Below are 114,774 nucleotides of genomic sequence, written 5' to 3'. Positions count from 1 at the left end.
CAAGGTCGGCGGCAAAGTCGCTGTCTACGGCGGCCTCGCGGCATTGGGCGTGATTGCCTACAAGGCTTACGGCAACTGGCAGGCCCAGCAGGGCACTGCACCGAAGCAAGAGCCGCAAACCGTGGACCGCGTGCCGGCGGCGCAGGTCGAGCAACACAGCCAGGCGATTCTCAAGGCGCTGGTGGCGGCGGCCAAGGCTGATGGTCATGTCGACGAGCGCGAACGCGCGTTGATCGAAGGCGAGTTCACCAAGCTAGACAACGACCGGGAACTGCAACACTGGCTGCACGCGGAACTCAACAAACCGCTGGATCCGACCGATGTGGCGCGCGCTGCCAGCACCCCGGAAATGGCGGCCGAGATGTACATCGCCAGCGTGATGCTGGTGGACGAGGAGAACTTCATGGAGAAGTCTTACCTGGACGAACTGGCACGCCAACTCAAGCTTGAGCCGGCGTTGAAGGCCGAGCTGGAAAAACAGGTGCGCCAGGCTTCCATGTAGAAACCGGCTTCAAATCCTGTTTCGCTCCCGAGACCGCCATCGCCAGCAAGCCAGCTCCTACAAGGGATTTTCGGCGTGCACAACATTCGTGCCCGACACCGATCACCTGTAGGAGCCAGCTTGCTGGCGATGAGGCCCTCAAATCCCGCCCCGCCCTCAAGACCGCCATCGCTGGCAAGCCAGCTCCTACAAGGGAATTGCGGCGTGCACAACATTCGTGCCCGAAACCGATCACCTGTAGGAGCCGGCTTGCTGGCGATGAGGCCCTCAAATCCTGCACCGCCCTCAAGACCGCCATCGCCAGCAAGCCGGCTCCTACAAGGGGCTTTCGGTGCGCACAACATTCGTGCCCGACGCCGTTCCCCTGTAGGAGCCGGCTTGCTGGCGATGAGGCCCTAAAATCCTGCACCGCCCTCAAGGCCGCCATCGCCGGCAAGCCGGCTCCTACAAGGGACTTTCGGTGCGCACAGCATTCGTGCCCGACGCCGATCACCTGTAGGAGCCGGCTTGCTGGCGATGAGGCCCTCAATCCTTCACCGCCCCCAAGGCCGCCATCGCCGGCAAGCCAGCTCCTACAAGGGAATTGCGGCGTGCACAGCATTCGTGCCCGCGCCGTTCCCCTGTAGGAGCCAGCTTGCTGGCGATGAGGCCCTAAAATCCTGCGCCGCCCCCAAGGCCGCCATCGCCAGCAAGCCGGCTCCTACAAGGGATTTGTGGTGCGCATAGCATTCGTGCCCGCACCGTTCCCCTGTAGGAGCCGGCTTGCCGGCGATAGCCTTTTCAGCCCCGCCACATCCCTCATTCGCCTGGATGTAAGCCGCCGCGCATCCGTCTTATAAATGAAACACCGCCCTCGGCTATACTGCGCAGCATTTGAAATGGCCCCGAGGACTGACTGTGAAGAACTGGACGTTGCGCCAACGCATTTTGGCGAGCTTTGCGGTAATTATCGCCATCATGTTGCTGATGGTCGTCGTCTCGTATTCCCGGCTGTTGAAGATCGAGGCCAGCGAAGTCAGCGTTCGTGACGACGCGCTCCCCGGGGTGTATTACAGCTCGATGATTCGTGGCGCCTGGGTCGACAGCTATCTCCAGACCCAGGAAATGCTGGGCTTGAAGGAAGGGCAGGGCATAAGTGCCGAGGACGCCGCAGACTTCAAAAGTTTTGAAACGCGCGTGCAAGACGCGATGAGTAGCTATCGCGCCACCGTCACCACGGATGAAGACAAGGTCGAATTCGCTGCCTTCGAAAAATTCCATGAGAATTACGGCAAGATCCTGGCCGCGGTGCTCGAATTGCATAAGCGCAATCAGGAAGCCGAGGCCATCAAGTTGTTCAACGAACAACTGACCCCGACCTGGACCGCGGGGCGCATGAAGCTCAATGACATCCTGCGCGAAAACAAAGTCGTGGCGGATCAGGACATGGCAAACATCGATGATGCGGTGTTCACCGCGAAAGTCATCATGGGCATTTCCCTGCTGGTGGCGGTACTAGCCGCCGGTCTCTGCGGCCTGCTGCTGATGCGCGCGATCATGGCGCCCATGAACCGCATCGTGCAGATCCTCGAAATCATGCGTACCGGCGACCTCAGCGGCCGCTTGAACCTGGAGCGCAAGGACGAGTTCGGCGCCGTGGAAACCGGCTTCAACGACATGATGGCCGAGCTCACCTCGTTGGTGTCTCAGGCGCAGCGCTCATCGGTGCAGGTCACCACATCCGTGACCGAAATCGCCGCCACCTCCAAGCAACAACAAGCCACCGCCACTGAAACCGCTGCCACCACCACCGAAATCGGTGCCACTTCCCGTGAAATCGCCGCCACCTCGCGTGATCTGGTGCGGACCATGACCGAAGTCTCCACCGCTGCCGATCAGGCCTCGGTGTTGGCCGGCTCCGGACAGCAGGGCCTGGCGCGAATGGAAGAGACCATGCACTCGGTGATGGGCGCCGCGGATCTGGTCAACGCCAAACTGGCGATCCTCAACGAGAAGGCCGGCAACATCAATCAAGTGGTGGTGACCATCGTCAAGGTCGCGGACCAGACCAACCTGCTGTCGCTGAACGCTGCCATTGAGGCCGAGAAGGCCGGTGAATACGGTCGTGGATTTGCCGTCGTTGCCACCGAAGTGCGGCGCCTGGCGGACCAGACTGCCGTGGCCACGTACGACATCGAACAGATGGTGCGCGAGATCCAGTCGGCGGTGTCGGCCGGGGTCATGGGCATGGACAAGTTCTCTGAAGAAGTGCGTCGCGGCATGTCCGAGGTGCAGCAAGTCGGCGAGCAGCTGTCGCAGATCATCCATCAGGTTCAGGCGCTCGCGCCGAGGGTGTTGATGGTCAACGAAGGCATGCAGGCCCAGGCCACCGGTGCCGAGCAGATCAACCACGCGCTGGTGCAGTTGGGCGATGCCAGCAGCCAGACCGTCGAGTCCTTGCGTCAGGCCAGTTTTGCCATCGACGAGCTGAGCCAGGTGGCCGTCGGGCTGCGCAGCGGCGTTTCGCGATTCAAAGTCTGATGAGCGAACTCACGGCCAAACGCACCGCCGTGAAGCCGGCGATGCATGCATTGTTTCTGGTGTTTCGCATCGGCAGCGAGCGCTATGCCTTGCAAGCGATCGAAGTGGCGGAAGTGCTGCCGCGCCTGCCATTGAAGCCGATTCCCCGCGCACCTGACTGGGTCGCCGGGGTGTTCGCCTATCGCGGCGCGGTAGTGCCGGTAATCGACCTCAGCGCGCTGACCTTTGGCGTACCGGCCCAGGCGCGCACCAGCACGCGCCTGGTGCTGGTCAATTACCGTGCGGATGAAACCGCTGAGGCGCAATTGCTTGGGCTGATTCTGGAGCAGGCCACCGACACGCTGCGCTGCAACCCGGCGGATTTTCAGCCGTATGGCCTCGATAATCGCCAGGCGCCGTACCTCGGACCGGTGCGTGAAGACGCGCAAGGTTTGCTGCAGTGGGTGCGCGTCGCCGATCTGCTGGACGATCAGGTTCGGGCGCTGCTGTTTCCATCACCCCCGCTGGACCTGGCGTTGCTTGAGGTGCGGCCATGAGCAGCGATCAGCGGTTCTTCGATTTCCTCAAGGAGCGCATCGGCCTTGACGTCACCTCGGTGGGCCCGGCGATCATCGAACGTGCGGTGCGCCAGCGCAGCACGGCGTCCAACGCGCTGACGGTCGATGAGTATTGGCACACCTTGCAGGGTTCGCAGGATGAGCAACATGCGCTGATCGAAGCGGTGATCGTTCCCGAAACCTGGTTTTTCCGTTACCCGGAATCCTTCGCCGCCCTGGCAAAACTGGCGGCCAAGCGCCTAGCCGATATCAACAACATGCGCGCGCTGCGAATCCTCAGCCTGCCGTGTTCCACCGGCGAAGAACCTTACTCCATTGCCATGGCCTTGCTCGATGCCGGGTTCAAACCGCATCAGTTCAAAGTCGAAGGCATGGACGTCAGCCCGCTGTCGGTGGAGAAAGCCAAACGCGCGCAGTACGGCAAGAATTCGTTTCGCGGCCAGGACATCGCGTTTCGCGAGCGGCATTTCACCGCCGAGGACGAGTCCTATCGCCTCAGCGAGCGCGTGCTGGAACAGGTGCGTTTACAGGTCGGCAATCTGCTGGATCCGGCGTTGCTGGCCAACGAATCGCCTTATGACTTCGTGTTCTGCCGCAACCTGCTGATCTATTTCGATCAGCCGACGCAACAACAAGTGTTCGAAGTGCTCAAGCGCCTGACCCATGTCGAGGGTGTGCTGTTTATCGGCCCTGCCGAGGGCAGTTTGCTGGGACGCTTGGGCATGCGTTCGATTGGTATTCCACAGTCATTTGCGTTCAGTCGCCAGAGCGCGCCCGAGCCTGAACCTTTTCCAGCCTTCGTACCGACGCCGCTGCCGGTGCCAGTGCGCCAACCGGTGCGCAGCGTCACACCGGCGCCGGTACGCCTGCGGCCCTTCGCAACAGTGACGCCGCTGCCGGTGGCGACAAAAGCCGCCAGTCCCGACGCCGCTGCGCTGCTGGCAAACATCGCCGCACTGGCCAATGAAGGCAAAAGCGCCGAAGCCCGCGCCGCGTGCGAAAGCTATTTGCGCAGCCATGAACCGGTAGCCCAGGTGTTTTACTGGCTGGGGCTGCTCAGCGATGTCGCCGGCAGCGCCCTCGAAGCCCAGGGTTTTTATCGCAAGGCGTTGTACCTCGAACCGCAACATCCCGACGCGTTGATGCACCTGGCGGCCTTGCTGCAATCCCAGGGCGACACGGCGGGCGCCAAACGATTGCAGGACCGCGCCGCCCGCAGCGAGCGCGCAGACAGTGAGCGCAAACGATGAATGCCGCCGACAGCTTTAGCCTCACCCATGAAGATGCCCAGGCCATCGACGATTGCTGGAACCGTATCGGTATCCACGGCGACAAGTCCTGCCCGCTGCTGATCGAACACATTCATTGCCGCAATTGCGCGGTGTACTCGGCGGCCGCTACGCGTTTGCTCGACCGCTATGCGTTGCAACAGGAAGACCGCGGGCAAGTCTCGGTCGCGGTCGAAAGCGAGGTGAAAACCCGCTCGCTGCTGATGTTCCGCCTCGGCGAAGAATGGTTGGGCCTGGCCACCCGCAGCCTGGTGGAAGTGGCGCCGCTGCAAGCGATTCATTCCCTGCCGCACCAGCGCTCCCGGGCCTTGCTCGGCGTGGCGAATGTGCGCGGCGCGCTGGTGGCGTGCCTGTCGCTGGTGGAGCTGCTCGGGCTCGACGGCGTAAGCAGCGTGGCGCCTGGTGCGCGCGTGATGCCGCGCATGCTGATTATCGCGGCCCACGGTGGGCCGGTGGTGGTGCCGGTGGACGAAGTCGACGGGATCCATGCCATCGACGAGCGCATCCTTGAGGCCGCCTCGCGTTCCGGTACGCAGGCCAGCGCCAAATACACCCGTGGCGTATTGCAATTCAAAGGTCGCAGCCTGCGTTGGCTGGATGAAGAACAGCTGCTGTCCGCCGTGACCCGGAGCCTCACATGACCCCCGAGCAAATGCGCGACGCCTCTTTGCTGGAACTGTTCAGTCTCGAAGCCGAGGCCCAGACCCAAGTGCTCAGCGCCGGTCTGTTGGCGCTGGAGCGCAACCCGACCCAGGCCGATTACCTCGAATCGTGCATGCGCGCCGCGCACTCGCTCAAGGGCGCGGCGCGGATCGTCGGGGTCGATGCCGGCGTCAGCGTCGCCCATGTGATGGAAGATTACCTGGTCAGCGCCCAGGAAGGCCGGTTGTATCTGCGGCCCGAGCACATTGATGCCTTGCTGCAGGGCACCGATTTGCTGATGCGCATCGCGACGCCGAACAACGCACCGGCGCCTGCGGATATCGAAGCGTATGTCGTCTTGATGGGACGGCTGCTTGTTCACATGGCGACGGTTGCCCCCATCGCGCCGCCGATGGCAGAACTTCAGCTGGAGCCGCCGACGGCCACGGTTGAGTCGCCCATGCCGGCCGCCACGGAAGCCCCCTCGGCAGCTGCCGCCGAGCCCTCGCCCAAGACCAAACGCACCACCGAAAGTGGCGAGCGCGTATTGCGCGTTACGGCCGAACGCTTGAACAGCCTGCTCGACCTGTCGAGCAAATCCCTGGTGGAAACCCTGCGGCTCAAACCGCACCTGGCCACCATGCAACGCCTCAAGCGCATGCAGAACAACGGCTTGCGGGCGCTGGAAAACCTCAATGTCCATCTCAAGGATCAGACCTTGAGCCTGGAAGCCCGGGAAGCCCTCGACGATGCGCGTCGGTTGCTGGCGGAATCCCAGCAATTACTGGTGGAAAAAAACGCCGAGCTGGACGAGTTCGCCTGGCAGGCCAGTCAACGCGCGCAAGTGCTCTATGACACGGCGCTGGCCTGTCGCATGCGGCCGTTTGCCGATGTGCTGAGCGGGCAAGTGCGCATGGTCCGCGACCTCGGCCGCAGCCTCGGTAAACAGGTACGGCTGGAGATCGAGGGCGAGAAAACCCAGGTCGATCGCGACGTCCTGGAGAAACTCGAAGCGCCGCTGACGCACCTGCTGCGCAACGCCGTCGACCACGGCATCGAATCCCCGGAGCAACGGCTGCTGGCCGGTAAACCGGAAGAAGGTTTGATTCGCCTACGCGCCTCGCATCAGGCCGGTCTGTTGGTGCTGGAGCTGAGCGATGACGGCAACGGCGTCGACCTGGAAAAGGTCCGCCGCAGCATCATCGAACGTCAGTTGTCCCCGGCCGACACCGCCGCGCAGTTGAGCGAAGAGGAGCTGCTGACGTTCCTGTTCCTGCCGGGTTTCAGCCTGCGCGACACGGTCACTGAAGTGTCCGGACGTGGCGTCGGGCTCGACGCGGTTCAGCACATGGTCCGCCAGTTGCGCGGTGCGGTGGTGCTGGAGCAGACGGCGGGCGAGGGCAGCCGCTTCCATCTCGAAGTGCCGCTGACCCTGTCGGTGGTGCGCAGCCTGGTGGTGGAGGTCGGCGAAGAGGCGTATGCGTTTCCGCTGGCCCACATCGAGCGCATGTGCGACCTGGAGCCGGCGGACATCGTGCAGGTCGAAGGCCGTCAGCATTTCTGGTACGAAGGCCGGCATGTCGGGTTGGTCGCGGCCAGCCAATTGCTTCAGCGTCCGGCGAGCACCAACAGTCAGCAAACCCTCAAGGTCGTGGTCATCCGCGAGCGCGATGCGATCTACGGTGTGGCGGTCGAGCGGTTCATCGGCGAGCGCACGCTGGTGGTCTTGCCGCTGGACGAGCGTCTGGGCAAGGTGCAGGACATTTCCGCAGGCGCCTTGCTCGACGACGGTTCGGTGGTGCTGATCGTCGACGTCGAAGACATGTTGCGATCGGTGGACAAACTGCTCAATACCGGGCGTCTGGAGCGGATTGCCCGTCACAGCAATCAGACGGCCGAAGCCGCGCGCAAACGGGTTCTGGTGGTCGACGATTCGCTGACCGTCCGCGAGTTACAACGCAAACTGTTGCTCAATCGCGGTTACGACGTGGCCGTGGCGGTGGACGGCATGGATGGCTGGAATGCCCTGCGTTCAGAGGATTTCGATCTGCTGATCACCGACATCGATATGCCACGCATGGACGGCATCGAACTGGTGACTTTGTTGCGCCGGGACAACCGCCTGCAATCGCTGCCGGTGATGGTGGTGTCCTACAAGGATCGCGAAGAAGACCGTCGTCGTGGACTGGACGCCGGGGCCGACTATTATCTAGCCAAAGCCAGTTTTCACGACGACGCCCTGCTTGATGCAGTGGTTGAGCTCATAGGAGGAGCGCGGGCATGAAAATCGCAATCGTCAACGATATGCCCATGGCGGTGGAGGCCCTGCGCCGCGCCTTGGCGTTTGAGCCAGCGCACGAAGTCGTCTGGGTCGCCAGTAACGGCGCCGAGGCGGTGCAGCGTTGCGTGGAAAACACCCCGGACCTGATCCTGATGGACCTGATCATGCCGGTGATGGATGGCGTCGAGGCGACACGGCGAATCATGGCCGAGACGCCGTGTGCCATTGTTATCGTCACGGTCGACCGCCAGCAGAACGTGCACCGGGTGTTCGAGGCCATGGGCCACGGCGCTCTGGATGTGGTCGATACGCCGGCAATCGGTGCCGGCAATGCCCAGGAAGCAGCGGCGCCGCTGCTGCGCAAAATCCTCAACATCGGTTGGCTGATCGGCGACAAGGGCAATCGCGTGCGACCTGCGCCGGGCCCGTTGCGCAACTCAGGCTCCCGGCAAAAACTGATCGCCATCGGTTCCTCCGCAGGCGGGCCGGCGGCCCTGGAAATACTGCTCAAGGGGTTGCCGATAGATTTTTCCGCCGCCATTGTGCTGGTGCAGCACGTTGATCAGGTATTCGCCGCCGGCATGGCCGAATGGCTCAGCGGTGCCAGCGGCCTGAACGTGCGCCTGGCCCAGGAAGGCGAGCCACCACAGGCGGGCACCGTGCTGCTGGCCGGCACCAACCACCATATCCGCTTGCTGAAAAACGGTACGCTGGCGTACACCGCCGAGCCGGTCAACGAGATCTATCGGCCCTCGATCGATGTGTTCTTCGAGAGCGTGGCCAGTTATTGGAATGGCGATGCCGTGGGTGTTTTATTGACCGGCATGGGACGCGATGGCGCGCAGGGGCTTAAACTCATGCGCCAACAGGGTTACCTGACCATCGCTCAGGACCAACAAAGCAGCGCGGTGTATGGCATGCCGAAAGCGGCAGCGGCCATCGACGCCGCTGTAGAAATTCGCCCGCTGGACAAGATCGCGCCACGATTGCTGGAGATTTTCGCCAAATGACTACGCTCAGCAGCAATCCTGGCCCAGGCAGTACTCAGGTGACCGCACATGAATGACTTACAGCTCGACGGCTTCAAAACCGACGAAAACGCCGCCATGGTGTTGTTGGTGGACGATCAGGCCATGATCGGCGAAGCGGTGCGCCGCGGGTTGTCGAATGAAGAAAACATCGACTTCCACTTCTGCGCCGACCCGCATCAGGCGATTGCGCAGGCGATCCGGATCAAACCGACGGTGATCCTCCAGGATCTGGTCATGCCCGGTCTCGATGGCCTGAGCCTAGTGCGCGAATACCGCAATCACCCGGCCACCAAGGACATTCCGATCATCGTGCTGTCGACCAAGGAAGACCCGCTGATCAAAAGCGCGGCATTCGCGGCCGGGGCCAATGATTACCTGGTCAAACTGCCGGACAACATCGAACTGGTGGCGCGCATCCGCTATCACTCGCGCTCCTACATGACCCTGCTGCAGCGAGACGCCGCGTACCGCGCGTTGCGGGTCAGCCAGCAGCAATTGCTCGACACCAACCTGGTGCTGCAACGCCTGATGAACTCGGACGGCCTGACCGGTTTGTCGAACCGTCGCCACTTCGACGAGTACCTGGAGCTGGAATGGCGACGTTCGTTGCGCGACCAGAGCCAATTGTCGTTGCTGATGATCGACGTGGACTACTTCAAATCCTATAACGACAGCTTCGGCCACCTCGAAGGCGACGAAGCCCTGCGCAAAGTCGCCACGGCCATCCGCGACGCCAGCGCCCGACCTTCTGACCTGCCGGCCCGTTACGGCGGCGAAGAATTCGCGCTGGTCCTGCCCAATACATCACCGGGCGGTGCGCGACTGGTGGCGGAAAAACTGCGCCAGACCGTGGCGGCACTGAAAATTCCGCACATTTTCCCGACCGAAGGCTCGAGCCTGACCATCAGCATCGGCCTGTCGACCATGACCCCGCAATCGGGCGCCGATTGCCGTCAATTGATCTCGGCGGCGGACAAGGGGCTGTACCTGGCGAAGAACAATGGGCGTAATCAGGTGGGTATCGAGTAACAGACCACCTCATTTCCTGTAGGAGCCGGCTTGCCGGCGAAAGCGGTTTAACCTTCAATATTTTTGTTGCCTGGCACACCGCCATCGCCGGCAAGCCGGCTCCTACAGGGATCTGCGTACGCTTTTGATTCCCACCACTCATCAGGCCGAGCGTTAGCTCGCCTTCAGCTTTTGATCTAAGCGCCCCCTCGAGAGGCCGAGCGCAGGTTCTGCGCAGTGGGCAACCCGGCATGGATGCCGGGTTAGCCGCCCCCGGCCAGGGATGGCCGATGGCGGCGGGCCCACGGAGCAGGACCGGAGCGAGGGCATGCCGAGCCTTAGCGAGGCACCGAACGAAAGGGGCAAGAGCCCTTGGTTACTTGGGGCTCTTCCAAGTGACTCGCCGTAAGGGCGAAACCGATAGCAGCCGTAACCGCAGAAACGGATATGTACACCCGAGAGAAAATGGCCGGCTATCAGTCCGCTATCGCCAGCAAGCTGGCTCCTACAGTTGATCGGTGTACGGCCGCTTCGAAAACGCATCGGGCCTTTTCGGCCAAGCGGGCTGCCGTTTCCGGCCGTTTGCCGTTATACTCGCCGGCTTTCAAAAGTTCGCCAACGAGTGCTGCCCGCCATGGAAATCAACCCGATCCTTAACAGTATCAAGGACCTGTCCGAGCGCTCCGAAACTATTCGGGGGTATCTTTGACTACGATCAAAAGCATGAGCGTCTGACCGAAGTCAATCGCGAGCTTGAAGATCCGTCTGTCTGGAACAACCCGTCGTACGCTCAGGAACTGGGCCGCGAGCGGTCCCTGCTGGCGCAGATCGTCGAAACCCTCGACGAAATGCACGCTGGCCTGGCCGACGCCAAAGACCTGCTGCTGATGTCCGCAGAAGAAGAAGACCAGGCCGCCGTCGATGACGTCGCCGCCGAAGTCGAGCGCCTGCGCGAATCGCTGGAAAAACTCGAATTCCGTCGCATGTTCAGCGGTGAAATGGACGCCAACAACGCCTACCTGGACATCCAGGCCGGCTCCGGCGGCACCGAAGCCCAGGACTGGGCCAACATCCTGCTGCGCATGTACCTGCGCTGGGCTGACAAACGCGGTTTCGACGCGACCATCATGGAACTGTCGGCCGGTGAAGTCGCCGGGATCAAGGGCGCCACCGTGCACATCAAGGGCGAATACGCCTTCGGCTGGCTGCGTACCGAAATCGGCGTGCACCGCCTGGTGCGCAAGAGCCCGTTCGACTCCGGCAACCGTCGCCATACCTCGTTCTCGGCCGTGTTCGTGTCGCCGGAAATCGATGACAACATCGAAATCGACATCAACCCGTCGGACCTGCGCATCGACACCTACCGCTCCTCCGGTGCCGGTGGTCAGCACGTAAACACCACCGACTCGGCCGTACGTATCACCCACGTACCGTCCAACACCGTGGTCAGCTGCCAGAACGAACGCTCCCAGCACGCCAACAAAGACACCGCGATGAAAATGTTGCGGGCGCGCTTGTACGAGCAGGAAGTGCAGAAACGCAACGCCGCCTCGCAAGCCCTGGAAGACACCAAGTCGGACATCGGCTGGGGTCACCAGATTCGCTCCTACGTACTCGATGCGTCGCGAATCAAGGATTTGCGCACTAACATCGAACGCAGCGATTGCGACAAGGTGCTCGACGGCGACATCGACGAATACCTGGTAGCGAGCCTGAAACAAGGCCTGTAACGCCGCCCCCCCCTGTAGGAGCCGGCTTGCCGGCGATCCCCGGCGCCACGCCGGGGACAACGAACCTGATGGAATATTTAAAGACATGAGCGACCTAGAACTCGACCCGCAAGCCCTGCAACAGGAAGAAAACTCCCTGATCGCCCTGCGCAAGGAAAAGCTGGCTGCCGAGCGCGCCAAGGGCAATGCCTTCCCGAACGACTTCCGCCGCGAAAACTACTGCGAAGACTTGCAGAAACAGTACGTGGACAAGACCAAGGAAGAGCTCGCAGAGGCTGCAATCCCGGTCAAGGTTGCCGGTCGCATCATGCTCAACCGTGGCTCGTTCATGGTGATCCAGGACATGACCGGTCGCATCCAGGTCTACGTCAACCGCAAGACCCTGTCCGAAGAAACCCTGGCCGCGGTGAAAACCTGGGACATGGGCGACATCATTGCCGCCGAAGGCACCCTGGCCCGTTCCGGCAAGGGCGACCTGTATGTTGAAATGACCAGCGTGCGCCTGCTGACCAAATCCCTGCGCCCGCTGCCGGACAAGCACCACGGCCTGACCGACACCGAACAGCGCTATCGTCAGCGCTACGTTGACCTGATCGTCAACGAAGACGTGCGCCAGACCTTCCGCGTGCGTTCGCAAGTCATCGCCCACATCCGTAGCTTCCTGATGCAGCGTGACTTCCTGGAAGTGGAAACGCCGATGCTGCAAACCATTCCGGGCGGCGCAGCGGCCAAGCCGTTCGAAACGCACCACAACGCACTGGACATGGAAATGTTCCTGCGTATCGCGCCTGAGCTGTACCTCAAGCGTCTGGTGGTTGGCGGCTTCGAAAAAGTGTTCGAGATCAACCGCAACTTCCGTAACGAAGGCGTTTCGACCCGTCACAACCCTGAATTCACCATGTTGGAGTTCTACCAGGCTTACGCCGACTACGAAGACAACATGGACCTGACCGAAGAACTGTTCCGTGAACTGGCGCAGCTGGTTCTGGGCAGCACCGACGTGCCGTACGGCGACAAGGTGTTCCACTTCGGCGAACCGTTCGTGCGTCTGTCGGTGTTCGATTCGATCCTCAAGTACAACCCTGAGCTGACTGCCGATGATCTGAATGACATCGACAAGGCCCGCGCCATCGCCAAGAAAGCCGGCGCCAAGGTGCTGGGTTTCGAAGGCCTGGGCAAATTGCAGGTGATGATTTTCGAAGAGCTGGTCGAGCACAAGCTGGAGCAGCCGCACTTCATCACCCAGTACCCGTTCGAAGTGTCGCCGCTGGCCCGTCGCAACGACGATAACCCGAACGTCACCGACCGTTTCGAGCTGTTCATCGGTGGTCGTGAAATCGCCAACGCCTACTCCGAGTTGAACGACGCGGAAGACCAGGCCGAGCGCTTCATGGCGCAGGTGGCCGACAAGGACGCCGGCGACGACGAAGCCATGCACTACGACGCCGACTTCGTTCGCGCGCTGGAGTACGGCATGCCGCCAACGGCCGGTGAAGGCATCGGCATCGACCGTCTGGTGATGCTGCTGACCAACTCCCCGTCGATCCGCGACGTGATCCTGTTCCCGCACATGCGGCCGCAAGCGTAAGTGTTTCAAACAAAAAGCCGCCTATAACAGGCGGCTTTTTATTGCCTGTCTGGTACAAACGTATCAATTGGTTACTTTTGAAATGAGAGAGGAATTCCTGTCGTGAATCGCGCAATGGCTCTAGAAGGTGCAGCGGGTATCGCCACTGCGGTCGCTGAAAGTGTTCAGTACCAGGGCCGCAAGGCCAGCCGCCACGGCAGCGAGCAGCGTCGACAGGACATTCTCGATGCCGCCATGCGCATTGTCGTGCGCGATGGCGTGCGGGCCGTGCGTCACCGTGCGGTTGCTGCAGAAGCGGGTGTGCCGCTGTCGGCCACCACTTACTATTTCAAGGATATCGATGACTTGCTCACCGATACCTTCGCCCAATACGTGGAGCGCAGTGCTGCCTTCATGGCCAAGTTGTGGGTGAACAATGAAGGCCTGCTGCGCGAGATGGTCGTCAGCGGCGACGGCAGCCCCGAGTCGCGCTCGAAACTGGCGGACGACATTGCGCGGTTGATGGCGGACTATGTTCACCGGCAACTGATCAACCGTCGCGAACACCTGATGGCCGAACAGGCGTTCCGTCAGGAAGCGCTGCTGAACCCGCGCCTGGCGCTGCTGGTGCGCTCGCATCAGCAGATTCTCCTGCAGGGTACGTGTCAGCTTTTCCAGGTTTTGGGTTCCCGTGAGCCACACCAGGATGCCAAAGTGTTGACGGCGATTATCGGACGGATGGAATATCAGGGCCTGCTCAACGACGCCGAGCCTGCCGCCGAAGCTGAAATGCTCGGTATCCTGACGCGGTATATGCATCTGGTACTCGCGTCGGTGTGATCCTGCGATGAACCTGTAGGAGCGAGGCTTGCCCGCGAAGACGGTTTAATATCCGACAGGTGTGTTGACTGATACAACGCCTTCGCGGGCAAGCCACGCTCCTACAGGGACCGTGACCATTCGGGGGACTGTGTTCATAGGGAGTATTGAATGAAAGCCTGGCGCGTCGTTGTGATCGCCTTGTCGATCCTGCTGCTCAGTGGCTGTCTGGTGACCTTCAGGGAGCCATTGCCCACGAGCGACCCCGCGCCCAAAGGATTACTCGGCAAATGGACCAGCACCAACGCCTGGGGCGAGCCGCTGAACCTGGAGCTGACGCGCATCGGCGACAATCGCTATCAGGCGGTCAGCTACTTCAAGGCCAAACCCAAGGAACGCGAAGCCTATCCCTTCACTGTCTCGCGCCATGGCAACCGCTGGTACCTGTCGGCGAAAGTCCCGGCACAGTTCGGCGGGCATTTCACCATTGCCGGTTTCGAACTTACCGACAAGCATGAACTGGTGGTCTACAACCTCGACCTCGAGCAGATCAACCAGGCCCTGGGGCAGAATGTCCTCAGCGGCGAAGGTTTCCAGACCGACGACGGTGACGGCGTGCTGATCGACACTCAAATGGACCAGGTTTTCGCCTGGCTCGACGATCCGGCCAATTCCGATGTCTTCGTCGAAGCCGTGCGCTATCAGCGCCTGGCCAAAGCCAAATAAACCCAGCACATAACGGTTTTTCTACAGGAGTTTCGGGTGGACGATTACCAGCAGACGATACGCATGTTGTCCGATCGAATTGTGCTGGCGCAGACGCCGATTCGCGTCCTGGATGCGGTGAAGTGGGACGAGAGCATCCGCAAGGGTTTCCTCAAGGCCAAGGGCAAGGAAATGCCGGCGGTGGACCGTGACTACTACCTGAACCGGCCGCTGTCCTTCGACTCCAGCAAAGTGAAACTGGAATTCCAGAACATCGAGCGTGACATCACCCGTCAGCTTGGCCAGTTCAACCCGGTCGGCCAGATCATGCGGCGCATGTGCAAGGAATACCGGATGGTGGTGCGCATGCTTGAAGCGCGCGGCACCGAGGATTTCGGCCTGATTTCCCAGGAGTTGTACGGTGCGGCGTCCGACGCGTTTCACGCGGGTGACCCGACCCTGTCCGATCTTGGCCTGATGCTCTCCGATTATCTGAATAACATCGATGGTCGTGGTGACCTGAAGGATGAGCCGAAAATCCTCACCGCCAAGGACGCCGTGAATCTGTTGCAAACCCGGTTAAGCAAAGTGTTTGGCGAGGCCGAGGAAACCATTCGGGTGTTCGAGTCCGACGGCATCGTCGCCGATGCGGCGGCCGGCGCCGACTACATCAAGATTCGCACCGACGCGATGTTCAACGAGCGCGACGTGCGTGCGCTGGAAGTCCATGAAGGGCTGGTGCATGTCGGCACGACGCTCAACGGTCTGAACCAGCCGATCTGCACCTTCCTGTCCAAAGGGCCGCCCTCGTCGACGGTGACCCAGGAAGGCCTGGCGATCCTGATGGAAATCATCACCTTCGCCTCGTACCCGAGCCGCCTGCGCAAACTGACCAACCGTACCCGCGCCATTCACATGGTGGAGGAGGGCGCGGACTTCCTGCAGATCTTCGAGTTCTTCCGCGAGCAAGGCTTTGAGATGGCGGAAAGCTACGGCAACGCCAGTCGGGTTTTCCGTGGTTCGGTGCCGAACGGTCTGCCATTTACCAAAGACTTGTCCTACCTCAAGGGCTTTATCATGGTTTACAACTACATTCAGTTGGCCGTGCGTAAAGGCAAACTTGAGCAAGTGCCGCTGCTGTTTTGCGGCAAGACTACGCTGGAAGACATGCGCACCTTGCGCCAGTTGGTCGATGAGGGTTTGGTGGTGCCGCCGAAATATCTGCCGGAACAGTTCCGTGACATGAACGCGCTGTCGGCGTGGATGTGCTTCTCCAACTTCCTGAACCACCTGAGCCTGGACCGGATCGAAGCGGATTACTCCAATATCCTCTAATCACCGCACACCTTGTAGGAGCGAGGCTTGCCCGCGAAGGCGTTGTGTCAGTCAACATGCCTGTTGAATGTTATGCCGCCTTCGCGGGCAAGCTTCGCTCCTACAGGACTTGCTATCAATCCTAAAAGCGAGGTTTCAACGGATGAGAATCCTCGGCGTCCTCTTCCTTCTTCTAACCCTCGGCGGGTGCAGCTCTTTGCTGTTCTACCCCGAGCCCGGCCAGCTGTTCACCCCGGAAAAAGCCAAGCTCGAATACCGCGACGTCACCCTCACCACGGCCGACGGCCTCAAACTGCACGGCTGGTGGCTGCCAGCGAAAAAAGGCGTCGAAGTCAAAGGCACGGTGCTGCACCTGCACGGCAACGGCGGCAATCTGCCGATGCATCTGGGCGGCAGCTGGTGGTTGCCGGAGGAAGGCTATCAAGTGCTGCTGATCGATTATCGCGGTTACGGTTTGTCCGAAGGCGAACCGAGTTTGCCGGCGATCTATCAGGACATCGACGCCGCGTTCAAATGGCTCGACCAGGCGCCGGAGGTCAAAGGCAAACCGTTGATCCTGCTCGGGCAAAGTCTGGGCGGCTCAATGGCCGTGCATTACCTGGTTCAGCATCCCGAACGCCAGAAACAACTCAAGGCCTTCGTCCTCGATGGCGTGCCCGCCAGTTATCGCAGCATCGGCCAATTCGCCCTGAGCAATTCCTGGCTGACATGGGCATTCCAGGTGCCGCTGTCGTGGCTGGTGCCGGACGGTGACAGCGCGATCCACTCTATGGCGCAGCTCAACGGCGTGCCGAAACTGATCTATCACAGCATCGACGATCCGATCGTGCCCCTTTCCAACGGCATCCGTCTGTATCAAGCTGCGCCGCCGCCGCGAGTGCTGCAACTGACCCGTGGTGGTCATGTGCAGACGTTCGCCGACCCGGTCTGGCGCAAGGTCATGCTGCGATACCTCGATGACCCGCAGCATTTCAACGGCCTGCGCCGCCTGGGTGAAATCCCCAACTACCCGGCACCCCCGAATTCAGAAGATGAACCACCAGAGAGTCCGCAATGAGTGAAGAACGTAACGCCATCCCGCTGATCATCACCGGTATCTGCAGCATCCTCGGCACCGTCGGGGCCCTGTGGTACTACGGTTACCTGCACTTCGCCAAACCCGAAGATGCGCTGCTGCTCAGCGACTTCACCATGCTCAAGACCGTGCCGGGCGAAGACTACAAAGTCTCCCTGGAACCGGCTCCACAAGTGGCCCAGTGCATCGATGGCGTGCTGGTGATGTTCGACACCGAACAGAAAGGCCTGACCGGCGTATTGGTCAACAACAAGAAAAAAGCCGTGCGCTGCATGGGCCAGGAAACCCCGCAGAAGCTGGAGCAATGACATTTGGTTTGTAAGTATTTTCAGTATCACTAAGTTGTGAGATCTGGGGCTCGAGTCTGCGGTTGATTGTTTTATACGGAGCGGTCAACAACATGGGTAGACTCAAGTAGCCCCCTGGATTGCTGCCATATAGGTGTTATCTCGACAAACAATCAGGCAAGGCTTCACCGTTGATGGCAATGGCAAGTGTCGCTCCTTCAAGGGAGGTCGTGCATGTCTTAACTGTGATGCCCCCCGACTCATCTTTTAAAATTTTTCCCGATAACAATGTGGGGTCATCGGTCGCCGGCGTTTCCGGTGAAGCATCGAGTTGAGTATTGTGAAGTGAGAGCCCTATCTTGGTGTATCTCACCCAAACGCCATTCACCCTATTATCGGACGGCGGGAAATCATCGAACCGGGTTGGCTTGCGATATTCCAGAGTCAGTTGATCAAAGGGCTGCGCGGCACGAGAAATAAGGTATAGCTGCGGTCCCTCTCCTCCCAGCACGTTCAAACTATAAAACCCGGTATGCCCGATAAAGATGGCTTGTGAGATATCCAGCCAGCCGGAATACCAGCGGTTGCTCGCAGGGTAGAGTGTTCCTCCACCTGAAACCGAATCTCCCGTGTCGCCATATCCGATCGTGGTGCAATTGGCTGGGGCTGCCACGGTGTCGCCGTCTGTTGGGCATCGGGTGTACGTATTCCCGTGGGAATACCCCAGATTGTGTCCGAACTCATGCTTGAACAAATGTGGGCTACCTTGACCGTAAACACCCATGTACCGCCCAGGCACATAAGCACTTGCCATCCCTCTACAAGAAATGACATTGATCAGAAAATCGAAATCTTTCGGATCAAGTCCATGTGCCCTCGCTGCTTTCTCACCTTCTGCAATGGACAATGCCATTGGATAAGACGGCCCACCGCTTTTACATTCCTCCGGCCTTGGACCGGAGGTATGGGAGATCACTTGCCCTTCCAGGGTCAGCTTTCCGTGTGAGGCTGCCAGGATATAGGTGCGTAATGAATTTGGGTCTGTAGACAGGGTGTCTTTAAGGGTCAGAGGTGTGTCCAGAATGGTTTCACCTTCCCAGTTAACCACACTCACCAGAACCTTTTTGACCCCCACGATGGGACGCTGATTGACGCCCGGTTTGGGCAAGGGAATGTCGCTGGGTATGGCGTCCCTTTCGTCATACACAAACTCATTGTCTGGAATATGGTTACTCGCGCAGCCTGCAAGGATTGACGCTAGACAAAAAATCATTGTTTTACGCATCACGCAGCTCCCAATGTGTTATCAGCACCGGAGCCAAGTTAAGCCTAAATAGAAAGCTCGACTACTGTCATAAATGACAGTTACAAAAAAGCCCCGCTTGATCACTTCAGGCGGGGCTTTTGCGTTAAGGCATGAAGCTTAGTTGGCGCTCACCGCCGAACGCGGGATCACCGGCTGGTTGTCGTTGGAAATGGTCACTTCTACACGGCGGTTCATGGCACGCCCCGAAGCGTCGCCGTTTTCAGCAACCGGGTATTCCTTGCCATAACCCTGGGCAACGATGCGGGCAGGATCAACGCCCATTTTCACCAGTGCCGTGCGCACGGAACCGGCGCGACGCTCAGACAGCGACTGGTTGTGCGACGCCGTGCCGGTGCTGTCGGTGTAGCCTTCGACGATCACCTTGCGGTCCGAGTTTTCCTGAAGGAACTGCGCCAGTTTGTTGATGTTCGCCAGGCCGCTGGACTTCAGGTCGGCACGGTCGGTTGCGAACAACACATCACCAAAGGTTACCAGCGTACCGCGATCGGTCTGCTTGGCGTTCAGGCTGTCCTGCAACTGTTTGATCTGCGCGTCGCGAGCATCCAGACGTGCCTGGGCGCGCTGTGCGGCAGCATTCTTCAGGTTGGCTTCAGCGGTGCGCAGGGCGATGGTTTGCTTCGCCACTTCAACACGCTGATTGGTCAGATAGGCCAGTTGATCGACCTCATTCGCGTCTCGCTTGTCCAGATAGGCCTTGTCGGCCTTGTCCAGATAATCGCTGGCGTCCTTGGTTTCCAGCGCCGCAACTTTGCTCGCCTGTGGGTTGGCTTGCAGGCCGCTGTAGTTGGTGCGGGCCTGTTCAAGGTTCGCGTTAGGCGGCGTCGAGCAGGCAGCCAGAGCTACGCTTGCGGCCAGTAGGGCAGGGATCATCAATTGATTGCGCATGTGGGTATCGTCCTTTTAAGTCGAGTAAGAAGTACGTCGTGGCGGCGCTTATTGCACGGTGCGCCGGCTTTCTTGACGCAGTTCCTGAACCCCTATCCGAGAGTCCTTCACCGCCTGTTCGGCTTTGATTGCCTGGGCTTTGCGTTCGGCGACGCGCGCGTCCCATTCGGCCTGTTCGGCGAGCACTCGGGCTTCGTCGTACTTCTTGTCGTGCATCGCGATTTCGGCTTGTTTGAGCTTGTCCTGGGCGGACTTCATCTCAACCGCCGAGAATTCGGTGCCGCCGGCACTAACGGCGCTGTTCACGGCCGATTGCGTTACGGCGTATTGCTCGGTCGGTGGGTTACCGGCGCAACCGGCCAGAACCAGGCTGCTGCCGATGGCCAGGGCGGCCAGTTTCAGGCTGCGCAGGGAGGCGGACGCGGACTTGGCAGTGCTGATCTTCATGGTCTTCAACTCCATTGGAATAACTCCTGAAAAACTGAACATCCATCCTGGGCAAGGAGCCGCAACCATCAATTTTCGAAGCGTTTTTAAACGGCCGTCCCAGGCGTGGTTACTGGTTACGACCCGAGGCATTTTTTAAAAGTTCAGAGAAGATGGCCTGTCGCCCGAAAAAACTTTGACCGAACGGACAAGGCTCTAAATCGGGAACTTTGGCGATAGGAGGGGGTATTGCGGGGGCACAAACGCGCAAAAATTGAAGGGGGCACAAGCCAATGTGGGAGCGAGCCTGCTCGCGAAGAGGCCGTGTCAGTCGATATTTATTCCAACTGACACGTCCTCTTCGCGAGCAGGCTCACTCCTACAGAGTCTTTGTCAAATTCAGTGCTTCTGCTTGTCCTCACCAGATGACAAATCGTGCAAATGCCGCCGGGACAACGCGAGAAATCGCGGGGTCGGGCCGATGTCTTCGTACAGCGGATCGCCTTCTTCGTCGGTGGCCACGACAGTCGAGCCTTTCACGTACGGGAAGCTCTTTTCCAGCTCTTCGAGCGCCGCGCCGATCAACTCGCCGAGCAGTTCTTCAGGGTGCCGCTTGGGGTACATCTCGATGATCGCCGCCAAGCGCGCGGCGGCCTCCACATCCAGATGAATCGAGTAGCCGGTGTCGGTCAGGCGACCCTTGGCGTTTTCTTCCCAGTGATTGGCAAGCTCGCGGATTTTCATAAAAACCTCATGACGCGCCTGCTCATGGCAGGCAGGGTAAGTGTCCGGCCATGGCCGGCGAAAGCCGTTGTACGGCTTACTCTTCAGACTAGCTTGCGTGCCCGGGGTTTAAAGTCCCTTCGTCGTGTGCTTGTAAGAAGCGCTTTACGGCGGCACTCTTGAACGACAAGGCACCCCCGGATTTTTCGCTGGAGAACGGCTGATGACCGATATTGATGCACGCTTGCGCGAGGATGTTCACCTGTTGGGTGAGCTGTTGGGCAACACCATTCGTGAACAGTATGGGGACGATTTTCTCGACAAGATCGAGCAGATCCGCAAAGGCGCCAAGGCCGACCGTCGCGGTTCGATGGACGCCGAACTGAGCGCCAGCCTCAATCAGCTGAGCGAAGACGAGTTGCTGCCGGTGGCGCGGGCGTTCAACCAGTTTCTCAACCTGGCCAACATCGCCGAGCAATATCAGCTGATCCATCGCCGTGAAGAATCCCAGCCCGCGCCGTTCGAGGCGCGCGTGTTGCCGGAGTTGCTCACGCGCCTGCTGGCCGAAGGTCATGCGGCCGAATCCCTGGCACGACAGCTGGGGCGCCTGGAAATCGAACTGGTGTTGACTGCGCACCCGACCGAAGTTGCGCGCCGCACGCTGATCCAGAAATACGACGCCATCGCCGCGCAACTTGCCGCTCAGGATCACCGCGACCTGACCAGCGCCGAGCGCGAGCAGATTCAATCGAAATTGCAGCGCCTGATCGCCGAAGCCTGGCACACCGAAGAAATCCGTCGCACCCGCCCGACCCCCGTGGACGAAGCCAAATGGGGTTTCGCGGTGATCGAGCATTCGCTGTGGCAAGCGATCCCGAACTATTTGCGCAAGGCCGATAAAGCCCTGCATGACGCCACCGGCCTGCATTTGCCGCTGGAAGCCGCGCCGATTCGCTTTGCTTCGTGGATGGGCGGCGACCGCGATGGCAACCCTAACGTGACGGCTGCCGTGACCCGTGAGGTGTTGCTGCTGGCACGCTGGATGGCCGCCGATCTGTACGTGCGCGATGTCGATCACCTCGCCGCCGAGCTGTCGATGCAACAGGCCAGCGACGCGCTGAAAGCCAAGGCCGGCGACAGCGCCGAACCCTATCGCGCCGTCCTTAAACAGCTGCGTGAACGCCTGCGCGCCACTCGAAGCTGGGCCCACACTTCCTTGACGACAGCCACGCCGGCCCCCGCCGATGTGCTGCAAAACAACCGCGATTTGCTCGACCCGCTGGAGCTCTGCTACCAGTCGCTGCATGAGTGCGGCATGGGCGTGATCGCTGATGGACCGCTACTCGATTGCCTGCGTCGTGCGGTGACCTTCGGCTTGTTCCTGGTGCGCCTCGATGTGCGTCAGGACTCGTCCCGTCACACGGCGGCGATGACGGAAATCACCGATTACCTCGGCCTCGGTCGCTACGAAGACTGGAGCGAAGAGGAGCGCATCGCCTTCCTGATGCGCGAGTTGAACAACCGTCGGCCGTTGTTGCCGGCGTACTTCAAACCCTCCGCCGACACCGCTGAAGTGCTTGCCACGTGCCGGGAAATCGCCGCCGCACCGGGCGCTTCGCTTGGTTCGTACGTGATCTCCATGGCCGGCGCCGCTTCCGACGTGCTGGCCGTGCAACTGCTGCTCAAAGAGTCTGGTGTATTGCGGCCGATGCGCGTGGTGCCGCTGTTCGAAACCCTTGCCGACCTTGATAACGCCGGCCCGGTGATTGAAAAACTGTTGCTGCTGCCGGGTTATCGCGCGCGCCTGCAAGGGCCGCAGGAAGTGATGATCGGTTATTCCGACTCGGCCAAGGACGCTGGCACCACGGCGGCGGCCTGGGCGCAGTATCGGGCGCAGGAGCGTCTGGTCGACATCTGCCGCGAGCAGCAGGTGGAACTGCTGTTGTTCCACGGTCGCGGTGGCACCGTGGGGCGTGGTGGCGGTCCGGCGCACGCGGCGATTCTGTCGCAGCCGCCGGGGTCGGTGGCGGGGCGTTTCCGCACCACCGAGCAGGGGGAAATGATTCGTTTCAAATTCGGCCTGCCGGACATCGCCGAGCAAAATCTCAACTTGTATCTGGCGGCGGTGCTGGAGGCGACTTTGTTGCCACCGCCACCACCGGAGCCCGCCTGGCGCCATTTGATGGACGAATTGGCGGCAGACGGTGTCAGTGCTTACCGCGCCGTGGTGCGGGAAAATCCGCAATTCGTCGAGTATTTCCGCCAGTCCACCCCAGAGCAGGAGTTGGGGCGCCTGCCACTGGGCAGTCGCCCGGCCAAGCGCCGCGCCGGCGGGATCGAAAGCCTGCGGGCAATACCGTGGATCTTCGGTTGGACCCAGACACGCTTGATGTTGCCGGCCTGGCTCGGCTGGGAAGCCGCGTTAAGCAAGGCGCTGGAGCGTGGTGAAGGCGAGCTGCTGGGGCAAATGCGCGAGCAGTGGCCGTTCTTCCGCACGCGCATCGATATGCTGGAGATGGTCCTGGCCAAGGCCGACGCGGATATCGCCCGCTCCTACGATGAGCGGCTGGTCGAGCCGGATCTGCTGCCTTTGGGTGCGCACTTACGCGACCTATTGTCGCAGGCGTGTTCGATTGTTCTGGGGTTGACCGGTCAGTCTCAGCTACTGGCACATAGCCCAGCTACCCTCGAATTCATCCGCTTGCGCAACACCTACCTCGACCCGCTTCATCTATTGCAGGCCGAGTTGCTGGCACGTTCGCGCCTGCAGGAAGTGGCGCAGGGCAGCCCGGTAGAACAGGCGTTGCTGGTGTCTGTGGCGGGGATTGCCGCCGGTTTGCGAAATACCGGCTAAGGTTTTCGTCGTGGGTTAGGGCACTCGACGCGGGCGTCGAGTGCCGGTTCGCGCGGGGTTGAAAAGTGCTGCCAGGCGACAGTTAATGATGGGGTTGCGACTTGGGGTACCCCGTCGCAAGGTCACGCAAGGCGCGGGTTTCTCCGACTTTCGACGGCTTGTGTGCGTAGGATCTGCTGTGTATCTTGATCAGCCTTTGGCCGTTTGGGCGGTCACGACCCTGTTTTGAGATTGGCCCCACGAGGCGAATCCTTTGTTATCTATATAAAAAATTGAGGAGCACATCGATGCGCGTCATTCTGCTGGGAGCTCCCGGGGCCGGTAAAGGTACTCAGGCTAAGTTCATCACCGAAAAGTTCGGCATCCCGCAAATCTCCACCGGCGACATGCTGCGTGCTGCGGTCAAGGCCGGCACCGAGCTGGGCCTGATCGCCAAGAGCGTCATGGACAGCGGTGGCCTGGTTTCCGATGACCTGATCATCAATCTGGTCAAGGAACGCATCAGCCAGGCGGATTGCGCCAACGGTTTCCTGTTCGACGGTTTCCCGCGCACCATTCCTCAGGCTGAAGCCCTGGTGAAGGCCGGCGTCGAGCTGGACCACGTGGTCGAAATCGCAGTCGATGACGAAGAAATCGTTCAGCGTATCGCTGGTCGTCGTGTTCACGAGGCCAGCGGCCGCGTGTACCACACCGTCTACAACCCGCCAAAAACTGCTGGTAAAGACGACATCACCGGTGAAGAACTGGTGCAGCGCAAGGACGACACTGAAGAAACCGTGCGTCATCGCCTGTCGGTCTACCACTCGCAGACCAAGCCACTGGTGGATTTCTACCAGAAGCTGTCGGCGGCTCAAGGCAAGCCGAAGTACAGCCACATTGCTGGCGTCGGTTCGGTTGAAGCGATCACCGGCAAGGTGCTTGAAGCGCTGAGCTGAAAAGTCTGAACCGCTTCATCTTCTACGGCCCGCTTGCGGGCCGTAGTTGTTTATACTGGCGCACTTTTTCTGACCTCTCTTACGGAAACATCGATGAGCACCTTGCTGGCCCTGGACACCGCGACTGAAGCTTGCTCCGTTGCCTTGCTGCATGACGGCAAAGTGACGAGCCATTACGAGGTGATCCCGCGCCTGCATGCGCAGAAGCTGTTGCCGATGATCCAGCAATTGCTCGCCGATGCCGGGACCACCTTGCAAGCGGTCGATGCCATCGCTTTTGGCCGTGGGCCGGGCGCATTCACTGGCGTGCGTATCGCCATCGGCGTGGTACAGGGCCTGGCGTTTGCCCTGGATCGACCGGTCCTGCCGGTGTCGAACCTGGCGGTGCTGGCGCAGCGGGCGTATCGCGAACACGGTGTGAGCCAGGTCGCGGCCGCCATCGATGCGCGCATGGACGAAGTGTATTGGGGCTGCTACCGCGAAACGGCGGGTGAGATGCGTCTGGTCGGCAACGAAGCCGTATTGCCGCCGGAAGTGGCGGCGTTGCCGGCGGATGCCAGCGGTGACTGGTTTGGCGCCGGCACCGGTTGGGGTTATGCCGAACGCATCGCCGTCAGCGTGAGTGGTCAGGACGCGGGCATGTTGCCTCACGCCGAAGACCTGCTGACCCTGGCGCGATTTGCCTGGGAACGGGGTGAAGCGATTGTGGCGGATGAGGCGCAGCCGGTTTATCTGCGGGATAAAGTGGCGACGCCCAAGGCGCGTTAATCAGCGATACCGAGTTGTCTCCTTCGCGGGCAAGCCTCGCTCCTACAGGGTTTGCGCGGCCCCTGTAGGAGCGAGGCTTGCCCGCGAAGGCGATTTAGGGGATGTAACCAATCGTCGTTTTATCCCCTCGCCTTTAAACCTTTTCGCAATTCTGTGTTCTAGTTATCACCAAGCGGTTTGCGAAGTGGGCTATGCGCCACTAAACTGCCATCACTGATACCGAGCATGACATTATGCGCATAGACGGCCTTTCCTCTCAGTCCTACCCCATCAAGCGCAAGCCTCGCAAAGGGCATGTGGTTGAGGACGATTCCGTCGATATCGAGGGCGAGCTGGAGTTCCCTTCGGAAGAGCAAATGGCCGCCCGCGCCGCCAAAGCCTCCGCGCAGCGCCTGAGCAATCTGCCGGCGCGCCAACAAGACATGATTTACCACCGCGCCATGAGCAAAAGCGTCGCGATGGCCCTGGCCAGCTACCTCAGCACCGCCAATTTTGTCGATTGGGATTCGGATGTGATGGGTCTCGACCTGTATATCTGATGCGGCTGCCTTACTACCTCGGCTGCCCGTCCTGGAGTGAAAACGCCTGGCGCGATTACCTCTATCCGCAAGACGCGAAAACCTCCGAATTTCTCAATCTGTATTCTCAAGTATTCAACGCCGTGGAAGGCAATACGACCTTCTACGCGAGCCCGGCTGCCAGCACCGTGCAGCGTTGGGCCGAGACCATGCCCGAACACTTTCGCTTCACCGCCAAGTTCCCCGGCGACATCAGCCACGGCGGTGACCTGCGCGAACAATTGACCGCCACCGAAACCTTCCTGCAATTGCTCAGCCCCTTGGGCGAGCGGGTGTCGCCGCTGTGGTTGCAGTTGTCGAAAAGCTTCACGCCGCAACGATTGCACGAGCTGGCGGGTTTTATCGACGCAGTGGACCGGCCGCTGGCCATCGAAGTGCGGCATGACGATTTCTTCGCCAAGGGTGAGGCCGAGCGCTCGCTCAATCGCCTGCTGCTGGATCGCGGTGTCGAACGTATCTGCCTCGATCCGCGGGCGTTGTTCAGTTGCACGTCCACCGATCCTTCGGTGCTGCACGCCCAATCGAAGAAACCCAGGGTTCCGCCCCGTCCGGCGGCCTTCACGCAATTCCCGCAAGTGCGCTTCATTGGCCACCCGCAACTGGAAGCCAACGACCCGTTCCTGGTGCCCTGGGTCGAGAAAATCGCCTTGTGGATCGAAGAAGGGCGCACGCCGTATATCTTCCTGCACACCGCCGACAACCTGCTGGCGGCGAAACTGGCGCAACGTTTTCACGCAAAGCTGATGCTGCGTTTGCCTGGCTTGCCGCCGCTGCCTGAGCTATACAGAGAGCCCGCCGCCGAGCAACTTGGCCTGCTCTGAGGCGGATTCCCTGCCTTTTTCAGGAGCCTGCCAATGGATGCGCAAACCCTTCGAGCCCAAGCCTTCAAAGCACTGCATGAACGCGCCGGGGCTTTTGTCATTCCCAACCCGTGGGACGCCGGCTCGGCGAAAATGCTCGCCAACCTGGGCTTCGAGGCGCTGGCGACCACCAGTGCCGGTTTTGCCTTTTCTCAGGGGCGACCCGATGGCGGGTTGACGCTGGACGATACCCTGGCGAACGTTCGGGCGATTGTCGCGGCGACGGACCTGCCGGTTGCGGTCGATCTGGAAAACGGTTTTGCCGACGATCCCGCTGAATGCGCCCAAAGCATTCTGCGAGCCGCTGCTGCAGGTGCTGTCGGTGGTTCGATCGAAGACGCCACGGGACGTGCAGGCGCGCCGATTTATTGCTTCGAGCATGCAGTGGCGCGAATCGAAGCCGCCGTCGCCGCCGCCCGCAGTTTGCCGTTCCCGTTCACGCTGACGGCCCGGGCCGAGAATTTTCTGCATGGCAATCCCGATCTGGATGACACCATTCGCCGCTTGCAGGCCTTTGCCGAAGCGGGCGCCGACGTGCTCTATGCGCCGGGGTTGTGCAGTGCTGAAGACGTGTTGGCGGTGGTGCGCGCCGTGGCGCCGAAACCGGTCAATGTGTTGATGTCCGGCGGGTTGAAACTGACGGTCGAACAGTTGAGCGAAATGGGCGTCAAGCGCATCAGCGTCGGTTCGGCGCTTGCGCTGGCAGCGCTTGGCGAATTCTACCGCGCAGCCGAAGAGATCAAGACCTCGGGCACGTTCGGCTTTACCTCGCGGTCGATGCCGTACGCACAGGCCAATCAATTGTTCAAAGGCTGACAACGCGGCTTTTTGCGGGTGATCGCTCACCCGCTACAAACTGATGCGGCTGCGCGAGGTGGGGGTGTCGCTGAGGGTCAGGCGGCGATGCGCAGGTTCTGCAGCACGATCGGGCGAGCCCAACCGATATCGAAATCGAAGTTTTTCTGTTGCTCCGCCAGCTCTTCCGGCGGGAACGGCGGGAATGGCTTGTCCAGCAGGTCCATTTCGAATTCGGCGATCGGCAGGTGCAGTGGACGTGGTTGCGGCGCCGGGCCGGCTTCTGGCACCGGTTGACCCGCCGTCAGCACGATCGGGCGAACCCAGCCGCTTTCGAAGTTCTGCTGCTTTTGCTGGGCAGCGATTTCTTCCGGTGGGAACGGTGGGAATGGTTTGTCGGCCAGGTCCATTTCGAACTCGGCGATCGGCAGGAACAGCGGCTCGGGTGGCTTGACCTGGGTTTCCTTCACATCACATTCGCGCTGGGAAACGATGTGCGCCAGCAGTTCGCTGCCAACTGTGGGTTCTTCCGGGCTTTCGAGATCGACCGGTGGAAAGTTGAGAGACGCCGGCACGACATCGCCCGACTGATCGGCCAGGGCCTGGGCAAAGAAATCCTGCCACAGGTGACTGACGCCGCTCAGTGCTTGGGAGTTTCGCAGGCCAAAATCGCCGTGGGGCGAGATGTAACCTATCGATGTGCGTTGAATGTCTGACATTTCTCTCGGTCGACGCTCAGCTCTGGCAAAATGCTCGTTAGTTTTGTTATCGGCCGTTTCTGCCGATCATTAATTTTTTTGAGCGTGTTTTCCCATGATTGAGCAACCGGCGGCTTGCCGCATCCATGTCGAGGCCCTGGGCACGGCGTTTCAGCCACAGGCCGAGCAATGGGCCGAGCGCCTGGGCCTGCCTTTGCAGGTCGATGACGGCGAATTTGCCTTGCAGGTGGGTGAACAGGGTTTGCAACTGCAACAACTCGGCCCGGACGCACCGGGACCGGTGCGGGTGGACTTCGTCGAGGGCGGCGCCGCCCATCGCCGGTTGTTTGGTGGTGGCACCGGTCAGATGATCGCCAAGGCGGTTGGCATCGCCCAAGGCGTGCGTCCGCGGGTGCTGGATGCCACGGCGGGGCTTGGCAAGGACGCGTTCGTGCTGGCGAGCCTGGGTTGTGAGATGAGCCTGATCGAGCGTCAGCCGCTGATCGGCGCCTTGCTTGAAGATGGCCTGGCACGCGGAGCGGAAGATTTCGACGTGGCGTCGATTGTGGCGCGCATGCGATTGCTCAAGGGCAACTCGATCGAAGTCATGCGCAACTGGGAAGGCGAGCCACCGCAGGTCATCTACCTTGACCCGATGTTTCCCCATCGTGAGAAAACTGCGCTGGTGAAGAAGGAAATGCGCCTGTTTCGGCCGTTGGTGGGGGATGACCCGGATGCGCCGGCGTTGCTCGAAGCGGCGTTGGCATTGGCCAGCCACCGGGTGGTGGTGAAGCGTCCGCGCAAGGCGCCGTGCATTGCCGGGCCGAAGCCGAGCCATGCGCTGGACGGGAAATCCAGTCGGTATGACATTTATCCGAAAAAGGCGCTCAAGCCTTAAGACCGAGTTGTTCCCATCGCGGGCAAGCCCGCTCCCACAGGGCCGGTGGTGTCTTTGTAGGAGCGAGGCTTGCCCGCGAAGGCGTCCGTTAGAACGATATCAATCTATCAGTCTGACTAGGGACGATAAGCCCGCATAAACAACCCCACCACTTCCCGCACATGTTCCTCTGCCGCATCCCCGGTCAGCGGCTCGCCACAGCCATACAACAACCGAAAATTCCCCGCGCCCTTGAGCAGGCAAAAGAAATGTTCGGCAGCGTTACGTGGCTTGTCGATGCTCAACACACCACTCTGATCAACCTTGGTCAGCAGCCGTTCCATGCCATGCAGCATGCGCTCTGGCCCGGCCTCGAAGAAGATCTGCGAGAGTTTCGGGTCCTGGCTGCCCAGCGTCATCATCAACCGGTGCAGGTTCACCGATTCATCGCTGTTGATCAGGTGATGAAAGCCGCGCGCGATATTCAACAGCACCGTCTCCACTGAAACGCCATCAGGCAATTCGAAAAACAGCGTAGGCAATTGCTCTTCGCACTTGGCGACAACGGCAGCGGAGAACAGCGTCTCCTTGTCGTTGAAATGGCTGTAGACGGTCAGCTTCGACACGCCAGCCTCGGCCGCGACGGCGTCCATGCTGGTGCTCGCATAGCCATTGCTCAGAAACAGGATTTTCGCCGCATCGAGGATCGCCTGGCGCTTGGCCAGATCCTTGGGACGGCCCGGACCATTGGGTGCTGAAAAGTTGTTCGGCATTATTCGCTTTTAATACTGGACTGGTGAGTTTGCTATTAATAACATACTGGTCAGTATAATTATTCCAAGCACCATTAGCGAAAGGTCCTTCACCATGTTCCGCTATGCCTTGCCCCTCGCATTGCCAGTCAGTCTGGTGCTTTTATTGTCTGCGTGTGGTCACGAAGAGGCACCGCAAGTCACCGTTCGACCGGCCATGGTGGTGCAGCCAGAGCCTTCGGCACAGGCGATGGAAAGCTATCCCGGTGAAGTCCGTGCTCGCTACGAGCCTGATCTGGCGTTTCGCATTGGCGGCAAAGTCAGCCGACGACTGGTCGAAGAAGGGCAGCGGGTCAAGGCCGATCAACCACTGGCCGAACTCGATCCCCAGGACGTGCGCCTGCAACTGGAAGCCACCCGCGCTCAGGTCGCGGCGGCCGAAGCCAATCTCAATCTCGTACGTGCCGAGCGTGACCGCTACAAGACCCTGATGGATCGTCAGATGGTCAGCCGCTCGCAGTACGACAATTCCGAAAATCTATACAGATCCGGTGAAGCGCGCCTGAAGCAGATCAAGGCCGAATTCAACGTCTCGACCAACCAGGCCAGCTACGCCGTGCTGCGTGCGCCTCAGGACGGTGTGGTGGCCAAGCGTGCGGTGGAAGTCGGGCAAGTCGTCGCCGCCGGTCAAACCGTGTTTACCCTCGCCACCGATGGCGAGCGCGAGGTGTTGATCAGCCTGCCGGAACAGAGCTTCGGTCGTTTCAAGGTCGGGCAGCCGGTGTCGGTGGAACTTTGGACCCAACCTGATCAGCGTTTTGCCGGGCGCATCCGTGAGTTGTCGCCCGCCGCTGATCCGAAATCCCGCACCTTCGCGGCCCGCATTGCGTTCACCGCCGGCAAAGTCCCGGCCGAGCTCGGCCAGAGCGCCCGGGTGTTTATCCAGACTGCCGACGTCGTGGCGCTGTCGGTACCGCTCTCGGCGGTTACCGCCGAAAACGGCGCCACTTACGTGTGGGTGCTCAGCGCCAACAACACCCTGAAGAAAGCCCCAGTCCGGGTCGGCCCGTTCGGCGAGAAAACCGTGCCGGTGCTCGAAGGCCTGAACGCCAGTGACTGGGTGGTGGCGGCCGGTGTGCATGTGCTTCACGACGGGCAGCAAGTGCGCCCGGTGGATCGCTCCAACCGCGTGGTCAATCTTGCGGGCAAGGAGTAATCCCCGATGGGTTTCAATCTTTCCGAATGGGCGCTGCGTAACCGCCAGATCGTACTGTTCCTGATGCTGTTGCTGGCGATTGTCGGCGCACTTTCCTACACCAAACTGGGCCAGAGCGAAGACCCGCCGTTCACCTTCAAGGCCATGGTGATCCGCACCAACTGGCCGGGGGCCACCGCCGAGGAAGTGTCGCGCCAGGTCAGTGAACGCATTGAAAAGAAGCTGATGGAAACCGGCGAGTACGAGCGCATCGTGTCGTTCTCTCGACCGGGTGAATCCCAGGTGACGTTCGTTGCGCGTGACTCAATGCACTCGGTGCAGATTCCGGATCTCTGGTACCAGGTTCGCAAGAAGATCGGCGACATTCGTCATACCTTGCCACCGGGCATTCAGGGCCCGTTCTTCAACGATGAATTCGGCACCACCTTCGGCAATATCTACGCGCTGACCGGCGACGGTTTTGATTACGCGGTGCTCAAGGACTACGCCGACCGCATCCAGATTCAGCTGCAACGGGTCAAGGATGTGGGCAAGGTCGACCTGCTCGGGTTGCAGGACGAGAAGGTCTGGATCGAACTCTCCAACGTCAAACTCGCCACCCTCGGTTTGCCGTTGGCTGCGGTGCAGCAGGCGCTTGAAGAGCAGAACGCGATGTCCACGGCCGGTTTCTTTGAAACCACCAGTGAGCGATTGCAGCTACGGGTTTCGGGGAATTTTCAGACGGTCGAAGAGATCAGGAACTTCCCGATTCGCGTCGGTGATCGCACGTTCCGTATCTCCGATGTCGCGGACGTCCGTCGTGGTTTCAACGATCCTCCGGCGCCGCGCATGCGTTTCATGGCCGAAGACGCCATCGGTCTGGCCGTGGCGATGAAGGACGGCGGCGACATTCTGGTGCTGGGCAAGGCGCTGGAAATCGAGTTCGCCAGGATCCAGAAAAACCTTCCGGCCGGCATGCAGCTGCGCAAGGTTTCCGATCAACCCGCCGCGGTGAAAACCGGTGTCGGTGAGTTTGTACAAGTGTTGGTGGAAGCCCTGGCCATCGTCCTGTTGGTGAGCTTCTTCTCCCTCGGCGTGCGCACCGGCATGGTGGTGGCGCTGGCGATTCCGCTGGTGTTGGCGATGACCTTCGCCTGCATGTATTACCTTGGCATCGGCCTGCACAAGATTTCTCTCGGTGCGCTGGTGCTGGCGTTGGGCTTGCTGGTGGACGACGCGATCATCGCCGTGGAAATGATGGCGATCAAAATGGAGCAGGGCTTCGACCGGATCAAGGCGGCCAGTTACGCCTGGACTAGCACCGCGTTCCCGATGCTCACCGGCACGTTGATCACGGCCGCCGGTTTCCTGCCGATTGCCACTGCGCAATCGGGCACTGGCGAGTACACGCGTTCGATCTTCCAGGTAGTCACCATCGCGCTGCTGGCGTCGTGGATTGCCGCCGTGGTTTTCGTGCCGTATCTGGGGGAAAAACTCCTGCCGGATCTGGCGAAGATTCATGCAGCGAAACACGGCATTGGTCAGCCTGATCCGTACGCTACGCCTTTTTATGAACGTGTCCGACGCCTGGTGGAGTGGTGCGTGCGCTGGCGAAAAACGGTGATCACGCTGACAGTGGTGTTGTTTATCGCCTCCATCGTGTTGTTCCGTTTTGTACCGCAGCAGTTCTTCCCGGCCTCGGGACGACTGGAGTTGATGGTCGATCTGAAACTGGCCGAAGGCGCTTCGTTGAGCAACACCGCCGACGAGGTTAAACGCCTTGAAGGTTTACTGAAGGATCACGCCGGCATCGATAATTACGTGGCCTACGTCGGTACCGGTTCGCCGCGCTTTTACCTACCGCTGGATCAGCAACTTCCTGCGGCGAGCTTCGCCCAGTTTGTCGTCCTGGCCAAGACCATCGAGGACCGCGAAACCCTGCGCACCTGGCTGATCGAAACCCTCAACGAGCAATTCCCGGCCCTGCGTTCGCGGGTGACGCGTCTGGAAAACGGCCCGCCAGTCGGCTATCCGGTGCAGTTCCGGGTCACCGGCGAACACATCGAGGACGTCCGCGCCCTGGCTCGAAAAGTGGCGGCCAAGGTTCGCGAGAATCCCCATGTGGCCAACGTCCACCTGGACTGGGAAGAGCCGAGCAAAGTGGTTTATCTGAACGTCGATCAGGACCGCGCGCGAGCCCTTGGCGTGAGCACGGCGAACCTGTCGAAGTTCCTGCAAAGTTCGCTGACCGGTTCCAGCGTCAGTCAGTACCGCGAAGACAACGAGTTGATCGAAATCCTGCTGCGCGGCACGTTGCATGAACGCACTGAACTGTCGTTGCTGCCAAGCCTGGCGGTGCCGACCGACAACGGTCGCAGCGTGGCGTTGTCGCAGATCGCGACGCTGGAATACGGTTTTGAAGAAGGCATCATCTGGCACCGCAACCGTCTGCCGAACGTGACGGTCCGCGCCGATATCTATGGCAAGGAACAACCGGCGACGCTGGTGCAGCAGATCATGCCGACGCTCGATCCGATCCGCGCGGAACTGCCTGACGGCTACTTGCTGGAAGTCGGCGGCACCGTGGAAGATTCCGCCCGTGGGCAAAACTCGGTGAAGGCCGGTGTGCCGCTGTTCATCGTGGTGGTGCTGACGTTGCTGATGCTGCAACTGCGAAGCTTCTCACGCACCGTGATGGTGTTCCTCACAGCGCCATTGGGATTGATCGGCGTAACCCTGTTCCTGATGGTGTTCCGCCAGCCGTTCGGTTTTGTGGCCATGCTCGGGACCATCGCGCTGTCCGGGATGATCATGCGTAACTCGGTGATTCTGGTGGACCAGATCGAGCAGGACATCGCCGCCGGGCTCAAACCGTGGCAGGCGATTATCGAAGCCACGGTGCGTCGTTTCCGGCCGATCGTGCTGACCGCACTCGCCGCCGTATTAGCCATGATCCCGCTGTCACGCAGCGTGTTTTTCGGGCCGATGGCGGTGGCAATCATGGGCGGATTGATTGTCGCGACGGCGTTGACGTTGCTGTTTTTGCCGGCGCTGTATGCGGCGTGGTTCCGCATCAAGAAAGAACCCGCCTGACCCCTGTAGGAGCCGGCTTGCTGGCGATCCATTCACCGTGGTGTATCTGATGCACCGCGGTGATGCGATCGCCGGCAAGCCGGCTCCTACATGTATTTCAGAATCTTCTGATATTGAGTCAGAGGGACCTGAATGCTGTACTCAAGCCTCAGTTTCATGAGGTTTTGAGACAGCAATAATGAAAAAGCCACCGAAGCTGAAGGGGCGGACCGATCCGGTGTTCGACCTGTTGGGGAAGTCACCCCACAAAGAGCGCCTCTCGGATTACCTCGCCCTGCTCAAACCGCTGGATGATCAGGGACGCTATCTTCCCTTCGATGAGTTGCGTTATCGCTGGGCGCCGGGGCTGGATTCGAACCTGTGTTGGGCGCTGGTAAAGAAAGCCAGAACGGCACAGTACTCAAGTCTTTTGCCGCTGGGCGAGCCTGTTCGGTGGGGCAACTTCATGCTTACGCCGCTGGCGCACAAAGCGGTTTCCGCCGTCGATCGAAAAACCACAACGGCTGCACTGGAGTTCATGACCAGTCAAATCGGCGAGCATGCGCATTTCAGCTATCTGTTGAATGATCTGATCGAAGACGAAGCGATCAGCAGCAGCCAACTCGAAGGTGCAGCGACGACCACGCGTGTGGCCAAGGACATGCTCAAGCGCAAGCGCCGGCCGCGCACGCCGGATGAGCGAATGGTGATCGGCAATTTCAGAATGATGAACTTCGCCTGGGAAAAACGTTATGAACCCCTGAGTGTCGCGCTGATTTTGGACATGCACCGGGTGGGCGTCGAAGGCATTGATGATGCGCAATACTCGCCGGGGGAATTCAGGGGCAACGATGACGTGGTGGTGCAGGATGGCGAAGGCAACACCGTTCATACGCCCCCTCCTGCTGCGGGGGTGATGTCACGATTGCAGTTGCTGGCGAAGTGGATCAACCAGTCGCACAACGATCCTGAGCACGTGGAATACCTTCACCCACTGATCAAAGGCATCGCGCTGCATTTTGCCTTGGGCTATGAGCATCCTTTCCGTGATGGGAATGGGCGGGTCGCGCGGGCGTTGTTCTACTGGTACATGTTCAAGAGTGACTTCTCTGCCTTTCGTTACATTGCGATCAGCATTTTGTTGCGCAATGCGCCGGTGAAGTACGGGCGCTCTTATCTGAACACTGAAGCTGATGACCTCGACTTGACGTACTTCATTGATTTCCAGTGTTCGGTCGTCTTGCGTGCTGTCAGTGGTTTTACCAAGGCGTATCGGAAAAGTCTGGCGTACGCCGACAGCTTTGATCGCTGGTTGTTGGAGTCCGGTTTTTTTGAGCGATTGACCGAGAAGCAGCGTGCCGTATTCCAGGTGGCCAAGAGCGGGATGGCCAAGGAATTTACGGCAGTTAATGTGAAGGAAAATCTGAACTGCTCTTACAACACTGCGTCGGCGACCCTGAACGGGCTGGCGGATTTGAAGGTGTTTGAGAAGAGGAAGGTGGGGCGGGAGTGGGTGTTTTTCCTACGGCCTGTATCAGCCTGAATCAGTGTGGGAGCATGCCTGCTCCCACAGAGCCTTGCACTAAGGCTTAGAGCGAACCAAACACCTTCTTCGCCAGACTGGTCGCTGCCGCTGCAGGATTCTGGCGAATGGTTTCTTCCTGTTTGCCGATCATCTCGAACAAACCGTTCAGGGCCTGCTCGGTTACGTAGCTTTCGATGTTGGCGCTTTTCGCATCCACTACACCCATGGTCGCAGCTTGTCCGGCGAACGAGTTGTATTGCTTGGCCAGGCCAACCTGGTCGGTGGCTTGTTTGACGATCGGCAGGAACTTGGCGCGGATCTGTTCGCGGCTGGTTTTGTTCAGGTATTGCGTGGCGGAGTCATTACCGCCGCTGAGAATGCCCTTGGCATCGTCGACCGTCATCTTCTTCACGGCATCCACGAGGATCGGCTGAGCCTGGACCACGGCCGTTTCCGCCGCTTTGTTCATGCTGGTTTCCAGCTGATCGACCTGATCACCCATGCCGAATTGCTTCATCTTGCTGGCGACCTTGCCCAGTTTGCCCGGCAGTTCGATCTTCACGTCCGGGTTGTTGCTGAAGCCGCCCGGCGTGCCGAGTTGTTTCACGGCCAGTTGCGCGCCTTGGGTCAGGGCATCCTTGAGGCCGCCGGTAGCGTCCTTTTGCGACAAGTCACTGAGTGACAGCGCCATGGCACTGGCGGAAATCATCAAACCTGCACACAGGCCGGCGAAGCGAAGGGTAGGGCGGAACATGGCGGCTTCCTTGTTCAAAAAAGAATTAACGGACGGCGTCGACGCGAATTTTCAGTGGCTGCGGGTCGCTGCCATTCAGTTGTACGGCGTGATGTTCGGTGGTGATGAACATCAGTTGGCCATTCACTTCGATTCGCGCGCTGACGGAATAACGATGGCCGGGTTTGACCTGGGCCGGATCGTAACTCAGATGGAACGGCAGTGGCACCTGGCCTTTGACCGGACCTTTCTGCTCGTCGAGTACCACGGCAGGAGCGTCGGCCAGCGATACGTCCTGCAAGCTGACGCTCAGGGTGGCAGTCGGCGGCAGGGCGATGCGCTGGAGATAGAAGACTTCGCCATCGAGGCTGATTTTGGCGGCGGGTTGCGGGGTTTGGCAGGCACTGAGCAAAGCAGCCAGTCCCAGAAGCGAAAGTTTTTTCATGCATTCAATCCTTGTCGTTGGCACCTGAAGAAGACTGGTGCCAACGACAATTTAGCGTTTTTTTCAGGCGAGGGCTTAGAAGTTGCCTTCCGGTGTTTCACGAACGCTACGAACGACAACGTCTTCCGGGCGCAGGTGGTTTACACCCAGCTCCACTCGATGAAGTTTGATGGTCTTGTAAATCATATGCTCGGGGGTTTCGATGCGTGCACGGATTGCATAGCTATTGCCAGGCAGGACATCTGCAACCTGGTACAGCAGGGTAAAGGTTAGCGCTTTCTTTTCCGCATCAGAGATAACTTGTCGGGCAAGTAGTTTGGCTGGGGCATCAGTCGCAGTGACATCCAGCAGATCGACGTAAAGTGTCGAGTTCAGTGGAAGGGCAATCTTGTGCAGGTAGTACACGGTACCGCTGATGTTCATTACAGGTTCGCTGCTCATTTTGATTTCCTTATCAAATAAATCGTCGGAAATGACGAGCAGTCAGCCTATCGCCAAGGCACTGGAACCAGATGTAGGGGAATTCCCTGATTAGGGGGGGAATTGATGTCAGGGTGGATCGGAAGCTTCCTTGCTTCTGAACCCTTGGTGCCGCGCGATCAAACAGGCGTGATCAACTCCGCAGCATCTTCACTGCGATGCAACGCCACCTGACGGATCGACAAGCGGATCTCCGCCGACAACACCCGTTTCGCCGCGCCTTCGGCCAGTTCGCCGAGCAGTTCGTGATAGCTCAGCTTGCCGGCCTCGTCACGCTTGAGCACATCGAGGTCGAGCATCGTCTGGATGAAGTGGCGGAACAGGCTCTTGTCGAAAAACTCCGGCGCGTTTAAGCCATGCAGGATCGACAGGCGCTGGGCCATGACCGTGCACAGGTCTTCCAGTTCTTCGGCACTGATGCTGTTCTGGCCGCTGTTGAGCAGCAGGGAAACCGTCATGTAGAAGCGCTGCAAGGTCTGGGCGATGCTCTTCGACAGCAGCGTCAGCAGCACGAAATGCCGCGAGCTTGGCGCCGGACGCAGGTAAACGTCGTTCTCGAAACGCAGCAGGCCTTGCTCGACGAACGCTTCGAGCCATTGATCGATCACGGCATCCAGTTCGTCCAGCGACCAGCGAATGAACAGCTCCGATTGCAGGTACGGATACAGCGCGCGGGTGTAGCGCAGGATCTGCTCGCGGCTCATGCGCGACGCACTCTGGAAGAAGCTCGCGAGCAACGCCGGCAACGCGAAAATGTGCAGCACGTTGTTGCGGTAGTAAGTCATCAGGACGGCGTTTTGCTCATCCAGATAGAGGATTTTGCCCAGCGCATCGCTCTGTTCGGACAGCAGGTCCATGTCCTTCACATGCTCGATCAGCGCGCGGCCGTCACCTTCCGGCAGCGTGGTGTGCGGCGAGTACGGAACCTTGCGCAGCAGCGCCAGATACAGATCCAGCACCCGCGCCATGGCGCGATCGTCCAGTGCCAAACGACTGGTGGACAGCAATGCCAACGCCACGAGGTTGACCGGGTTGATCGCTGCCGCTTCGTTCAGGTGCTGCGCCACTTTCTCGCCGAGGCGGTTGGTGGTTTCGTTGAGCCAGGCCGGTTTGAACTGCGGGCCGAGTTCCTGTTGGCGCCAGTCTGGTTGTTCGCTGTCGAGGAATTCCGCCAGTTTGATCGGTTCGCCGAAGTTCACTGCGACCTGGCCGAAACGCTGCTTCAGGGCGCCGATGACTTTGAAGATGTCGAAGATCGATTCTTTCTTCTTGCTCGCACCACGCAGTTCGCCGAGGTAAGTCCGGCCTTCCAGCACGCGTTCATAACCGATGTACACCGGCACGAACACGATGGGCATGCGCGAGGAGCGCAGGAAGCTGCGCAGGGTGATCGCGAGCATCCCGGTTTTCGGTTGCAGCATGCGCCCGGTGCGCGAGCGGCCGCCCTCGACGAAATACTCGACCGGGAAACCTTTGGTGAACAGGGTGTGCAGGTATTCGTTGAACACCGAGGTGTACAGCGGGTTGCCCTTGAAGGTACGGCGCATGAAAAACGCACCGCCACGACGCAGCAGGCCGCCGATCCCAGGCATGTTGAGGTTGATCCCGGCGGCGATGTGCGGCGGGGTCAGGCCGTTGCGAAACAGCAGATACGAAAGCAGCAGGTAGTCGATGTGGCTGCGGTGGCACGGCACATAGATCACTTCGTAACCCGGGGCGACCTTCTGCACGCCTTCGATGTTGTTGACCTTGATGCCGTCGTAGATCTTGTTCCAGAACCAGCTCAGCACCACTTCCATGAAGCGGATCGCGGTGTAGGTGTAGTCCGAGGCGATCTCGTTGCCGTAGCGCAGGGCCTGGGCCTTGGCTTTCTCCGGGGAGAGGTTCTCGCGTTCGGCTTCGTCGAGGATCGCTTGCTTGACCAGCGGCTGGTTGAGCAGGCCTTTGACCAGGTTGCGACGGTGGGAAATGTCCGGCCCGATCACCGCGGCTTTGAGGTTGCGGAAGTGCACCCGCAGAATCCGTTGGGCCATGCGCACGGTGCGCTCGTGACCTTTGTTGTGCTCGATCAGTTCACGCAGGTGGATCGGCGCGGAGAATTGCACGCGGGTCTTGCGCCCCAGCACGATGATGCTCAACAAGCGGCGCAGGCGCCCGGTGACCGCCCAGCTATCGGCAAATAGCAGCTTCCACGGACTCGACTCGCTGTCCGGCGACTGGCCCCAGAACACGCTGACCGGAATGATCTGCGCGTCTTCGGCAGCGTTCTGGCTCAGGGCGCTGACCAGTCGGGTCAGGGTCGGTGGCGCGCCGCGTTTGTCCTGGCGACCGAGCCAGTCGGGCTCAGGTGTCAGGTAAAAGAACGCGGCGGGTTCCAGCAGATTGCCGACAGACACCGGCAGCACCGGGCGCGGCAGGCCCGCCTTGCTGCATTCGGTGTCGACCACGGCGAGGTCGGTCAGCGAAGGGTTTTGCAGGACGTAGAACACCGGACGGCTGCGGTCGAGGTTGAGGGTGAACGACGACTGATTGATCGTCTCCGAGCGAACCCAGAGATAGAGCAGTCGGCGCAGGGTGCCAAACACAAGACGGCGGAACGGGGAACGGGTCATACGGCTTCTGCGTGAGTGGAATAAACCGAGCGTTTGCTCGGGCGGTCGATAGTGTGCCGGATTAGTCGAAAATCGGCAAAAAAGCGCCTAAGTAAAGTTGAGTTGAGAGTTTTGACGCCTGTCATATACTCGGCGAGCCCGCACTGGCCACTTAGTGGCACCTCTCAGTGCAAGCAATGTTCCCGAGGCTTTCCTGCGAAAAGCCCGATCAATAATAAAAAAGGAGTATGAACAGATGGCTACGCGCGAAACCGGCAATGTGAAGTGGTTCAACGACGCCAAGGGCTACGGCTTTATTCAACGCGAGGACGGGGTGGACGTGTTCGTGCACTACCGCGCGATTCGCGGTGAGGGGCATCGTTCGCTGACTGAAGGCCAGCAGGTCGAGTACGGCGTTGTGACGGGGGAGAAGGGTTTGCAGGCTGAGGATGTGGTGGGGCTGTAAACCCACGCTTCAGATCACCCAAAACCCTGTAGGAGCGAGGCTTGCCCGCGAAGGCGTCATCACTGACGCTAAAAGCTTCGCGGGCAAGCCATGCTCCTACAGGTTCGTGGTGTGATGGGTTACGCGGTTTTCCAGGTGATCTCTTCTTCGCCATCGGCGCTGATGCGCATCCAGCGATCCGCTGTCTCTTCACCTTCTTCCTCGACCCAACTGCCCGGCGCACAACGTACTTCTACGTTCAGCGCGGCAAACGCGGCGCGGGCGCAGGCAATGTCGTCTTCCCACGGGGTCTGGTCGCTTTCCAGGTACAGGCTGTTCCATTTTCCTACCGCTTTCGGCAGCCAGGTCACTGGCACGTTGCCGGCCTTGCACTTGTAGGTCTGACCTTTCTGAACCCAATCGGTGCACGGGCCCAGAGCCGCGCCGAGCCAAGCGGAAACGGCCTTGTGGTCGACGTCGGCGTCTTTCAGGTAAATCTCGATATCGGGTTGGCGCATGGATGTCCTCACTGCGGGTCTGAAAAATCCATTCGCGGATTTAGCCGGTCTCAAGCTGCTGCTCAAGACCAAAAATTAAGATTGAAGAACAAAGTAATCGTAGCGCATCGAAACAGTGACCTCGAACGGCTCGGTCTGCTCGATGACCGCCGCCCGGCGTTCGGCACTGGCGCGCCAGCCGTGAGGCGTCATGGCCAACAGGTTGGCGCGATCCTGACCACTTGCAAGCGTCAGCTTGAACTCCAGGGTTTCACTGTGTTGCAGCGCCATGCCGTCAGGCACCAAGGCCAGATGCTTGTCGTCGGTGTACTCACGCACTTCGTCGTACAGCCGCTCGCGCAATTCCATCAGGTGGCCGCTGGTCGGCCCGACTTTCATCAAGCCGCCGCCGGGGCTGAGCAGGCGCTTGGCTTCTTCCCAGTCCAACGGGCTGAAGACGCTGGCGAGAAACTGACAACTGCCGGACGCCAACGGCACCCGCGCCATGCTGGCGATCAACCAGGTCAACTGCGGATTGCGCTTGCAGGCGCGTTTGACCGCTTCCCGGGAGATGTCCAGTGCGTAACCGTCAGCGTTGGGCAAGGCTTCGGCGATTTGCGCGGTGTAGTAACCCTCACCACAACCGATGTCCAGCCAGCGCTGCGGCGCGTATTGCGCCGCCAGCTCAGCGAGACGCCTGGCTACCGGCGCGTAATGGCCGGCGTTCAGGAAGTCGCGCCGGGCTTCGACCATCGCCAGGTTATCCCCAGGGTCGCGGCTGTTCTTGTGCTGCACCGGCAACAGGTTCAGGTAACCCTGGCGCGCACGGTCGAAACGATGCCCGGCGGGGCAAGCCACGCCGTTGTCCACCGCGTTCAGCGGTTCGCTGCAGATCGGGCAGGCAAGCATCAGGCGAGCAACTTGATCAGGGTCTGGTAGTAGATTTCGGTCAGCACGTCGAGGTCGGCGGCCAGTACACGCTCGTTGACCTGGTGGATCGTCGCGTTGACCGGGCCCAGTTCAACCACCTGTGTACCCATGGTCGCGATAAAGCGGCCATCGGAGGTGCCACCGCTGGTGGAGGCTTTGGTTTCGCGACCGGTGATGTCCTTGATGCTCGACGCGACGGCGTCCAGCAAAGCGCCCGGTTCGGTGAGGAACGGCAGGCCGGACAGCGCCCAGTCGATGTGCCAGTCCAGGCCATGCTTGTCGAGGATGTCGGCGACGCGTTTCTGCAAGCCTTCGACGGTGGATTCTGTGGAGAAGCGGAAGTTGAACACTGCCACCAGATCACCGGGGATCACGTTGGTCGCGCCAGTGCCGGAATTCACGTTGGAAATCTGGAAACTGGTCGGCGGGAAGAAATCGTTGCCGTGGTCCCAATGCTCGGCGGCCAGTTCGGCCAGCGCCGGGGCGGCGAGGTGGATCGGGTTCTTGGCGAGGTGCGGATACGCGACGTGACCTTGCACACCGCGTACGGTCAGCTTGGCGCCGAGGGAACCGCGACGGCCATTCTTGACCACGTCACCTACCAAAGTAGTGCTCGACGGTTCGCCGACGATGCACCAGTCCAGACGCTCCTTGCGCGCCGCCAGACGTTCAACCACCGCTTTGGTGCCGTGGTGCGCCGGGCCTTCTTCATCGCTGGTGATCAGGAACGCGACTTTGCCCTTGTGATCCGGGTAGTCGGCGACGAAGCGCTCGGCGGCCACGGTCATGGATGCCAGGCTGCCTTTCATGTCGGCCGCGCCACGACCGCAGAGCATGCCGTGTTCATCGATCAGCGCGTTGAACGGGTCGATCTGCCAGGCGGTCACCGGGCCGGTCGGAACCACGTCGGTGTGGCCGGCGAAGCACAGCACCGGGCCGTCGTGCTTGCCGTGGGTGGCCCAGAAGTTATCCACATCTTCGATGCGCATTGGCTCAAGCATAAAACCGGCATCGCCCAGGCGCTGCATCATCTGCTTCTGGCAATCGGCGTCGACCGGCGTCACGGACGGACGGCGGATCAGGTCGATGGCGAGTTGAAGGGTCGGCGAAAGGTCGGCGTGGGCCGTCATGGAAAACTCCGGAATCTTTTAATGTAGGAGCGAGGCTTGCCCGCGAAGAACGATAATGAGGTGTATCTGTTACACCGAGTCGCATCGTTCGCGGGCAAGCCTCGCTCCTACAGGAAATGGGGGGCGTGGCCTGCAAAATGGCGGTTATCTTAAAGCAAAACGGCGGCCATTGGCCGCCGTTTAGTGCATCTGCAAAGATTTAGACTGCCGGTGCCGTTTCGGCCTCGACGGCCGGTTTCGGCAGCGAGGACAGGAACGCCATGATCAGCGCCGCCAGGTACGGCAGCGACTGCACCAGCAACATGATCACCCAGAAGCGCATGTCGTTGCTCGGCAGCCCGTTCACCAGGAAGATCCCCAGCGCCGCGCCCCACAACAGCAGCATGATGAACATCTCTTCACGCGCTTCCGAAATAGCCACCCAGAAGCCGTGGTTGTCGGCGTTTTTCGGCGTGCGGAAGAACGGAATGCTGCTGGTGAAGAAGCCGTACAGCACCGCTTTGGCGATGGTGTGCGACAACGCCAGCCCGGCCAGCGCCGCGCAGAACGCGTCCTTGAGGTTCACGCCAACGGCGCGACGGTAGAGGAAGATGATCTTGCCGACCTTGAACACGAACAACGCCAATGGCGGGATCGCGAAAATCAGCAGTGGCGGATCGACCCGTTGCGGCACGATGATCATCGCCGCCGACCACAACAGTGCGCCCACGGTGAAGAAGATGTTCATGCCATCCGCGACCCACGGCAACCAGCCCGCGAGGAAGTGGTAGCGCTGGCCACGGGTCAGCTCGGTGTCCTTGCCGCGCAGCAGACTGGCGGTGTGACGCTTGATGATCTGAATCGCACCGTAGGCCCAGCGGAAACGCTGTTTCTTGAAGTCGATAAAGGTATCGGGCATCAGGCCTTTGCCATAGCTGGTGTGGTAATACGCCGCCGACAAGCCTTTCTCGAATACGCGCAGACCCAACTCGGCGTCTTCACAGATGCACCAGTCGGCCCAGCCGAGTTCCTCGAGCACCGAGCGCCGGGTCATGGTCATGGTGCCGTGCTGGATAATCGCGTCGCGGTCGTTACGGGTGACCATGCCGATGTGGAAGAAGCCTTTGTATTCCGCGTAGCAGAGCTTCTTGAAGGTGCTTTCGTTCTGGTCGCGATAATCCTGCGGCGACTGCACCACAGCGATTTTCGGATCGGCGAAGTGCGGCACCATGTGCTTGAGCCAGTTCGGGTCGACGCAGTAGTCGGAGTCGATCACCGCAATCACTTCGGCATCTTTGGCGGTGTGCGGAATCAGGTAGTTCAGCGCGCCGCCCTTGAAGCCGGCCAGCGGCGCGACGTGGAAGAACTTGAAGCGCGGGCCGAGGGTTGCGCAGTAATCGCGCACCGGTTCCCAGACGGCCGGGTCCTTGGTGTTGTTGTCGATGATCAGGACTTCGAAGTCCGGATAGTCGAGGTTGGCCAGGGCGTTGAGGGTCTGTTTGACCATCTCCGGCGGCTCGTTGTAGCACGGCACGTGAATCGACACTTTCGGCCTGTAGTCCGAATCGCCCACCACCGGCAGGAATTCACGCCGGCGTTTGTGGGTCCAGACCGCTTCGGCCAGTTCATGCGCCTCGGTCAGCAGTACGATAAAGACCCCGAGTGCGCCGAGTGCGAGGAGAAATCCTACGGTCAGGCTGAACCAGGTGCTGTATTGCTGGCTGTAGTCGTAGCCGATCCACACCAGCACCGAACCGCACAAGAAGGCGATAAAAGTCAGGAAGGTACGGCCACGTTGACGCAGGGCCGAGCCGTCAATCATCAGCAAGGTCAGGGACAGCAGGGCCAACACCGCCGAGCCGATGGCCAGCACGCGCCATTGCGGGATCGCGACGACCGGGCCTTCGAAGTTGAATTTTTGCTGGCGCGCAGCGTTGAACACGCCCCAATACGCGCCCACCGAACCTTCGTCACTGGCCTTCCACGGTTGGTCAAACGCTTCGATCACGAAGTAGTTGAAACCCTGGCGGTTGAGCTTGTTCACCAGCGTACGCAGGTAGATCGCCTGATCTGCCGGGCTGGCATCGGTGCCGCCACGCATGCGGCCGTTGCTCGGCCAGCCAACCTCCGAGAGCAGCAGCGGTTTTTTCGGGAACATCTTTTTCAGGTCGCGGGCGCGATCGAGGACGAACTGACCGGCCTTGTCCACCGGGATGTATTCCCAGTAAGGCAGGACGTGCGCGGCAATCAGGTCGACGTGCTTGGCCAGTTCCGGGTGTTCTTCCCAGACGTGCCATTGCTCGGACGTGGTGACCGGCACTTTCACGGCGGCGCGAACGCGATCAAGGAGCACGCTCAGTTCGGCAGCGGTAATTTCCTTACGGAAAATCGCCTCGTTGCCTACGACCACACGAACCACGCTGCGTGAGGAATTGGCGATTTCGATGGCCCGGGTGATTTCCCGCTCGTTGCGTTCCAGGTCCGGGCTGATCCAGATCCCCAAGGTAACCCGCAGGCCGAATTCCTCTGCCAGTTTAGGAATGTCTCCCAGGGTGCCATCGACCGAGTAGGTACGGATGTTGTCCGTCAGCTTGCTCATGATCTCCAGATCGCGACGCATTTGATCGTCGGTCGGGTACTGCTCTTTCTGCGGATACTGGCCTTGCTGGAACGGCGAGTACGAGAAACCGGAGATCTGTTCAGGCCAGTTGGGGGCGGTGACCGGGCGATTGATCAGCGCCCAGAAGCCGGTAAACAAGGCTGCGATGGCGAGCACCACGACCAGGTTGAGTCCAAATTTACGCGATGACATAGCTATTTCGGGTTCCAAAGGCTGTGGAACGAAGGAACGGTTGGCGATCGCCAAGGGGCGCGCATCCTACACCGGCAGTTCACTGAACGTACATCGGACAGGGAATTGCACGACATTGGGCAATCGGCTTTCACATAAGTTCTTACACTTGTAGCTTGAAACTTAAAACTTGCCGCTGCGTGGTGTCCTGCCTCACAAGCACTGCTCCTTTTTGACGGCACCGGACGCCGTCAAAAAGGAACAGTGCTTGTGAGGCAGGACACCCTCTATAATGCGCGCCGGTTTTTGGGGTAATGGTCATGAGTACAGAAGATCCGCGGTTTGCAGGCATCGCCCGTTTGTATGGCATCGAAGGGCTAGAACGCCTGCGCGCGGCGCACGTGGCGATCGTCGGCGTCGGCGGTGTCGGTTCCTGGGCTGCGGAAGCGGTGGCGCGGTGTGGCGTGGGCGAGATTTCGCTGTTCGACCTCGACGACGTCTGCGTCAGCAACGCCAACCGTCAGTTGCATGCGCTGGACAGCACCGTCGGCAAGCCCAAGGTCGAGGTGATGGCCGAGCGCCTGCGCGGGATCAACCCGGACTGCACGGTGCACGCGGTGGCGGATTTCGTCACCCGCGACACCATGGCCGAATACATCACGCCGAACATCGACTGCGTGATTGACTGCATCGACAGCGTCAACGCCAAGGCTGCGCTGATTGCCTGGTGCAAACGCCGCAAGATCCAGATCATCACTACCGGCGGGGCGGGTGGGCAGATTGACCCGACGTTGATCCAGGTCTGCGACCTGAACCGCACATTCAATGACCCGCTGGCCTCGAAAGTGCGCTCGACCCTGCGCCGCGATTACAACTTCTCCCGCACCGTGACCCGTCATTACAGTGTGCCGTGCGTGTTTTCCACCGAGCAGCTGCGTTATCCGAAGCCGGACGGCAGCATTTGCCTGCAGAAGAGTTTTGTCGGGGATGGCGTGAAGCTGGACTGCGCGGGCGGGTTTGGTGCAGTGATGATGGTGACCGCGACGTTCGGTATGGTCGCGGCGACCAAGGCTGTGGATAAGATTGTGGCGGGTGTGCGGCGCCCGGCAGACAAAATCAAACCTGAGGCATGAAACACAACTTTGTAGGAGCCGGCTTGCTGGCGATCCAGGCAATGCGGTTTTCCTGACACACCGCGGCGCCTGGATCGCCAGCAAGCCGGCTCCTACAGGGCGAGTTCTCGCATTCGCTGAAGTACGGCGTTGAGGCCGTTGCTGCGCGAAGGCGACAACTGTCGGCTGAGTCCAAGCTGGTTGAACCAGTCCGGCAAATCCACCTGCCGCAATTCGGCCGCCGACAACCCGTTAACCCGCGCCAGCAACAACGCCACCAACCCGCGAATCAACCGCGCATCGCTGCTCGCCGCAAACTGCCAGTGACCGTCCTGCAACGATCCCACCAACCACACCTGACTTTCACAGCCATGCACGCGGTTGGCGTCGACTTTATCCACATCGCTCAACGCCGGTAGCCGGTCGCCCCATTGCATCAGCAGTCGCGCGCGTTGCTCCCAGCCAGCGGCGGCCTGAAAAGTTTCGAGCGCTGTGACGGCATCGGCAGGGAGGTTCATCGCAGCAACTCCAGCGCTTGATCCAGCGCTTCAAAGAACCGTTGCAGGTCCTCGGAATCGTTGTAGAGCGCCAACGACACCCGAATCGCCCCAGCCAATTCAAAGCTTTTCAGCAGCGGCATCGCGCAATGATGACCGGCGCGCACTGCGATCCCCTGTTCTGTCAGCAAGTGCGCCAGATCAGAGTTATGCACACCCTCGACGACAAAACTCGCCAGGGCCAGTTGCGGTTTGCCCAGCAAGCGAATGCCGTTGCGCGCCTCGAGACCTTTCAACAAATAGTCATGCAGCGCGGCTTCATGGGCCGACACCGCGTCCTGATCGAGGCCGGCGAGGTAATCGAGCGTCGCCCCGAGACCAATCACGCTGGAGATCGGCGGCGTTCCTGCCTCGAAACCTAGCGGAGCAGGACGAAAGCGCGCGTGCTGGTAATCCGCATCCAGCACCATTTCGCCGCCGAACTGCCAATGGCGCAGTTGCTTGAGCGCCTCATGGCGGCCGAACAACACCCCCAGGCCATCGGGGCCATAGAGCTTGTGGCTGGAAAAGACATAAAAGTCGCAACCCAGCGCCTGCACATCGTGCCGGCCATGGACCACGCCTTGGGCACCATCGACCACGGTCAACGCGTTGTGTGCCTTGGCCATCGCCAGCAGCGCGGGCAATGGCTGCCAGGCGCCGAGCACATTGGACAGCTGACTGACCGCCAGCAAGCGGGTTCGCGGACCGATCAACGTGGCGGCGGCATCCAGGTCGATCAAGCCGTCGGTGTCCAGCGGCAGGACCACCAGTTTCAGATCGCGACGGTGGGCCAGTTGCTGCCATGGCAGCAGGTTGGCGTGATGCTCCAGGGCGCTGATGACAATTTCATCGCCCGGATTGAACAGGTGTTCCAGGCCATAGGCCAGGAGGTTCAGCGCAGAGGTCGCGCCGTGGGTGAAGATGATCTGTCCGCAATCACCGGCATTCAGCCATTGCGCGACTTTATTGCGGCTGTCCTCGAACGCCTGGGTGGCATGCGCGCCGGGCAAGTGTTGCGCCCGATGCACGTTTGCCGCGCCATTGGCGTAGTAATGCGCCAGGGCATCCAGCAGGGCTTGAGGTTTTTGCGTGGTGGCGGCGTTGTCCAGATAGGTCTGGTCTTGCCGTTGCAGGGCGGCGATGGCCGGAAAATCGGCGCGCCAGGGAGAGAGAATCATCATGCTATCGGGCCCTGCTAAACATGGGCGGGTGTACGCCTGACCTGATGGTCTGGGCTACGCCGGACCTGTAGGAGCGAGGCTTGCCCGCGAAGCTTTTTGCGGCCTCGAGGGCCCCTTCGCGAGCAAGCTTTGCTCCTACAAGTGATCGTGACGCTCTGCTTAGTTGTGAGCGTGCAGCGCTTCGTTCAGTTCGATCGCCGATTTGTGGGTTTTGCATTCCACGGCACCGGTTTCCGAATTGCGGCGGAACAGCAGGTCCGGCTGACCGGCCAGTTCACGAGCCTTCACGACTTTGACCAGTTTGTTGTTTTCGTCCAGCAGCGCCACTTTGGTGCCAGCGGTCACGTACAGGCCCGACTCAACGGTGTTGCGGTCGCCCAACGGGATACCGATACCGGCGTTCGCGCCGATCAGGCAGCCTTCGCCAACCTTGATCACGATGTTGCCGCCACCCGACAGGGTGCCCATGGTCGAGCAACCGCCGCCCAGGTCCGAACCCTTGCCGACGAACACGCCAGCGGAAACGCGGCCTTCGATCATGCCCGGGCCTTCGGTGCCGGCGTTGAAGTTGACGAAACCTTCGTGCATCACGGTGGTGCCTTCGCCGACGTAAGCGCCCAGACGGATACGAGCGGCATCAGCGATACGCACGCCGGCCGGCACGACGTAGTCGGTCATTTTCGGGAATTTGTCGACCGAGAACACTTCCAGCAGCTCGCCGCGCAGACGGGCTTCCAGTTGGTGTTCGGCCAGTTCGGCGAGGTCGATCGCGCCCTGGCTGGTCCAGGCGACGTTCGGCAGCAGCGGGAACACGCCGGCCAGGTTAAGGCCGTGCGGCTTGACCAGGCGATGGGACAGCAGGTGCAGCTTGAGGTAAGCCTCAGGCGTGGAAGTCAGCGGCGCATCTTCGGCCAGAATGGTGGCGACCAGCGGCTTGTGGCTTTCGGCCAGACGGGTCAGCAGGGCAGCCTGGGCTGCGTCGACACCTTTCAATGCTTCAGCCAGTTGCGAAGCCTGGGCAGTGCTGAACGCGATCGCCTGATTGCCTTCGGTGTAACCCAGAACCGGCGCGATGGCCGCGACCAGATCGGCCGACGGGTTGAGCAGCGGCTGAGCGTAAAACACTTCGAGCCATGCGCCCTGACGGTTTTGAGTGCCGACACCAAAGGCCAGGCTGAATACGGAAGTGGACATGTAAATACCTCTAACAAAATTGAACGGGCTGGCTTACTTGAGCGCTGCCGCGTAGATATCTGGCTTGAAGCCAATCAGGGTTCGGTCACCGAGATCGAGCACCGGGCGCTTGATCATCGAGGGTTGTGCGAGCATCAGTTCGATGGCTTTCGGCTGGTCGAGATCGGCTTTGCGTTCGTCGTCGAGCTTGCGAAAGGTCGTGCCCGCACGGTTCAACACCACTTGCCAGCCGTGCTCGTCGCACCATTGGGTCAGGTGTTCACGGTCGATTCCGACCGCTTTGTAATCATGAAAGTCATAGCCGACAGCGTGTTCATCGAGCCAGGTGCGCGCCTTTTTCATGGTGTCGCAGGCTTTGATGCCGAAAAGGTGCAACGTTTTGCTTGAATCGGTCAAGGAATTGCCCCCTTTACAGGTGCTGGAAAAAAAAGGTGACGGATTATGCCATGACCGTCCGCTTAAAACGCAAAACCCTGCAGGAGCCGAACTCGCTCGCGAAAGCGGCAGGTCAGCCACTATCAATGTTGAATGTTAAGCCGCTTTCGCGAGCAAGCTCGGCTCCTACAGGGTTTTGGGGTTTTTCGAGACGGGCGACAGCCTGCGACATTGGTACAACGGTCAACCCGCAGTCTAAGCGGCTAATATGGCACTTCAATGCTGTCGATTGTCCGGGAACCGCGCTTTATGCAAACCGCCTACACCGTCCTGATCCTGTTGATGCTGGTCAGTGTTTCGCGCCTGGTCGGACGCGTGATCCCGTTGCCATTGCCGCTGGTGCAAATCGGTGCTGGCGCTTTACTGGCCTGGCCGACGCTCGGTTTACACGTCGCTCTGGACCCGGAATTGTTTCTGTTTTTGTTTCTGCCGCCGCTGCTGTTCTCCGACGGCTGGCGCATGCCCAAGCGCGAATTCTGGCGACTGCGGGGGCCGATCCTGACCTTGGCGGTCGGCCTGGTGCTGTTTACCGTCGTCGGTGCGGGTTACTTCATCCACTGGTTGTTGCCGAGCATTCCGCTGCCGGTGGCCTTTGCCTTGGCGGCGGTGTTGTCGCCAACGGACGCGGTGGCCGTCTCGGCGATTTCTCAAAACCGACTGCCGACACCACTGATGCACATGCTGCAGGGCGAGGCGCTGATGAATGACGCGTCGGGCCTGGTGACCTTCAAGTTCGCCCTGGTCGCGGCGGTGACCGGGGTGTTCTCGCTGGCCAACGCCAGTCTGACATTTGTGTTGGTGGCGGTTGGTGGCCTGGCGGTCGGTGTTGCGTTGAGCTGGCTGGTCGGGCGTTTGCGCTCGTGGATGATTGCTCGCGGTTGGGATGATCCGGCGACGCACGTGGTCTTCATGTTGTTGCTGCCGTTTGCGGCTTACGTGCTGGCCGAGCGCCTGGGAGCCTCGGGGATTCTGTCTGCCGTGGCGGCGGGCATGATGCAGAGCTGGCTCGATCTGCTGCCGCGCCAGACCAGCACCCGACTGCTCAACCGCAGCGTCTGGTCTCTGCTGGAGTTCGCGTTTAACGGGCTGATTTTCCTGCTGCTGGGTTTGCAGTTGCCGGACATCATCAAAGCCGTGGCCAGCCACGAAACTTCGTTGTGGCCAACGCTGCTCTATCGTTGCCTCGACGTGGTGGCGATTTTTCTGGTGTTGGTGGTGTTGCGGTTTGTCTGGGTGCAGAGCATCTGGCGATTGTCGGGGCTGCTGCGTCGCTGGCGCGGCAAGGGCGAAATGACGCAAGTGCCGACGGCGCGCTCCTGCTGGTTGTTGACCGTCGGCGGGGTGCGCGGTGCGGTGACGCTGGCGGGTGTGTTGTCAGTGCCGATACTGATGGGGAATGAGGCGTTTCCTGAGCGCGATCTGCTGATTTTCATCGCGGCCGGGGTCATTCTGCTGTCGCTGATTGCCGCGTGTATTGCATTGCCATTGTTGCTTCGCGGCATCGAGAAGAGTCCTGACGACAAGCGTCGCAGTGAAGTGCGCGATGCCTGGCGCAAGACCGCCGAAGCCGCCATTCATGCGCTCGAAACCGAAGAGGCCAATCCGCAGGACGCCGCCCAGGCGGCGCTCGCTGTCGAACTCAAGGCACGGATCATGTCCGAGTATCGGCATCAACTGGAGGTGTTCAACGATTCGGCGGAAGCCCAGGCGCTGGCGTTTCAGATGGACCTGCTGGAGCGGCGTCTGCGCTTGAAGGCGCTGCGGGCGCAACGCCTGGAGTTGTATAAGCTCAGCCGTCACCACCAGATTGGTGATGACGTGTTGCGCGAGGTGCTGGGGGAGCTGGACTTGAGCGAAGCCAATCTGGGGCAGGTGAAATAGCGTCGCTCGTGCAGGCGCATGGCTTGCCGGCGATGGCGTCTGAAGATCGCCATCGCCGGCAAGCCGGCTCCTACAGGTTTGTGTTTATTTGCGGCGCTGGATGAAGGCGCGGATGCGTTCAGCGGCTTCCACGCACTCAGCCAGTGGCGCAACCAGCGCCATGCGCACCCGACCGGCACCCGGATTCGCACCGTCAACGTCACGGGACAGATAAGAGCCAGGCACCACGGTCACGTGTTCTTCGACGAACAGATCGCGGCAGAACGCCTCGTCATCACCTTCAACATTCGGCCACAGGTAAAAACCGCCATCCGGGCGCTGCACGTCCATCACCGGGCCGAGGATTTCCAGCACCGCGTCATACTTCTCGCGATACAGCGCTCGGTTGGCGCGCACATGCACTTCGTCATTCCAGGCGGCAACGCTGGCCAGTTGAGTCTGAACCGGCATCGCGCAGCCGTGGTAGGTGCGGTACAGCAGGAAGCCTTTGAGAATGTCGGCATCACCCGCCACGAAACCCGAACGCAGGCCCGGCAGGTTGGAGCGCTTGGACAGACTGTGGAACACCACGCAGCGTTTGAAGTCCTTGCGGCCCAGTTCCGCGCAGGCGCTGAGCAGGCCGGCGGGCGGGGTTTGTTCGTTGAAATACAGTTCGCTGTAGCACTCGTCCGCCGCGATCACGAAGTCGTACTCATCGGCCAGGGCGATCAGCTTTTTCAGCGTCTCGACCGGAATCAGCGCGCCGGTCGGGTTGCCCGGCGAGCACAGGAACAGGATCTGGCAACGCTTCCAGATGTCCGGGGAAACGGCATCGAAATCCGGGTTGAAGCCATTCTCGTCCAGGCACGGCAGGTAATGCGGCTTGGCGCCGGCGAGGAACGCGGCACCTTCGTAGATCTGATAGAACGGGTTCGGGCTGACCACCAGGGCGTCGTCGCCACGGTTGACTACGGTCTGGGTGAACGCGAACAGCGCTTCGCGGGTGCCGTTGACCGGCAGCACGTTGCGCGCCGGGTCGAGCCAGCCGTTCGGCACGTTGAAGCGGCGTTCGCACCACGCGGCGATGGCTTCACGCAGGGCCGCGATGCCGAGGGTGGTCGGATACACGGCCATCTGGTCCAGATTGCTTGCCAGGGCTTCGGCGACAAAGCTTGGCGAACGGTGCTTCGGCTCGCCGATGGACAGCGCGATAGGGCGCTTGTCCGGGTTTGGCGTGACGCTGCCGAGCAGGGCGCGGAGCTTCTCGAACGGGTAAGGCTGCAACTGGGACAGAGCGTTGTTCATCGGTAGATCTCGTTCAATGTGGAGGCCTGCCTGCCCTTTGTAGGAGCTGGCTTGCCGGCGATGGTCGTTAACGATGACGCGTGCTTATCGGGTAAGCGCGGGGCCTTCAAGTCCATCGCTGGCAAGCCAGCTCCTACAAAGAGCCGGCCAATTCAAATGCTTATGCGCGACAGTTTGATATCGGGTTCCTGGCTGACACTGAGCTGTTCGACGATCGCATCCTGCAAACGGCTGCACAACAGTGGGTCAGACAACGGTTGGTTGTTGGCGTCGGTAATGAAGAACACGTCTTCCACACGCTCGCCGAGCGTGGCGATCTTGGCGTTCTGCAATGACAGGTCGAATTCCAGAAAAATCGTACCGATCCGCGCCAGCAAGCCCGGGCGATCCGGGGCGCTCAGCTCCAGCACCGTCACCGGGCGCTGGGCGTCATTGTGGATCGTCACCTGAGGCGCAAACGCAAAATGCTTGAGCTGACGCGGTACGCGACGCTGGATGATCGTCGGGTAGTCGTCGGGGTTGCGCAGGGCTTCAGTCAGGCCTTCGCGAATCTGTTTGACCCGCGCCGGGTTGTCGCCGATCGAGTCGCCGTCGGTGTCGAGCACGATGTAGGTGTCGAGGGTGAACTGGCTGCTGGAGGTGATGACCCGGGCGTCGTGAATGTTCAGGTTGAGCTGGTCCATCGCGGCCACGGTCACGGCGAAGAAGTCGTGCTGGTCCGGTGCGTAGATGAAGATCTGCGTGCCGCCCTCGAATTCGCGCTGGGTGGTTTCCTTGATCAGCACCAGCGGGCCGCCATCGGCCGGCTGCTGGAGGATCGCGTCGGTGTGCCAGGCCACATCGCCGGCGGTGTGACGCAGGAAATAGTCATCGCCCAGTTGCGACCACAACTGCTCGACGTCGTCGGGGTCGTTGCCGCCGCGTACCAGAATGTCCAGGGCGGCGCTCTGGGTCTGGCGGATCTGCATTTCGCGATCCACCGGGTTTTCCAGGCCGCGACGCAACGCACGCTTGGTCTCTGTGTAGAGCTGGCGCAGCAGGCTGGCGCGCCAGGAGTTCCACAGCGTCGGGTTGGTCGCGTTGATGTCGGCGACGGTCAGCACGTACAGGTAATCGAGGCGGGTTTCGTCACCGACGATCTGCGCGAAATCATGGATCACCTGCGGGTCGGACAAGTCCTTGCGCTGGGCGGTGGTCGACATCACCAGGTGGTTTTGCACCAGCCAGACGATCAGGCGGCTGTCCCAGATCGGCAATTGATGGCGCTGGCAAAAGGCTTCGGCGTCCACTGCGCCGATTTCCGAGTGATCGCCATGCCGGCCCTTGCCGATGTCGTGGTACAGGCCGGCGAGGTAGATCAGCTCGGGCTTGGGCAGCTTGCCCATGAGCTTGCTGGCCAGCGGGAATTTTTCCGACACTTGCGTGTACTGCAACTTACGCAGGTGCTTGATCAGGTTCAGGGTGTGCGCGTCGACCGTATAGATGTGAAAGAGGTCGTGCTGCATCTGCCCGACAATGAAGCCGAACTCCGGCAAATAACGCCCGAGGATGCCGTAACGGTTCATCCGCCGCAGGTTGCGGTGAATGCCGATCTTGCACTTGAACAGTTCGATGAACAGGCTGGTGTTGCGAATGTCGTTGCGGAAATCGTCGTCGATCAGGTGCCGGTTTTCCCGCAGCAGACGAATGGTGTCGGCGCGCACGCCTTTGATTTCCGGCTGCTGGGCCATCAGCACGAAGATTTCGAGCATGGCGAACGGCGTGCGGCGGAACACGTTGTCGTTGCGCGCCTCGATGTAGCCATCGTGCAACTGGAACCGCGAGTTGATCGGCTGCGGCGGCGCTTCGTCTTCGGGCGCGAGGATGACTTCCTCGAAGTGCTGGATGATCAGGTCGCTGAGCTGGGCGATGCTCATGACCACCCGGTAATACTGCTGCATGAAGTTTTCGATGGCTTGCTTGGCGTCATCACCCTTGAACCCCAGCAGGCCGGCGATCGAACGCTGGTGGTCGAACAACAAGCGGTCTTCCGAGCGGCCGGCGAGCATGTGCAGCGCGTAACGGACTTTCCACAGGAATTCCTGGGATGAAGCCAGCAGGGCGTTTTCGCTCTCGACCAGAAACCCTTCGCCGGCCAATGCCCGCAGGTTCAGGGTGCCGTATTCGCGACGGGCGACCCACAGAATCGTCTGAATATCCCGTAGTCCGCCGGGCGAGCCTTTGACGTTGGGTTCCAGGTTGTATTCGGTGTCGTTGTACTTGTGATGACGGGCCTTCTGCTCGGCGCGCTTGGCCAGGAAAAACTCCTTGCTCGGCCACATGTGCGCAGTGCTGGTGACGTCAAGCATGCGCTGACGCAAATGCTCGGGACCGCAGATGGTGCGGCTTTCCATCAGGTTGGTGACGACCGTCAGGTCGGCGCGGGCTTCAACGGCGCATTCTTCAACCGAGCGAACGCTCTGACCGACTTCCAGGCCGATGTCCCACAACAGTGTCAGAAAACGCTCGATGGAATCGCGGAAAACTTCGTGGTCGGCGCTGTCCAGCAGGATCAGCAAATCGATATCGGAATAAGGGTGCAATTCCCCGCGACCGTAGCCGCCGACCGCGACCAGCGCGATGTCGGCATCTTCACTCCAGTTGAACTGCTCCCAGGCCTTTTGCAGGATGTTATCGACGAACCAGGCACGATCCTCGATCAGCCGGCGAATCTCCCGGCCGCTGCGAAAGCGCCCGTCGAGCACCTCGCGCGCCTGGCGGATCGCCTTCTTGAAGGCCGCGATCGGGCTGGCCTTCAGGGCCAGTTCAGCCTGGAACTGGCCACGGTCGAAGAGTTCGGGATCCACCTGCGGCATCGATTGGCTTTCCTTTCTATAAGGCTGAGTGCTGTGCGGACCGGATCAGGCCGAAACGCGCGGGATGGTGTCGTCGCTGCGCAGGGTGAAGATCTCGTAACCGGTATCGGTCACCACCAGGGTGTGTTCCCACTGGGCCGAGAGCTTGCGGTCCTTGGTGATCGCGGTCCAGCCATCGCCCAACACCTTGGTGTCGGCCTTGCCCTGGTTGATCATCGGTTCGATGGTGAAGGTCATGCCCGCTTTCAGTTCCATACCGGTGCCGGCACGGCCGTAGTGCAGGATCTGCGGCTCTTCGTGGAACACCTTGCCAATGCCGTGGCCGCAGAACTCGCGAACCACCGAGAAGCCGTTCTTTTCGGCGTGCTTCTGGATCACTTCACCGATGTCGCCCAGGCGGCAGCCGGGTTTGACGATTTCGATGGCCTTGTACATGCATTCCTGGGTCACTTGCGACAGGCGCTCGGCCCAGACCGGCACGGTGCCGACGTGGAACATGCGGCTGGTGTCGCCGTGGTAGCCGTCCTTGATGACGGTGACGTCGATGTTAAGCGTGTCGCCGTCCTTCAATGGCTTCTCGTTCGGGATGCCGTGGCAGACCACGTGGTTGATCGAGGTGCAGATCGACTTCGGATAGCCTTTGTAGTTGAGCGGGGCAGGGATGGCCTGCTGCACGTCGACGATGTAGTCGTGGCAGATACGGTCCAGCTCTTCGGTGGTGATGCCTGGCTTGACATGTTCAGCAATCATTTCCAGCACATCGGCGGCCAGTTTGCCGGCGACACGCATTTTTGCGATGTCCTCCGGGGTTTTGAGGGTGACGGTCATACAGGCTCTCTCTACGCTCGATGGCGCTTGTCAAAACGGAATGGGCATTGTGCGATCAATCTTCGCCGCCCTGAAAAACGCGATTCTAACAGACGAACAGCGCAAATCTGAGCCTCTGTACATCGCTTCTCTCTATAGATAGGCGCATTCTTGAGCTATTCCAAGGGCGCGGATAAAGGCGCGCGTCAGGAATTGAGAATCCGGGTTCCGTTTTTGCGAGCCTTGTGATATAAAATGCGCCGCTTTCCGGGGATACCCCGAAAGGCTTAAATCCACACACGTGTCGACACGATGACCTGGGTGCCTTCAGCTGATGCTGCTGGTTGGTCATTGGGATACGTGGAGGCCAAACCCGACTTATTAAGGAACTATCATGTCCCAAGTCAACATGCGCGATATGCTGAAGGCCGGTGTGCACTTCGGTCACCAGACCCGTTACTGGAACCCGAAAATGGGTAAATACATTTTCGGCGCGCGTAACAAGATCCACATCATCAACCTTGAAAAAACCCTGCCAATGTTCAACGAAGCTCTGACTTTCGTAGAGCGTCTGGCCCAGGGCAAAAACAAGATTCTGTTCGTCGGCACCAAGCGTTCCGCTGGCAAGATCGTTGCTGAAGAAGCAGCACGTTGCGGTTCGCCGTACGTCGATCACCGCTGGTTGGGCGGCATGCTGACCAACTTCAAAACCATCCGTGCTTCCATCAAGCGTCTGCGTGACCTTGAAGTACAAGCCGAAGACGGTACTTTCGCCAAGCTGACCAAGAAAGAAGCGCTGATGCGCTCCCGTGACCTGGAAAAGCTGGATCGTTCCCTGGGTGGTATCAAGGACATGGGCGGTCTGCCAGACGCTCTGTTCGTTATCGACGTTGATCACGAGCGCATCGCGATCACCGAAGCCAACAAACTGGGCATCCCGGTTATCGGCGTAGTCGATACCAACAGCAGCCCGGAAGGCGTTGACTACATCATCCCAGGCAACGATGACGCAATCCGCGCTATCCAGCTGTACATGGGTTCGATGGCTGACGCAGTAATCCGCGGTCGCAACCACGTTGCTGGCGGCACCGAGCAGTTCGTTGAAGAAGCTCCGGCAGCTGCAGCTGAGTAATTGACGCCTTGGCGTTGACTCAGTAAGCAAAAAGGGGGCTTGGCCCCCTTTTTGCCACCTCGAAAACCATTTGTCCGGTGGCGCATTTACATCATTTGTAACTTGCAGCTGCTAACAAGGGTGGTTCGGGAAGAATTGAACGCCCGTTCGATCGGGTGGAATGGTTGAAAACCTATCCAAGAGGAATTTTGAAATGGCAGAGATTACTGCAGCGTTGGTCAAAGAACTGCGCGAGCGTACTGGCGAAGGCATGATGGACTGCAAAAAGGCCTTGACCAAGGCTGGCGGCGACATCGAAAAAGCCATTGATGACATGCGTGCTTCGGGCGCCATCAAGGCTGCCAAGAAAGCAGGCAACGTGGCTGCTGAAGGCGCTATCGCTCTGAAAGAAGACGGTAAATCCGCTGTTCTGCTGGAAGTGAACTCGCAGACCGACTTCCTGGCTCTGCAGGACGACTTCAAGGCATTCGTTGCTGCCAGCATTGAAAAAGCGTTCGCCGACAAGCTGACTGATGTCGCTCCGCTGATCGAAGCTCAAGAAGCTGCTCGCCTGGTACTGGTCGGCAAGGTTGGCGAAAACGTCAACATCCGTCGCCTGGTTCGCGTTGAAGGTGATGTTGTTGGTGGTTACCTGCACGGCAACAAAATCGGTGTTGCGGTTGTTCTGAAGGGCGGCGACGTTGAGCTGGCCAAAGACATCGCTATGCACGTAGCGGCCAGCAACCCTGAGTTCCTGCTGCCATCGGAAGTTTCTGCTGAAGCTATCGAGCGCGAAAAAGCCGTGTTCCTGCAGCTGAACGAAGAAAAAATCAAAGGCAAGCCAGAAAACATTGTTGAGAACATGGTCAAAGGCCGTATCAGCAAGTTCCTGGCTGAAGCAAGCCTGGTTGAGCAGGCGTTCGTCAAGAACCCTGAAATCAAGGTTGGCGAACTGGCCAAGAAAGCCGGTGCAGAAATCGTTTCTTTCACCTACTTCAAAGTAGGCGAAGGCATCGAGAAGCCGGTCGACAACTTCGCTGAAGAAGTTGCTGCCCAGCTGGCTGCCGCCAAGCAATAAGACGGTTTTTAACTGTCGCCCTGAAGAGGCTGCCCGCTTACGCGCGCAGCCTCTTTTCAGATGGGGCACCAATTTTTAATTGGTTTCCTTTTGGAACTGGCTTACAAAGCCATGTTCCGATGGCGCTGAAGCAGCGCCAAGCTAGAGTGAACGCCAGCTGTAAACAGCTCGCAAAGAATTTTTAAAATACGCCGCAGGAGAGATTCGCAATGGCTCAGCAGGGCAGTGGTTATCAGGCTCGCTATAAACGCATTCTACTCAAGCTTAGCGGCGAGGCCCTGATGGGCTCGGAAGAGTTCGGGATCGATCCGAAAGTTCTGGACCGCATGGCGCTGGAAGTCGGCCAACTGGTCGGTATCGGCGTCCAGGTCGGTCTGGTGATCGGCGGCGGCAACCTGTTCCGTGGTGCAGCGCTGAGCGCGGCCGGCATGGATCGGGTCACCGGCGACCACATGGGCATGCTGGCCACCGTGATGAATGCCTTGGCCATGCGCGACGCGCTGGAACGTGCCAATATCTCGGCCATCGTGATGTCGGCGATTTCCATGGTTGGCGTGACTGATCACTACGATCGCCGCAAAGCCATGCGTCACCTGAATGCCAAGGAAGTCGTGATCTTCGCGGCCGGTACCGGCAATCCGTTCTTCACCACGGATTCGGCAGCCTGCCTGCGAGCAATCGAAATCGATGCCGATGTCGTGCTCAAGGCGACCAAGGTCGATGGCGTCTACACCGCTGACCCATTCAAAGACCCGCATGCCGAGAAGTTCGATCATCTGACCTACGATGAAGTACTGGATCGCAAGCTGGGTGTGATGGACCTGACCGCCATTTGCCTGTGCCGCGACCACAAGATGCCGTTGCGCGTATTTAACATGAACAAGCCCGGCGCCCTGCTGAACATCGTGCATGGCGGCGCTGAAGGGACCCTGATCGAGGAAGGCCAACAATGATCAACGAAATCAAGAAAGACGCTAAAGAGCGTATGCAGAAATCCGTCGAGTCGCTGATGCACAACTTCGGCCGTATTCGTACTGGCCAGGCGCATCCAAGCATTCTCGAAGGCGTGATGGTGCCGTACTACGGTTCCGACACCCCGATCAAGCAAGTGGCGAACATCACCGTTAAAGACGCCCGTACCCTGCAAGTCGTTGCCTTCGAGCGCAACATGCTCGGTGCCGTCGACAAGGCCATCGGCAGCGCCGGTCTGAACCTCAACCCGACCAACCTCGGTGAGTTGCTGCTGATCTCCATGCCGGCCCTGACTGAAGAGACCCGCAAGGGCTTCACCAAGCAGGCTCGCGATGTCGCTGAAGATGCCCGTGTTGCCGTGCGCAACATCCGTCGTGATGCGAACAGCCAGCTCAAGGATCTGGTCAAGGAAAAGGAAATCAGTGAAGACGAAGAACGTCGCGCCACTGGCGAAATTGATGATCTGACCAAAAAGTACGTGGCTGAAATCGACGCGAATTTGGCGCAGAAAGAAAAAGACCTGATGGCCGTATAAGGGTCGCGTTTTCATGGAAAAGACCAAGCAGTCAGTGCCGTCCGCGGTGCCGCGTCATGTCGCGATCATCATGGATGGTAATAATCGCTGGGCGAAAAAACGCTTTATGCCAGGTGTCGCCGGGCATAAAGCGGGTGTGGACGCGGTTCGTGCAGTGATCGAGGTGTGTGCCGAGGCCAAGGTCGAGGTATTGACCCTGTTCGCCTTCTCCAGCGAGAACTGGCAGCGTCCGGCCGATGAAGTCAGCGCCTTGATGGATCTGTTCTTCAAGGCGTTGCGTCGTGAGGCCAAGCGCCTCAACGACAACAACATCAGTCTGCGCATCATTGGTGACCGTTCGCGTTTCCATCCAGAGCTTCAGGCTGCGATGCGTGAGGCGGAAGCGATGACCGCGGGCGCCAATCGCTTCGTTCTGCAGATCGCTGCCAACTACGGCGGTCAGTGGGACATCGCGCAAGCCGCGCAGCGTCTGGCGCGGGAAGTTCAGGCCGGGCATCTGCGTCCGGAAGACATCACCCCGGAACTGTTGCAAACCTGCCTGGCCACTGGCGATCTGCCGTTGCCGGACTTGTGCATCCGTACCGGTGGCGAGCACCGCATCAGCAACTTCCTGCTGTGGCAACTGGCCTACGCCGAGTTGTACTTCTCCGACCTGTTCTGGCCGGACTTCAAACACGACGCCATGCGCACCGCGCTGGCCGATTTCGCTTCTCGCCAGCGCCGCTTCGGTAAAACGAGCGAGCAGGTCGAGGCTGGGGCCCGGGTTTAATGCTCAAACAACGAATCATCACCGCGCTGATCCTGCTGCCGATCGCCTTGTGCGGGTTTTTCCTGCTCGAAGGCTCCGGTTTCGCGCTGTTTATCGGGCTGGTCGTGACTCTCGGTGCCTGGGAATGGGCGCGTCTGGCGGGCTTCACTGAGCAGCCGATCCGCGTTGCCTATGCTGCAGTCGTCGCGTTGATGCTGTTTGTCATGCACATCCTGCCGGGGTTGGCACCTTGGGTGCTGGGCGCTTCGGTGCTGTGGTGGGGCGTGGCGACGTACCTGGTGTTGACGTATCCGCGTTCGAGCGAGCGTTGGTCCAGTGCAGCGACCAAATTGGTGATCGGCCTGTTGATTCTCCTGCCGGCCTGGCAAGGTCTGGTGCAGATCAAGCAATACCCATTGGGCAACTGGTTGATCATGGCGGTCATGGTGCTGGTCTGGGGCGCCGACATCGGTGCTTACTTTTCCGGTCGGGCCTTCGGCAAGCGCAAGCTGGCACCGCAGGTCAGTCCCGGCAAGAGCTGGGAAGGCGTGTATGGCGGTCTGGCGCTGAGCCTGGTCATCACCGTCATTGTCGGTCTGGTTCGCGACTGGACGGTCGCCGAGCTTTTCAAAGGGTTGATCGGTGCCGCAATTATCGTGTTTATCTCGGTAGTGGGTGACCTCACCGAAAGCATGTTCAAGCGCCAGTCCGGGATCAAGGACAGTAGCAATCTGCTGCCTGGCCACGGTGGTGTACTCGATCGCATCGACAGCCTGACGGCAGCGATCCCGGTGTTCGCGGTGTTGCTGTGGATGGCGGCACCGTGAGCCGCCCTCAACAGATTACCGTTCTGGGGGCTACCGGCTCGATCGGTCTGAGCACGCTCGACGTCATTGCCCGTCATCCCGAGCGCTATCAGGTGTTCGCCTTGAGCGGTTTCACTCGCTTGAGTGAGTTGTTCGCGTTGTGTGTCCGTCATACGCCACGGTTCGCCGTTGTGCCAGAGCAGGGCGCTGCCCGAGGCTTGCAGGACGACTTGCGTGCGGCCGGGTTGTCGACCCGCGTTCTGGTAGGTGAAGAGGGGCTGTGTCAGGTCGCCGCCGATCCTGAAGTCGATGCCGTCATGGCCGCCATTGTCGGCGCGGCGGGCCTGCGCCCGACGCTGGCGGCGGTCGAAGCCGGCAAGAAAATACTCCTGGCCAACAAAGAAGCACTGGTGATGTCCGGTGCGTTGTTCATGCAGGCCGTGCGTAAAAGCGGTTCGGTGCTGCTGCCGATCGACAGCGAGCACAACGCGATTTTCCAGTGCATGCCGCAGGATTTCGCTCGTGGGCTGAGTGCGGTCGGTGTCCGTAGGATCCTGCTGACAGCTTCGGGTGGCCCTTTCCGGCAGACGCCTATGGCGGAGCTGGTGCATGTAACCCCTGACCAGGCGTGTGCCCATCCGAACTGGTCCATGGGGCGCAAGATTTCGGTAGATTCGGCCAGCATGATGAACAAAGGCCTCGAGCTGATCGAAGCCTGCTGGCTGTTTGATGCCAAGCCGTCGCAGGTCGAAGTGGTGATTCACCCGCAGAGCGTGATTCATTCGCTTGTCGATTACATCGATGGTTCGGTCCTGGCTCAGTTGGGCAATCCCGATATGCGTACGCCTATTGCCAATGCGCTCGCCTGGCCGGAACGTATCGATTCGGGTGTCGCACCGCTGGATCTGTTTGCCATTGCGCGCCTGGATTTCCAGGCCCCCGATGAAGAGCGTTTCCCATGCCTGCGCCTGGCGCGTCAGGCCGCAGAGGCTGGCAATAGCGCGCCAGCCATGCTCAATGCAGCGAATGAAGTGGCGGTCGCGGCCTTTCTCGACGGGCGGGTTCGCTATCTGGAAATCGCGAGTATCATCGAAGAAGTGTTGAATCTCGAGCCCGTGGTTGCGGTGGATGATCTCGATGTGGTGTTCACGGCTGACGCGAAAGCGCGAGTACTGGCCGGGCAGTGGTTGAGTCGTCACGGGCGGTAAGTGCTGCAATACGTTGGCCCATGCAGCGCTGGATAAGTTGCGGAGAAAGTAGATGAGCGCGCTCTATATGATTGTCGGCACCCTGGTAGCCCTGGGCGTGCTGGTCACTTTCCACGAATTCGGCCATTTCTGGGTCGCACGTCGCTGTGGGGTCAAAGTGCTGCGTTTCTCCGTGGGCTTCGGTATGCCGTTGCTGCGCTGGCACGACAAGAAAGGCACTGAGTTCGTGGTTGCCGCCATCCCGTTGGGTGGCTACGTGAAAATGCTCGACGAGCGCGAAGGTGAAGTACCGGCCGATCAGCTCGATCAATCCTTCAATCGCAAATCCGTCCGTCAGCGCATTGCTATCGTGTCGGCGGGGCCGATTGCCAACTTCTTGCTGGCGATGATTTTTTTCTGGGTGCTCGCCATGCTTGGCAGCGAGCAGGTGCGGCCAGTCATTGGTGCCGTTGAATCCGGCAGTATCGCCGCCAGGGCCGGTTTGAGTGCAGGTCAGGAAATTGTTGCCATTGATGGTGAGCCGACTTCGGGCTGGGGCGCGGTAAATCTGCAGCTGGTTCGCCGTCTCGGCGAGAGCGGCTCTCTTCAGTTGCTGGTCCGTGAGCAGGGTTCCACAGCGGATACGCCGCGTGAGCTGGTGCTGGATAAATGGCTCAAGGGTGCTGACGAGCCGGATCCGATTCGCTCGCTGGGTATTCGCCCATGGCGTCCGGCGCTGCCGCCGGTTCTGGCGGAGCTCGATCCGAAAGGCCCGGCGCAGGCTGCCGGCCTGAAAACCGGTGACCGGTTGTTGGCCCTGGATGGCAAGGCGCTCGATGACTGGCAACAAGTGGTCGATATCGTCCGTATTCATCCTGATACCAAAATCATGCTGCGCGTCGAGCGCGATGGTGCTCAAATCGACGTCCCTGTGACGCTCGCTGCTCGCGGCGAGAAAAAATCGCCCGGTGGTTATCTCGGTGCCGGGGTGAAGGCGATCGATTGGCCGCCGGAGATGATTCGCGAGGTCAGTTACGGTCCTTTGGCCGCGATTGGCGAGGGGGCTCGACGCACCTGGACCATGAGCATACTGACCCTCGATTCGCTCAAGAAAATGTTGTTCGGTGAGCTCTCGGTAAAAAACTTGAGTGGACCGATAACCATTGCTAAAGTGGCGGGCGCTTCTGCCCAGTCGGGCGTCGCTGATTTCCTGAATTTCCTTGCTTATCTGAGTATTAGCCTGGGTGTTCTGAATTTGTTGCCCATTCCGGTACTGGATGGGGGGCATTTGTTGTTTTATCTGATTGAGTGGGCGCGTGGTCGCCCCTTGTCGGATCGGGTGCAGGGTTGGGGGATACAGATCGGCATCAGTTTGGTGGTCGGGGTGATGTTGCTCGCTCTGGTCAATGATTTGGGTCGTCTGTAACACTTCGCTGAATTGCGAATCTGCCGCATTTTGCGGCAGTTTGTTTATTGCCAGTTGGAATAAGAAAGGACTTCATGAAACGTCTGCTGCTAACTGCGGTTCTCACCGTATTGATGATCGCCGAAGTTCACGCCGAGTCCTTCACTATCTCTGATATTCGCGTCAATGGCCTCCAGCGGGTCTCCGCGGGTAGCGTCTTTGGTGCCTTGCCGTTGAACGTCGGTGAACAGGCGGATGATCGTCGCCTGGTGGAATCCACTCGTGCGCTGTTCAAAACCGGGTTCTTTCAAGATATCCAGCTGGGCCGTGATGGCAACGTCCTGGTCATTACGGTAGTCGAGCGTCCGTCCGTCGCCAGTATCGAGATCGAGGGTAACAAGGCGATCTCCACTGAAGACCTGATGAAGGGCCTCAAACAATCCGGTCTGGCCGAAGGCGAGATCTTCCAGCGCGCCACCCTCGAAGGTGTTCGTAACGAGCTGCAGCGCCAGTACGTCGCTCAGGGCCGCTACTCGGCTACCGTTGACACCGAAGTGGTGCCGCAGCCGCGTAACCGCGTCGGCCTCAAGGTCAATATCAACGAAGGCACCGTTGCGGCTATCCAGCACATCAACGTGGTGGGTAACACGGTCTTCCCTGATGAAGACCTGATCGACCTGTTCGAACTCAAGACCACCAACTGGTTGTCGTTCTTCAAGAACGACGACAAGTACGCTCGTGAAAAACTGTCCGGTGACCTGGAACGTCTGCGTTCCTACTACCTGGACCGTGGCTATATCAACATGGATATCGCTTCGACCCAGGTGTCCATTACCCCGGACAAGAAACACGTCTACATCACCGTCAACGTCAACGAAGGCGAGAAGTACACCGTTCGTGACGTCAAGCTGAGCGGCGACCTGAAAGTTCCTGAAGACCAGGTCAAGTCCCTGTTGCTGGTGCAGAAAGGCCAGGTGTTCTCGCGCAAGCTGATGACCACCACGTCCGAACTGATCACCCGCCGCCTGGGTAACGAGGGTTACACCTTCGCCAACGTCAACGGCGTACCTCAGCCGCATGATGAAGACCACACCGTCGATATCACTTTCGCGGTCGATCCGGGCAAGCGTGCTTACGTGAACCGTATCAACTTCCGTGGCAACACCAAGTCTGAAGACGAAGTGCTGCGCCGTGAAATGCGTCAGATGGAGGGCGGCTGGGCTTCGACTTACCTGATCGATCAATCCAAGACCCGTCTTGAGCGTCTGGGCTTCTTCAAGGAAGTCAACGTCGAAACCCCGGCTGTACCGGGTGTCGATGACCAGGTTGACGTGAACTACAGCGTTGAAGAGCAAGCATCCGGTTCGATTACCGCGAGCGTCGGCTTTGCACAGAGTGCGGGTCTGATCCTCGGTGGTTCGATCACCCAGAACAACTTCCTCGGTACCGGTAACAAGGTCAGCGTTGGCTTGACCCGCAGTGAATACCAGAGCCGCTATAACTTCGGTTATGTCGACCCGTACTGGACTGCTGACGGTGTGAGCCTGGGTTACAACGCGTTCTATCGCACCACTGACTACAAAGACCTCGATGTCGACGTTGCCAGCTATGCCGTAGACAGCCTGGGTGCAGGCGCGAGCGTCGGTTACCCGATCAGTGAGACTTCGCGTCTGACCTTCGGCCTGACTGCACAACAAGACAAGATCAAGACCGGTGTGTACACCGTTGACGAGATCTTCGACTTCGTTAACAAGGAAGGCGACAACTACCTGAACTTCAAGGCTTCGGCCGGTTGGTCCGAGTCGACCCTGAACAAAGGCGTGCTGGCGACCCGTGGTCATTCGCAAAGCCTTGTGCTGGAAACAACAACACCTGGCAGCGACCTGTCGTTCTTCAAGCTCGACTACCGTGGCCAGTTGTTCCAGCCGTTGACCGAAAACTACACCATGCGCCTGCATACCGAACTGGGTTATGGCGATGGCTACGGTTCGACCGATGGCTTGCCGTTCTATGAAAACTACTATGCTGGTGGTTTCAACTCGGTTCGTGGCTTCAAGGACAGCACCCTGGGTCCTCGCAGTACTCCAAGTACCGGCAAGAACCCTGGCACTGCGCTCGATCCGGACCAGGATCCGCTGCCGTTCGGTGGTAACGTCCTGATCCAGGGCGGTGTGGAGGTTCTTTTCCCTCTGCCGTTCATCAAGGATCAGCGTTCCCTGCGCACCTCGGTATTCTGGGACGTGGGTAACGTGTTCGACTCGCAGTGCAAGTCGACCACCAATGCCGATGGTTCGAAGGCCAATACACAGTGCAACGACATCAGCCTGAGCAATATGGCCAGCTCTGTCGGTGTAGGCGTGACATGGGTTACCGCACTGGGTCCTCTGAGTTTCGCGTTGGCCATGCCGATCAAGAAACCGGATGAGGCTGAAACTCAAGTGTTCCAATTCTCCCTCGGCCAGACGTTCTAAGCGTCTGACCCAAGATAACGACAATGGATTTTGTAGGAGTGCATCGTGCGTAAGTTGACTCAATTGGTTCTCCTGGCGACCGTACTGGTAGCAGGCCCGGCTTTTGCCGACATGAAAATTGCCGTTCTGAACTATCAAATGGCTTTGCTGGAATCTGATGCGGCCAAGAAGTACGCCGTGGATGCCGAGAAGAAGTTCGGCCCGCAACTGACCAAGCTCAAGACGCTGGAAAGCAGTGCCAAGGGTATTCAGGATCGTCTGATGGCTGGCGGCGACAAGATGCAGCAAGGCGAGCGTGAGCGTCTGGAACTTGAATTCAAGCAAAAGGCCCGTGACTTCCAGTTCCAGTCCAAGGAATTGAACGAAGCCAAAGCCGTTGCTGACCGTGAAATGCTGAAGCAGCTCAAGCCGAAACTGGACAGCGCTGTGGAAGAAGTCATCAAGAAAGGTGCTTTTGACCTGGTCTTCGAGCGTGGCGCAGTGATTGATGTCAAACCTCAGTACGACATCACTCGCCAGGTTATCGAGCGCATGAATCAGCTGAAGTAATCCATGACAGCGACCATAAAACTCGGCCAGTTGGCCGAGTTCCTCGGCGCCACTCTACGTGGCGACCCGGAGAAGGAAATTACTGGGCTAGCCACTTTGCAAGAGGCTGGCCCAGCTCAGTTGAGCTTTCTGGCAAATCCTCAATACCGCAAATACCTGGCTGACAGCCAGGCTGCAGCGCTGTTGCTGAAAGCCGCTGACGCTGAAGGTTTTGCGGGGAATGCATTGGTCGTACCTGATCCGTACGCCGCCTACGCTCGTGTTTCCCACCTGTTCGATCCCAAGCCCAAGGCGGCTGCCGGTATCCATCCGACTGCGGTGATTGCGGCGGACGCGGTGGTTGATCCAGCGGCGAGCATCGGTGCCTTTGTGGTCATCGAGAGCGGGGCACGAGTTGATGCGGGTACGACCATCGGCGCGCATTGCTTCATCGGCGCTCGTAGCGTTATCGGCGAAGGTGGCTGGCTCGCACCGCGCGTCACGCTGTATCACGACGTGCGTATCGGCAAGCGGGTGGTGATTCAGTCCGGTGCAGTACTGGGTGGCGAAGGCTTCGGCTTTGCCAACGAGAAAGGCATCTGGCAGAAAATCGCCCAGATCGGTGGCGTTCTGGTCGGTGACGATGTGGAGATCGGCGTGAATACCGCCATCGACCGCGGTGCACTGGCCGATACCATTCTTGGTAATGGCGTCAAGCTCGACAATCAGATTCAGATCGCCCACAACGTCCAGGTCGGTGATCACACTGCCATGGCAGCGTGCGTGGGGATTTCCGGCAGCACCAAAATCGGCAAGCATTGCATGCTCGCCGGTGGCGTAGGGCTGGTGGGGCATATCGAAATTTGCGACAAGGTTTTCATCACCGGAATGACCATGGTGACCCACTCGATTACCGAGCCGGGTTCCTACTCTTCCGGTACGGCCATGCAACCGGCTGCCGAATGGCGCAAAAGCGCGGCACGTATCCGTCAGCTCGATGACATCGCGCGGCGGCTGCGACAGCTGGAAAAGCGAGTCGGGGAAGTGACCCCTGACGGCAATGCTTCATCAGATGGCTGATACCATTTCCATATCAAGTGTGCACAGCCGCTAGACTGCCTCCTTGATTTGCTAGAGGAGCGCGCGTCAGTCGCGCGTTCCCAATCTTTACATAGGCTTCCCCCCGAAATGATGGACATCAACGAGATTCGCGAATACCTGCCTCACCGTTACCCGTTCCTGCTGGTGGACCGGGTCGTGGATCTGGATGTGGAAGGCAAGCGCATTCGCGCCTACAAGAATGTCAGCATCAACGAACCGTTCTTCAATGGTCACTTCCCTGCGCATCCAATCATGCCGGGCGTACTGATCATCGAGGCGATGGCTCAGGCTGCCGGGATCCTTGGTTTCAAGATGCTGGACGTGAAGCCGGCTGATGGCACCCTGTACTACTTCGTAGGCTCCGACAAACTGCGTTTCCGTCAGCCGGTCAAGCCTGGCGACCAGTTGATCCTTGAAGCCACGTTCATCAGCTGCAAGCGCAAGATCTGGAAGTTCGAATGCCAGGCATCGGTAGATGGCAAGCCGGTCTGCTCGGCCGAGATCATCTGTGCGGAACAAAAAGTATGAGTTTGATTGACCCTCGCGCAATCATCGATCCGACGGCCATCCTGGCCGACGACGTCGAGGTCGGCCCTTGGTCGATCGTCGGCGCTGGTGTGGAAATCGGCGAGGGGACAGTGATCGGGCCGCATGTGATTCTCAAAGGCCCGACCCGAATCGGTAAGCACAACCGCATCTACCAGTTTTCTTCGGTAGGCGAAGACACGCCCGATCTGAAATACAAGGGTGAAGAAACCCGTCTGGTCATCGGTGACCACAATGTCATCCGTGAAGGCGTGACCATTCACCGCGGGACCATTCAGGACCGTTCCGAAACGACCCTGGGCGATCACAACCTGATCATGGCCTACGCTCACATCGGCCACGACAGCGTCATCGGCAACCATTGCATCCTGGTCAACAACACTGCGTTGGCGGGCCATGTGCATGTTGAAGACTGGGCGATCCTGTCCGGTTTTACCCTGGTTCACCAGTATTGCCACATCGGCGCCCACAGCTTTTCCGGTATGGGTACCGCCATTGGCAAGGACGTTCCAGCGTACGTCACGGTGTTCGGCAACCCGGCCGAAGCTCGCAGCATGAACTTCGAAGGCATGCGCCGTCGTGGTTTCAGCGAAGACGCGATCCACGCCCTGCGCCGTGCCTACAAGGTGGTTTATCGCCAGGGCCTCACGGTTGAGCAGGCGCTTGCGGAGCTGGCCGAACCTTCGGAGCAGTTTCCGGAAGTTGCGGTGTTCCGTGACTCCATCCAGTCTTCGACCCGCGGCATCACACGTTAATCATGGCTAATCTGCGTATTGCGCTGGTGGCGGGTGAGGCTTCCGGTGACATTCTGGGCGCCGGTCTCATGCGTGCGCTCAAGGCTCAGCATCCGGCGGTCGAGTTCATCGGTGTCGGTGGTCCGCTGATGCAGGCCGAAGGCCTGACCTCGTATTTTCCGATGGAACGTCTCTCGGTCATGGGGCTGGTGGAAGTGCTGGGTCGGCTGCGCGAGTTGTTGAAACGCCGCAAGAAGCTGATCGCAGACTTGATCGCCGAGAAACCGGACGTGTTCATCGGTATCGATGCGCCGGATTTCAACCTCAATATCGAACTGAAGCTGCGTCAGGCCGGGATCAAGACCGTGCATTACGTCAGCCCGTCGGTGTGGGCGTGGCGGCAGAAGCGGGTGCTGAAGATTCGCGAAGGTTGCGACCTGATGCTGACGCTGTTCCCGTTTGAAGCGAAATTCTATGAAGAGAAGGGCGTGCCGGTGCGGTTTGTCGGTCACACCTTGGCCGATGCGATACCCCTTGAGGCTGATCGTCGCGCCGCACGCGCCGAGCTCGATTTGCCTGATGGCCCATTGGTCGCGCTGATGCCGGGCAGTCGTGGTGGCGAAGTCGGGCGTCTGGGCGCTTTGTTCCTCGATGCCGCCGAGCGTTTGCGCGCCATGCGCCCTGGCGTGCGGTTCATTATTCCTTGCGCCAGCCCTCAGCGCCGCGCGCAGCTTGAAGAACTGCTGGCCGGTCGCGATCTGCCGCTGACCCTGCTCGACGGCAAGTCCCATCTGGCGCTGGCCGCCTGCGACGCAGTGTTGATCGCCTCCGGAACGGCGACCCTCGAAGCCTTGCTGTACAAGCGTCCGATGGTGGTGGCTTATCGCCTGGCCCCGCTGACGTTCTGGATCCTCAAGCGCATGGTGAAAAGCCCTTACGTCTCGTTGCCTAACCTGCTCGCCCAGCGCCTCTTGGTGCCTGAATTGTTACAGGACGATGCAACAGTTGAAGCCTTGGCCCAGACGCTGTCGCCCCTGATCGAAGGTGGCGAAGAACAGACCCGCGGCTTCGACGAAATCCACCGGACCTTGCGCCTGGATGCCTCCAATCAGGCGGCGGACGCGGTACTGAATCTGATCGGCAAAACACAATGACAAAAGCACAACAGATGGGCCTGGATTTCACCCTGGTCGCCGAAGTCGAAGAGCTGGTTGCCGGTGTTGATGAAGTCGGTCGCGGTCCGCTCTGCGGCGCTGTGGTGACGGCAGCGGTGATCCTCGATCCGAATCGTCCGATCCTTGGCCTCAACGATTCGAAGAAGCTCACCGAAGCCCGCCGCGAAAAACTCTTTGACGAAATCTGCGAAAAAGCCCTGAGCTGGTGCATCGCTCGCGCGGAAGTCGAAGAAATCGACGAGCTGAACATCCTGCATGCCACCATGCTGGCCATGCAGCGTGCGATCGAAGGCCTGCACATTCAGCCAAAACTGGCGATGATCGACGGTAACCGCTGCCCGAAACTGGCCATGCGCGCTGAAGCCGTGGTCAAGGGCGACAGCAAGGTTCCGGCCATCGCTGCCGCCTCGATTCTGGCCAAGGTCAGCCGCGACCGTGAAATGGCGGCATTCGAACTGATTTACCCGGGTTACGGCATCGGCGGCCACAAAGGTTACCCGACGCCCGTTCATCTGGAAGCGCTGGCACGCTTGGGGCCGACGCCGATTCACCGCCGCTCGTTCGCACCGGTGCGGTTGGCGTATGAGGCGCGCGAAAGCCTCATCGAGAGTTAGTCGCGAGGCTGATGTTTTTCCCAAGGCCCGGTACAATCCGGGCCTTGTTGTCTTCACGTTTCTAGACAGGATCACTATGCCGGCTTCATTCGTTCACCTACGCCTGCACACTGAATACTCCCTGGTCGACGGTCTGGTGCGGATCAAACCGCTGGTCAAGACCCTGGTCGGCATGAACATGCCTGCCGTAGCGGTCACCGATCAGAACAACATGTGTTCCCTGGTCAAATTCTATAAAGCCTCGATGGGCGCAGGTATCAAGCCGATCTGCGGCGCCGACTTGTGGCTGTCGAACAAGGACCCGGACAACGCCCTGAGCCGGATCAGCCTGTTGGCGATGAACGCTGTCGGCTACCGCAACCTGACCGAGCTGATCTCCCGCGGTTTCATCGACGGCCAGCGTAATGGCTCGGTCATCATCGAGCGCGAGTGGGTGGCCGAGGCCAGCGAAGGCTTGATCATGTTGTCGGCGGCGAAGGAAGGCGAAATCGGCCTGGCCATGCTCAGCGGCAATCCAGCGGAAGCGGAAAAACTGGCGCGCGAATGGATGGCGGTGTTCCCGGATCGTTTCTATCTGGAAATCCAGCGCACCAACCGCCCTAACGATGAAGAACAACTGCACGGCGCCGTGGCCCTGGCCGAGAAAATCGGCGCGCCATTGGTGGCGACCAACGACGTGCGTTTCATCAAACAGGAAGACTTCGCCGCTCACGAAACCCGCGTCTGCATCGGTGAGGGCCGCGCCCTCGACGATCCGCGGCGTTCGAAGAATTACAGCGATCAGCAATACCTCAAAAGCGCCGAGGAAATGGCCGAGCTGTTCAGCGACATTCCCGAAGCGCTGGCCAACACCGTCGAGATCGCCAAACGCTGCAACATCGAAGTGAAGCTGGGCACGCACTTCCTGCCCAACTTCCCGATTCCCGATGGCATGACCATTGACGAGTATTTTCGCAAGGTGTCCTTCGATGGCCTGGAAGAACGGCTGACCGTTCTGCTGCCCAAGGACACCACCGAAGACTATGAAGCCAAGCGTCAGGTCTATGTCGACCGGTTGAATTTCGAACTGGATATCATCATCCAGATGGGCTTCCCCGGTTACTTCCTGATCGTGATGGACTTTATCCAGTGGGCCAAGAGCAACGGCGTGCCGGTAGGCCCTGGTCGTGGATCGGGTGCCGGGTCGCTGGTGGCCTATGTGCAGAAAATCACCGACCTCGACCCGCTGGAATACGACCTGCTGTTCGAACGTTTCCTCAACCCGGAACGGGTCTCCATGCCCGACTTCGACGTCGACTTCTGCATGGACGGTCGTGACCGCGTGATCGACTACGTGGCCGAGAAATACGGGCGCAACGCGGTAAGCCAGATCATCACGTTCGGTTCCATGGCGGCGAAGGCTGTGGTCCGTGACGTGGCGCGGGTGCAAGGCAAGTCCTACGGCCTGGCGGATCGTCTGTCGAAGATGATTCCGTTCGAAGTCGGCATGACCCTGGAAAAAGCCTACGAGCAGGAAGAAATCCTCCGTGACTTCATCAAGGTCGATGAAGAAGCCGCGGAAATCTGGGAGATGGCGCGCAAGCTCGAAGGCGTTGTGCGTAACGTCGGTAAACACGCCGGTGGCGTGGTAATCGCGCCGACCAAACTGACCGATTTCTCGCCGATCTATTGCGATGAGGCTGGTGACGGTCTGGTAACCCAGTTCGACAAGGACGACGTTGAAGCCGCTGGCCTGGTGAAGTTCGACTTCCTCGGTCTGCGGACCCTGACAGTTATCGACTGGGCGCTGAAAACCATCAACCGCGACCGCGCCAAGGTCAACGAACCACCGCTGGACATCGCGTTCATCCCGCTGGACGACAAGCCGACCTACACGCTGCTGCAAAAGGCGGAAACCACCGCGGTGTTCCAGCTCGAGTCGCGCGGCATGAAAGAGCTGATCAAAAAGCTCAAGCCCGACTGCCTGGAAGACTTGATCGCACTGGTGGCCCTGTTCCGTCCGGGCCCTTTGCAATCCGGCATGGTTGACGACTTTATCAACCGTAAGCACGGCCGCGCCGAACTCGCGTACCCGCACTCGGACTACCAGTACGAGGGCCTGAAACCGGTACTGGCGCCGACTTACGGCATCATCCTGTATCAGGAACAGGTGATGCAGATCGCCCAGGTCATGGCCGGTTACACCCTCGGCGGTGCGGACATGCTGCGGCGGGCCATGGGTAAGAAAAAGCCCGAAGAAATGGCCAAGCAGCGCGGCGGTTTCATTGAAGGTTGCAAGACCAACAATATCGAAGCCGACCTGGCCGGTAACATTTTCGACCTGGTAGAGAAATTCGCCGGTTACGGCTTCAACAAATCCCACTCCGCCGCCTACGGGCTGGTGTCGTACCAGACCGCGTGGCTGAAAACGCACTACCCGGCGCCGTTCATGGCCGCGGTACTGTCGGCGGATATGCACAACACCGACAAGGTCGTGACCTTGATCGAAGAAATTCGCACCATGAAGCTGCGTCTCGACGCGCCGGATGTGAATACCTCTGAGTTCAAGTTCACGGTGAACGACGAAGGCCGCATCATTTACGGCCTCGGCGCGATCAAGGGTGTGGGCGAAGGTCCGGTGGAGGCGATTACCGAGGCGCGTCAGGACGGTCCGTTCAAGGATCTGTTCGATTTCTGCGCCCGTGTCGACCTCAAGCGCATCAACAAGCGCACCCTCGATGGTTTGATCCGCAGCGGTGCGCTGGATCGCCTGGGTCCGTATTTCCATGACGAACCGAAAGCCTATCAAGCGAGCATCGACCAGAACCGCGCGGTGCTGCTGAATGCGATGGAAGGGGCGATCAAGGCCGCCGAACAAACCGCTCGCACCCACGACAGTGGCCACGCCGATCTGTTTGGCGGGCTGTTCGTCGAGGCAGACGCCGACGTCTACGCCAATCACCGCAAGGCGAAAGAGCTGACCCTGAAGGAGCGCCTGAAAGGGGAGAAAGACACCCTGGGCCTGTACCTGACCGGTCACCCGATTGACGAATACGAAGGTGAAATCCGCCGTTTTGCCCGTCAGCGCATCATCGACCTGAAGCCGGCTCGCGATACACAGACCGTTGCGGGCATGATCATCGCCCTGCGCGTGATGAAGAACAAAAAGGGCGACAAGATGGGGTTCATCACCCTTGACGATCGTTCTGGGCGGATCGAAGCTTCGTTGTTCGCCGATGCGTTCCATTCGGCGCAATCGCTGTTGCAGACTGACGCGATGGTTGTTGTCGAAGGTGAAGTCAGCAACGACGATTTCTCCGGCGGTTTGCGCCTGCGGGTCAAGCGGGTGATGAGCATGGAAGATGCGCGCACCAACCTGGCCGAAAGTCTGCGCTTGAAGCTGCAGACCAAGGATTTGAAAGGCGATCAGCTACGCTGGCTGGGTGAGCTGTTCAAGCGTCACCGAGGTGCGTGCCCGATCACCATGGAGTACACGAGCCCCGATGCGAAGGCTTTGCTGCAGTTCGGCGAGACCTGGCGAATCGACCCGGCGGATGCGTTGATTCAAGCCTTGCGTGACCAGTTCGGGCGAGACAACGTCTTCCTCCAATACCGTTGACGGTCAGGTAGCAACTGAACGCCCTGATCTCGACCTGAATTTTTAATCTCGACCTGAACGCGCCTCTCCCTTAAGGTAGGGCGCGAATAGACAACCGGCCGGCCCAAGCTCTCTTGGACGTCGACCCAAGACGGACGCCTATGAACCCGAATTTTCTAGATTTCGAACAGCCGATCGCCGACCTGCAAGCCAAGATCGAAGAGTTGCGCTTGGTCGGTAACGACAATTCGCTGAATATCGGCGATGAGATCTCCCGCCTGCAGGACAAAAGCAGCACGCTGACCGAAGACATCTTCGGCAAGCTGACCAGCTGGCAGATCGCGCGTCTGGCGCGTCACCCGAAACGTCCATATACCCTGGACTACATCGAACACATCTTCACCGAGTTCGACGAGCTGCACGGCGACCGCCACTTCTCCGACGACGCTGCCATCGTTGGCGGCGTGGCCCGTCTGGATGACCAGCCGGTGATGATCATCGGTCACCAGAAAGGCCGCGAAGTGCGCGAGAAGGTTCGCCGCAACTTCGGTATGCCGCGTCCGGAAGGCTATCGCAAGGCGTGCCGCCTGATGGAAATGGCCGAGCGCTTCAAAATGCCGATCCTGACCTTCATCGACACGCCGGGTGCTTACCCGGGCATCGACGCTGAAGAGCGCAACCAGAGCGAAGCGATTGCCTGGAACCTGCGTGTCATGGCTCGCCTGAAAACCCCGATCATCGCCACCGTAATCGGTGAAGGTGGTTCCGGTGGTGCACTGGCAATTGGCGTGTGCGATCAGTTGAACATGCTGCAGTACTCGACCTACGCGGTGATCTCGCCGGAAGGTTGTGCGTCGATTCTGTGGAAAACCGCCGAAAAAGCGCCGGATGCCGCTGAAGCCATGGGCATCACCGCCGAGCGCCTGAAAGGCCTGGGCATCGTAGACAAAGTGATCGGCGAACCTCTGGGCGGCGCTCATCGCGATCCGGCGGCGGCCGCTGCATCGATCCGTGCCGAGCTGACCTCGCAACTGGCGATGCTGAAGAAGTTCGACAACGAAGCGCTGCTCAAGCGCCGTTACGAGCGACTGATGAGCTACGGTCTCTGAGATTGACGCAGTACTAATGTAGGAGCCGGCTTGCCGGCGATGGCGGCCTTGAGGCTGGCGGTGTATGACCGATCCCTTCGCCAGCAAGCCGGCTCCTACATTTGATCTTCACAGGTATTGAATCTGTAGTTCTGTTCCGGATTGCGGTGGTATTTGAGATGAGACCCAGACCGGACCTCCCCGCCAATCTTCTGCAAGCCTTGAACCCGTTGCGCAATGCTGCGAAATGGCGCATCGCCTTCTCCGGCGGCCTCGATTCAACCGTCCTGTTGCACCTCCTCGCCCACCTCGCAAAAACCGAAACCCTGCCAGCGCTCAGCGCCATCCATATTCACCATGGCCTTCAAGCGGCGGCCGATGCGTGGCCGGAGCATTGCCAGTCAGTCTGTGATGCGCTGGGAATACCGCTACAGGTCGTTCACGTCCAGGTTCAGCCCGGCGCCAGCCTTGAGCGTGTAGCCCGTGACGCGCGCTATGGCGCGTTCATCGAGGCCACTCAAGCCAATGAAGTGCTGCTGACCGCCCAGCATCGTGATGATCAGGCGGAAACCCTGTTGTTCCGATTGCTGCGTGGGGCAGGGGCGAGGGGGTTATCGGGGATGCCGCGCCAACGTGTGTTGGGCAAAGGGCATCTGCTGCGACCCTTGCTCGATGTCTCGCGAGCAGAGTTGGAGGGTTACGCGAACCAGTACTCATTGAGCTGGATCGAGGATCCTTCCAATCAGGATCGACGTTTCTCGCGTAATTACTTGCGTAATCAGGTGTTCCCGGTGCTGACCGAACGCTGGCCTCAAGCGATGGCGACTATGGCTCGCAGCGCCGCGCATCTGAGCGAAGCGCAGGAACTGCTCGATGAGCTGGCGCAAATCGATCTGGCCCAGGCCGGCTCCATCAGTGAATTCGATTGGCTGGGTGTGCCGTCACTTGAGCTTTCTACGCTTGCCAGCCTGTCCGCCGCTCGCCAGCGAAATGCAGTGAGTCACTGGCTCTCGGCACTGACCCGTTTGCCGGGCAGCGACCATTGGTCGGGTTGGGAAGATTTTCGTGATGCTGCTGCGGATGCCTCTCCGGTCTGGCGCTTGGCCGATGGGGAATTGCATCGGGCGAACGGGCGGATATGGTGGCTGTCGGGCTGCTGGCTGCGAACGCCGCCGCCCGCGCCTGATTGGCCTGATCCCTCGTTATCACTGGCGTTGCCGGATAACGGCGTGCTCTCGCTCACCGGTCAAACACCCGATGGCCCGCTGCATATCCGCTATCGTGAAGGTGGCGAGGTCATGAGTCTGCCCGAGCGCGGCCATCGTGATCTGAAGCGTTTGCTCAACGAACGCAGCGTCCCGGGCTTCGTCCGTGGCAGATTGCCGCTGCTCTATCATGGCGAGCAATTGCTGGCGGTGGCGAGGTTGCGAGGCTTGAATGGCAGTGAGCAGGAAGGCTGGAATTTGCATTGGCAGCCACCGGACGAAGATCAAGGTTTGAGCTGAAAGGGGCTTTCCGGTAGACTACGCTCCCTTCTTGATACAACTTCTGTGGATTCGCCTGAATTGCAGGAGTTGCCGATTACCAAGCAGTCTTTGCTGGGCGATTCCAAAAAATGTGTAGCGAGCAACGTACCGGTGTTTCATCTCCCGGTCTGTCCCAACGCGGCGGTTTTTTTGAAAGGTGCACTGTGATTAATGCAGGTGATCGGGGGCTTCGGCCTTCCTTCGCTTTCCCCGGCGGCTCGGACCGCTTTAACGCAGACTTCTAGGGTTTTTCATGACGCGCTACATATTCGTCACGGGCGGTGTTGTTTCTTCATTGGGGAAAGGCATTGCATCGGCTTCATTGGCGGCCATCCTGGAGGCGCGGGGACTTAAGGTCACCATGCTGAAGCTGGATCCGTACATCAACGTCGATCCGGGCACCATGAGCCCGTTCCAGCACGGTGAAGTGTTCGTCACCCACGACGGCGCCGAGACCGACCTGGACCTGGGTCACTACGAGCGGTTCATCCGCACGACCATGACCCAGAACAACAACTTCACCACCGGCCGTGTCTACGAACACGTCCTGCGCAAAGAGCGCCGTGGTGATTACCTGGGCGCGACCATCCAGGTCATTCCGCACATCACCGACGAAATCAAGCGCCGGATCATCAAGGGCGCCGGCGATGCCGACGTGGCCATGGTCGAGATCGGTGGCACCGTGGGTGACATCGAATCCCAACCGTTCCTCGAAGCCATCCGCCAGTTGCGTTTCGAAGTCGGCGCCAAGCGCGCGATGCTGATGCACCTGACACTGGTGCCGTACATCGCCACTGCCGGCGAAACCAAAACCAAGCCAACTCAGCACTCGGTCAAGGAACTGCGTTCCATCGGCCTGCAACCTGACGTGCTGGTGTGCCGCTCCGATCACCCGATCGACATCTCCTCGCGTCGCAAGATCGCGCAATTCACCAACGTTGAAGAACGTGCGGTGATCGCGCTGGAAGACGCCGACACCATCTACAAGATCCCGGGTATCCTGCATTCGCAAGGCCTGGACGATTTTGTGGTCGAGCGTTTCGGCCTGCAATGCGGCGGTGCCGATCTGTCCGAGTGGGAAGCCGTGGTTGACGCCAAGCTCAATCCTGAGCACGAAGTCACCATCGCCATGGTCGGCAAGTACATGGAATTGCTGGACGCCTACAAGTCGCTGATCGAAGCGATGAGTCACGCCGGCATCAGCAACCGCACCAAGGTCAACCTGCGCTACATCGATTCCGAAGACATCGAAAACCAGGGCACCGCGCTGCTGGAAGGCGTCGACGCGATCCTCGTACCGGGCGGCTTCGGTCTGCGTGGCGTGGAAGGCAAGATCACCGCTGTCCAGTACGCTCGCGAAAACAAGGTTCCGTACCTCGGCATCTGCCTGGGCATGCAAGTGGCGGTCATCGAGTTCGCTCGTAACGTCATGGGCTGGAAAGACGCCAACTCCACCGAGTTCGATCGTGCAAGCGGTCACCCGGTCGTGGGTCTGATCACCGAGTGGGAAGACGCCACCGGCGCCGTCGAAACCCGTACCGAAACTTCCGATCTGGGCGGCACCATGCGTCTCGGCGCACAGGATTGCCTGCTGGAGCCGGGTTCCCTGGTTCACGGCTGCTACGGCAAGGACGTGATCGTCGAGCGTCACCGTCACCGTTACGAAGTGAACAACAACCTGCTGCCGAAAATCATGGAAGCCGGTCTGAAAATCTCCGGTCGCTCCGGTGATGGCGCGCTGGTTGAAGTGGTCGAAGCCCCGGATCATCCATGGTTCGTCGCTTGCCAGTTCCACCCTGAGTTCACCTCGACGCCACGCGACGGTCACCCGTTGTTCAGCGGCTTCGTCAAAGCAGCTTTGGCTCAACACCAGAAGAAGGCTTGAACCTTATGGCGCAGAAGATCATCCGCGTAGGCGATATCGAGATTGCCAACGACAAGCCAATGGTGCTTTTCGGTGGCATGAACGTGCTGGAAAGCCGCGACATGGCGATGCAGGTCTGCGAAGAATACGTGAAGGTCACCGAGAAACTCGGTATCCCTTACGTGTTCAAGGCCAGCTTCGACAAGGCCAACCGTTCCTCCGTGACCTCTTACCGTGGCCCCGGCCTGGAAGAGGGCATGCGGATTTTCCAGGACATCAAGCAAGCCTTCGGCGTGCCGATCATCACCGACGTCCACGAGCCTGAACAGGCCGCGGTCGTCGCTGAAGTCTGCGACATCATCCAGCTGCCGGCCTTCCTGTCGCGCCAGACCGACCTCGTGGTCGCGATGGCCAAGACCGGTGCGGTGATCAACATCAAGAAAGCCCAGTTCCTCGCGCCACAGGAAATGAAACACATCCTGAACAAGTGCGTGGAAGCGGGTAACGATCAGTTGATCCTCTGCGAGCGTGGTTCGAGCTTCGGTTACAACAACCTGGTGGTCGACATGCTTGGCTTCGGCATCATGAAGCAGTTCGAGTACCCGGTTTTCTTCGACGTGACCCACGCGCTGCAAATGCCTGGCGGTCGTGCCGATTCCGCCGGCGGTCGTCGCGCCCAGGTCCTCGATCTGGCGAAAGCCGGGATCAGCCAGTCACTGGCCGGTCTGTTCCTCGAAGCCCACCCGGACCCGGACAATGCCAAATGCGACGGCCCTTGCGCCTTGCGTCTGGACAAACTGGAGCCATTCCTGGCCCAGCTCAAAGCTTTGGACGAACTGGTGAAGAGTTTTCCGACGGTAGAAACCGCGTAATCCTCATTTCTCCGGTAAAGTACCGCACGATTTGTTGCTCAGGCCCTCGGGCCTGAGCCTTGTCGTCCGCAAGTCTGCCCGTTGCACATCACTTGCCGGCGATAAAAGATTTCCTTCAGCTGCGTCGTTTTCGTCAACTTTGGAGTGTTTACAACAATGGCAAAAATCGTCGACATCAAAGGTCGTGAAGTTCTCGACTCCCGTGGCAACCCCACCGTGGAAGCGGACGTGCTTCTCGATAACGGCATCATCGGCAGCGCTTGCGCGCCGTCCGGTGCTTCCACTGGCTCGCGTGAAGCGCTCGAGCTGCGTGATGGCGACAAGAGCCGTTACCTGGGCAAAGGCGTTCTGAAAGCCGTCGCCAACATCAACGGTCCGATCCGCGACCTGTTGAAAGGTACAGATCCGAGCGACCAGAAAGCGCTGGATCACGCGATGATCAAGCTGGACGGTACTGAAAACAAAGGCTCCCTGGGCGCCAACGCGATCCTCGCCGTTTCCCTGGCCGCGGCCAAGGCAGCAGCTCAGGACCAGGACCTGCCGCTGTACGCACACATCGCCAACCTGAACGGCACCCCGGGTGTTTACTCGATGCCGGTTCCGATGATGAACATCATCAACGGTGGCGAGCACGCCGATAACAACGTCGACATCCAGGAATTCATGGTTCAGCCGGTTGGCGCCAAGTCTTTCTCGGAAGGTCTGCGCATGGGCACCGAGATTTTCCATCACCTCAAAGCTGTGTTGAAGGCCCGTGGCCTGAGCACTGCTGTTGGTGACGAAGGTGGTTTCGCACCTAACCTGGCTTCCAACGAAGACGCTTTGAAAGTGATCTCCGAAGCCGTGGCCAACGCTGGTTACAAGCTGGGCACCGACGTGACCCTGGCACTGGACTGCGCGGCCAGCGAGTTCTACGAAGACGGCAAGTACAACCTGTCCGGCGAAGGCCAGGTGTTCACCGCTGAAGGTTTCGCCGATTACCTGAAAGGCCTGACCGAGCGTTACCCGATCATCTCCATCGAAGATGGCCTGGACGAGTCCGACTGGGCTGGCTGGAAAATCCTCACCGACAAGATCGGCGAGAAAACCCAGCTGGTGGGCGACGACCTGTTCGTAACCAACACCAAGATCCTGAAAGAAGGCATCGATAAAAAGATCGCCAACTCGATCCTGATCAAGTTCAACCAGATCGGCACCCTGACCGAAACCCTGGAAGCCATCCAGATGGCCAAGGCCGCCGGTTACACCGCCGTGATCTCGCACCGCTCCGGCGAAACCGAAGATTCGACCATTGCCGACCTGGCTGTGGGCACTTCGGCTGGCCAGATCAAGACCGGCTCCCTGTGCCGTTCCGACCGCGTTTCCAAGTACAACCAACTGCTGCGTATCGAAGAGCAGTTGAACGGCAAAGCCAAGTACAACGGCCGCAGCGAGTTCCGCGGTTAAGCTGTAGAAGGTAAAAAGACACCGGATTGTGTCGGAAAAATCGCGACAGCGACGTTTTTGCCACTAATCTGATGCCTTAAGAGCACAAGCCTGGATTTTCCAGGCTTCGTGCTATCAGAAGCTTCAAAGTTTTGGCATGGCTGTCTTTTTTCACTGGAAACCTGATATTCGATGCGCAGTCCCAATTGGTTGTTCCTCGTCTTGCTCTTGTTGCTGGCTGGCCTGCAATACCGCCTGTGGGTAGGTAATGGCAGTCTGGCGCAAGTGGCCGAGCTGACTCAGCAGATCGCGGATCAACATGCTGAGAACGAAGGCTTGCTGGAACGCAATCGGGTCATGGACGCCGAAGTCAGTGAATTGAAAAAGGGCATGGAGACCGTTGAAGAGCGGGCTCGCCATGAGTTGGGCATGGTCAAGGACGGTGAAACCCTTTACCAGTTGGCTCAATGAACTCCTCGTTACCGGCCTTCTGGGCCGTGATCCCTGCCGCGGGCGTCGGTGCCCGTATGGCCGCAGACCGTCCCAAGCAATACTTGCACCTGGGCGGGCGCACTATTCTTGAACACAGCCTTGGCTGTTTCCTTGATCATCCTTCCCTGAAGGGGCTGGTGATCAGTCTGGCTGTTGATGATCCTTATTGGCCCAATCTGGCATGCGCTGGCGATTCACGTATTCAGCGCGTTGACGGCGGCGCCGAGCGTTCCGGGTCGGTGCTCAATGCCTTGCTGCATTTGCATGCGTTGGGTGCGGACGATGAGGATTGGGTGTTGGTCCACGATGCTGCGCGGCCGAATCTGAGCCGCGATGATCTGGACAAGTTGCTCGTTGAACTGGCTGACGATCCGGTCGGCGGGCTGCTGGCGGTTCCGGCACGTGATACCCTGAAGCGGGTCGACAAGCACGGTCGTGTCGTTGAAACCGTGGATCGCAGCGTGATCTGGCAGGCGTACACGCCGCAGATGTTTCGACTTGGCGCGTTGCATCGGGCGTTGGCGGACAGTCTGGTGGCGGATGCTGTTATCACTGATGAAGCGTCGGCGATGGAGTGGGCTGGTATGGCTCCTCGCTTGATTGAAGGTCGGTCGGACAACCTCAAGGTTACTCGCCCCGAGGACCTCGAGTGGTTGAGACAGCGTTGGGCTAACCGCCGCTGATCGCCGGCAAGCCGGTCTCACTCCTACAAGGTTAATTGGTGTGCGCAGGATTTATGTTCTCCCCCGTCCACTGTAGGAGTGAGACCGGCTTGCCGGCGATTGCGGTAGTCCAGGCCCCCGATCTCTTGCTGGCACGCCGTTGAACGCCTAGCTTCGATACTCCGGCCGCTCGGCCAATCCTTCCTTCAAATAATCCACCAACTTGCGCACCTTCGGCGACAGATGCCGCTGCTGTGGATAAAGCGCCCAAACGGCAGTATTCGGCGGCTGGTGAGCCTCCAACAGCGAAATCAAATCCCCGGTTTTCAGATGCTCCAGCACGTAATAATCCGGCAACTGACAGAGCCCGACACCCTGTAACGCCGCATCCAGCACTGCTTGCCCACTGTTGCAACGCCAGTTTCCCTGCACCCGCTGGGAAAATTCCCGCCCGTTCTGTTCCAGTTGCCACAGGTCCGAACTACCGATGAGGCAGTTGTGGCGGCTCAGTTCCGACAAGCTATGTGGGCGACCATACCGTTCCAGGTAGGACGGAGACGCGCACAAATACATGCGTCGCGGAGCCAGTCGCGTCGCTACCAGTCGCGAGTCCTGAAGGCGGCCGAGGCGGATCGCCAGATCCAGACCTTCATGCACCAGATCGAGTTGGCGGTTGCTCAGTTCGATGTCGATTCGCAGTTGTGGATAGAGCCCCATGAATCGCGTCACCAGCGGCACGATAAAGCGCTCGCCATAGGCCACCGCGCAGGTCATGCGCAACATGCCTTTGGGCTCGCTGGTCAGGTCGCCGACGGCTCTGAGCGCTTCTTCACGACCGTCCTGCAACCGTTGGCAATGTTGCAAAAACGTTTGCCCGGCTTCGGTCAGCGTGACTCGCCGGGTACTGCGGTAAAGCAGGCGCGTCTGAAGGCGTTCTTCGAGGCGTACTATTTGGCGACTGATGTGGGAGGAAGACACCCCAAGACGTTCCGCCGCCGCCGTAAATTGGCTGCACTCGGCCACGGCGACGAACTCGTCGATACCTTCCCAACGGTTCTCGGACATTAACGATTATCCCTGTGTGGCAATAATGTTTTGCTTTTGTCCGGATTATTCACCGTGCGACGCTGTATTACACTCACTGTCTCGTTTTATTCACTGGAGAACCAACATGATCAAGTCGCGCGCCGCCGTTGCCTTCGAGGCCAAGAAACCCCTCGAGATCGTTGAAGTCGATGTCGCTCTGCCCAAGGCCGGTGAAGTTCTGTTGCGTGTGGTTGCCTCCGGTGTCTGTCATACCGATGCCTACACCCTGTCGGGCGCTGACCCGGAAGGTATCTTCCCGTCGATCCTCGGTCACGAAGGTGGCGCGGTTGTTGAGGCGATCGGCGAGGGCGTGACTTCCGTTGCCGTTGGCGATCATGTGATCCCGCTGTACACCCCGGAATGCCGCCAGTGCAAATTCTGCCTGTCGGGCAAGACCAACCTGTGTCAGGCGATTCGTGCGACCCAGGGCAAAGGCCTGATGCCAGATGGCACCACGCGTTTTTCCTACAAGGGCCAACCGATTTTCCACTACATGGGCACCTCGACGTTCTCCGAATACACCGTGCTGCCGGAAATCTCCGTAGCCAAGATTCCTAAAGAAGCGCCGCTGGAAAAAGTCTGCCTGTTGGGCTGCGGCGTCACCACCGGCATTGGCGCGGTACTCAATACAGCCAAGGTGAAACCGGGTGATACCGTGGCGATTTTCGGTCTTGGCGGTATTGGTCTGTCGGCGGTCATTGGCGCGGTAAAAGCCAAGGCTGCACGCATCATCGCCATCGACATCAACCCGGCCAAATTCGAGATCGCCAAACAGTTGGGTGCAACCGACTGCGTGAACCCGAAAGACTTCGACCGTCCGATCCAGGAAGTCATCGTCGACATGACCGATGGCGGCGTCGACTTTTCCTTCGAGTGCATCGGCAATGTCCAATTGATGCGCGCCGCACTTGAGTGCTGCCACAAGGGTTGGGGTGAGTCGGTGATCATCGGCGTCGCCGGTGCCGGTCAGGAAATCTCTACCCGTCCATTCCAGTTGGTCACCGGTCGCGTCTGGCGCGGTTCGGCGTTCGGCGGTGTGCGCGGTCGTACCGAGTTGCCGAGCTATGTCGAAATGGCCGAGACCGGCGAAATCCCGCTGGATACGTTCATCACCCACACCATGGGCCTGGAAGATATCAACAAGGCTTTCGACCTGATGCATGAAGGAAAAAGCATCCGTTCCGTCATCCATTTCTGAGGTCGGTCATGAGCCTGGAAAATATCTCCTGCCAGAAAACCTTTGGCGGCTGGCACAAACGCTACCGGCACCGCTCCGACGTGCTCGGTTGCGACATGGTGTTTGCCGTGTACCTGCCGCCGCAAGCGGAGCAGGGCGGCAAACTACCGGTGCTGTACTGGTTGTCCGGCCTGACCTGCACCGACGAAAACTTCATGCAAAAGGCCGGCGCCCTGCGCATGGCCGCCGAGCTTGGGTTGATCATCGTTGCGCCAGACACCAGCCCGCGCGGACCCGATGTACCGGGTGATCCGGACGGTGCCTGGGACTTTGGCCTCGGCGCCGGGTTTTATCTGAATGCCACGCAGGAACCCTGGTCGCGGCACTATCGGATGCATGACTATGTCGTGCAGGAATTACCGGCATTGGTCGAAGCCCATTTCCCGGCATCGGACAAGCGCGGTATCAGCGGCCACTCCATGGGCGGTCACGGCGCGCTGGTCTGTGCGTTGCGCAATCCGGGGCGTTATCAGTCGGTGTCGGCGTTCTCGCCGATCAACAATCCGATGGATTGTCCGTGGGGTCAGAAAGCCTTTTCCCGTTACCTCGGCGAAGACCGTTCGAAGTGGCGCGAGTGGGATGCCTGTGCGCTGATTGCCGAGGCTGACGAGAAGCTGCCGCTGTTGGTCGATCAAGGTGATCGCGACGACTTCCTCGCCACTCAGCTCAAGCCTGAAGCCCTGCAGCAGGCGGCCAAACTGGCCGGCCATCCGCTGACGTTGCGCTTGCAACCCGGCTACGACCACAGCTATTTCTTCATCGCCAGCTTCATTGATGAACACTTGCAGCATCATGGTCGTGCTCTAAGCGCCTAATGACTGACAAAGCAGGTAGAATCACGCCCTGACAAAAATCGGGGCGTTTTTTTATGCGTATTGGCCACGGCTATGATGTGCACCGTTTCGCTGAAGGCGATTTCATTACTCTGGGCGGCGTGCGCATTGCACACGGCTTCGGGCTGCTCGCTCATTCCGACGGTGACGTCCTGCTGCACGCCTTGAGCGATGCCTTGCTCGGCGCTGCTGCGCTGGGTGATATCGGCAAGCATTTCCCGGACACCGACCCGACGTTCAAAGGCGCCGACAGCCGTGTGCTGTTGCGTCATGTCGTCGCACTGGTCCACGCCAAGGGCTGGAAGGTCGGCAACGTCGATAACACCATCGTCGCCCAGGCGCCGAAAATGGCCCCGCATATCGAATCGATGCGTGCGCTGATTGCCGCGGATCTTCAAGTTGAGTTGGATCAAGTGAACGTGAAAGCTACCACCACCGAAAAGCTCGGCTTTGTCGGGCGCGAAGAAGGTATTGCCGTGCACTCCGTTGCCTTGTTGCTGCGCGCATGAACGAACTGCAATTGCTTGGCCCGCGTGCCTATGGTGAAGCCCTCGGCACCGCTGTACTGAAAGCTACGGCGGAAGATTTCCAGGTCGATGAAGTCCTCAATATTCCTCTCAGCGGCGACGGCGAGCACCTGTGGATCTGGGTGGAAAAACGCGGCCTGAATACCGAAGAGGCAGCACGTCGAATCGCCAAGGCGGCGGGCGTGCCATTGCGCACCGTCAGTTACGCCGGTCTCAAGGATCGTCAGGCGCTGACGCGTCAGTGGTTCAGCGTGCAACTGCCGGGCAAGGCCGACCCTGATCTGTCGGCGGCGGAAAACGATACGCTGAAAATCCTCAAGACCGGTCGGCACAAACGCAAGCTGCAACGCGGTGCCCACTCGGCCAACGGTTTCACCTTGCGCCTCACGCAATTCGCTGGCGACAAAGCGGCGATCGAAGCGCGTCTGCAACTGATCGCCAAACAAGGTATTCCGAATTATTTCGGCGCCCAGCGTTTCGGCTTTGACGGTGGCAACGTGGTCGATGCCCGAGGCTGGGCCGCGCGCAAGGCCCTGCCGGAGCAGCGCAACGTGCGTTCGCGTCTGCTTTCTACCGCCCGCAGTTTTCTGTTTAACCAAGTGTTGGCGGCGCGTGTCGCTGATGGCACCTGGCAGCAAGCGCAGGTTGGCGATCTGTTGGCGTTTACCGACAGCCGCAGTTTTTTTCCGGCCGGTGAGGCCGAGTGCAGCGACCCGCGACTGGCGATTCTCGACCTGCACCCGACCGGTCCGCAGTGGGGTGAAGGTGACTCGCCGGCGACGGGCGCTGTCCATGAACTGGAGCAGGCAATCGCCGCCCGCGAAGCAGACCTTCGCGATTGGTTGATTAACGCCGGAATGAGCCACGAACGTCGCATCCTGCGGCTGCCCATTGGTGGGTTGACGTGGCATTATCCCGAGCCTGACATTCTGCAACTGGAATTCGTCCTGCCGGCCGGATGCTTTGCCACTGTATTGGTGCGCGAGCTTGTTGATCTGGTGCCGGTGGGGCAGACGGACAGCCCATGCGTATTCTGATTTCTAACGACGATGGGGTAACCGCACCCGGTCTTGCCGCGCTTTATGCTGCGCTGGCGGATTACACCGAATGCGTGGTTATCGCCCCGGACCAGGACAAAAGCGGCGCCAGCAGTTCGCTGACGCTCGACCGTCCGTTGCACCCGCAAACCCTGGCCAACGGCTTTATCAGCGTTAATGGCACACCGACCGATTGCGTGCACCTGGGCCTCAACGGCTTGCTGGAACGCGAAGCGGACATGGTGGTTTCCGGCATTAACCTGGGCGCCAACCTGGGGGACGATGTGTTGTATTCCGGTACCGTGGCAGCGGCCCTCGAGGGGCGTTTCCTGGAGCGGCCATCGTTTGCCTTTTCGTTGGTCTCACGGCAGGTCGAGAACCTTCCCACAGCCGCTTACTTTGCGCGCAAACTGGTTGAAGCCCACGCTGATCTTGACCTGCCACCGCGCACGGTGCTGAACGTGAACATTCCCAATTTGCCGCTGGACCACATCCGCGGAATCCAGCTGACACGCCTCGGCCATCGCGCCCGAGCGGCAGCACCGATGAAAGTGGTCGACCCGCGCGGCAAGTCCGGCTACTGGATCGCTGCCGCCGGAGACGCCGAAGACGGCGGCCCGGGCACCGACTTCCATGCGGTGATGCAAGGCTATGTATCCATCACGCCGCTGCAACTGGATCGCACCTTCAATGATGCTTTCGGAAGTCTCGATGGCTGGCTGGAGGGACTGCGCTGATGGCTCGTGAACAAGACCCGATGCATCGCGGTATCGGGATGACCTCGCAACGCACCCGCGAGCGTCTGATTCAGCGGTTGTATGAGGAAGGCATTTCCAACGCCAAGGTGCTGGAAGTGATCCGCCTTACGCCACGACACCTGTTCGTCGACGAAGCGCTGGCGCACCGTGCCTACGAAGACACGGCGTTGCCGATCGGTAACAACCAGACGATCTCCCAGCCTTACATGGTGGCCCGCATGAGCGAGCTGCTGCTGGAAGCGGGTCCTCTGGACAAGGTAATGGAAATCGGCACGGGGTCGGGTTATCAGACCGCAATCCTGTCGCAACTGGTCGAGCGGGTTTTTTCCGTCGAGCGCATCAAGGTTTTGCAGGACCGGGCCAAGGAACGTCTGGTTGATCTGAACTTGCGCAACGTGGTTTTCCGCTGGGGCGATGGCTGGGAAGGCTGGCCTGCGCTGGCGCCGTACAACGGCATTATCGTGACGGCGGTGGCGACCGATGTACCTCAGGCCTTGCTTGATCAGTTGGCACCTGGAGGGCGACTGGTCATACCGGTCGGCTCGGGTGAAGTGCAACAGTTGATGCTGATCATCCGCGAAGAACACGGGTTTTCCAGGCGTGTTCTGGGGGCGGTGCGTTTCGTTCCATTGCTCAACGGCCCCCTGGCCTGAGCATTTGTTTTGGCTCGGTGAATTCTCTTCGATTGCCCCTGTCTTACAGCGGCGTCGATCGGTTAAACGGGTTTCATCGTCAGGTAGCAAACGTGTGCTTCGCTTCATTAAAGGTAAAGCCTGCACAGCCCGTTATACTGGTGACACTTCTTGCCGGGAGCACGGCAATTCAATATTTCAGCCACCACAAAGGGAGCGGCGGGTGAGTCTCACAGTCATTGCGCAGCGAATGGGTATAACGAGCTTTCAGCGCCTGGTGACTGGCCTAGTCTTGAGTACCTTGCTGGTCGGTTGTTCCAGCAACAAGTCGAGCGACGTACGTGTCGTCGATCGCAACAATGCCGTGGCCCAGCGTCCGGCAGTGACCACGGGTCAGTATGTGGTTCGACCTAAAGACACCTTGTTCTCCATCGCCTTTCGCTACGGCTGGGACTACAAAGCCCTCGCCGCACGCAACAACATTCCTGCGCCTTACACGATACATCCGGGTCAGACGATTCGCTTTGACGGTCGCACCGGTTCAACGTCGACGGAGGTGGCCAGCCCGGCCGATTCGGCGCCTTCTTCGTCGAGTAAAACCACAGTAATCCGGCGCCAGCCAAATGGCGCAACTACGACGACAACGGTGGTTGCACCGTCCGTCGCCAACAAGCCAGCACCCGCTCCGATGCCTCCCGCAGGCCCGGCCCCGACCGGCTGGGGGTGGCCTTCTAATGGCATTCTCATTGGAAAATTCTCTTCAAACGGTAGTTTGAATAAAGGAATTGATATCGCCGGGGATTTGGGACAGCCTGTTTTAGCTGCGTCTGATGGGACGGTGGTATACGCCGGGAGTGGCTTAAGGGGCTACGGCGAATTGGTCATCATCAAACACAGCGACACCTACGTCAGTGCCTACGGTCACAACCGCAGGCTGTTGGTTCGGGAGGGGCAGCAGGTCAAGGTCGGACAGACAATTGCCGAAATGGGGTCAACGGGTACAGACCGGGTGAAACTGCATTTTGAGATTCGCCGACAAGGTAAACCTGTAGATCCGCTGCAGTTCCTGCCACGTCGTTGATTTGTTACCAGCCTGTTCCGTCACGTAGAGGGAACAGGCTCCAGCGTTGCCAAGGATAAAGGCGCCGCTTGAGCCTGAGGTCGAACTCACCAAAGGACTATAACAATGGCTCTCAGTAAAGAAGTGCCGGAGTTTGACATCGACGATGAGGTTCTCCTGATGGAGACCGGCATCGGTACGGATTCGATGTCGAATGATGAAGGGGCTGCTCCACCTTCCGTTCGTGCCAAATCCAGACACTCCGCCTCGTTAAAGCAACACAAGTACATCGATTACACGCGTGCGCTCGATGCCACGCAGCTGTACCTCAATGAAATCGGCTTTTCCCCTCTGCTGTCCCCCGAAGAAGAAGTTCACTTTGCACGCTTGTCGCAAAGTGGCGATCCGGCCGGGCGCAAACGCATGATTGAAAGCAACCTGCGGCTGGTGGTGAAAATCGCCCGACGCTATGTCAATCGTGGCTTGTCGCTGCTGGACCTGATCGAAGAGGGCAACCTCGGGCTGATTCGGGCGGTAGAAAAGTTCGACCCCGAACGTGGCTTCCGCTTTTCGACCTACGCAACCTGGTGGATTCGTCAGACCATCGAGCGCGCGATCATGAATCAGACCCGGACCATCCGGTTGCCGATCCATGTGGTCAAAGAGCTTAACGTGTACCTGAGGGCCGCACGGGAGCTGACGCAAAAACTCGATCATGAACCCTCACCCGAAGAAATCGCCAACCTGCTGGAAAAACCGGTGGGCGAGGTCAAGCGCATGCTGGGCCTGAACGAGCGGGTTTCTTCGGTCGATGTCTCACTGGGTCCGGATTCGGATAAAACCCTGCTGGACACCCTTACCGACGACCGTCCGACCGATCCATGCGAACTGCTGCAGGATGACGACCTGTCCCAGAGCATCGATCAATGGCTTTCGGAATTGACCGACAAGCAGCGCGAAGTGGTCATACGCCGTTTCGGCTTACGCGGGCACGAGAGCAGCACGCTGGAAGATGTAGGCCTGGAAATTGGCTTGACCCGGGAACGCGTCAGACAGATTCAGGTTGAAGGCCTGAAGCGTCTTCGGGAGATTCTGGAGAAAAATGGCCTGTCGAGTGAGTCGCTGTTCCAATAAGCAAATCGCTTGAGCAGCAAGCAAAAAGCCCCGACTGGTTCGGGGCTTTTTGTTGTCTGGCTGATGCGCCGGGAATGACCACGGGTTTGTAGTCTTGCGGTGTAAGTCTTGGCTTACTCTTGCGTAAGTGTTCGCTATTTTTACACCCTGGTAGACGACTATTGTTCGCCGAAGCTGGTTTTAATCTTTTGATTTTTATAGATATTTTTAAAGGTCAGGAGCATATGACTGCGAATTTTTGCCGCGGAGGGCGATTGCTCTTGCTCGGGAATTCTCTAGTATTCAGGTTGTGTCGACGGACAGACACGCCCTTCAAGGATGAGGGGAAAGGACATTGCAGGATGCGATTCATCAGGACGATGAAAAGGAACACAGGGAATAGGGAAAAAATGTGGGCGGGTCAAACCGCCCCTTTTTTTTGTCTTTTTTTTGGTTTGGGTGCCACTTTATTTTCCGCGTGGGCGCTGTTCTTTGTAGGAGCCAGCTTGCTGGCGATGGCGGCTTGATAGCCGACCATTTTCTTCCTGGTGTACATATCCGTTTCTGCGGTAACGGCGGCTATTGGTTTCGCCCTTACGGCGAGTCACTTGGAAGAGCCTCAAGTAACCAAGGGCTCTTGCCCCTTTCGTTCGGTGCCTCGCTGTGGCTCGGCATGCCCTCGCTCCGGTCCTGCTCCGTGGGCCCGCCGCCATCGGCCATCCCTGGCCGGGGGCGGCTAACCCGGCATCCATGCCGGGTTGCCCACTGCGCAGAACCTGCGCTCGGCCTCTCGAGGGGGCGCTCAGATCAACAGCGGAAGGCGAGCTAACGCTCGGCCTGATGAGTGGTGAGAAGCGAAAGCAAACGCGATTTCCTGTAGGAGCTGGCTTGCCAGCGATGGTGGTCAACGATAACGCGTGCTGTCTGGATAGACGCGGCGCACTTGAATCCATCGCCAGCAGGCTGGCTCCTACAGGAGTGGCGTGATCCCGGTTCTCTCACACGACACAGAATCTGTAGGAGCTGGCTTGCCAGCGATGGTGGTCAACGATAACGCGTGCTGTCTGAATCAACGCAGCGCACTTGAATCCATCGCCAGCAGGCTGGCTCCTACAGGAGTGGCGTGATCCCGGTTCTGTCTCACGGTGCAAAATTTGTAGGAGCCGGCTTGCTGGCGATGGTCGTCAACGATAACGCGTACCGATCTGAATCAACGCGGCGAACTTGAGTCCATCGTCGGAACGCCACCCGCAGACAAGCTGACTCCTACGGGGACTGCGTTGGCTGTGTTTTCCGGGATTGCGTGAAGGAACCTTTCTCTGCAGAAAAGCAAAAAGGCCCGCAAGGGGCCTTTTCGGGAACGCAGGGTCAATCAGCGTTCGAGGTCTTTGATCTTGCCTTTGACGCCATCCCACTCTTCGGCATCGGGCAACGATTCTTTCTTCTCGGTGATGTTCGGCCAGATTTCGGCCAACTCAACGTTCAGCTGAATGAATTCCTGCATCTCTTCCGGGACTTCATCTTCGGAGAAGATGGCCACGGCAGGGCATTCTGGTTCGCACAGTGCGCAGTCGATGCACTCATCCGGGTGAATCACCAGGAAATTCGGGCCTTCGTAAAAGCAGTCCACCGGACAGACTTCTACGCAGTCGGTGTACTTGCACTTGATGCAGTTGTCGGTGACGACGAAGGTCATTTCTAATTTTCTCCTCAGGCGGCGGCAGCGGAGCCCCTTCACGTTGGGGTCGCCAGGTTTGGGAGCGATAGTCTGCAGGCCAGGCTATTAGCCTGCAGCATCCCAAACCGCGCGAGATTCTAACAGCTTGCAGGCAAGTGCGTTAGATCCGTGTCTTTAGTGTATAGAGCATTTCTAGTGCGCGACGCGGTGTCAGGTCGTCCAGATCCAGTTTGGCCAGCTCATCGAGTACCGGATGCGGCAGGCTGGCGAACATGTCGCTTTGCTGCGGCGCGGCCGATTTACCTTTGGCAGCCTTGGGCACTTCATGCGGCAGCGCGGTGGCTTCCAGTCGACCCAGGTGCTCGCGAGCGCGCACGATCACTTCGCTCGGCACGCCGGCCAGTTGTGCAACGGCCAGGCCATAGCTTTGGCTGGCAGGCCCGGGCAGCACGTGGTGCAGGAACACAATGCGCTCGTTGTGCTCAGTGGCATTGAGGTGCACGTTGGCCACCAGCGGTTGCGCTTCCGGTAGCACCGTCAGTTCAAAATAGTGCGTGGCGAACAGCGTGTAAGCCCGCAGCTGCGCCAGTCGTTCAGCCGCAGCCCATGCCAGGGACAGACCGTCGAAGGTGCTGGTGCCGCGACCGACTTCGTCCATCAGCACCAGGCTGCGCTCGGTGGCGTTGTGCAGAATGTTGGCGGTTTCGCTCATTTCGACCATGAAGGTCGAGCGTCCACCGGCCAGGTCGTCGCTGGAACCGATCCGGGTGAAGATCCGGTCCACCAGCGACAATTCGCAACTGGCCGCCGGCACGAAGCTGCCGATGTGCGCCAGCAGTACGATCAACGCGGTCTGGCGCATGTAGGTGGATTTACCGCCCATGTTCGGACCGGTGATCACCAGCATGCGTGTGTTGTCGTCGAGACTCAGGTCGTTGGCCACGAACGGCGTGGTCAGCACTTGCTCGACCACCGGGTGACGACCCTGGCTGATGCGCATGCACGGCTCGTCGACGAAGCGCGGGCAGTTCAGATCGAGGTTCAGCGCGCGTTCGGCGAGGTTGCTCAGCACGTCCAGTTCGGCCAGGGCTGCAGCGGTATCTTGCAGCGGCGGCAATTGGCTGATCAAGTCTTCGAGCAGCGCTTCGTAGAGCATCTTCTCGCGGGCGAGGGCGCGGCTCTTGGCTGACAGCGCCTTGTCCTCGAACGCCTTCAGTTCCGGCGTGATAAAGCGCTCGGCGCCTTTGAGCGTCTGGCGACGGATATAGTCGGCCGGCGCCGATTCAGCCTGCTTGCTCGGCAGCTCGATAAAGTAACCGTGAATGCGGTTGTACCCGACTTTCAGGTGCGACAGGCCGGTACGGGCCTTCTCGCGTGCTTCCAGATCGATCAGGAACTGCCCGGCGTTTTCGCTGAGCGATTGCAGGTCGTCGAGTTCGCTGTCGTAACCGGTTTTCAACACGCCACCGTCACGGATCACCGCAGGCGGGTTGTCGATGATGGCTTTTTCCAGCAGGGCCGCCAGTTCCGGGTAGGTGCTGGTGGTTTTCGCCAGTTGAATAATGTGCGGTGCTTCCAGCTCGGCCATCGCCACTTGCAGCTCGGGCAATGCGCCGAGGGCATCACGCAGACGCGCCAGGTCGCGAGGACGCGCATTACGCAAGCCGATCCGCGCGAGAATCCGCTCGATGTCACCGATTTCCTTGAGCTGCGGTTGCAGCTTTTCGAAACGGTAACCGTCGAGCAGGCACGTGATCGAGGTCTGGCGCGCCAGCAAAACGTTCAGGTCCCGCAGCGGACGATTCAACCAGCGGGTCAGCAAGCGGCTGCCCATGGCGGTCTGGCAGCGGTCGACCACCGATTGCAGCGTGTTGTCGCGGCCACCGGCCAGGTTGGTGTCCAGCTCCAGGTTGCGACGGCTTGCGCCATCCAGCACCACGGTGTCGTCCAGGCGCTCATGGCGCAGGCTGCGCAAATGGGGCAGGGCGGTGCGCTGGGTTTCCTTGGCGTAACTGAGCAGGCAACCGGCGGCACCGATGGCCAGGGTCAGGTTCTCGCAGCCAAAACCCTTCAGGTCCTGGGTCGAAAACTGCTGGCAGAGACTTTTCAGCGCCGAGTCGCGCTCGAAATCCCACGGCGCACGACGACGAACCCCACGGCGTTTCTCCGCCGGTAAATCCTTCGGCCAGTCATCCGGGATCATCAACTCCACCGGATTGACCCGCTCCAGTTCCGCCAGCAGGTTTTCCCAGCCCTTGATCTCCAGCACGGAGAAGTTGCCGCTGGTGATGTCCAGCACCGCCAGACCGAACAGGCGCTCGTCACCCAGCACCGCCGCGATCAGGTTGTCCCGGCGCTCGTCCAGCAGCGCTTCATCACTGACCGTGCCCGGCGTGATGATCCGCACCACTTGCCGATCCACCGGGCCTTTGCTGGTCGCCGGATCGCCGACCTGTTCACAGATCACCACCGATTCGCCGAGCTTCACCAGTTTCGCCAGGTAACCTTCCGCGGCGTGGTAAGGAATCCCACACATCGGAATCGCCTGGCCAGCCGACTGCCCACGGGCGGTCAGGGTGATGTCCAGCAACTTGGCGGCCTTCTTCGCGTCTTCATAGAAGATCTCGTAGAAGTCACCCATGCGGTAGAACATCAACTGGTCGGGGTGCTGGTTCTTCAGGCGCCAGTACTGCTGCATCATTGGCGTGTGAGAGGACAGATCGGAGAGTGCTTTATTCATCGGATAATCAGGCAAATTCGTTGAAAGGTGTAGGGCAAAGGAGGGACATCGGCCCGGCTTTTCCGCGATGGGCGCAAGGTTACCATGGGCGGTCCGCCCGACGCAGGCAACTAAAGCTGTGCGATACATTTCTGCTGTCTATGCACGAATTATGCAATTCTGCATTTGCCTCCGTAAAAAAGATCAAGCACTATGCGCGTTATGCAAAAACGCAATGTTTCTTCCGTCTTAAGAGCGCTGCTCGATCAGCACGGGATCTCCCCCACGGAGCTTCACCGTCGCACCGGCGTGCCTCAATCCACTCTCTCGCGGATCCTCAGCGGGAAGATTGTCGATCCTTCGGATAAGCATATTTCGAAGATCGCCGAGTACTTCGCCGTGAGCACCGATCAGTTGCGTGGCCGCGTGGATGTCGCGCCTGCCGCCAATTCCGGTCGCGATGAATTGCATTCCGAACTCAAGGACATAAGCCTGTGGGACGACGATACGCCTGTCGATGACGACGAGGTGTCGGTCCCCTTTCTTCGCGAGGTTGAATTGGCTGCTGGATCAGGAAGATTCGTCATCGAAGAAAGCGAGCGCTCTAGCTTGCGCTTCGGCAAGCGCAGCTTGCGCCACAACGGTGTGCAGTTCGACCAGGCCAAATGCGTGACGGTGCGTGGTAACAGCATGCTGCCGGTACTGCGCGACGGTGCCACCGTGGGGGTCAATGCCGGCAAGTGCGGGATCGGCGATATCGTCGATGGCGACCTTTATGCGATCAACCACAATGGTCAACTGCGGGTTAAACAGCTTTATCGCCTGCCCACGGGGATTCGCCTGCGCAGCTTCAATCGCGATGAACATCCGGACGAGGACTACACCTTCCAGGAGATTCAGGAAGAGCAAATCGTGATCCTTGGCCACGTCTTCTGGTGGGGCATGTACGCCCGCTAACCTCATCGCTGTCAGATAAAACCCGCCATCGAGCGGGTTTTTTTTCGCCTGCTGAAAACCGCCAACGCCTTTGTCTGTGGGGCTTTCATGCGTCAGTGCATTCCAAATGCATAAATAAATGCATTTATGCATTGACTGTATATGCATCCATGCATATTCTTTGTCTCAAGCCGCTCAACAAAGCAGCTCGAAACGAAGTTCTTTAGTTCCACGACAAAGGCAGCGATGAACCGGCCTCAACGGTTCAGAGGGTTGGCAACTGACCCGGGTGTGCAGCGTAAAGCACCAGAAGCAGTTATCCGGCGGGCAGGGACCGCGGTCGGAAAAACAATCTGAATGGACCCGTACCGCGCCAGTAGCGCCGAAAGGTCAACGCGAAGGACCGCATTACTGAAAAGCCCGGCAAGCGCCGGGCTTTTTGGAATGCCTACCTGAGGCAGAAACCGAAAGGCCGATACACCGGCGATCATTAAGGAAAATGAATATGAAAAAGTACGCACGTATTGTTGATGGCAAAGTCGACAACATCTTCGAAACCGTTAACGCCATCACCGACGAATTTCCATCCGATCAACTCTGGGTGGAGGTCACCGGGTTGTCCAGCAACCAGGTCGACTACTCCTACAACGCAATCAACACCGACGGTACATGGACTTTCAACTCGGGTTTCCCTTACCCAAGTTCGCCATTGGGTGAGCAGCTGCGCAATGAAAAGACTCAACGGCTCGACAAGGTCAAGGCCAGCGTTGAAGCCACTGCGCTGCAATTCAAAGTCGACCTGGGCCTTGCCACTGCCGCCGAGGCCGCCTACCTGCTCGCTTACAAGCAGTTTTGTGTCGCCTTCCATCAAGTCAACAAACAGCCGGGTTTTCCGCTGACCATCATTTGGCCCGAGATTGCCTAAGCGCGTGTCAGTTCGTTTGTTCCGTCCCTCAATACACGGGACCGCATTACTGAAAAGCCCTGTCATGACCGGGCTTTTTGGAATGCCGACCTGACGTCAGGCACTTAACAGGGAAGTTTTGAAATACACACAGCACTCAATATTCACTCACAAGGAGGCGTGACATGACAAACGAGCAACAAGCGTTGCTGGACATGCCGATCTGGCTGGTCATCGTGCTCGCCCTGGTGGGCGGGGTAACCGGCGAAATGTGGCGCGCCGACAAGGAGGGCGCTCGCGGCTGGTCATTGCTGCGGCGTCTGGCCCTGCGTTCCGGGGCCTGCATGATTTGCGGGGTCTCGGCCATCATGCTGCTGTACGCCGCCGGCCTGTCGATCTGGGCGGCCGGCGCGTTTGGCTGCCTCACGGCGATGGCCGGTGCCGATGTCGCCATTGGCCTTTATGAGCGCTGGGCGGCCAAGCGGATCGGTGTGTGTGAAGTGCCGCCGCGTGACTCCCGCCCGGATCAATAAAGCCAGGTCCCTTTGCCGTTCTGGCATCCCCGGTCCGCTGCATGAACCCACGCAGCCGGACGCCTCGAAATTTGAATGGAAGCCATTTATGTCCCTCGACATCGATAAGCCGTCGCGTCTGTTTTTTGCCATTGCCGACGCGCTACGTGCGGTTGGCCCGGGTTTGAAGGTCGGAGGCCGCCAGGACTTCGACGGCACGTTCGATCAGGCGTGGGTCCTGATCGCCATCGAACGCAATGCACCCGGCGACCGCGCCCAAGACGGGCGCATCGCCCATGTCTTGACGCTCTCGCTGCAAATCATTGTGCCGCCAACGCTGAGTAATCCGGGATTGGCCGCTGTTGATTTGGCGAGCGTCCTCAAGGGATTGGCCACGGATAACCGCTGGGGCCTGCCGGGTAGCCAATGCGACCTGCCCATGAATATTGATGCCTTGCCGTCGACGCTCATCAGCGGTTCGCAGGAGTACCTCGCCTGGACCCTTTCCTTTACCCAGACGATTTACCTCGGCGCATTGCTGCTGGAGGACCCGCTGGGCATCCCGAAATTCGCCAAAACCTGGGAAGTCTCGAACATCGACGACCCGGACCAATACACCGCACTTGAGGACTGAGCCATGTTCGATGCGCTTTTACGTCAGCAGCTCGGCCCGATCATTGAGCGTCTGGCCGAGATGGAGGCCGAACTTGAAGACGTGCACCGGCGCAGCGACAGCCTGTGTCGTATCGGCGTGTGCCAGGAAGTTGATGCGGCCAGCAATACCTGCCGGGTCAGCCACTCAGGATTGCTGACGCCGGCCATCCGTTTTTTCAACCCCAGCGCCGGGGCGCAAAGCGAGTCGCGGATCCCCTCGGTCGGCGAGCAATGCCTGTTGCTGAACCATGGCGGCGGCGAGGGCGGCGCTCAATCCGTGGCGTTGTTCGGGCTTAACGGCAATCGGTTTCCACCCGCTTCGACCCAGGCTTCGCTGACGCGTCGCCTCTATGTGGACGGTACGGAAAGCGGTTACGACGACGCCCTTCATGCCTTGCACTGGAAGAACGGCCCGGCGGCGTTCAATGGCTCTCGCGAAGCGCTCGAGTTGAATCTCGGCCCGGCGAGACTTGCGATCACGCCTGAGGCCATCGAACTGCAACTGGGCGCGGTCGGCTTGCGACTCGACGCTTCCGGTGTGCACCTGAGCGGCCCGGTGGTGGATCACCAGGGACGCGTCATCAGTACCGCATAAAGAGTTTCCCATGATCGGAATCGAAAGAAACACCGGGGCGGCGGTCGATGACTGGCCGCAGTTTGTACAGCGCGCAACCCGAGCGCTGACCACACCGTTGGGTACCCGGCAGAAGCGTCCTTTGTATGGCTCGCTGATCCCGGAACTGCTGGGCCGCAACCTCGGCGACGACCTGCTGATGCTTGCCCAGAGCCACGCGGCACAGGCGTTCTACAACCCGCAGAACGGCATCGATGATTTCCAGCCGCAGGTCATTGTGGCCAGCCGGCATGGCGCCGGGCTGGTCCTGCGATTCGCCGGCACCTGGCAAAACCGCAAACAGACCTTCGAGGTGGTGACATGAGCATGTTGATACCCGGCCAGAACCAGTTGGCCGAACCTTCGATTGTCACCGTCGAAGCGTTCGAGGATTTGCTCGCCGAGTTCAAGACGTTTGTCGTCGAGTACGTCGGCGCCCGCGCTCCCGAGTCGGCGGCAAAGATCAAGGTCAGCCTCGAAAACGAAAGCGAGTTGCTGACCCTGGCCCTTGAGGCCTTTTGTGTGCGCCTGCAAATCCACGAACGCAAATACAACGCCCGCATCAAGCAGATGCTGGCCTGGTGGGCGACCGGCAGCAACCTCGATGCCCGCCTTGCGGACATGGGCCTTGAGCGTCAGTTGCTGGACCCTGGCGACCCGGCGGCATTCCCGCCGATTGTGCCCGTGTACGAAAGCGACGATGACGCCCGGTTGCGTTATTACCTGGCGCCGCACGCACCGGCCGCCGGTTCACGCATGCAATATCGCCGCGAGGTCTTCACCCTCGGCGAGCGTCCAGCGGTGAAGGTGGACACCCATGCACCGGGCGAGGTGACGGTCACGTACACCTTCGACCCGGACGGTTACGCGGCGCAGGTCAAGGACGGTAATGGACGCCGCACGGCGCCCGGTGAGGTGATGGTCACGGTGCTGGCTCGGGAGGGCGATGGCACCGCGTCCGATGACCTGCTCGACGGCGTGCGCCGGCACTTCGCCCGGCCTGATGTGCGACCGGAAACGGATCGGGTCACGGTGCAAAGCGCCCATATCAAAAGCTACAAAATCCGCGTCGTCGCCCGAATCAACGCCGGCCCTGATTCGGGGCTGACCAAGGTTGCCGCGCAACAGCAACTGCAAGCGTATGCCCAGAGCTGTCATCGACTGGAAGGGCGGATTGATCCGAGCTGGATCGACTACACGCTGCATAGTGCTGGCGCCGTTCAACTGGACATTCTCGAACCGGTCGAGCCGATTGTGACGACGGCGTTTGAAGCGCCTTACTGCACCGGGGTCGAGGTCGAGGTGCTCACGCTATGAGTGACCAGACGCCGCGCCCGAGCCTGTTGCCAGCCAACAGCTCACCGTTGGAAAAAGCCCTCGATATCGGCTTCGGTGCATTGCTTGACCGCATCGCGCCGCCGTTCCCCGAGCTGATGAACCCGACCTCGACGCCTCAGGCATTTCTGCCTTATCTCGCCGCGGATCGTGGTGTCAGTGAATGGAGCGCCGAGGCCGCCGAGGCGGAAAAGCGTTTGACCGTTGAACTGGCCTGGCCCACCGCACGACAGGCCGGGACCCGTCAGGCCCTGGAAAACGCCGCGAAAGGATTGCGGTTAATGCCCGAAGTGCGTGCCTGGTACGAGCAGACACCGCCGGGCGCGCCCTACAGCTTTTCCGTCAGGGCCTTTACCGAGCAACCCTACAGCGAAGAAATCGACGCCCGTCTCGACCGGCGTCTGGCTGACGCCAAAAGCGAGCGCGATCTGTTGTCGGTGTCCGTCGGCTTGAGCGCATTCGGCAGTCACGTCATAGGCGCGGCGACGGTGTGCGGCGAACTCACCACGGTGTATCCGATTGTCATCGAAGGGCTTGAAGCCTCGGGGCAGGCCTTCATGGCCGCCGGGCTCTACGCCGTTGAAACATCCACTATTTATCCTCAGGGGTCCTAAATGGCCGACTATTACACCCTGCTTACCAATGCGGGGATCGCTTACGAAACTGCCTGCAAGGCGGCGGGCGTGCCGATCAAACTGTCGCAGATTTCGGTCGGTGACGGCGGCGGTACGGTTTACAACCCGGCGGCGACCGCCACGGCGCTTAAACGAGAAGTGTGGCGCGGGCCACTGAACGCGCTGTTCCAGGACGAGAAAAATCCGAGCTGGCTGCTCGCCGAAGTGACCATCCCGCCAGAAGAGGGCGGTTGGTATGTGCGTGAAGCCGGGCTCTGGACCGACACCGGCATCCTCTACGCCATCGTCAAATACCCGGAGTCGTTCAAACCGGTGCTGGCGACGTCGGGTTCGGGCAAAGAGTTCTACATCCGTTCGATTTTCGAGACCAGTAATGCATCGCTCGTCACCTTGCTGATTGACGACACGGTGGTCAAGGCAACGCGAGCCTGGGTGATGGGTTATCTCGCCGATGAGTTGGCCAAGCTTGATGGCAAGCAGTCGGTGCGCGTGGCCGCCACGGAAAACACTGTGTTGAATGGCGCGCAGCAAATCGACGGCGTCGCGGTGCTGTCCGGCCAGCGTGTACTGGTGGCGGCGCAAACGCTGGCGAAGGACAACGGCATTTATGTTGCGGCCAACGGTGCCTGGGTGCGGGCGGCGGATGCCAATGCCAGCGCCAAGGTGACGCCGGGTCTGACGGTGATGGTCGAGGAGGGCACGGCGAACGGTGATTCGCTTTGGCACCTGGTCACGAACGGGCCGATCACATTGGGCACTACAGCGCTGAGCTTTGAAATGCTTGCGGGTCGGACGGGGATTCAGGCGGGGACTTACAAGAGTCTTACGGTTGATAAATATGGTCGCGCCACGGGTGGTACTAACCCGGAAACGCTGGCTGGTTTTGGGATCAAGGACACTTACACCAAGCCTGAAATCGAAGCACTGATCGCGCAGGCATCGGCACTGCCGGTCGGGAGTATGGTCGGGTTGCCGGTGAACAAGGTTCCGCCCGGGTTTCTTGAGCTGGACGGCAGTGTGCGCAGCATTGCGACCTATCCTGACTTGGCCGCGTTCCTCGGGACGGCGTTCAACCAGGGCAACGAAGGAGCGGGGAATTTTCGCCTTCCCGAATCGCGCGGCGAGTTTTTGCGCGGTTGGGACCATGGGCGCGGGGTTGATGCTGGGCGTGCTATTGGTAGCTGGCAGAAAGGCTCTATGGTTGCTTCCGACATGCCATCAGGTGGGACAGGCGTTACATCTCTCGCGCCAACCGCCTCCCAAGTTGCAGCGGACTTCGGTTTAGATCCCTTGACTACCCCTGCAGTGACAGGGTTATACGCGGTGGCTACAAGTGCAGTGACCCCACTTGCCCTAAGTACCGTCGGTTTTATGCTTGGTACGTCTCGACCGAGCAACTTGGCGGTGATGTGGTGCATCAAAGCCTGGAACGCGCCGATCAACCAGGGAAACATCGACATTGCAGCGCTGGCAACACTTGCGTCTCAGGCCACTGAGGTCAATCAGGGCACAGCAAAAGTCGCAACTCAGGTTCAGGCGAATGCCGGAGTGGACGACACAGCAATCGTGACGCCGAAGAAGTTGCGGTTTGGGTTTTCGATCAGCTTGGCGCTCAACGGTTACATCATTTTCCCGACGTGGCTCGGTGGGCTTGTCTTTCAGTGGGGGCGGGTTACTCAAGCGTTGGGCAGCATCAGCACCGTATCTTTCCCGGTTGCCTTCCCGAACTCCTGCATGTTCCTCATTGGTGGGGCCTACGGAAACCTGGCGCCAGCAGTTGGCGAGTTTGTTGAGGTGCTGGGTGAGACCAAGGATTCCTTCAAGATCGCAAACAGTGCAAACGGCAGCGCATCATTTTTCGCTATCGGAAATTAAGGAGGGTAGAACAAATGAAGCGTTTTTATAGCCCGAGTACAGGCACTACTTATTTGGAGGGTATTCATACAGAAATGCCTCCAGACGCAATTGAAATTTCCGAAGCGTTGTACCTGTCGGTCATTGGTAATCCTGCACCTGGCAAGGTTCGCGCTCATGACGAGCGTGGTTTGCCCTACCTGATAGTTGCACCTGAGCCGGAACCTGATATTCCAGCGCAGGAGCGCACTTGGCGCGATGCTCAGTTGTCGGCGGTTATGTGGCTGCGCGAGCGTCATCGCGATCAACTTGAAATCGCAGGCTCTACAACGCTTTCCGTTGAGCAGTTCGACGAACTGTTGGTGTACATGCAAGCCCTGCGCGACTGGCCTCAATCACCGGACTTCCCTGATACCCAGCATCGCCCGGTCGCCCCGTCCTGGATCGCCGAGCAAACCCGATAAACGCCCCGCACCGCCGGGGCGTTTTCTTATCCGCAACACACACACACACAACACCCGACAGCCCCTTACCCAAGGGGCTTTTTCGTTTATGGAGAAACAGAAATGGCAGAACGCCAAACGTACACCGTGCTCCTCCCATTCCCTACCGGGGGTGGCCACTGGTCGAGCATCGGCCAGGAACTGCAACTGCTCGATGTGGAGGCCAGTGCGCTACGCAGCGCTGGTCGTCTGGAACTGAAAAAAGCCGAGGCTGCCGATTCGGCCTCTCCATCCACCGCAGCGAAAAAAGCTGCTGCCAAGAAGGCTGAATAACCATGGCTGAGGTTTTGAACTTCGAGCACAACGGCATCACCGTCAATGCCACCGAATCCCCTGAGGCCATGGGTGGCCTGGGTGACAACGTCATCGGTCTGATCGGCACCGCGCCGAAAGCTGATCCGTTGATTCCACGCAATGCGCCATTCCGCATCAACAGCTTCACCACCCAGGCGCTGCTCGATCCGACCGGCACCGAGGCCGGCACCCTGTATCACGCGGTCTTCCAGATCCTGAAAGTGGTCAAGGTACCGGTCTACGTGGTCATCGTCGAAGAAGGCGCGACCCCCGCGGATACGCTGAACAACGTCATCGGCGGTGTCGATCCGCTGACCGGCCGCAAACTCGGCCTCGCGGCACTGGGCAGCGTGCCCGAGGACCTGACCATCATCGGCGCGCCGGGCTTCACCAGCACCAAAGCCGTGGCCGGTGAGTTCGCCTCGTTCGGCAAACGCATCAAGGCCCGTGTGGTGCTCGACGGCAAGGATGCCGCGGTCGCCGATCAGGTGACTTACAGCCAGGAACTGGGCGGCGCGGAACTGGGTTTCGACCGTTGCCTGCTGGTGCACAACATGCCGTCGGTGTACTCCAAGGCAGCGAAGAAAAACGTGTTCCTGTCGCCATCGAGCCTGGCCATCGCGGCCCTGGCCAAGGTCAAGCAATGGGAGAGCCCGGGCAATCAGGTGACCTTTGCCGAGGACGTTTCACGCGTTGTGGAATACAACATTCTCGACAAATCCACCGAAGGCGATCTGCTCAACCGCTACGGCGTCAGCTACTACGCCCGCACCATCCTCGGCGGCTTCTCGCTGCTGGGTAACCGCTCGATCACCGGCAAGTTCATCAGCTACGTCGGCCTGGAAGATGCGATCAGCCGCAAGTTGGTCAAGGCCGGCCAGAAAGCCATGGCCAAGAACCTCACCAAGTCGTTCATGGACCAGGAGGTCAAGCGCATCAACGACTGGCTGCAAACCCTGGTCGCCGACGAAACCATCCCTGGCGGCAGCGTGTACCTGCACCCGGAATTGAACAGCGTCGAGAAGTACAAGAACGGCACCTGGTACGTGGTCATCGACTACGGCCGCTACGCGCCGAACGAACACATGGTTTATCAACTCAATGCCCGCGATGAAATCATCGAGCAGTTCCTGGAGGACGTTCTCTAATGTTTACCAACCGCGTAAGACAGGCCATCGCGGCCACCCTGCAAGGCTTGCCGTTGTCGGCGACGGTGGAAGAGTTCACCCCGCCGAAGATCGAATTCGATATGGAAGCGATGGCGGGCGGGCGCTTCATCGCCGAAGAAATGATCAAGAGCGGCAAAGTGCTGGGCGCGACCCTCATTTTGCAAGGCGTCGGTGCCGAGGTGATGCTCTCCCTCGGCGTGAAACTGGGCGACGACATTTTGTTGAACGTCCGTGAAGCCGGTCAGGATCAGGATGGCAACACCTGGTTCACCTACCACACCGTCGGCGGCAAGCTCAAATCGCTGACCGAGGCCAAGCTGAAGATGGGCGAAAAACCCCTCACCACGCTTGAGCTGTCCTGCCGTACCTACAACCGCCTGGAAAACGGCATCCCGGTGATCGACATCGACGTGCGCACGCAGAAGTTCGTGCTCAACGGCGTCGACATTCTCGGCAGCGCCCGTCGCGCGGTGTTGATCCCGTAAACCTGTGGGAGCGGGCTTGCTCGCGAATGCGTCGGCACATCCAGCATTTATGTGACTGACACTCCGCCTTCGCGAGCAAGCCCGCTCCCACAAGGAGCATTGCTCAACGCTTTCCCATGATTCATCAAGGAATTCATTTCATGTCCTGGACTCCACCTGTTCACGCCTTGTTGTCGCCGATCACCGCCGACGATCAGTCGGCGATCGAGCAGATTCAACTCAAACCGTTGTACTACGCCGCGCAGAAAGAGGCCCTGGCCCGTGCCGGCGATGATGAGGACGATCAGTTCTTCGAGCTGGCGCTGCTGGCCACCGGTTTGTCGGTCAAGGAACTCGATCAACTCAAACGCCCGGACTACGTGAGCATCGCGCAGTACGTGCATGAGATGTCGACCTTGCCGACGTCGCATTTCCTTGAACAAGCGGACGAGGGTGAACAACCGTCGACCGATCCCGACGAAGTGAGCTTGCTGCAACCGCTCACCGTGGCGGGTCGAGCCCTGACCACGCTGACCCTGGAAATGCCGGTGCTGCGTGCGACCAAGGCGATGAAAAAACTCAAGACCGCCAAGGAGCGCGCCGAATTCATCACGGCCCATTGCACCGGCCTGATGCTGCCCGATCTGGCCAGTTTGACCGTACCTGACTGGACACAATTGCAGGTGCGCATCGACGATTTTTTAAACAAACCGGCGGCCTTCTTTCGGAGCGCGACATCGAAGTAATCCTCGATGTGGTGCCGCTCATTTACCCGATAAGTGAAGCGGACATTCTGGAATGGGACGTCGGCAAGGCCTTGCGCCGCTACGACATTGCGATCACTCGCCTTGGCGTGAAACAGGAGTAGTGCGGCATGGTAGACAATCAATATTCGCTGGCCGGTGCGACGGCCGATAGCGTTGGATCGCTAACAGTGGGCGCCGGTGCGGCAACGCTCGGATTGGCCGGTTTAATGGCCCCATTGGCGCAGCTCAACCAGGCACTGAACACAGTCAGCCTGGACATCCGATTACTGACCGCGGGGCAGAACAGGCTGGGTGAAGTGCTGATGTCGCTGACAGCGCTATTGTCTTCCGCGCGATCTGTACTCAAGCGGGACGCAGGGGAACCTGTCGCGGACAGCGAGGCACAATCCAGTCTCCCTGGCATCGCGGCGAATGACGTGACCCACCACTTGGGCACCGTAAGCCTGAATGTCAGTGCAGCTGACTTCCGTGGGATTGTTCCCGGTAGCGGCGAGGCCGGAGGGGCCGCGGGCAAGACGCCGAAACAAATCGCAACGGCGAGCCCGCGCGACAACAGCGCAGCCGATCATCTGAAGTCCGATAACGCGCCTGTTGCGACTTCGAACCTCGAAGGCAACGTCGCGAAAGCGCAATCCGCCCAAGACACGGGGACCCCTTCGAAAACCGGCAGCGATGCCTTGAGTGCAAGTTTCAGCAGATTGGGCCGCGCAGTGACTCCGGACATTTCCGGTCCGCTGACGTCGCTTTCCGTTCAAGTCGACAAGCTCGGTACGTTTGCCGAGAACAATTCCACGCTTGCCACCTTGTTGGCAGGTGCTGCGGTTACGTTGGGTTCTATCGCCTCTGTCGTGGGCGCTGCCGTTGCAACCGAAGCGCTGACCAACGTTGCCAAAAAAATTATCAAACGTGGTGCGCCGAAAATCCCGTTCGGTTTGGGCAAGCTGATCAGCGAGGACAATCGCGACGTCGATCAGGCCAAAAAAGATCCACCCCCGGAAAAACAAACGAAAGACAGTCTTGGGTACACGGGTGATCAGGCACGCAAACAATCCAGGAGCGCAAAACGAGGCAAGGCCGGGGGGCGCAGCAGTGCCAGGGATCAATCGCCAATCGAAGTCACTGTGCAGACTCGGACCGTCAGGCCTGCAATTGCCGAGGTTCAAAGTCTGGTGCCGTTCTCGGGCTCCGGGCAGGCCAGCCCGTTGCTCGGCAAAGTGGCCAAGGTCGGCACGTTGCTCCCTAAAAAAGCACCAAGGCGGAACGTACTCGGCGCCGGGGTCGATCTCGCGCAAGGTGTCGCCAATGGTGACACCAAAGCCATCGCTTCCTCCGCCGGAATGATGGCCGGTTCTTATGTGGGCGCCGCGCTAGGCACCCTGATATTGCCAGGCGTGGGCACGGCCATCGGAGGTTTTCTCGGCGGTATCACCGGATCCTGGCTGGGGGAAAAACTGGCCACACCTTCCGATCAGCTCGGTGCTCCTGATCAGGTCAGTAAAGAACTGACCAGCGCACCGACACAAAACCAGCAGATCAATTACTCACCGTCGATTCAGGTCACCTGCACCGGTGGGGAGAGCTCCGAGCACATCCGGACGATCGTGGCGCAGCAGCTGCAAACGCAGTTCCACGGCGAGTTTGTTCCACTGATGACCACCAACGCCCTCGCCACCCGACGTGGTGCGGCCCTGACCGATGGAGGCAGGTAATGCGCCAGCAAATGATCCTGGGCAGTTTCATTTTCGGCCTGTCCCGCAACTTCGCCTACCACAACATCGTGCACACATCGGACGGTGGCTGGGTGGAGCTGGACATCGTGACCGGCAAGCCGAAATCCAGTCAGACCGGGCAGAAAGCCCAAACGATGAAGATTACGGGGACTTCGATGTACGCGGTGGCCATGGAGCGGCTCGATGAACTGCGCACGTTGCAGGAACAGCGCAAACCGGTGCCGTTGGTGGATGGCATCGGACGCAACTGGGGGCTTTGGCGAATCAACACGGTGACGGAAACCCAGAGCGTGATCATCGATGACGGCACGGCGATGGTCGTCGGGTGGGCAATAGACCTGTCGGAGTTCATCCATGCGTAGAGTTCGAAGTGTGGCCGGTGATTCGGTGAACCTGTTGCTGTATCGCGAACTGGGTCGCTGTGACGATCCCGTCGAAGAGGCACTGTGGCAGCTGAACCCTGCACTGGCGGAACAGGGGCCGGTACTGCCCGCGGGAGTCTGGGTAGTCCTGCCGGAAATTGACTCACAACCCGTTGTGACCACGCCGGTTTCCGCGTGGGATTAAGGAGGTTCCATGGCATTGGGTTTTACGCCAGAGGTAGAGATTTATGGGGCTAACAAGGACTTGATCAACAAGCGCCTGATCAGTTGGGAGCACATTGATGCCGCCGGTACCGAGTCCGATCAATTGACATTGACGCTCGATCTGGAAGGGCTTGAGGGGCTGCCGATCCTGGGCGGCAAGATTGGCCTGAAGGTCGGTTACGCGGAGTCCAGTCTGGTGGATAAGGGCCAGTTCACGGTGTCTCGCCTGACGCCGACGTTGTTCCCGCTGCGCTTGACGCTGGTGGCAACCGCAGCCCCGTTCAGTGCCGATGACAAGACCGGCTTCCTGCAGCGTCGATCGGCCAGTCATGGGCCGACCACCCTGGGTGCGCTGTTTCGCGAGATCGCTAAGCGGCACGGTTTTTCGCCACGGGTGGCCCCCCAACTGGCACTGAAAAAAATCGACCACATCGATCAATCCAACGAAAGTGACATGGCGTTTTTGACTCGCCTCGCCGGCATATACAAGGCCATCGCCAAACCGATAAATGAGCTGTATGTGCTGGCGCTCCCAAGTCAGACCAAGTCACTGTCGGGCAAGGTGTTGCCCCAGGTGAAACTGTCGGTGACCACCAACAATCGACCCGGCGATCGCGCCTTCATTTCCGCCACGCTCGATGACTCCGTCCGGGCGAAAAACCAGGGCTGCAAGACGAGTTGGTGGGACGCGGCAGCGGGGGTGGTGCGGGTGATTGAAACCGGTAGCGCGCCGTTCAAGGTCATCGGTCGGCTCTGCCAGAATGAAGCGCAGGCCAGGGACATCGGCGAGGGTGAAGTGCGCAAATTGCTGCGTGAAAAGCTCAAGGTGAAAATCAGCTGCCCGGGCAATCCGGCGTTGTCCGCCGAGGGTGTCTTGTTGCTCGACCAGTCCTGGCCGGATTTCCTGCGCGGGTACTGGTCCATCGAAAAGGTCACTGCCAGCGGTGACAAATATCAAAGCTATCGCTGCATGATCGAGGCGAAGTGTCCGGACGCCACGCAATAACGCAATCAAATGCACTGGCGCCGGTCTGGCGGATCAATGGCGAACGGAACATCACTCATGCCGCTTACTGTCCTGCAATTACAGCAAATACTTCCCAACGCCCGCAGCCAAGTGGGCGTTTTCATTTCTGCTCTCAATAGCGCCATGGATGGCCATGACATCAACACGCCCAAACGCAGCGCCGCTTTCCTTGCGCAAGTCGGTCACGAGTCCGGGCAGTTGCACTACGTGCGCGAACTCGGCGGGGATCAGTACTTGAGCAAATACGACACTGGCACCCTGGCCGCTCGTTTGGGTAATACACCCGTGCTCGATGGCGACGGGCAAAAATACCGGGGGCGTGGACTCATCCAGGTCACTGGCCGTCATAACTACCGAGAATGCAGCCTGGGATTATTCGGCGACGAGCGATTGTTGGCCTCGCCGGAGCTGCTCGAGCAACCGCAATGGGCCGCCGAATCCGCCGCCTGGTTCTGGGGGCAAAACGGCCTCAACGAGCTGGCTGATCGTGACCAGTTCAACAGCATCACTCGCCGGATCAACGGGGGGCTGAACGGGTTGCAGGATCGTTTGCAGCTCTGGGCGCGGGCGAGGGCGGTGTTATGCCTGCCTTCGGTTTGATCCCGGGGTCGTGGCGGCTGGTTGGCGTTGTTGTGTTGCTGGTTGTGTTGGCCGGCGGCTTGGCAACGCTGGCCTGGCGATTTCAGGATGGGCGTTATGGGCGGCAACTGGCGGAACAGGCCGGGGCGCACGCCGAGATGCTCAACCAACTGACCCTGGCGGCCGCCACTCGACAACAGACCGAGCAGGATAAACGGCTGGCGCTGGAACAGCGGCTATCGGCCAGTGAACACACCCATTACCGAGCGCTGAGCGATGCCCAACGTGATCAAGGTCGCTTGCGCGATCGTCTTGCCACTGCTGATGTGCGGCTGTCAGTCCTCCTCGATGCCCATGACGCTGCCTCAGCCTGTGCAGTGTCAACCGCCGCTAGCACCGGCAGCGTGGATCATGGCGCCGTTCGAGCCCGACTTGACCCGGCGCATGCTCAACGAATTATCGCCATCACCGACGCCGGCGACCGTGCACTGATTGCGTTGCAGGCCTGTCAGGCCTATATCAGGGCGCTCGGTCGCTAACATTTTGATCGATCCTGTAACTTGCAAGCGTGATCCGCTCGTGTACGGTAGTCCCATTCCGCTCGCTCAGGAGATGACCGTGAAAGAAATCACCCAACTGGCCGCTGAACTGGGCAGACGCCTGCAGGTTCTCAATGCTCACGTCACCGCAGCCGAATCCTGTACCGGCGGCGGCATTTGCGAGGCGATCACCCGGATTCCGGGGAGTTCGGCGTGGTTCGAGGCTGGTTATGTGACGTACTCCAACCGGCAGAAGACCGAGCAATTGAATGTCCCGGTCGGGTTGTTTGCGACGGTGGGGGCGGTCAGTCGCGAAGTGGTCGAGGCCATGGTCCGTGGCGCGCAGGAAAAAAGTCGGGCGTATTTCGCCGTGGCGGTCAGCGGCGTGGCGGGTCCGGATGGCGGTTCGCCGAACAAGCCGGTCGGCACGGTCTGGCTGGCCTGGGGCGTGGGGGAGCGGGTGTTCAGCGAGGTGCAGCACTTCCCCGGTAACCGCGATGAGGTCCGCCGACAAACGGTGAAGGCCGCGCTAGAGGGGCTGCTGCGCCATGCCTCGGGAGAAATCTCAAATCAGGGGTAGGCGATCCTGAATCGCTGTGGAATAATACTGGCTACTTATACAGGTGTTGGCCGTCAGGCCTTATTGATTACGTGAGGACTTTAATGGACGACAACAAGAAGAAAGCCTTGGCTGCGGCCCTGGGTCAGATCGAACGTCAATTCGGCAAGGGTGCCGTAATGCGTATGGGCGATCAGGACCGTCAGGCGATCCCGGCTATTTCCACTGGCTCTCTGGGTCTGGACATCGCGCTCGGCATTGGCGGTCTGCCAAAAGGCCGTATCGTTGAAATCTACGGTCCTGAATCCTCCGGTAAAACCACGCTGACGCTGTCGGTAATCGCCCAGGCTCAAAAAGCCGGCGCGACCTGCGCATTCGTCGACGCCGAACACGCCCTCGACCCTGAATACGCCGGCAAGCTCGGCGTCAACGTCGACGACCTGCTGGTTTCCCAGCCGGACACCGGTGAGCAGGCCCTGGAAATCACCGACATGCTGGTGCGTTCCAACGCGGTTGACGTGATCATCGTCGACTCCGTAGCCGCCCTGGTTCCAAAGGCTGAAATCGAAGGCGAAATGGGTGACATGCACGTGGGCCTGCAAGCCCGTCTGATGTCCCAGGCGCTGCGTAAAATCACCGGTAACATCAAGAACGCCAACTGCCTGGTGATCTTCATCAACCAGATCCGTATGAAAATCGGCGTGATGTTCGGCAGCCCGGAAACCACCACCGGTGGTAACGCGCTGAAGTTCTACGCATCGGTTCGTCTGGACATCCGTCGTACTGGCGCGGTGAAAGAAGGTGATGAAGTCGTCGGTAGCGAAACCCGCGTCAAGGTTGTGAAGAACAAGGTCGCTTCGCCGTTCCGTCAGGCCGAGTTCCAGATTCTTTACGGCAAGGGCATCTACCTGAACGGTGAGATGATCGACCTGGGTGTTCTGCACGGTTTCGTCGAGAAGTCCGGTGCCTGGTATGCCTACGAAGGCACCAAGATTGGTCAGGGCAAGGCCAACTCGGCCAAGTTCCTGGCGGACAACCCGGAGATCGCAGCAAAACTTGAGAAGCAGCTGCGCGACAAACTGCTGACTCCATCGCCGGACGTTAAAGCATCGCCAGTCAAAGAGACTGAAGATGACCTGGCTGACGCTGATATCTGATTGATCCGATGACCGCCGTACTCGATACACTCGTCGCGGTGCGGCGAACCGCAATGGACCTGCTCGCGCGACGCGAGCACGGTCGAGTCGAGCTGACGCGTAAACTGCGTCAGCGCGGCGCTCTCCCTGAAATGATCGACACAGCACTCGACCGCTTGACGGAAGAGGGCCTGCTGTCCGAATCCCGTTACCTCGAAAGCTTCGTTTCCTACCGTGCCCGTTCCGGCTATGGCCCTTTGCGTATTCGCGAAGAGTTGAGCCAGCGTGGCCTGCAACGCAATGACATCGAACTCGCACTGCGTGAAAGCGGTATCAACTGGCAGGAACAACTGGAAGATACCTGGCGGCGCAAGTTTGCCGGGCATTTACCGATAGACGCCCGGGAACGCGCCAAGCAAGGGCGGTTCCTGAGTTATCGGGGCTACTCCATGGAAATGATCAGCCGCTTGTTCAGCGGCCGAGGGATGGACGATTGACTGAAACGGCTCGCTATTTTGATAGCGGGCCGTTTTTTTTTGCCTCACGTAACCTTTGACGGTTCCCGCGTGCGTTGTTGCGCCTGGGGTTTGGACTGCGCCCAGTTTTCCGGCAGGTTGATGTAGTCCACCAGTTCGCGCAGTCGTCCATGATCACGGGCGTTAAAGGTGAAGGCCAGGCGAGCGAGGTGGCTGAACTGCGGTTCGTCGTGCTCTTCGCCGCTGTAGGCATGCTGATGGAAGTGATCGCTCAGGCACAGGTCGGCGAACGCTTGTTGCATGTGTTCGAGCGCAGTGTCACTGAGCTTGTGGTTCATGCGGATTACGAACTGATGCTTGAGCCAGCGGCTGGAGTGGAAGTTGCTGTAGAACTGATTGATCTGCTCCACCGCCTCCTCGGCGCTGTAGACCAGGCTCACCAGCTTCATGTCGGTCGGCAGGATGTAGCGGTTCTCCTCCAGTTGATTGCGGATGAAGTCCAGTGCACCTTGCCAGAACGTGCCACCAGGAGCGTCCAGCAGCACCACCGGTACCAGCGGGCTTTTACCGGTTTGAATCAGTGTCAGCACTTCCAGCGCTTCATCAAGGGTGCCGAAACCGCCAGGGCACAAAACCAGCGCATCGGCTTCCTTGACGAAGAACAGTTTGCGGGTAAAGAAAAAGTGGAACGGCAGCAAGTTGGTGGTGCCGTTCACGGTGGGATTGGCATGCTGCTCGAAGGGCAGGGTGATGTTGAATCCCAGGCTGTGTTCAAGGCCGGCACCTTCGTGGGCGGCCGCCATGATGCCGCCGCCTGCGCCGGTGATCACCATCAGGTCGGAGCGCGCCAGTGCGGCGCCGAGTTCTCTGGCCAGGCCATACAGCGGGTGTTCTATCGGTGTGCGGGCCGAGCCGAATACCGTGACTTTGCGCCGTCCGCGAAACTGTTCGAGCACACGGAAGGCGTGTTCGAGTTCGCGCAGGGCTTGCAGGGTGATCTTGGCATTCCAGCGGTTGTGATCGTCCTGGGCCATGCGCAGCACGGTCAGGATCATGTCGCGGTAGATCGGAATATTCGGGCTGTTGGGTGAAACCAGGTTGAGTTGCTCTTCGACCTTGCTGATGAGGTCGTGGCCGCTTTCTTCGAAATGACGGCTGAGGAGGTCATTCGGTTGGTAAGGCATCAACTTCTCCTTCCGTACAGGCTCTGTTGTTCCTTTGGATGAAAGAAACATTCGCATCAGAAAACGCAAACCAGGCAGCCCCTTTTCTGCCCTGAAAAGTGAACGGGAACACTATGAATCTAGACCCTCTCGGTGGTTTTCGCTGACTTGATCATTGCGCTGCAAAGTCTTTCCTGGCAACCGCTTATTGACG

General features: G+C 59.6%; 107 protein-coding genes (1 of these 107 running past the window's edge). 82 read left to right on the top strand and 25 right to left on the bottom strand.

Features of this window, described 5'->3' with window-relative positions:
* The 15 genes from ACYZUC_RS14590 to ACYZUC_RS14520 form a co-directional block, all read left to right on the top strand.
* Positions 1-502, top strand: the 3' portion of a protein-coding gene (locus ACYZUC_RS14590; protein ID WP_461996521.1) for a tellurite resistance TerB family protein. 221 nt of this gene lie to the left of the window's left edge; 502 of the gene's 723 nt are visible here — the last part of the coding sequence; its start codon lies off the left edge, out of view; the stop codon is at positions 500-502.
* Positions 503-1,399: 897 nt separating this feature from the next.
* Complete coding sequence (locus tag ACYZUC_RS14585) at positions 1,400-3,022, top strand: methyl-accepting chemotaxis protein (RefSeq protein WP_461996519.1); 1,623 nt, start codon at positions 1,400-1,402, stop codon at positions 3,020-3,022.
* Entirely contained in the window at positions 3,022-3,558 is a 537-nt protein-coding gene (locus tag ACYZUC_RS14580) for a chemotaxis protein CheW (protein ID WP_461996517.1), read from the top strand. The genes ACYZUC_RS14585 and ACYZUC_RS14580 overlap by 1 nt, the downstream gene beginning before the upstream one ends.
* The gene (locus tag ACYZUC_RS14575; protein WP_461996516.1) at positions 3,555-4,829 is read left to right on the top strand and encodes a CheR family methyltransferase; all 1,275 of its coding nucleotides are present in this window, start codon (positions 3,555-3,557) and stop codon (positions 4,827-4,829) included. Before ACYZUC_RS14580 ends, ACYZUC_RS14575 begins: the two co-directional genes overlap by 4 nt.
* A complete protein-coding gene (locus ACYZUC_RS14570; RefSeq protein ID WP_461996514.1) occupies positions 4,826-5,509 on the top strand; it encodes a chemotaxis protein CheW in 684 nt (227 codons plus the stop codon). The genes ACYZUC_RS14575 and ACYZUC_RS14570 overlap by 4 nt, the downstream gene beginning before the upstream one ends.
* Positions 5,506-7,794: a response regulator gene (locus ACYZUC_RS14565; RefSeq protein ID WP_461996512.1), complete on the top strand. Its 2,289-nt coding sequence runs from the start codon at positions 5,506-5,508 to the stop codon at positions 7,792-7,794. Before ACYZUC_RS14570 ends, ACYZUC_RS14565 begins: the two co-directional genes overlap by 4 nt.
* Positions 7,791-8,801 (top strand): chemotaxis-specific protein-glutamate methyltransferase CheB, encoded by a 1,011-nt coding sequence (cheB, locus tag ACYZUC_RS14560; RefSeq protein ID WP_461996511.1) that lies wholly within the window; start codon positions 7,791-7,793, stop codon positions 8,799-8,801. The genes ACYZUC_RS14565 and cheB overlap by 4 nt, the downstream gene beginning before the upstream one ends.
* A gap of 48 nt (positions 8,802-8,849) precedes the next feature.
* Positions 8,850-9,851, top strand: a complete 1,002-nt coding sequence (locus ACYZUC_RS14555) for a diguanylate cyclase domain-containing protein (RefSeq protein ID WP_461996509.1) — start codon at positions 8,850-8,852, stop codon at positions 9,849-9,851.
* 613 nt (positions 9,852-10,464) lie between these two features.
* A protein-coding gene (prfB, locus tag ACYZUC_RS14550) for a peptide chain release factor 2 (RefSeq protein WP_192417889.1) occupies positions 10,465-11,560 on the top strand; the annotation gives its coding sequence in 2 pieces (ribosomal slippage) (positions 10,465-10,536 and positions 10,538-11,560; 1,095 coding nt in all).
* 85 nt (positions 11,561-11,645) lie between these two features.
* Positions 11,646-13,148: a lysine--tRNA ligase gene (gene lysS, locus ACYZUC_RS14545; RefSeq protein WP_008034198.1), complete on the top strand. Its 1,503-nt coding sequence runs from the start codon at positions 11,646-11,648 to the stop codon at positions 13,146-13,148.
* Positions 13,149-13,250: 102 nt separating this feature from the next.
* Positions 13,251-13,967 carry a TetR/AcrR family transcriptional regulator gene (locus tag ACYZUC_RS14540; protein ID WP_461996506.1) on the top strand — a complete coding sequence of 239 codons (717 nt, stop codon included), beginning with the start codon at positions 13,251-13,253 and terminating at the stop codon, positions 13,965-13,967.
* A 150-nt stretch (positions 13,968-14,117) separates the two neighbouring features.
* Positions 14,118-14,672: a hypothetical protein gene (locus ACYZUC_RS14535; protein WP_461996504.1), complete on the top strand. Its 555-nt coding sequence runs from the start codon at positions 14,118-14,120 to the stop codon at positions 14,670-14,672.
* A 63-nt stretch (positions 14,673-14,735) separates the two neighbouring features.
* Complete coding sequence (locus ACYZUC_RS14530; protein WP_461996714.1) at positions 14,736-15,986, top strand: flavohemoglobin expression-modulating QEGLA motif protein; 1,251 nt, start codon at positions 14,736-14,738, stop codon at positions 15,984-15,986.
* Positions 15,987-16,128: 142 nt separating this feature from the next.
* Complete coding sequence (locus ACYZUC_RS14525) at positions 16,129-17,043, top strand: alpha/beta hydrolase (protein WP_461996502.1); 915 nt, start codon at positions 16,129-16,131, stop codon at positions 17,041-17,043.
* Positions 17,040-17,369 (top strand): hypothetical protein, encoded by a 330-nt coding sequence (locus tag ACYZUC_RS14520; protein WP_008039335.1) that lies wholly within the window; start codon positions 17,040-17,042, stop codon positions 17,367-17,369. Before ACYZUC_RS14525 ends, ACYZUC_RS14520 begins: the two co-directional genes overlap by 4 nt.
* A gap of 136 nt (positions 17,370-17,505) precedes the next feature.
* On the opposite strand, the gene ACYZUC_RS14515 is transcribed toward ACYZUC_RS14520, so the two are convergent.
* The 4 genes from ACYZUC_RS14515 to ACYZUC_RS14500 form a co-directional block, all read right to left on the bottom strand.
* Entirely contained in the window at positions 17,506-18,633 is a 1,128-nt protein-coding gene (locus tag ACYZUC_RS14515) for a metallopeptidase domain-containing protein (RefSeq protein WP_461996500.1), read from the bottom strand.
* 138 nt (positions 18,634-18,771) lie between these two features.
* Positions 18,772-19,560 carry an OmpA family protein gene (locus ACYZUC_RS14510; protein WP_461996498.1) on the bottom strand — a complete coding sequence of 263 codons (789 nt, stop codon included), beginning with the start codon at positions 19,558-19,560 and terminating at the stop codon, positions 18,772-18,774.
* A gap of 48 nt (positions 19,561-19,608) precedes the next feature.
* Positions 19,609-20,022, bottom strand: a complete 414-nt coding sequence (locus ACYZUC_RS14505) for a DUF4398 domain-containing protein (RefSeq protein WP_461996496.1) — start codon at positions 20,020-20,022, stop codon at positions 19,609-19,611.
* Positions 20,023-20,385: 363 nt separating this feature from the next.
* The gene (locus tag ACYZUC_RS14500; RefSeq protein ID WP_461996494.1) at positions 20,386-20,730 is read right to left on the bottom strand and encodes a pilin assembly protein; all 345 of its coding nucleotides are present in this window, start codon (positions 20,728-20,730) and stop codon (positions 20,386-20,388) included.
* Between the two features lie 202 nt (positions 20,731-20,932).
* On the opposite strand from ACYZUC_RS14500, the gene ppc reads away from it, so the two are divergent.
* The 6 genes from ppc to ACYZUC_RS14470 all read left to right on the top strand — a co-directional run bounded on the left by ppc (position 20,933) and on the right by ACYZUC_RS14470 (position 27,520).
* A complete protein-coding gene (gene ppc, locus ACYZUC_RS14495; RefSeq protein ID WP_461996492.1) occupies positions 20,933-23,563 on the top strand; it encodes a phosphoenolpyruvate carboxylase in 2,631 nt (876 codons plus the stop codon).
* Between the two features lie 287 nt (positions 23,564-23,850).
* Positions 23,851-24,498 (top strand): adenylate kinase, encoded by a 648-nt coding sequence (adk, locus tag ACYZUC_RS14490; RefSeq protein WP_461996490.1) that lies wholly within the window; start codon positions 23,851-23,853, stop codon positions 24,496-24,498.
* 93 nt (positions 24,499-24,591) lie between these two features.
* The gene (gene tsaB / locus ACYZUC_RS14485) at positions 24,592-25,266 is read left to right on the top strand and encodes a tRNA (adenosine(37)-N6)-threonylcarbamoyltransferase complex dimerization subunit type 1 TsaB (protein WP_461996488.1); all 675 of its coding nucleotides are present in this window, start codon (positions 24,592-24,594) and stop codon (positions 25,264-25,266) included.
* Positions 25,267-25,499: 233 nt separating this feature from the next.
* On the top strand, positions 25,500-25,805 hold the full coding sequence (locus ACYZUC_RS14480; RefSeq protein ID WP_008035498.1) for a hypothetical protein: 306 nt from the start codon (positions 25,500-25,502) through the stop codon (positions 25,803-25,805).
* A complete protein-coding gene (locus tag ACYZUC_RS14475) occupies positions 25,805-26,665 on the top strand; it encodes a DUF72 domain-containing protein (protein ID WP_008039350.1) in 861 nt (286 codons plus the stop codon). The genes ACYZUC_RS14480 and ACYZUC_RS14475 overlap by 1 nt, the downstream gene beginning before the upstream one ends.
* A gap of 33 nt (positions 26,666-26,698) precedes the next feature.
* Positions 26,699-27,520: an isocitrate lyase/PEP mutase family protein gene (locus tag ACYZUC_RS14470; protein WP_461996485.1), complete on the top strand. Its 822-nt coding sequence runs from the start codon at positions 26,699-26,701 to the stop codon at positions 27,518-27,520.
* A gap of 77 nt (positions 27,521-27,597) precedes the next feature.
* On the opposite strand, the gene ACYZUC_RS14465 is transcribed toward ACYZUC_RS14470, so the two are convergent.
* On the bottom strand, positions 27,598-28,218 hold the full coding sequence (locus ACYZUC_RS14465; RefSeq protein ID WP_008035487.1) for a hypothetical protein: 621 nt from the start codon (positions 28,216-28,218) through the stop codon (positions 27,598-27,600).
* Between the two features lie 94 nt (positions 28,219-28,312).
* Between ACYZUC_RS14465 and ACYZUC_RS14460 the strand changes: the two genes are divergently transcribed.
* Positions 28,313-29,095, top strand: coding sequence for a class I SAM-dependent methyltransferase (locus ACYZUC_RS14460; protein ID WP_008035485.1), 783 nt, complete (start codon positions 28,313-28,315; stop codon positions 29,093-29,095).
* Between the two features lie 116 nt (positions 29,096-29,211).
* On the opposite strand, the gene ACYZUC_RS14455 is transcribed toward ACYZUC_RS14460, so the two are convergent.
* Positions 29,212-29,847 (bottom strand): TetR/AcrR family transcriptional regulator, encoded by a 636-nt coding sequence (locus ACYZUC_RS14455; RefSeq protein ID WP_461996481.1) that lies wholly within the window; start codon positions 29,845-29,847, stop codon positions 29,212-29,214.
* A 94-nt stretch (positions 29,848-29,941) separates the two neighbouring features.
* On the opposite strand from ACYZUC_RS14455, the gene ACYZUC_RS14450 reads away from it, so the two are divergent.
* From ACYZUC_RS14450 to ACYZUC_RS14440, 3 genes are all read left to right on the top strand, one after another.
* On the top strand, positions 29,942-31,042 hold the full coding sequence (locus ACYZUC_RS14450) for an efflux RND transporter periplasmic adaptor subunit (protein ID WP_461996479.1): 1,101 nt from the start codon (positions 29,942-29,944) through the stop codon (positions 31,040-31,042).
* Positions 31,043-31,048: 6 nt separating this feature from the next.
* Complete coding sequence (locus ACYZUC_RS14445) at positions 31,049-34,114, top strand: efflux RND transporter permease subunit (RefSeq protein WP_461996478.1); 3,066 nt, start codon at positions 31,049-31,051, stop codon at positions 34,112-34,114.
* 178 nt (positions 34,115-34,292) lie between these two features.
* Positions 34,293-35,636 (top strand): Fic family protein, encoded by a 1,344-nt coding sequence (locus ACYZUC_RS14440; protein ID WP_461996476.1) that lies wholly within the window; start codon positions 34,293-34,295, stop codon positions 35,634-35,636.
* Positions 35,637-35,682: 46 nt separating this feature from the next.
* On the opposite strand, the gene ACYZUC_RS14435 is transcribed toward ACYZUC_RS14440, so the two are convergent.
* From ACYZUC_RS14435 to plsB, 4 genes are all read right to left on the bottom strand, one after another.
* The gene (locus ACYZUC_RS14435) at positions 35,683-36,372 is read right to left on the bottom strand and encodes a DUF4197 domain-containing protein (RefSeq protein WP_008039365.1); all 690 of its coding nucleotides are present in this window, start codon (positions 36,370-36,372) and stop codon (positions 35,683-35,685) included.
* 25 nt (positions 36,373-36,397) lie between these two features.
* The gene (locus ACYZUC_RS14430; protein ID WP_461996474.1) at positions 36,398-36,796 is read right to left on the bottom strand and encodes a YbaY family lipoprotein; all 399 of its coding nucleotides are present in this window, start codon (positions 36,794-36,796) and stop codon (positions 36,398-36,400) included.
* 75 nt (positions 36,797-36,871) lie between these two features.
* Positions 36,872-37,237, bottom strand: a complete 366-nt coding sequence (locus tag ACYZUC_RS14425) for a YbaY family lipoprotein (protein ID WP_461996472.1) — start codon at positions 37,235-37,237, stop codon at positions 36,872-36,874.
* 158 nt (positions 37,238-37,395) lie between these two features.
* Positions 37,396-39,888 (bottom strand): glycerol-3-phosphate 1-O-acyltransferase PlsB, encoded by a 2,493-nt coding sequence (gene plsB / locus ACYZUC_RS14420; protein ID WP_461996470.1) that lies wholly within the window; start codon positions 39,886-39,888, stop codon positions 37,396-37,398.
* Between the two features lie 235 nt (positions 39,889-40,123).
* On the opposite strand from plsB, the gene ACYZUC_RS14415 reads away from it, so the two are divergent.
* Entirely contained in the window at positions 40,124-40,333 is a 210-nt protein-coding gene (locus tag ACYZUC_RS14415; protein ID WP_008035470.1) for a cold-shock protein, read from the top strand.
* 119 nt (positions 40,334-40,452) lie between these two features.
* Here the strand turns inward: ACYZUC_RS14415 and ACYZUC_RS14410 are convergent, their stop codons facing one another.
* From ACYZUC_RS14410 to ACYZUC_RS14395, 4 genes are all read right to left on the bottom strand, one after another.
* Positions 40,453-40,830: a hypothetical protein gene (locus ACYZUC_RS14410; protein ID WP_008035469.1), complete on the bottom strand. Its 378-nt coding sequence runs from the start codon at positions 40,828-40,830 to the stop codon at positions 40,453-40,455.
* 75 nt (positions 40,831-40,905) lie between these two features.
* Entirely contained in the window at positions 40,906-41,718 is an 813-nt protein-coding gene (locus ACYZUC_RS14405; RefSeq protein ID WP_008035467.1) for a putative RNA methyltransferase, read from the bottom strand.
* Complete coding sequence (gene dapE, locus ACYZUC_RS14400; protein WP_008035465.1) at positions 41,718-42,869, bottom strand: succinyl-diaminopimelate desuccinylase; 1,152 nt, start codon at positions 42,867-42,869, stop codon at positions 41,718-41,720. Before dapE ends, ACYZUC_RS14405 begins: the two co-directional genes overlap by 1 nt.
* Before the next feature lie 199 nt (positions 42,870-43,068).
* The gene (locus tag ACYZUC_RS14395) at positions 43,069-45,660 is read right to left on the bottom strand and encodes a glycosyltransferase (protein WP_032829235.1); all 2,592 of its coding nucleotides are present in this window, start codon (positions 45,658-45,660) and stop codon (positions 43,069-43,071) included.
* 293 nt (positions 45,661-45,953) lie between these two features.
* Here ACYZUC_RS14395 and tcdA point away from each other — a divergent pair, with 293 nt between their 5' ends.
* Entirely contained in the window at positions 45,954-46,772 is an 819-nt protein-coding gene (tcdA, locus tag ACYZUC_RS14390) for a tRNA cyclic N6-threonylcarbamoyladenosine(37) synthase TcdA (RefSeq protein ID WP_461996468.1), read from the top strand.
* Positions 46,773-46,864: 92 nt separating this feature from the next.
* On the opposite strand, the gene ACYZUC_RS14385 is transcribed toward tcdA, so the two are convergent.
* The 4 genes from ACYZUC_RS14385 to ACYZUC_RS14370 form a co-directional block, all read right to left on the bottom strand.
* Positions 46,865-47,269, bottom strand: a complete 405-nt coding sequence (locus tag ACYZUC_RS14385; RefSeq protein WP_461996466.1) for a SufE family protein — start codon at positions 47,267-47,269, stop codon at positions 46,865-46,867.
* The gene (locus ACYZUC_RS14380; protein ID WP_461996464.1) at positions 47,266-48,471 is read right to left on the bottom strand and encodes an aminotransferase class V-fold PLP-dependent enzyme; all 1,206 of its coding nucleotides are present in this window, start codon (positions 48,469-48,471) and stop codon (positions 47,266-47,268) included. The genes ACYZUC_RS14385 and ACYZUC_RS14380 overlap by 4 nt, the downstream gene beginning before the upstream one ends.
* A 159-nt stretch (positions 48,472-48,630) precedes the next feature.
* Positions 48,631-49,665, bottom strand: a complete 1,035-nt coding sequence (dapD, locus tag ACYZUC_RS14375; RefSeq protein WP_008039387.1) for a 2,3,4,5-tetrahydropyridine-2,6-dicarboxylate N-succinyltransferase — start codon at positions 49,663-49,665, stop codon at positions 48,631-48,633.
* Between the two features lie 33 nt (positions 49,666-49,698).
* Complete coding sequence (locus ACYZUC_RS14370; protein WP_461996462.1) at positions 49,699-50,061, bottom strand: ArsC family reductase; 363 nt, start codon at positions 50,059-50,061, stop codon at positions 49,699-49,701.
* A 288-nt stretch (positions 50,062-50,349) separates the two neighbouring features.
* Here ACYZUC_RS14370 and ACYZUC_RS14365 point away from each other — a divergent pair, with 288 nt between their 5' ends.
* On the top strand, positions 50,350-51,981 hold the full coding sequence (locus tag ACYZUC_RS14365) for a Na+/H+ antiporter (RefSeq protein WP_461996460.1): 1,632 nt from the start codon (positions 50,350-50,352) through the stop codon (positions 51,979-51,981).
* Positions 51,982-52,065: 84 nt separating this feature from the next.
* Here ACYZUC_RS14365 and dapC read toward each other — a convergent pair whose 3' ends face one another.
* The 3 genes from dapC to map all read right to left on the bottom strand — a co-directional run bounded on the left by dapC (position 52,066) and on the right by map (position 56,948).
* Positions 52,066-53,265 (bottom strand): succinyldiaminopimelate transaminase, encoded by a 1,200-nt coding sequence (gene dapC, locus ACYZUC_RS14360; protein WP_008039390.1) that lies wholly within the window; start codon positions 53,263-53,265, stop codon positions 52,066-52,068.
* A 152-nt stretch (positions 53,266-53,417) separates the two neighbouring features.
* Positions 53,418-56,120: a [protein-PII] uridylyltransferase gene (locus ACYZUC_RS14355; RefSeq protein ID WP_461996458.1), complete on the bottom strand. Its 2,703-nt coding sequence runs from the start codon at positions 56,118-56,120 to the stop codon at positions 53,418-53,420.
* Between the two features lie 45 nt (positions 56,121-56,165).
* Positions 56,166-56,948: a type I methionyl aminopeptidase gene (gene map / locus ACYZUC_RS14350; RefSeq protein ID WP_461996456.1), complete on the bottom strand. Its 783-nt coding sequence runs from the start codon at positions 56,946-56,948 to the stop codon at positions 56,166-56,168.
* A gap of 373 nt (positions 56,949-57,321) precedes the next feature.
* Here map and rpsB point away from each other — a divergent pair, with 373 nt between their 5' ends.
* The 23 genes from rpsB to ispD all read left to right on the top strand — a co-directional run bounded on the left by rpsB (position 57,322) and on the right by ispD (position 83,465).
* Positions 57,322-58,059 (top strand): 30S ribosomal protein S2, encoded by a 738-nt coding sequence (rpsB, locus tag ACYZUC_RS14345; RefSeq protein WP_008028964.1) that lies wholly within the window; start codon positions 57,322-57,324, stop codon positions 58,057-58,059.
* Between the two features lie 193 nt (positions 58,060-58,252).
* The gene (tsf, locus tag ACYZUC_RS14340) at positions 58,253-59,116 is read left to right on the top strand and encodes a translation elongation factor Ts (RefSeq protein ID WP_192417910.1); all 864 of its coding nucleotides are present in this window, start codon (positions 58,253-58,255) and stop codon (positions 59,114-59,116) included.
* 209 nt (positions 59,117-59,325) lie between these two features.
* Positions 59,326-60,069: a UMP kinase gene (gene pyrH, locus ACYZUC_RS14335; RefSeq protein ID WP_003172271.1), complete on the top strand. Its 744-nt coding sequence runs from the start codon at positions 59,326-59,328 to the stop codon at positions 60,067-60,069.
* A complete protein-coding gene (frr, locus tag ACYZUC_RS14330; protein ID WP_008028968.1) occupies positions 60,066-60,623 on the top strand; it encodes a ribosome recycling factor in 558 nt (185 codons plus the stop codon). The genes pyrH and frr overlap by 4 nt, the downstream gene beginning before the upstream one ends.
* 13 nt (positions 60,624-60,636) lie before the next feature.
* Complete coding sequence (gene uppS / locus ACYZUC_RS14325) at positions 60,637-61,392, top strand: polyprenyl diphosphate synthase (protein WP_008028970.1); 756 nt, start codon at positions 60,637-60,639, stop codon at positions 61,390-61,392.
* A complete protein-coding gene (locus ACYZUC_RS14320) occupies positions 61,392-62,198 on the top strand; it encodes a phosphatidate cytidylyltransferase (RefSeq protein WP_008028973.1) in 807 nt (268 codons plus the stop codon). Before uppS ends, ACYZUC_RS14320 begins: the two co-directional genes overlap by 1 nt.
* The gene (gene ispC / locus ACYZUC_RS14315) at positions 62,195-63,385 is read left to right on the top strand and encodes a 1-deoxy-D-xylulose-5-phosphate reductoisomerase (protein ID WP_461996453.1); all 1,191 of its coding nucleotides are present in this window, start codon (positions 62,195-62,197) and stop codon (positions 63,383-63,385) included. Before ACYZUC_RS14320 ends, ispC begins: the two co-directional genes overlap by 4 nt.
* A 52-nt stretch (positions 63,386-63,437) precedes the next feature.
* Positions 63,438-64,790: a sigma E protease regulator RseP gene (gene rseP, locus ACYZUC_RS14310; protein ID WP_461996452.1), complete on the top strand. Its 1,353-nt coding sequence runs from the start codon at positions 63,438-63,440 to the stop codon at positions 64,788-64,790.
* 74 nt (positions 64,791-64,864) lie between these two features.
* Positions 64,865-67,240 carry an outer membrane protein assembly factor BamA gene (gene bamA, locus ACYZUC_RS14305; RefSeq protein WP_461996450.1) on the top strand — a complete coding sequence of 792 codons (2,376 nt, stop codon included), beginning with the start codon at positions 64,865-64,867 and terminating at the stop codon, positions 67,238-67,240.
* A 45-nt stretch (positions 67,241-67,285) separates the two neighbouring features.
* Positions 67,286-67,789, top strand: a complete 504-nt coding sequence (locus ACYZUC_RS14300) for an OmpH/Skp family outer membrane protein (RefSeq protein WP_008028980.1) — start codon at positions 67,286-67,288, stop codon at positions 67,787-67,789.
* 3 nt (positions 67,790-67,792) lie between these two features.
* Positions 67,793-68,848, top strand: a complete 1,056-nt coding sequence (lpxD, locus tag ACYZUC_RS14295; RefSeq protein ID WP_461996448.1) for a UDP-3-O-(3-hydroxymyristoyl)glucosamine N-acyltransferase — start codon at positions 67,793-67,795, stop codon at positions 68,846-68,848.
* A 108-nt stretch (positions 68,849-68,956) separates the two neighbouring features.
* On the top strand, positions 68,957-69,397 hold the full coding sequence (gene fabZ, locus ACYZUC_RS14290) for a 3-hydroxyacyl-ACP dehydratase FabZ (protein WP_008028982.1): 441 nt from the start codon (positions 68,957-68,959) through the stop codon (positions 69,395-69,397).
* On the top strand, positions 69,394-70,170 hold the full coding sequence (gene lpxA, locus ACYZUC_RS14285; RefSeq protein ID WP_008039405.1) for an acyl-ACP--UDP-N-acetylglucosamine O-acyltransferase: 777 nt from the start codon (positions 69,394-69,396) through the stop codon (positions 70,168-70,170). Before fabZ ends, lpxA begins: the two co-directional genes overlap by 4 nt.
* Before the next feature lie 2 nt (positions 70,171-70,172).
* A complete protein-coding gene (gene lpxB, locus ACYZUC_RS14280; RefSeq protein WP_461996446.1) occupies positions 70,173-71,303 on the top strand; it encodes a lipid-A-disaccharide synthase in 1,131 nt (376 codons plus the stop codon).
* Positions 71,300-71,938 (top strand): ribonuclease HII, encoded by a 639-nt coding sequence (rnhB, locus tag ACYZUC_RS14275; RefSeq protein ID WP_008028985.1) that lies wholly within the window; start codon positions 71,300-71,302, stop codon positions 71,936-71,938. The genes lpxB and rnhB overlap by 4 nt, the downstream gene beginning before the upstream one ends.
* A gap of 76 nt (positions 71,939-72,014) precedes the next feature.
* Positions 72,015-75,536, top strand: a complete 3,522-nt coding sequence (dnaE, locus tag ACYZUC_RS14270) for a DNA polymerase III subunit alpha (protein ID WP_461996444.1) — start codon at positions 72,015-72,017, stop codon at positions 75,534-75,536.
* Positions 75,537-75,676: 140 nt separating this feature from the next.
* Complete coding sequence (locus ACYZUC_RS14265) at positions 75,677-76,624, top strand: acetyl-CoA carboxylase carboxyltransferase subunit alpha (protein WP_461996442.1); 948 nt, start codon at positions 75,677-75,679, stop codon at positions 76,622-76,624.
* A gap of 158 nt (positions 76,625-76,782) precedes the next feature.
* Complete coding sequence (gene tilS / locus ACYZUC_RS14260) at positions 76,783-78,108, top strand: tRNA lysidine(34) synthetase TilS (RefSeq protein ID WP_461996440.1); 1,326 nt, start codon at positions 76,783-76,785, stop codon at positions 78,106-78,108.
* Positions 78,109-78,382: 274 nt separating this feature from the next.
* A complete protein-coding gene (locus ACYZUC_RS14255; RefSeq protein WP_008028989.1) occupies positions 78,383-80,014 on the top strand; it encodes a CTP synthase in 1,632 nt (543 codons plus the stop codon).
* Positions 80,015-80,019: 5 nt separating this feature from the next.
* The gene (gene kdsA / locus ACYZUC_RS14250) at positions 80,020-80,865 is read left to right on the top strand and encodes a 3-deoxy-8-phosphooctulonate synthase (RefSeq protein WP_008028990.1); all 846 of its coding nucleotides are present in this window, start codon (positions 80,020-80,022) and stop codon (positions 80,863-80,865) included.
* A gap of 156 nt (positions 80,866-81,021) precedes the next feature.
* Positions 81,022-82,311 carry a phosphopyruvate hydratase gene (eno, locus tag ACYZUC_RS14245; protein WP_008039408.1) on the top strand — a complete coding sequence of 430 codons (1,290 nt, stop codon included), beginning with the start codon at positions 81,022-81,024 and terminating at the stop codon, positions 82,309-82,311.
* A 171-nt stretch (positions 82,312-82,482) separates the two neighbouring features.
* Entirely contained in the window at positions 82,483-82,761 is a 279-nt protein-coding gene (ftsB, locus tag ACYZUC_RS14240; RefSeq protein WP_008028992.1) for a cell division protein FtsB, read from the top strand.
* Complete coding sequence (gene ispD / locus ACYZUC_RS14235; protein WP_461996438.1) at positions 82,758-83,465, top strand: 2-C-methyl-D-erythritol 4-phosphate cytidylyltransferase; 708 nt, start codon at positions 82,758-82,760, stop codon at positions 83,463-83,465. The genes ftsB and ispD overlap by 4 nt, the downstream gene beginning before the upstream one ends.
* Before the next feature lie 147 nt (positions 83,466-83,612).
* Here the strand turns inward: ispD and ACYZUC_RS14230 are convergent, their stop codons facing one another.
* The gene (locus ACYZUC_RS14230; RefSeq protein WP_008028998.1) at positions 83,613-84,509 is read right to left on the bottom strand and encodes a LysR family transcriptional regulator; all 897 of its coding nucleotides are present in this window, start codon (positions 84,507-84,509) and stop codon (positions 83,613-83,615) included.
* 106 nt (positions 84,510-84,615) lie between these two features.
* Here ACYZUC_RS14230 and ACYZUC_RS14225 point away from each other — a divergent pair, with 106 nt between their 5' ends.
* From ACYZUC_RS14225 to rpoS, 8 genes are all read left to right on the top strand, one after another.
* Positions 84,616-85,728, top strand: coding sequence for an S-(hydroxymethyl)glutathione dehydrogenase/class III alcohol dehydrogenase (locus tag ACYZUC_RS14225; protein WP_461996436.1), 1,113 nt, complete (start codon positions 84,616-84,618; stop codon positions 85,726-85,728).
* An 8-nt stretch (positions 85,729-85,736) separates the two neighbouring features.
* On the top strand, positions 85,737-86,582 hold the full coding sequence (fghA, locus tag ACYZUC_RS14220; RefSeq protein ID WP_461996434.1) for an S-formylglutathione hydrolase: 846 nt from the start codon (positions 85,737-85,739) through the stop codon (positions 86,580-86,582).
* A 53-nt stretch (positions 86,583-86,635) separates the two neighbouring features.
* Positions 86,636-87,109, top strand: coding sequence for a 2-C-methyl-D-erythritol 2,4-cyclodiphosphate synthase (ispF, locus tag ACYZUC_RS14215; RefSeq protein WP_008029005.1), 474 nt, complete (start codon positions 86,636-86,638; stop codon positions 87,107-87,109).
* Entirely contained in the window at positions 87,106-88,164 is a 1,059-nt protein-coding gene (truD, locus tag ACYZUC_RS14210) for a tRNA pseudouridine(13) synthase TruD (protein ID WP_214380990.1), read from the top strand. Before ispF ends, truD begins: the two co-directional genes overlap by 4 nt.
* On the top strand, positions 88,152-88,901 hold the full coding sequence (gene surE, locus ACYZUC_RS14205; RefSeq protein ID WP_461996432.1) for a 5'/3'-nucleotidase SurE: 750 nt from the start codon (positions 88,152-88,154) through the stop codon (positions 88,899-88,901). Before truD ends, surE begins: the two co-directional genes overlap by 13 nt.
* Before the next feature lie 38 nt (positions 88,902-88,939).
* Entirely contained in the window at positions 88,940-89,575 is a 636-nt protein-coding gene (locus ACYZUC_RS14200) for a protein-L-isoaspartate(D-aspartate) O-methyltransferase (RefSeq protein WP_461996713.1), read from the top strand.
* Positions 89,576-89,777: 202 nt separating this feature from the next.
* Positions 89,778-90,635, top strand: coding sequence for a peptidoglycan DD-metalloendopeptidase family protein (locus ACYZUC_RS14195; RefSeq protein ID WP_461996430.1), 858 nt, complete (start codon positions 89,778-89,780; stop codon positions 90,633-90,635).
* A gap of 105 nt (positions 90,636-90,740) precedes the next feature.
* Positions 90,741-91,748, top strand: coding sequence for an RNA polymerase sigma factor RpoS (gene rpoS, locus ACYZUC_RS14190; RefSeq protein WP_008029016.1), 1,008 nt, complete (start codon positions 90,741-90,743; stop codon positions 91,746-91,748).
* 1,351 nt (positions 91,749-93,099) lie between these two features.
* On the opposite strand, the gene fdxA is transcribed toward rpoS, so the two are convergent.
* The gene (gene fdxA / locus ACYZUC_RS14185) at positions 93,100-93,423 is read right to left on the bottom strand and encodes a ferredoxin FdxA (RefSeq protein ID WP_007908827.1); all 324 of its coding nucleotides are present in this window, start codon (positions 93,421-93,423) and stop codon (positions 93,100-93,102) included.
* A gap of 142 nt (positions 93,424-93,565) precedes the next feature.
* Positions 93,566-96,145: a DNA mismatch repair protein MutS gene (gene mutS, locus ACYZUC_RS14180; RefSeq protein WP_461996427.1), complete on the bottom strand. Its 2,580-nt coding sequence runs from the start codon at positions 96,143-96,145 to the stop codon at positions 93,566-93,568.
* A gap of 201 nt (positions 96,146-96,346) precedes the next feature.
* Here mutS and ACYZUC_RS14175 point away from each other — a divergent pair, with 201 nt between their 5' ends.
* The 23 genes from ACYZUC_RS14175 (at position 96,347) to recX (ending at position 113,418) form a co-directional block, all read left to right on the top strand.
* On the top strand, positions 96,347-97,081 hold the full coding sequence (locus ACYZUC_RS14175; protein WP_461996712.1) for a LexA family transcriptional regulator: 735 nt from the start codon (positions 96,347-96,349) through the stop codon (positions 97,079-97,081).
* Positions 97,082-97,565: 484 nt separating this feature from the next.
* Positions 97,566-97,985 carry a tail fiber assembly protein gene (locus ACYZUC_RS14170; protein WP_461996425.1) on the top strand — a complete coding sequence of 140 codons (420 nt, stop codon included), beginning with the start codon at positions 97,566-97,568 and terminating at the stop codon, positions 97,983-97,985.
* 164 nt (positions 97,986-98,149) lie between these two features.
* Positions 98,150-98,497: a phage holin family protein gene (locus ACYZUC_RS14165; RefSeq protein WP_008039324.1), complete on the top strand. Its 348-nt coding sequence runs from the start codon at positions 98,150-98,152 to the stop codon at positions 98,495-98,497.
* 88 nt (positions 98,498-98,585) lie between these two features.
* Positions 98,586-99,110 carry a hypothetical protein gene (locus ACYZUC_RS14160; protein WP_461996423.1) on the top strand — a complete coding sequence of 175 codons (525 nt, stop codon included), beginning with the start codon at positions 98,586-98,588 and terminating at the stop codon, positions 99,108-99,110.
* Positions 99,111-99,113: 3 nt separating this feature from the next.
* Complete coding sequence (locus tag ACYZUC_RS14155; RefSeq protein ID WP_461996422.1) at positions 99,114-99,725, top strand: phage baseplate assembly protein V; 612 nt, start codon at positions 99,114-99,116, stop codon at positions 99,723-99,725.
* Positions 99,726-99,735: 10 nt separating this feature from the next.
* Positions 99,736-100,068 (top strand): phage baseplate protein, encoded by a 333-nt coding sequence (locus ACYZUC_RS14150; RefSeq protein WP_461996420.1) that lies wholly within the window; start codon positions 99,736-99,738, stop codon positions 100,066-100,068.
* Complete coding sequence (locus tag ACYZUC_RS14145) at positions 100,065-101,060, top strand: baseplate J/gp47 family protein (RefSeq protein ID WP_461996418.1); 996 nt, start codon at positions 100,065-100,067, stop codon at positions 101,058-101,060. Before ACYZUC_RS14150 ends, ACYZUC_RS14145 begins: the two co-directional genes overlap by 4 nt.
* Positions 101,057-101,692, top strand: a complete 636-nt coding sequence (locus tag ACYZUC_RS14140) for a phage tail protein I (RefSeq protein WP_461996416.1) — start codon at positions 101,057-101,059, stop codon at positions 101,690-101,692. Before ACYZUC_RS14145 ends, ACYZUC_RS14140 begins: the two co-directional genes overlap by 4 nt.
* A complete protein-coding gene (locus ACYZUC_RS14135) occupies positions 101,693-103,588 on the top strand; it encodes a phage tail-collar fiber domain-containing protein (protein WP_461996414.1) in 1,896 nt (631 codons plus the stop codon).
* A gap of 14 nt (positions 103,589-103,602) precedes the next feature.
* Positions 103,603-104,031: a phage tail assembly chaperone gene (locus ACYZUC_RS14130; RefSeq protein WP_461996412.1), complete on the top strand. Its 429-nt coding sequence runs from the start codon at positions 103,603-103,605 to the stop codon at positions 104,029-104,031.
* Positions 104,032-104,133: 102 nt separating this feature from the next.
* Positions 104,134-104,343 carry a hypothetical protein gene (locus ACYZUC_RS14125; protein WP_008029992.1) on the top strand — a complete coding sequence of 70 codons (210 nt, stop codon included), beginning with the start codon at positions 104,134-104,136 and terminating at the stop codon, positions 104,341-104,343.
* A gap of 2 nt (positions 104,344-104,345) precedes the next feature.
* On the top strand, positions 104,346-105,512 hold the full coding sequence (locus ACYZUC_RS14120) for a phage tail sheath protein (protein ID WP_008029994.1): 1,167 nt from the start codon (positions 104,346-104,348) through the stop codon (positions 105,510-105,512).
* Positions 105,512-106,018, top strand: coding sequence for a phage major tail tube protein (locus ACYZUC_RS14115; RefSeq protein ID WP_461996410.1), 507 nt, complete (start codon positions 105,512-105,514; stop codon positions 106,016-106,018). Before ACYZUC_RS14120 ends, ACYZUC_RS14115 begins: the two co-directional genes overlap by 1 nt.
* A gap of 140 nt (positions 106,019-106,158) precedes the next feature.
* A complete protein-coding gene (locus ACYZUC_RS14110) occupies positions 106,159-106,743 on the top strand; it encodes a phage tail assembly protein (RefSeq protein WP_461996408.1) in 585 nt (194 codons plus the stop codon).
* Positions 106,744-106,871: 128 nt separating this feature from the next.
* Positions 106,872-108,473, top strand: coding sequence for a glycine zipper domain-containing protein (locus ACYZUC_RS14105; RefSeq protein WP_461996406.1), 1,602 nt, complete (start codon positions 106,872-106,874; stop codon positions 108,471-108,473).
* The gene (locus ACYZUC_RS14100; protein WP_207285798.1) at positions 108,473-108,856 is read left to right on the top strand and encodes a phage tail protein; all 384 of its coding nucleotides are present in this window, start codon (positions 108,473-108,475) and stop codon (positions 108,854-108,856) included. Before ACYZUC_RS14105 ends, ACYZUC_RS14100 begins: the two co-directional genes overlap by 1 nt.
* Positions 108,849-109,061, top strand: coding sequence for a tail protein X (locus tag ACYZUC_RS14095; protein ID WP_280163132.1), 213 nt, complete (start codon positions 108,849-108,851; stop codon positions 109,059-109,061). The genes ACYZUC_RS14100 and ACYZUC_RS14095 overlap by 8 nt, the downstream gene beginning before the upstream one ends.
* 9 nt (positions 109,062-109,070) lie before the next feature.
* Positions 109,071-110,087: a phage late control D family protein gene (locus tag ACYZUC_RS14090; protein WP_461996404.1), complete on the top strand. Its 1,017-nt coding sequence runs from the start codon at positions 109,071-109,073 to the stop codon at positions 110,085-110,087.
* A gap of 57 nt (positions 110,088-110,144) precedes the next feature.
* Positions 110,145-110,708 (top strand): glycoside hydrolase family 19 protein, encoded by a 564-nt coding sequence (locus ACYZUC_RS14085; RefSeq protein WP_461996402.1) that lies wholly within the window; start codon positions 110,145-110,147, stop codon positions 110,706-110,708.
* Complete coding sequence (locus ACYZUC_RS14080) at positions 110,690-111,226, top strand: lysis protein (protein ID WP_461996400.1); 537 nt, start codon at positions 110,690-110,692, stop codon at positions 111,224-111,226. Before ACYZUC_RS14085 ends, ACYZUC_RS14080 begins: the two co-directional genes overlap by 19 nt.
* Positions 111,227-111,305: 79 nt before the next feature.
* Positions 111,306-111,806 (top strand): CinA family protein, encoded by a 501-nt coding sequence (locus ACYZUC_RS14075; RefSeq protein WP_192228516.1) that lies wholly within the window; start codon positions 111,306-111,308, stop codon positions 111,804-111,806.
* A gap of 83 nt (positions 111,807-111,889) precedes the next feature.
* The gene (recA, locus tag ACYZUC_RS14070) at positions 111,890-112,942 is read left to right on the top strand and encodes a recombinase RecA (RefSeq protein ID WP_461996398.1); all 1,053 of its coding nucleotides are present in this window, start codon (positions 111,890-111,892) and stop codon (positions 112,940-112,942) included.
* 8 nt (positions 112,943-112,950) lie between these two features.
* Positions 112,951-113,418 carry a recombination regulator RecX gene (gene recX, locus ACYZUC_RS14065; RefSeq protein ID WP_461996396.1) on the top strand — a complete coding sequence of 156 codons (468 nt, stop codon included), beginning with the start codon at positions 112,951-112,953 and terminating at the stop codon, positions 113,416-113,418.
* A gap of 44 nt (positions 113,419-113,462) precedes the next feature.
* Here the strand turns inward: recX and ACYZUC_RS14060 are convergent, their stop codons facing one another.
* A complete protein-coding gene (locus ACYZUC_RS14060; RefSeq protein ID WP_461996395.1) occupies positions 113,463-114,581 on the bottom strand; it encodes an LOG family protein in 1,119 nt (372 codons plus the stop codon).
* Between the last annotated feature and the right edge of the window lie 193 nt (positions 114,582-114,774).

Source organism: Pseudomonas sp. GT1P32 (assembly GCF_054897805.1).
This window is presented reverse-complemented; position numbering and strand designations above follow the sequence as displayed.

Coding starts and splice junctions, on each gene's coding strand:
- ppc (WP_461996492.1), top strand. CDS start 20,933: ATGACCGATATTGATGCACGCTTGCGCGAGGATGTTCACCTGTTGGGT.
- dnaE (WP_461996444.1), top strand. CDS start 72,015: ATGCCGGCTTCATTCGTTCACCTACGCCTGCACACTGAATACTCCCTG.
- eno (WP_008039408.1), top strand. CDS start 81,022: ATGGCAAAAATCGTCGACATCAAAGGTCGTGAAGTTCTCGACTCCCGT.
- ACYZUC_RS14480 (WP_008035498.1), top strand. CDS start 25,500: ATGCGCATAGACGGCCTTTCCTCTCAGTCCTACCCCATCAAGCGCAAG.
- frr (WP_008028968.1), top strand. CDS start 60,066: ATGATCAACGAAATCAAGAAAGACGCTAAAGAGCGTATGCAGAAATCC.
- dapD (WP_008039387.1), bottom strand. CDS start 49,665: ATGTCCACTTCCGTATTCAGCCTGGCCTTTGGTGTCGGCACTCAAAAC.
- ftsB (WP_008028992.1), top strand. CDS start 82,483: ATGCGCAGTCCCAATTGGTTGTTCCTCGTCTTGCTCTTGTTGCTGGCT.
- adk (WP_461996490.1), top strand. CDS start 23,851: ATGCGCGTCATTCTGCTGGGAGCTCCCGGGGCCGGTAAAGGTACTCAG.
- ACYZUC_RS14460 (WP_008035485.1), top strand. CDS start 28,313: ATGATTGAGCAACCGGCGGCTTGCCGCATCCATGTCGAGGCCCTGGGC.
- ACYZUC_RS14415 (WP_008035470.1), top strand. CDS start 40,124: ATGGCTACGCGCGAAACCGGCAATGTGAAGTGGTTCAACGACGCCAAG.
- ACYZUC_RS14385 (WP_461996466.1), bottom strand. CDS start 47,269: ATGAACCTCCCTGCCGATGCCGTCACAGCGCTCGAAACTTTTCAGGCC.
- ACYZUC_RS14510 (WP_461996498.1), bottom strand. CDS start 19,560: ATGCGCAATCAATTGATGATCCCTGCCCTACTGGCCGCAAGCGTAGCT.
- fdxA (WP_007908827.1), bottom strand. CDS start 93,423: ATGACCTTCGTCGTCACCGACAACTGCATCAAGTGCAAGTACACCGAC.
- ACYZUC_RS14140 (WP_461996416.1), top strand. CDS start 101,057: ATGAGTGACCAGACGCCGCGCCCGAGCCTGTTGCCAGCCAACAGCTCA.
- ACYZUC_RS14515 (WP_461996500.1), bottom strand. CDS start 18,633: ATGCGTAAAACAATGATTTTTTGTCTAGCGTCAATCCTTGCAGGCTGC.
- ACYZUC_RS14060 (WP_461996395.1), bottom strand. CDS start 114,581: ATGCCTTACCAACCGAATGACCTCCTCAGCCGTCATTTCGAAGAAAGC.
- ACYZUC_RS14500 (WP_461996494.1), bottom strand. CDS start 20,730: ATGAAAATCCGCGAGCTTGCCAATCACTGGGAAGAAAACGCCAAGGGT.
- ACYZUC_RS14535 (WP_461996504.1), top strand. CDS start 14,118: ATGAAAGCCTGGCGCGTCGTTGTGATCGCCTTGTCGATCCTGCTGCTC.
- ACYZUC_RS14265 (WP_461996442.1), top strand. CDS start 75,677: ATGAACCCGAATTTTCTAGATTTCGAACAGCCGATCGCCGACCTGCAA.
- ACYZUC_RS14435 (WP_008039365.1), bottom strand. CDS start 36,372: ATGTTCCGCCCTACCCTTCGCTTCGCCGGCCTGTGTGCAGGTTTGATG.
- lpxB (WP_461996446.1), top strand. CDS start 70,173: ATGGCTAATCTGCGTATTGCGCTGGTGGCGGGTGAGGCTTCCGGTGAC.
- tsaB (WP_461996488.1), top strand. CDS start 24,592: ATGAGCACCTTGCTGGCCCTGGACACCGCGACTGAAGCTTGCTCCGTT.
- ACYZUC_RS14380 (WP_461996464.1), bottom strand. CDS start 48,471: ATGATGATTCTCTCTCCCTGGCGCGCCGATTTTCCGGCCATCGCCGCC.
- ACYZUC_RS14395 (WP_032829235.1), bottom strand. CDS start 45,660: ATGTCATCGCGTAAATTTGGACTCAACCTGGTCGTGGTGCTCGCCATC.
- ACYZUC_RS14165 (WP_008039324.1), top strand. CDS start 98,150: ATGACAAACGAGCAACAAGCGTTGCTGGACATGCCGATCTGGCTGGTC.
- ACYZUC_RS14150 (WP_461996420.1), top strand. CDS start 99,736: ATGATCGGAATCGAAAGAAACACCGGGGCGGCGGTCGATGACTGGCCG.
- lpxA (WP_008039405.1), top strand. CDS start 69,394: ATGAGTTTGATTGACCCTCGCGCAATCATCGATCCGACGGCCATCCTG.
- ACYZUC_RS14405 (WP_008035467.1), bottom strand. CDS start 41,718: ATGCTTGCCTGCCCGATCTGCAGCGAACCGCTGAACGCGGTGGACAAC.
- ACYZUC_RS14100 (WP_207285798.1), top strand. CDS start 108,473: ATGCGCCAGCAAATGATCCTGGGCAGTTTCATTTTCGGCCTGTCCCGC.
- ACYZUC_RS14090 (WP_461996404.1), top strand. CDS start 109,071: ATGGCATTGGGTTTTACGCCAGAGGTAGAGATTTATGGGGCTAACAAG.
- ACYZUC_RS14200 (WP_461996713.1), top strand. CDS start 88,940: ATGACCTCGCAACGCACCCGCGAGCGTCTGATTCAGCGGTTGTATGAG.
- ACYZUC_RS14105 (WP_461996406.1), top strand. CDS start 106,872: ATGGTAGACAATCAATATTCGCTGGCCGGTGCGACGGCCGATAGCGTT.
- rseP (WP_461996452.1), top strand. CDS start 63,438: ATGAGCGCGCTCTATATGATTGTCGGCACCCTGGTAGCCCTGGGCGTG.
- ACYZUC_RS14425 (WP_461996472.1), bottom strand. CDS start 37,237: ATGAGCAGCGAACCTGTAATGAACATCAGCGGTACCGTGTACTACCTG.
- ACYZUC_RS14555 (WP_461996509.1), top strand. CDS start 8,850: ATGAATGACTTACAGCTCGACGGCTTCAAAACCGACGAAAACGCCGCC.
- ispD (WP_461996438.1), top strand. CDS start 82,758: ATGAACTCCTCGTTACCGGCCTTCTGGGCCGTGATCCCTGCCGCGGGC.
- ispF (WP_008029005.1), top strand. CDS start 86,636: ATGCGTATTGGCCACGGCTATGATGTGCACCGTTTCGCTGAAGGCGAT.
- ACYZUC_RS14430 (WP_461996474.1), bottom strand. CDS start 36,796: ATGAAAAAACTTTCGCTTCTGGGACTGGCTGCTTTGCTCAGTGCCTGC.
- ACYZUC_RS14320 (WP_008028973.1), top strand. CDS start 61,392: ATGCTCAAACAACGAATCATCACCGCGCTGATCCTGCTGCCGATCGCC.
- plsB (WP_461996470.1), bottom strand. CDS start 39,888: ATGACCCGTTCCCCGTTCCGCCGTCTTGTGTTTGGCACCCTGCGCCGA.
- ACYZUC_RS14120 (WP_008029994.1), top strand. CDS start 104,346: ATGGCTGAGGTTTTGAACTTCGAGCACAACGGCATCACCGTCAATGCC.
- ACYZUC_RS14520 (WP_008039335.1), top strand. CDS start 17,040: ATGAGTGAAGAACGTAACGCCATCCCGCTGATCATCACCGGTATCTGC.
- ACYZUC_RS14125 (WP_008029992.1), top strand. CDS start 104,134: ATGGCAGAACGCCAAACGTACACCGTGCTCCTCCCATTCCCTACCGGG.
- map (WP_461996456.1), bottom strand. CDS start 56,948: ATGACCGTCACCCTCAAAACCCCGGAGGACATCGCAAAAATGCGTGTC.
- ACYZUC_RS14365 (WP_461996460.1), top strand. CDS start 50,350: ATGCAAACCGCCTACACCGTCCTGATCCTGTTGATGCTGGTCAGTGTT.
- ACYZUC_RS14450 (WP_461996479.1), top strand. CDS start 29,942: ATGTTCCGCTATGCCTTGCCCCTCGCATTGCCAGTCAGTCTGGTGCTT.
- ACYZUC_RS14145 (WP_461996418.1), top strand. CDS start 100,065: ATGAGCATGTTGATACCCGGCCAGAACCAGTTGGCCGAACCTTCGATT.
- uppS (WP_008028970.1), top strand. CDS start 60,637: ATGGAAAAGACCAAGCAGTCAGTGCCGTCCGCGGTGCCGCGTCATGTC.
- recA (WP_461996398.1), top strand. CDS start 111,890: ATGGACGACAACAAGAAGAAAGCCTTGGCTGCGGCCCTGGGTCAGATC.
- ACYZUC_RS14110 (WP_461996408.1), top strand. CDS start 106,159: ATGTCCTGGACTCCACCTGTTCACGCCTTGTTGTCGCCGATCACCGCC.
- tilS (WP_461996440.1), top strand. CDS start 76,783: ATGAGACCCAGACCGGACCTCCCCGCCAATCTTCTGCAAGCCTTGAAC.
- ACYZUC_RS14130 (WP_461996412.1), top strand. CDS start 103,603: ATGAAGCGTTTTTATAGCCCGAGTACAGGCACTACTTATTTGGAGGGT.
- ACYZUC_RS14155 (WP_461996422.1), top strand. CDS start 99,114: ATGTTCGATGCGCTTTTACGTCAGCAGCTCGGCCCGATCATTGAGCGT.
- lysS (WP_008034198.1), top strand. CDS start 11,646: ATGAGCGACCTAGAACTCGACCCGCAAGCCCTGCAACAGGAAGAAAAC.
- mutS (WP_461996427.1), bottom strand. CDS start 96,145: ATGAATAAAGCACTCTCCGATCTGTCCTCTCACACGCCAATGATGCAG.
- ACYZUC_RS14455 (WP_461996481.1), bottom strand. CDS start 29,847: ATGCCGAACAACTTTTCAGCACCCAATGGTCCGGGCCGTCCCAAGGAT.
- bamA (WP_461996450.1), top strand. CDS start 64,865: ATGAAACGTCTGCTGCTAACTGCGGTTCTCACCGTATTGATGATCGCC.
- ACYZUC_RS14580 (WP_461996517.1), top strand. CDS start 3,022: ATGAGCGAACTCACGGCCAAACGCACCGCCGTGAAGCCGGCGATGCAT.
- ACYZUC_RS14255 (WP_008028989.1), top strand. CDS start 78,383: ATGACGCGCTACATATTCGTCACGGGCGGTGTTGTTTCTTCATTGGGG.
- lpxD (WP_461996448.1), top strand. CDS start 67,793: ATGACAGCGACCATAAAACTCGGCCAGTTGGCCGAGTTCCTCGGCGCC.
- ACYZUC_RS14095 (WP_280163132.1), top strand. CDS start 108,849: ATGCGTAGAGTTCGAAGTGTGGCCGGTGATTCGGTGAACCTGTTGCTG.
- ACYZUC_RS14440 (WP_461996476.1), top strand. CDS start 34,293: ATGAAAAAGCCACCGAAGCTGAAGGGGCGGACCGATCCGGTGTTCGAC.
- ACYZUC_RS14355 (WP_461996458.1), bottom strand. CDS start 56,120: ATGCCGCAGGTGGATCCCGAACTCTTCGACCGTGGCCAGTTCCAGGCT.
- tsf (WP_192417910.1), top strand. CDS start 58,253: ATGGCAGAGATTACTGCAGCGTTGGTCAAAGAACTGCGCGAGCGTACT.
- ACYZUC_RS14505 (WP_461996496.1), bottom strand. CDS start 20,022: ATGGAGTTGAAGACCATGAAGATCAGCACTGCCAAGTCCGCGTCCGCC.
- ACYZUC_RS14465 (WP_008035487.1), bottom strand. CDS start 28,218: ATGTCAGACATTCAACGCACATCGATAGGTTACATCTCGCCCCACGGC.
- ACYZUC_RS14565 (WP_461996512.1), top strand. CDS start 5,506: ATGACCCCCGAGCAAATGCGCGACGCCTCTTTGCTGGAACTGTTCAGT.
- rnhB (WP_008028985.1), top strand. CDS start 71,300: ATGACAAAAGCACAACAGATGGGCCTGGATTTCACCCTGGTCGCCGAA.
- kdsA (WP_008028990.1), top strand. CDS start 80,020: ATGGCGCAGAAGATCATCCGCGTAGGCGATATCGAGATTGCCAACGAC.
- ACYZUC_RS14575 (WP_461996516.1), top strand. CDS start 3,555: ATGAGCAGCGATCAGCGGTTCTTCGATTTCCTCAAGGAGCGCATCGGC.
- rpoS (WP_008029016.1), top strand. CDS start 90,741: ATGGCTCTCAGTAAAGAAGTGCCGGAGTTTGACATCGACGATGAGGTT.
- ACYZUC_RS14445 (WP_461996478.1), top strand. CDS start 31,049: ATGGGTTTCAATCTTTCCGAATGGGCGCTGCGTAACCGCCAGATCGTA.
- tcdA (WP_461996468.1), top strand. CDS start 45,954: ATGGTCATGAGTACAGAAGATCCGCGGTTTGCAGGCATCGCCCGTTTG.
- ACYZUC_RS14230 (WP_008028998.1), bottom strand. CDS start 84,509: ATGTCCGAGAACCGTTGGGAAGGTATCGACGAGTTCGTCGCCGTGGCC.
- surE (WP_461996432.1), top strand. CDS start 88,152: ATGCGTATTCTGATTTCTAACGACGATGGGGTAACCGCACCCGGTCTT.
- dapC (WP_008039390.1), bottom strand. CDS start 53,265: ATGAACAACGCTCTGTCCCAGTTGCAGCCTTACCCGTTCGAGAAGCTC.
- fghA (WP_461996434.1), top strand. CDS start 85,737: ATGAGCCTGGAAAATATCTCCTGCCAGAAAACCTTTGGCGGCTGGCAC.
- ACYZUC_RS14085 (WP_461996402.1), top strand. CDS start 110,145: ATGCCGCTTACTGTCCTGCAATTACAGCAAATACTTCCCAACGCCCGC.
- ACYZUC_RS14475 (WP_008039350.1), top strand. CDS start 25,805: ATGCGGCTGCCTTACTACCTCGGCTGCCCGTCCTGGAGTGAAAACGCC.
- ACYZUC_RS14135 (WP_461996414.1), top strand. CDS start 101,693: ATGGCCGACTATTACACCCTGCTTACCAATGCGGGGATCGCTTACGAA.
- ACYZUC_RS14530 (WP_461996714.1), top strand. CDS start 14,736: ATGTTGTCCGATCGAATTGTGCTGGCGCAGACGCCGATTCGCGTCCTG.
- ACYZUC_RS14160 (WP_461996423.1), top strand. CDS start 98,586: ATGTCCCTCGACATCGATAAGCCGTCGCGTCTGTTTTTTGCCATTGCC.
- truD (WP_214380990.1), top strand. CDS start 87,106: ATGAACGAACTGCAATTGCTTGGCCCGCGTGCCTATGGTGAAGCCCTC.
- ACYZUC_RS14570 (WP_461996514.1), top strand. CDS start 4,826: ATGAATGCCGCCGACAGCTTTAGCCTCACCCATGAAGATGCCCAGGCC.
- dapE (WP_008035465.1), bottom strand. CDS start 42,869: ATGACGGCCCACGCCGACCTTTCGCCGACCCTTCAACTCGCCATCGAC.
- ACYZUC_RS14115 (WP_461996410.1), top strand. CDS start 105,512: ATGTTTACCAACCGCGTAAGACAGGCCATCGCGGCCACCCTGCAAGGC.
- ACYZUC_RS14170 (WP_461996425.1), top strand. CDS start 97,566: ATGAAAAAGTACGCACGTATTGTTGATGGCAAAGTCGACAACATCTTC.
- recX (WP_461996396.1), top strand. CDS start 112,951: ATGACCGCCGTACTCGATACACTCGTCGCGGTGCGGCGAACCGCAATG.
- ACYZUC_RS14225 (WP_461996436.1), top strand. CDS start 84,616: ATGATCAAGTCGCGCGCCGCCGTTGCCTTCGAGGCCAAGAAACCCCTC.
- ACYZUC_RS14470 (WP_461996485.1), top strand. CDS start 26,699: ATGGATGCGCAAACCCTTCGAGCCCAAGCCTTCAAAGCACTGCATGAA.
- ACYZUC_RS14525 (WP_461996502.1), top strand. CDS start 16,129: ATGAGAATCCTCGGCGTCCTCTTCCTTCTTCTAACCCTCGGCGGGTGC.
- ACYZUC_RS14175 (WP_461996712.1), top strand. CDS start 96,347: ATGCAAAAACGCAATGTTTCTTCCGTCTTAAGAGCGCTGCTCGATCAG.
- fabZ (WP_008028982.1), top strand. CDS start 68,957: ATGATGGACATCAACGAGATTCGCGAATACCTGCCTCACCGTTACCCG.
- cheB (WP_461996511.1), top strand. CDS start 7,791: ATGAAAATCGCAATCGTCAACGATATGCCCATGGCGGTGGAGGCCCTG.
- ACYZUC_RS14410 (WP_008035469.1), bottom strand. CDS start 40,830: ATGCGCCAACCCGATATCGAGATTTACCTGAAAGACGCCGACGTCGAC.
- pyrH (WP_003172271.1), top strand. CDS start 59,326: ATGGCTCAGCAGGGCAGTGGTTATCAGGCTCGCTATAAACGCATTCTA.
- ACYZUC_RS14080 (WP_461996400.1), top strand. CDS start 110,690: ATGCCTGCCTTCGGTTTGATCCCGGGGTCGTGGCGGCTGGTTGGCGTT.
- rpsB (WP_008028964.1), top strand. CDS start 57,322: ATGTCCCAAGTCAACATGCGCGATATGCTGAAGGCCGGTGTGCACTTC.